At 40.5% G+C, this 115,343-nt stretch carries 95 protein-coding genes and 4 tRNA genes (1 of these 99 running past the window's edge); 64 read left to right on the forward strand and 35 right to left on the reverse strand.

The features are described 5' to 3' along the window. Positions 1 to 214 precede the first annotated feature (214 nt). The 4 genes from LY11_RS11780 to LY11_RS11795 form a co-directional block, all read right to left on the reverse strand. Positions 215 to 289: transfer RNA gene (locus LY11_RS11780), tRNA-Val, on the reverse strand. 42 nt (positions 290 to 331) lie between these two features. Continuing rightward, positions 332 to 406 (reverse strand) — tRNA-Val (locus LY11_RS11785). Between the two features lie 104 nt (positions 407 to 510). Beyond that, positions 511 to 1,236, reverse strand: coding sequence for a DNA repair protein RecO (gene recO, locus LY11_RS11790; RefSeq protein ID WP_111633902.1), 726 nt, complete (start codon positions 1,234 to 1,236; stop codon positions 511 to 513). A gap of 1 nt (position 1,237) precedes the next feature. After that, a complete protein-coding gene (locus LY11_RS11795) occupies positions 1,238 to 1,585 on the reverse strand; it encodes a diacylglycerol kinase family protein (RefSeq protein ID WP_111633903.1) in 348 nt (115 codons plus the stop codon). Between the two features lie 194 nt (positions 1,586 to 1,779). On the opposite strand from LY11_RS11795, the gene LY11_RS11800 reads away from it, so the two are divergent. The 4 genes from LY11_RS11800 (at position 1,780) to LY11_RS11815 (ending at position 6,939) form a co-directional block, all read left to right on the forward strand. Then, positions 1,780 to 3,192, forward strand: a complete 1,413-nt coding sequence (locus tag LY11_RS11800; protein ID WP_111633904.1) for a sugar MFS transporter — start codon at positions 1,780 to 1,782, stop codon at positions 3,190 to 3,192. 147 nt (positions 3,193 to 3,339) lie between these two features. Then, positions 3,340 to 4,749 carry an alkaline phosphatase gene (locus tag LY11_RS11805; protein WP_111633905.1) on the forward strand — a complete coding sequence of 470 codons (1,410 nt, stop codon included), beginning with the start codon at positions 3,340 to 3,342 and terminating at the stop codon, positions 4,747 to 4,749. A 77-nt stretch (positions 4,750 to 4,826) separates the two neighbouring features. Then, positions 4,827 to 5,774, forward strand: coding sequence for a 23S rRNA (adenine(1618)-N(6))-methyltransferase RlmF (gene rlmF / locus LY11_RS11810; protein WP_111633906.1), 948 nt, complete (start codon positions 4,827 to 4,829; stop codon positions 5,772 to 5,774). 22 nt (positions 5,775 to 5,796) lie between these two features. Beyond that, on the forward strand, positions 5,797 to 6,939 hold the full coding sequence (locus LY11_RS11815; protein WP_111633907.1) for a putative sensor domain DACNV-containing protein: 1,143 nt from the start codon (positions 5,797 to 5,799) through the stop codon (positions 6,937 to 6,939). A gap of 62 nt (positions 6,940 to 7,001) precedes the next feature. Here LY11_RS11815 and LY11_RS26695 read toward each other — a convergent pair whose 3' ends face one another. Then, positions 7,002 to 7,160, reverse strand: a complete 159-nt coding sequence (locus LY11_RS26695; protein WP_170132675.1) for a hypothetical protein — start codon at positions 7,158 to 7,160, stop codon at positions 7,002 to 7,004. 338 nt (positions 7,161 to 7,498) lie between these two features. Between LY11_RS26695 and LY11_RS11820 the strand changes: the two genes are divergently transcribed. The 4 genes from LY11_RS11820 to LY11_RS11835 all read left to right on the forward strand — a co-directional run bounded on the left by LY11_RS11820 (position 7,499) and on the right by LY11_RS11835 (position 10,295). Then, entirely contained in the window at positions 7,499 to 7,738 is a 240-nt protein-coding gene (locus LY11_RS11820; protein WP_146610839.1) for a hypothetical protein, read from the forward strand. A 132-nt stretch (positions 7,739 to 7,870) separates the two neighbouring features. Then, positions 7,871 to 8,206, forward strand: a complete 336-nt coding sequence (locus LY11_RS11825) for a PadR family transcriptional regulator (RefSeq protein WP_111633909.1) — start codon at positions 7,871 to 7,873, stop codon at positions 8,204 to 8,206. Between the two features lie 3 nt (positions 8,207 to 8,209). Then, the gene (locus tag LY11_RS11830) at positions 8,210 to 9,799 is read left to right on the forward strand and encodes a PspC domain-containing protein (RefSeq protein ID WP_111633910.1); all 1,590 of its coding nucleotides are present in this window, start codon (positions 8,210 to 8,212) and stop codon (positions 9,797 to 9,799) included. A gap of 67 nt (positions 9,800 to 9,866) precedes the next feature. Further along, a complete protein-coding gene (locus tag LY11_RS11835) occupies positions 9,867 to 10,295 on the forward strand; it encodes a CBS domain-containing protein (RefSeq protein ID WP_111633911.1) in 429 nt (142 codons plus the stop codon). 13 nt (positions 10,296 to 10,308) lie between these two features. On the opposite strand, the gene LY11_RS11840 is transcribed toward LY11_RS11835, so the two are convergent. Both LY11_RS11840 and LY11_RS11845 read right to left on the reverse strand, forming a co-directional pair. Beyond that, a complete protein-coding gene (locus tag LY11_RS11840) occupies positions 10,309 to 13,032 on the reverse strand; it encodes a carboxypeptidase regulatory-like domain-containing protein (protein WP_111633912.1) in 2,724 nt (907 codons plus the stop codon). A gap of 200 nt (positions 13,033 to 13,232) precedes the next feature. Then, positions 13,233 to 13,865, reverse strand: a complete 633-nt coding sequence (locus tag LY11_RS11845; protein ID WP_111633913.1) for an NAD(P)H-dependent oxidoreductase — start codon at positions 13,863 to 13,865, stop codon at positions 13,233 to 13,235. A gap of 272 nt (positions 13,866 to 14,137) precedes the next feature. Here LY11_RS11845 and LY11_RS11850 point away from each other — a divergent pair, with 272 nt between their 5' ends. Next, positions 14,138 to 15,352 carry an OmpP1/FadL family transporter gene (locus LY11_RS11850; RefSeq protein ID WP_111633914.1) on the forward strand — a complete coding sequence of 405 codons (1,215 nt, stop codon included), beginning with the start codon at positions 14,138 to 14,140 and terminating at the stop codon, positions 15,350 to 15,352. Between the two features lie 20 nt (positions 15,353 to 15,372). Continuing rightward, entirely contained in the window at positions 15,373 to 16,692 is a 1,320-nt protein-coding gene (locus LY11_RS11855; RefSeq protein WP_111634005.1) for an SGNH/GDSL hydrolase family protein, read from the forward strand. 297 nt (positions 16,693 to 16,989) lie between these two features. Here LY11_RS11855 and msrA read toward each other — a convergent pair whose 3' ends face one another. Further along, entirely contained in the window at positions 16,990 to 17,589 is a 600-nt protein-coding gene (msrA, locus tag LY11_RS11860) for a peptide-methionine (S)-S-oxide reductase MsrA (RefSeq protein WP_111633915.1), read from the reverse strand. A 335-nt stretch (positions 17,590 to 17,924) separates the two neighbouring features. Here msrA and LY11_RS11865 point away from each other — a divergent pair, with 335 nt between their 5' ends. Beyond that, on the forward strand, positions 17,925 to 18,887 hold the full coding sequence (locus LY11_RS11865; RefSeq protein ID WP_111633916.1) for an isopenicillin N synthase family dioxygenase: 963 nt from the start codon (positions 17,925 to 17,927) through the stop codon (positions 18,885 to 18,887). A gap of 70 nt (positions 18,888 to 18,957) precedes the next feature. Here the strand turns inward: LY11_RS11865 and LY11_RS11870 are convergent. Together LY11_RS11870 and LY11_RS11875 are read right to left on the reverse strand one after the other, a co-directional pair. After that, positions 18,958 to 19,030: transfer RNA gene (locus LY11_RS11870), tRNA-Thr, on the reverse strand. Positions 19,031 to 19,166: 136 nt separating this feature from the next. After that, positions 19,167 to 21,002, reverse strand: a complete 1,836-nt coding sequence (locus tag LY11_RS11875) for a serine hydrolase domain-containing protein (RefSeq protein ID WP_245952723.1) — start codon at positions 21,000 to 21,002, stop codon at positions 19,167 to 19,169. Between the two features lie 120 nt (positions 21,003 to 21,122). On the opposite strand from LY11_RS11875, the gene mutL reads away from it, so the two are divergent. The 7 genes from mutL (at position 21,123) to LY11_RS11910 (ending at position 29,271) form a co-directional block, all read left to right on the forward strand. After that, the gene (gene mutL, locus LY11_RS11880) at positions 21,123 to 23,045 is read left to right on the forward strand and encodes a DNA mismatch repair endonuclease MutL (RefSeq protein WP_111633917.1); all 1,923 of its coding nucleotides are present in this window, start codon (positions 21,123 to 21,125) and stop codon (positions 23,043 to 23,045) included. Positions 23,046 to 23,047: 2 nt separating this feature from the next. Next, positions 23,048 to 23,785 (forward strand): rhomboid family intramembrane serine protease, encoded by a 738-nt coding sequence (locus LY11_RS11885; protein WP_198163712.1) that lies wholly within the window; start codon positions 23,048 to 23,050, stop codon positions 23,783 to 23,785. Beyond that, positions 23,778 to 24,644 carry a rhomboid family intramembrane serine protease gene (locus tag LY11_RS11890; protein WP_111633918.1) on the forward strand — a complete coding sequence of 289 codons (867 nt, stop codon included), beginning with the start codon at positions 23,778 to 23,780 and terminating at the stop codon, positions 24,642 to 24,644. Before LY11_RS11885 ends, LY11_RS11890 begins: the two co-directional genes overlap by 8 nt. Then, a complete protein-coding gene (locus tag LY11_RS11895) occupies positions 24,644 to 25,753 on the forward strand; it encodes an endonuclease/exonuclease/phosphatase family protein (protein WP_111633919.1) in 1,110 nt (369 codons plus the stop codon). Before LY11_RS11890 ends, LY11_RS11895 begins: the two co-directional genes overlap by 1 nt. Positions 25,754 to 25,825: 72 nt before the next feature. Next, entirely contained in the window at positions 25,826 to 27,286 is a 1,461-nt protein-coding gene (gene cysS / locus LY11_RS11900) for a cysteine--tRNA ligase (protein WP_111633920.1), read from the forward strand. A 98-nt stretch (positions 27,287 to 27,384) separates the two neighbouring features. Next, positions 27,385 to 28,242 (forward strand): nuclear transport factor 2 family protein, encoded by an 858-nt coding sequence (locus LY11_RS11905; RefSeq protein WP_111633921.1) that lies wholly within the window; start codon positions 27,385 to 27,387, stop codon positions 28,240 to 28,242. Between the two features lie 138 nt (positions 28,243 to 28,380). Then, positions 28,381 to 29,271: a glycerophosphodiester phosphodiesterase family protein gene (locus LY11_RS11910; protein WP_111633922.1), complete on the forward strand. Its 891-nt coding sequence runs from the start codon at positions 28,381 to 28,383 to the stop codon at positions 29,269 to 29,271. Between the two features lie 530 nt (positions 29,272 to 29,801). Here the strand turns inward: LY11_RS11910 and LY11_RS11915 are convergent. The 3 genes from LY11_RS11915 to LY11_RS11925 are packed head-to-tail and all read right to left on the reverse strand — an operon-like array spanning position 29,802 to position 32,785. Continuing rightward, entirely contained in the window at positions 29,802 to 30,764 is a 963-nt protein-coding gene (locus tag LY11_RS11915) for an AAA family ATPase (protein ID WP_111633923.1), read from the reverse strand. A 2-nt stretch (positions 30,765 to 30,766) separates the two neighbouring features. Beyond that, complete coding sequence (locus LY11_RS11920) at positions 30,767 to 32,134, reverse strand: peptidylprolyl isomerase (RefSeq protein ID WP_111633924.1); 1,368 nt, start codon at positions 32,132 to 32,134, stop codon at positions 30,767 to 30,769. A gap of 60 nt (positions 32,135 to 32,194) precedes the next feature. Further along, the gene (locus tag LY11_RS11925) at positions 32,195 to 32,785 is read right to left on the reverse strand and encodes a hypothetical protein (protein WP_111633925.1); all 591 of its coding nucleotides are present in this window, start codon (positions 32,783 to 32,785) and stop codon (positions 32,195 to 32,197) included. A gap of 110 nt (positions 32,786 to 32,895) precedes the next feature. Between LY11_RS11925 and LY11_RS11930 the strand changes: the two genes are divergently transcribed. Beyond that, positions 32,896 to 33,558 (forward strand): hypothetical protein, encoded by a 663-nt coding sequence (locus tag LY11_RS11930; protein WP_111633926.1) that lies wholly within the window; start codon positions 32,896 to 32,898, stop codon positions 33,556 to 33,558. Then, on the forward strand, positions 33,555 to 34,139 hold the full coding sequence (locus LY11_RS11935) for a non-canonical purine NTP diphosphatase (protein ID WP_170132676.1): 585 nt from the start codon (positions 33,555 to 33,557) through the stop codon (positions 34,137 to 34,139). Before LY11_RS11930 ends, LY11_RS11935 begins: the two co-directional genes overlap by 4 nt. Here LY11_RS11935 and LY11_RS11940 read toward each other — a convergent pair. Next, on the reverse strand, positions 34,108 to 36,762 hold the full coding sequence (locus tag LY11_RS11940; protein ID WP_111633927.1) for an OstA-like protein: 2,655 nt from the start codon (positions 36,760 to 36,762) through the stop codon (positions 34,108 to 34,110). The two genes, LY11_RS11935 and LY11_RS11940, sit on opposite strands and share 32 nt — an antisense overlap. 187 nt (positions 36,763 to 36,949) lie before the next feature. Here LY11_RS11940 and tilS point away from each other — a divergent pair, with 187 nt between their 5' ends. The 3 genes from tilS (at position 36,950) to bshA (ending at position 40,054) form a co-directional block, all read left to right on the forward strand. Beyond that, on the forward strand, positions 36,950 to 38,284 hold the full coding sequence (tilS, locus tag LY11_RS11945) for a tRNA lysidine(34) synthetase TilS (protein WP_111633928.1): 1,335 nt from the start codon (positions 36,950 to 36,952) through the stop codon (positions 38,282 to 38,284). Then, on the forward strand, positions 38,285 to 38,767 hold the full coding sequence (locus LY11_RS11950) for a hypothetical protein (RefSeq protein WP_111633929.1): 483 nt from the start codon (positions 38,285 to 38,287) through the stop codon (positions 38,765 to 38,767). A 132-nt stretch (positions 38,768 to 38,899) separates the two neighbouring features. Further along, positions 38,900 to 40,054 carry an N-acetyl-alpha-D-glucosaminyl L-malate synthase BshA gene (gene bshA / locus LY11_RS11955; protein ID WP_111633930.1) on the forward strand — a complete coding sequence of 385 codons (1,155 nt, stop codon included), beginning with the start codon at positions 38,900 to 38,902 and terminating at the stop codon, positions 40,052 to 40,054. 97 nt (positions 40,055 to 40,151) lie between these two features. Here the strand turns inward: bshA and LY11_RS11960 are convergent, their stop codons facing one another. Then, complete coding sequence (locus tag LY11_RS11960; protein ID WP_111633931.1) at positions 40,152 to 41,267, reverse strand: lactonase family protein; 1,116 nt, start codon at positions 41,265 to 41,267, stop codon at positions 40,152 to 40,154. 14 nt (positions 41,268 to 41,281) lie between these two features. Next, entirely contained in the window at positions 41,282 to 42,784 is a 1,503-nt protein-coding gene (locus tag LY11_RS11965; RefSeq protein ID WP_111633932.1) for a pseudouridine synthase, read from the reverse strand. 270 nt (positions 42,785 to 43,054) lie between these two features. Between LY11_RS11965 and LY11_RS11970 the strand changes: the two genes are divergently transcribed. From LY11_RS11970 to LY11_RS11985, 4 genes are all read left to right on the forward strand, one after another. After that, positions 43,055 to 43,801 carry a lytic transglycosylase domain-containing protein gene (locus LY11_RS11970; RefSeq protein WP_245952724.1) on the forward strand — a complete coding sequence of 249 codons (747 nt, stop codon included), beginning with the start codon at positions 43,055 to 43,057 and terminating at the stop codon, positions 43,799 to 43,801. 194 nt (positions 43,802 to 43,995) lie between these two features. Beyond that, positions 43,996 to 45,447, forward strand: a complete 1,452-nt coding sequence (locus tag LY11_RS11975) for a Gfo/Idh/MocA family oxidoreductase (RefSeq protein WP_111633933.1) — start codon at positions 43,996 to 43,998, stop codon at positions 45,445 to 45,447. Positions 45,448 to 45,605: 158 nt separating this feature from the next. Beyond that, on the forward strand, positions 45,606 to 48,449 hold the full coding sequence (uvrA, locus tag LY11_RS11980; RefSeq protein WP_111633934.1) for an excinuclease ABC subunit UvrA: 2,844 nt from the start codon (positions 45,606 to 45,608) through the stop codon (positions 48,447 to 48,449). 12 nt (positions 48,450 to 48,461) lie between these two features. After that, a complete protein-coding gene (locus LY11_RS11985; RefSeq protein WP_245952725.1) occupies positions 48,462 to 49,958 on the forward strand; it encodes an NAD(P)H-hydrate dehydratase in 1,497 nt (498 codons plus the stop codon). Here the strand turns inward: LY11_RS11985 and LY11_RS11990 are convergent. From LY11_RS11990 to lipA, 3 genes are all read right to left on the reverse strand, one after another. Further along, on the reverse strand, positions 49,951 to 50,817 hold the full coding sequence (locus tag LY11_RS11990) for an anti-sigma factor (protein ID WP_111633935.1): 867 nt from the start codon (positions 50,815 to 50,817) through the stop codon (positions 49,951 to 49,953). The two genes, LY11_RS11985 and LY11_RS11990, sit on opposite strands and share 8 nt — an antisense overlap. A 1-nt stretch (position 50,818) precedes the next feature. Then, entirely contained in the window at positions 50,819 to 51,370 is a 552-nt protein-coding gene (locus LY11_RS11995) for an RNA polymerase sigma factor (protein ID WP_111633936.1), read from the reverse strand. A 67-nt stretch (positions 51,371 to 51,437) separates the two neighbouring features. Further along, entirely contained in the window at positions 51,438 to 52,316 is an 879-nt protein-coding gene (lipA, locus tag LY11_RS12000; protein ID WP_068403659.1) for a lipoyl synthase, read from the reverse strand. 198 nt (positions 52,317 to 52,514) lie between these two features. On the opposite strand from lipA, the gene LY11_RS12005 reads away from it, so the two are divergent. Continuing rightward, positions 52,515 to 52,919, forward strand: a complete 405-nt coding sequence (locus tag LY11_RS12005) for an OsmC family protein (protein ID WP_111633937.1) — start codon at positions 52,515 to 52,517, stop codon at positions 52,917 to 52,919. Here LY11_RS12005 and ytxJ read toward each other — a convergent pair. The 3 genes from ytxJ to LY11_RS12020 form a co-directional block, all read right to left on the reverse strand. After that, positions 52,909 to 53,241 (reverse strand): bacillithiol system redox-active protein YtxJ, encoded by a 333-nt coding sequence (ytxJ, locus tag LY11_RS12010; protein WP_111633938.1) that lies wholly within the window; start codon positions 53,239 to 53,241, stop codon positions 52,909 to 52,911. The two genes, LY11_RS12005 and ytxJ, sit on opposite strands and share 11 nt — an antisense overlap. Positions 53,242 to 53,451: 210 nt before the next feature. Continuing rightward, on the reverse strand, positions 53,452 to 53,943 hold the full coding sequence (gene ribH / locus LY11_RS12015) for a 6,7-dimethyl-8-ribityllumazine synthase (protein WP_111633939.1): 492 nt from the start codon (positions 53,941 to 53,943) through the stop codon (positions 53,452 to 53,454). 74 nt (positions 53,944 to 54,017) lie between these two features. After that, entirely contained in the window at positions 54,018 to 54,689 is a 672-nt protein-coding gene (locus LY11_RS12020) for a tetratricopeptide repeat protein (protein WP_111633940.1), read from the reverse strand. A 199-nt stretch (positions 54,690 to 54,888) separates the two neighbouring features. Here LY11_RS12020 and recF point away from each other — a divergent pair, with 199 nt between their 5' ends. Continuing rightward, positions 54,889 to 55,992, forward strand: coding sequence for a DNA replication/repair protein RecF (gene recF, locus LY11_RS12030; RefSeq protein ID WP_111633942.1), 1,104 nt, complete (start codon positions 54,889 to 54,891; stop codon positions 55,990 to 55,992). Continuing rightward, positions 55,985 to 56,275 carry a DUF721 domain-containing protein gene (locus LY11_RS12035; RefSeq protein ID WP_111633943.1) on the forward strand — a complete coding sequence of 97 codons (291 nt, stop codon included), beginning with the start codon at positions 55,985 to 55,987 and terminating at the stop codon, positions 56,273 to 56,275. The genes recF and LY11_RS12035 overlap by 8 nt, the downstream gene beginning before the upstream one ends. A 3-nt stretch (positions 56,276 to 56,278) precedes the next feature. Here LY11_RS12035 and LY11_RS12040 read toward each other — a convergent pair whose 3' ends face one another. From LY11_RS12040 to LY11_RS12050, 3 genes are all read right to left on the reverse strand, one after another. Further along, entirely contained in the window at positions 56,279 to 56,464 is a 186-nt protein-coding gene (locus LY11_RS12040) for a hypothetical protein (RefSeq protein WP_111633944.1), read from the reverse strand. A gap of 56 nt (positions 56,465 to 56,520) precedes the next feature. Then, on the reverse strand, positions 56,521 to 57,243 hold the full coding sequence (locus LY11_RS12045) for an FKBP-type peptidyl-prolyl cis-trans isomerase (RefSeq protein WP_111633945.1): 723 nt from the start codon (positions 57,241 to 57,243) through the stop codon (positions 56,521 to 56,523). 81 nt (positions 57,244 to 57,324) lie between these two features. Beyond that, on the reverse strand, positions 57,325 to 57,744 hold the full coding sequence (locus LY11_RS12050) for a nucleoside-diphosphate kinase (protein WP_111633946.1): 420 nt from the start codon (positions 57,742 to 57,744) through the stop codon (positions 57,325 to 57,327). 149 nt (positions 57,745 to 57,893) lie between these two features. Here LY11_RS12050 and LY11_RS12055 point away from each other — a divergent pair, with 149 nt between their 5' ends. The 9 genes from LY11_RS12055 (at position 57,894) to LY11_RS12095 (ending at position 67,592) form a co-directional block, all read left to right on the forward strand. After that, complete coding sequence (locus LY11_RS12055; protein WP_111633947.1) at positions 57,894 to 58,904, forward strand: DHH family phosphoesterase; 1,011 nt, start codon at positions 57,894 to 57,896, stop codon at positions 58,902 to 58,904. Between the two features lie 166 nt (positions 58,905 to 59,070). Further along, on the forward strand, positions 59,071 to 60,063 hold the full coding sequence (locus tag LY11_RS12060; RefSeq protein WP_111633948.1) for an FKBP-type peptidyl-prolyl cis-trans isomerase: 993 nt from the start codon (positions 59,071 to 59,073) through the stop codon (positions 60,061 to 60,063). A 71-nt stretch (positions 60,064 to 60,134) separates the two neighbouring features. Further along, positions 60,135 to 60,902: a TatD family hydrolase gene (locus LY11_RS12065; protein ID WP_111633949.1), complete on the forward strand. Its 768-nt coding sequence runs from the start codon at positions 60,135 to 60,137 to the stop codon at positions 60,900 to 60,902. Positions 60,903 to 60,908: 6 nt separating this feature from the next. Continuing rightward, positions 60,909 to 61,925, forward strand: coding sequence for an asparaginase (locus LY11_RS12070; RefSeq protein WP_111633950.1), 1,017 nt, complete (start codon positions 60,909 to 60,911; stop codon positions 61,923 to 61,925). A gap of 18 nt (positions 61,926 to 61,943) precedes the next feature. Continuing rightward, positions 61,944 to 63,359, forward strand: coding sequence for an MBL fold metallo-hydrolase (locus LY11_RS12075; RefSeq protein WP_111633951.1), 1,416 nt, complete (start codon positions 61,944 to 61,946; stop codon positions 63,357 to 63,359). 7 nt (positions 63,360 to 63,366) lie between these two features. Then, positions 63,367 to 64,335 (forward strand): YpdA family putative bacillithiol disulfide reductase, encoded by a 969-nt coding sequence (locus tag LY11_RS12080; RefSeq protein ID WP_111633952.1) that lies wholly within the window; start codon positions 63,367 to 63,369, stop codon positions 64,333 to 64,335. Positions 64,336 to 64,414: 79 nt separating this feature from the next. Continuing rightward, positions 64,415 to 65,386 (forward strand): polyprenyl synthetase family protein, encoded by a 972-nt coding sequence (locus LY11_RS12085; RefSeq protein WP_111633953.1) that lies wholly within the window; start codon positions 64,415 to 64,417, stop codon positions 65,384 to 65,386. Between the two features lie 72 nt (positions 65,387 to 65,458). Continuing rightward, positions 65,459 to 66,904 carry a M20/M25/M40 family metallo-hydrolase gene (locus LY11_RS12090; RefSeq protein ID WP_111633954.1) on the forward strand — a complete coding sequence of 482 codons (1,446 nt, stop codon included), beginning with the start codon at positions 65,459 to 65,461 and terminating at the stop codon, positions 66,902 to 66,904. Between the two features lie 313 nt (positions 66,905 to 67,217). Beyond that, the gene (locus LY11_RS12095) at positions 67,218 to 67,592 is read left to right on the forward strand and encodes a VOC family protein (RefSeq protein WP_111633955.1); all 375 of its coding nucleotides are present in this window, start codon (positions 67,218 to 67,220) and stop codon (positions 67,590 to 67,592) included. Between the two features lie 38 nt (positions 67,593 to 67,630). Here the strand turns inward: LY11_RS12095 and LY11_RS27075 are convergent, their stop codons facing one another. Next, complete coding sequence (locus tag LY11_RS27075; protein WP_317047996.1) at positions 67,631 to 68,185, reverse strand: DUF6266 family protein; 555 nt, start codon at positions 68,183 to 68,185, stop codon at positions 67,631 to 67,633. Between the two features lie 222 nt (positions 68,186 to 68,407). On the opposite strand from LY11_RS27075, the gene LY11_RS12100 reads away from it, so the two are divergent. The 11 genes from LY11_RS12100 to LY11_RS12150 all read left to right on the forward strand — a co-directional run bounded on the left by LY11_RS12100 (position 68,408) and on the right by LY11_RS12150 (position 86,363). Beyond that, positions 68,408 to 69,436, forward strand: a complete 1,029-nt coding sequence (locus LY11_RS12100; RefSeq protein ID WP_111633956.1) for a LacI family DNA-binding transcriptional regulator — start codon at positions 68,408 to 68,410, stop codon at positions 69,434 to 69,436. Between the two features lie 422 nt (positions 69,437 to 69,858). Next, a complete protein-coding gene (locus tag LY11_RS12105) occupies positions 69,859 to 72,843 on the forward strand; it encodes a SusC/RagA family TonB-linked outer membrane protein (RefSeq protein ID WP_111633957.1) in 2,985 nt (994 codons plus the stop codon). 36 nt (positions 72,844 to 72,879) lie between these two features. After that, on the forward strand, positions 72,880 to 74,460 hold the full coding sequence (locus LY11_RS12110; protein ID WP_111633958.1) for a RagB/SusD family nutrient uptake outer membrane protein: 1,581 nt from the start codon (positions 72,880 to 72,882) through the stop codon (positions 74,458 to 74,460). A gap of 19 nt (positions 74,461 to 74,479) precedes the next feature. Continuing rightward, entirely contained in the window at positions 74,480 to 75,517 is a 1,038-nt protein-coding gene (locus LY11_RS12115) for a SusE domain-containing protein (protein ID WP_111633959.1), read from the forward strand. 81 nt (positions 75,518 to 75,598) lie between these two features. Further along, complete coding sequence (locus tag LY11_RS12120; RefSeq protein ID WP_111633960.1) at positions 75,599 to 77,452, forward strand: glycoside hydrolase family 13 protein; 1,854 nt, start codon at positions 75,599 to 75,601, stop codon at positions 77,450 to 77,452. A 1-nt stretch (position 77,453) separates the two neighbouring features. Further along, a complete protein-coding gene (pgmB, locus tag LY11_RS12125; protein WP_111633961.1) occupies positions 77,454 to 78,134 on the forward strand; it encodes a beta-phosphoglucomutase in 681 nt (226 codons plus the stop codon). A 2-nt stretch (positions 78,135 to 78,136) separates the two neighbouring features. Beyond that, positions 78,137 to 80,458, forward strand: coding sequence for a glycoside hydrolase family 65 protein (locus LY11_RS12130; RefSeq protein ID WP_111633962.1), 2,322 nt, complete (start codon positions 78,137 to 78,139; stop codon positions 80,456 to 80,458). Beyond that, positions 80,455 to 82,212, forward strand: coding sequence for an alpha-amylase family protein (locus LY11_RS12135; RefSeq protein WP_111633963.1), 1,758 nt, complete (start codon positions 80,455 to 80,457; stop codon positions 82,210 to 82,212). The genes LY11_RS12130 and LY11_RS12135 overlap by 4 nt, the downstream gene beginning before the upstream one ends. 49 nt (positions 82,213 to 82,261) lie before the next feature. Beyond that, positions 82,262 to 83,611, forward strand: a complete 1,350-nt coding sequence (locus LY11_RS12140; protein WP_111633964.1) for an MFS transporter — start codon at positions 82,262 to 82,264, stop codon at positions 83,609 to 83,611. Positions 83,612 to 83,726: 115 nt separating this feature from the next. After that, the gene (locus tag LY11_RS12145) at positions 83,727 to 85,274 is read left to right on the forward strand and encodes a S10 family peptidase (protein WP_111633965.1); all 1,548 of its coding nucleotides are present in this window, start codon (positions 83,727 to 83,729) and stop codon (positions 85,272 to 85,274) included. A gap of 126 nt (positions 85,275 to 85,400) precedes the next feature. Next, entirely contained in the window at positions 85,401 to 86,363 is a 963-nt protein-coding gene (locus tag LY11_RS12150) for an acetyl-CoA carboxylase carboxyltransferase subunit alpha (RefSeq protein ID WP_111633966.1), read from the forward strand. 60 nt (positions 86,364 to 86,423) lie between these two features. Here the strand turns inward: LY11_RS12150 and LY11_RS12155 are convergent, their stop codons facing one another. After that, the gene (locus LY11_RS12155) at positions 86,424 to 87,302 is read right to left on the reverse strand and encodes an Rpn family recombination-promoting nuclease/putative transposase (RefSeq protein WP_111633967.1); all 879 of its coding nucleotides are present in this window, start codon (positions 87,300 to 87,302) and stop codon (positions 86,424 to 86,426) included. A 156-nt stretch (positions 87,303 to 87,458) separates the two neighbouring features. After that, positions 87,459 to 90,527 (reverse strand): glycosyltransferase family 117 protein, encoded by a 3,069-nt coding sequence (locus LY11_RS12160; RefSeq protein WP_111633968.1) that lies wholly within the window; start codon positions 90,525 to 90,527, stop codon positions 87,459 to 87,461. A 231-nt stretch (positions 90,528 to 90,758) separates the two neighbouring features. Between LY11_RS12160 and LY11_RS12165 the strand changes: the two genes are divergently transcribed. The 4 genes from LY11_RS12165 (at position 90,759) to pth (ending at position 93,201) form a co-directional block, all read left to right on the forward strand. Beyond that, positions 90,759 to 90,829, forward strand: a tRNA-Gln gene (locus LY11_RS12165). A 73-nt stretch (positions 90,830 to 90,902) separates the two neighbouring features. Further along, positions 90,903 to 91,844: a ribose-phosphate pyrophosphokinase gene (locus LY11_RS12170; RefSeq protein ID WP_068403583.1), complete on the forward strand. Its 942-nt coding sequence runs from the start codon at positions 90,903 to 90,905 to the stop codon at positions 91,842 to 91,844. A gap of 93 nt (positions 91,845 to 91,937) precedes the next feature. Next, positions 91,938 to 92,516: a 50S ribosomal protein L25/general stress protein Ctc gene (locus LY11_RS12175; protein WP_068403580.1), complete on the forward strand. Its 579-nt coding sequence runs from the start codon at positions 91,938 to 91,940 to the stop codon at positions 92,514 to 92,516. A 124-nt stretch (positions 92,517 to 92,640) separates the two neighbouring features. Next, a complete protein-coding gene (gene pth, locus LY11_RS12180) occupies positions 92,641 to 93,201 on the forward strand; it encodes an aminoacyl-tRNA hydrolase (RefSeq protein ID WP_111633969.1) in 561 nt (186 codons plus the stop codon). Between the two features lie 30 nt (positions 93,202 to 93,231). Here the strand turns inward: pth and LY11_RS12185 are convergent, their stop codons facing one another. The 5 genes from LY11_RS12185 to LY11_RS12205 form a co-directional block, all read right to left on the reverse strand. Further along, positions 93,232 to 94,833 carry a response regulator gene (locus LY11_RS12185; RefSeq protein WP_111633970.1) on the reverse strand — a complete coding sequence of 534 codons (1,602 nt, stop codon included), beginning with the start codon at positions 94,831 to 94,833 and terminating at the stop codon, positions 93,232 to 93,234. Positions 94,834 to 94,863: 30 nt separating this feature from the next. After that, a complete protein-coding gene (locus tag LY11_RS12190; protein WP_111633971.1) occupies positions 94,864 to 95,700 on the reverse strand; it encodes a CheR family methyltransferase in 837 nt (278 codons plus the stop codon). A gap of 1 nt (position 95,701) precedes the next feature. Continuing rightward, positions 95,702 to 99,181 (reverse strand): response regulator, encoded by a 3,480-nt coding sequence (locus tag LY11_RS12195; protein WP_111633972.1) that lies wholly within the window; start codon positions 99,179 to 99,181, stop codon positions 95,702 to 95,704. Between the two features lie 185 nt (positions 99,182 to 99,366). Beyond that, entirely contained in the window at positions 99,367 to 100,050 is a 684-nt protein-coding gene (locus LY11_RS12200; RefSeq protein ID WP_111633973.1) for a LytR/AlgR family response regulator transcription factor, read from the reverse strand. A gap of 2 nt (positions 100,051 to 100,052) precedes the next feature. After that, on the reverse strand, positions 100,053 to 101,555 hold the full coding sequence (locus LY11_RS12205) for a sensor histidine kinase (protein ID WP_211321536.1): 1,503 nt from the start codon (positions 101,553 to 101,555) through the stop codon (positions 100,053 to 100,055). A gap of 156 nt (positions 101,556 to 101,711) precedes the next feature. Here LY11_RS12205 and LY11_RS12210 point away from each other — a divergent pair, with 156 nt between their 5' ends. The 8 genes from LY11_RS12210 to LY11_RS12245 all read left to right on the forward strand — a co-directional run bounded on the left by LY11_RS12210 (position 101,712) and on the right by LY11_RS12245 (position 112,710). Beyond that, positions 101,712 to 102,065, forward strand: a complete 354-nt coding sequence (locus LY11_RS12210) for an ArsC family reductase (protein ID WP_317047994.1) — start codon at positions 101,712 to 101,714, stop codon at positions 102,063 to 102,065. 141 nt (positions 102,066 to 102,206) lie between these two features. Further along, positions 102,207 to 102,944 (forward strand): hypothetical protein, encoded by a 738-nt coding sequence (locus LY11_RS12215; protein WP_111633975.1) that lies wholly within the window; start codon positions 102,207 to 102,209, stop codon positions 102,942 to 102,944. A gap of 30 nt (positions 102,945 to 102,974) precedes the next feature. Further along, the gene (locus tag LY11_RS12220) at positions 102,975 to 104,945 is read left to right on the forward strand and encodes a M1 family metallopeptidase (RefSeq protein ID WP_111633976.1); all 1,971 of its coding nucleotides are present in this window, start codon (positions 102,975 to 102,977) and stop codon (positions 104,943 to 104,945) included. A gap of 370 nt (positions 104,946 to 105,315) precedes the next feature. Next, positions 105,316 to 107,763 carry a GNAT family N-acetyltransferase gene (locus tag LY11_RS12225; protein ID WP_111633977.1) on the forward strand — a complete coding sequence of 816 codons (2,448 nt, stop codon included), beginning with the start codon at positions 105,316 to 105,318 and terminating at the stop codon, positions 107,761 to 107,763. Between the two features lie 17 nt (positions 107,764 to 107,780). Continuing rightward, positions 107,781 to 109,607: an IucA/IucC family protein gene (locus LY11_RS12230; RefSeq protein WP_111633978.1), complete on the forward strand. Its 1,827-nt coding sequence runs from the start codon at positions 107,781 to 107,783 to the stop codon at positions 109,605 to 109,607. Continuing rightward, the gene (locus LY11_RS12235) at positions 109,607 to 111,013 is read left to right on the forward strand and encodes an MATE family efflux transporter (RefSeq protein ID WP_111633979.1); all 1,407 of its coding nucleotides are present in this window, start codon (positions 109,607 to 109,609) and stop codon (positions 111,011 to 111,013) included. The genes LY11_RS12230 and LY11_RS12235 overlap by 1 nt, the downstream gene beginning before the upstream one ends. A gap of 55 nt (positions 111,014 to 111,068) precedes the next feature. Next, positions 111,069 to 111,302, forward strand: coding sequence for an acyl carrier protein (locus LY11_RS12240; RefSeq protein WP_211321537.1), 234 nt, complete (start codon positions 111,069 to 111,071; stop codon positions 111,300 to 111,302). Positions 111,303 to 111,336: 34 nt separating this feature from the next. Further along, positions 111,337 to 112,710: an AMP-binding protein gene (locus LY11_RS12245; protein WP_111633981.1), complete on the forward strand. Its 1,374-nt coding sequence runs from the start codon at positions 111,337 to 111,339 to the stop codon at positions 112,708 to 112,710. Here LY11_RS12245 and LY11_RS12250 read toward each other — a convergent pair. Together LY11_RS12250 and LY11_RS12255 are read right to left on the reverse strand one after the other, a co-directional pair. After that, positions 112,707 to 114,038, reverse strand: a complete 1,332-nt coding sequence (locus tag LY11_RS12250; RefSeq protein WP_111633982.1) for a mechanosensitive ion channel family protein — start codon at positions 114,036 to 114,038, stop codon at positions 112,707 to 112,709. The two genes, LY11_RS12245 and LY11_RS12250, sit on opposite strands and share 4 nt — an antisense overlap. 35 nt (positions 114,039 to 114,073) lie before the next feature. Next, a complete protein-coding gene (locus LY11_RS12255) occupies positions 114,074 to 114,718 on the reverse strand; it encodes a hypothetical protein (RefSeq protein ID WP_111634010.1) in 645 nt (214 codons plus the stop codon). A gap of 74 nt (positions 114,719 to 114,792) precedes the next feature. Here LY11_RS12255 and LY11_RS12260 point away from each other — a divergent pair, with 74 nt between their 5' ends. Together LY11_RS12260 and rpsL are read left to right on the forward strand one after the other, a co-directional pair. Next, positions 114,793 to 115,110: a VF530 family protein gene (locus LY11_RS12260; RefSeq protein ID WP_317047995.1), complete on the forward strand. Its 318-nt coding sequence runs from the start codon at positions 114,793 to 114,795 to the stop codon at positions 115,108 to 115,110. Between the two features lie 220 nt (positions 115,111 to 115,330). Continuing rightward, positions 115,331 to 115,343, forward strand: the start of a protein-coding gene (gene rpsL, locus LY11_RS12265; RefSeq protein WP_008244597.1) for a 30S ribosomal protein S12. 401 nt of this gene lie beyond the right edge of the window; the window shows 13 of its 414 coding nt (coding positions 1-13); it begins with the start codon at positions 115,331 to 115,333; the stop codon falls past the right edge of the window.

The following is a 115,343-nucleotide window of genomic DNA, read 5'->3' on the forward strand; positions in this document are numbered from 1 at the left end:
GTAATAGACTTATTAGGGTATTGCCAGCTTCACTCAAAATGATAATAGATTGTTGTTCTTTCTACTGCAAAAGAAAGAAATTATTTCCTTCCCCCCAAGAATTCCGCTTGATCCGAATTCCGCTTGATCCTGGATAAGTTTGAAAAATCATCTGGTGCCAAAAATCGATCTTTACGAAAAAAGCCTCTCAGTATTACTGAAAGGCTTTTTGAAGTGGGAGATACTGGGTTCGAACCAGTGACCCCCTGCTTGTAAGGCAGGTGCTCTGAACCAGCTGAGCTAATCTCCCTTTGGTTCTTGCCATGTAACAGCCTGGCGGGCTTTTTATTAGTGGGAGATACTGGGTTCGAACCAGTGACCCCCTGCTTGTAAGGCAGGTGCTCTGAACCAGCTGAGCTAATCTCCCCTTGGTTCTTCCCTCGTCGTTTCTGCTATTTGAATAACCTTCTTCGTTGTTGGGAGTGCAAATATACACCTCTAAACTAAAACTCCAAAACTTTTTTAATATTTTTAAGATAAGATCTCTTCCAATACCTGGTGAGATTTTATTTCCCCAAAAGAAGCCGTATGTAAGGTGTAGTATATCAGTATTTTATCAAGAATGACCCTTCTTGTCGTGTTGTCTATTTTTATTTCATTTAATTTTTCAAAAGGAGTCGTAAACAAAGAAATAAATAATTCTGCTTCCTTTTTTTCCATAAAATAAGGATGAACAGGCGGTAAAGACTTGAATTCACCCTCCTGCAAATCGAAATAACTCTGATCGCTTTTAGTCTCCGTGCTTGGGGCAAAACCTAAAAACCGGGACAACTTCAGCAGAAAAGCAAGGTGAAAATTCGAACCACCCTGATCCGTTTCATCAAACCAGGAAACCGCATTGAAAATATAATCGAAAATATTCTCATCCGCATTCTGCTGACGGATACTTTTATAAAGCACCTCATTCAAAAACATAATGATCGTGCTTTTGATAATATCATAAGGAATAGTCCGGAATACCGGGGAAGGTCTGAGCTCAGAAATCCGCTGGATGCTGGAATTCGTTTTGTGGTAAACAACCATATCCACCAAATGAAGCGCCTGCAACATATTCATCCTGATCTTCGCCTTTGGCTTCTTCACCCCATTCACCATATAAGACTGAATGCCGAATTTGGCAGTAAAGATTTGCACCACTACACTGCTCTCGCTGTATAAAGTCGTTTTTAAAACTATTCCACGCGTTTTGTGGAGCATATCAGGTTAATTTTGGAATAAAAATAATAGCCGCTATAATGACAGAAATGAAAGCCGCAACAATGACAGCTCCCGCAGCAATATCCTTCACTCTTCCGGCCTGAACATTGAAATCTGGCGACACCAGGTCAACCAATAACTCAATTGCCGTGTTTAAAAGTTCGGCAACCAATACAAGTCCTATAGCCAGGACAATCCATAGCCACTCATTGCCAGATAATTGCAAATACCAACCCGCAATTCCAACCAGTACCGTAGCCACCAGGTGAATCTTAAAGTTCATTTGCGTTTTTACCGTATAAGCGATCCCGGATAACGCATATCCAAAACTCTTGATTAATCTTCGCATAGCATCAGCTTATTATCAAACTTATAAAGAAAAACTAATATTTGCCTTTAATACCCTCTTACATCGTTATTTTTACCTAATCAACACAATTAATTATTCAGGAAACAGTTTATTTTCCTTTATTTGCTGATTCGATTTAGGAGATATTCAATCAAGGCCTTTTCGCTTTAACAATTCAGATATTTTAATCAAACATGGAAACCACTACTCCCGTTAAAAAAAATAGTTCTATTATCCCGCTTGTTACAATGACGCTCCTTTTCTTTATGTGGGGATTTATTACCTGTATGAATGATATTTTAATCCCGCACTTAAAAGTGCAGTTTAACTTAAACTTTCAACAATCAATGCTGGTACAGTTCGCCTTTTTTGGCGCTTATTTTATCGGATCATTAATTTACTTCCTGATCTCCTATTTTAACGGCGATCCGGTGAACAAAGTCGGTTATAAAAAAGGAATTATTGCAGGCGTGCTGCTTTCTGCCGTCGGCTGCTGCTTATTCTATCCCGCAGCAACCCTGTCTATCTATGGTGTATTTCTTGCAGCCTTATTTGTACTGGGCTTAGGATTTACAATTTTGCAGATTACTGCCAATGCCTATGTAACCTTGTTAGGGCCAGAAGAAAGTGCTTCCAGTCGTTTAAACCTGACCCAGGCCTTTAACTCTTTCGGAACAACCATTGCCCCGATTCTTGGAGGCCACTTAATATTTACCCTGTTCCTGGAAAAGAACGGTACCGCTTCAGCAGACTCTACCCGTATCCCTTACCTGATTTTCGCGGGTATCCTTGTGGTGCTTGCCCTGGTGATCAGCAGAGTTAAACTTCCATCTTTCAGCAGTGAAGAATCTTCAGAAAGAGGCTTAGGTGCCTTAAAATTCCCACAATTAAAAATGGGGATCTTTGGGATTTTCTGTTACGTAGGTGCCGAAGTAGGTATCGGAAGTTTACTGATTGCCTTTATGGAACAACCAGACGTAACCAACCTCACCGAAGTGGTCAGTAAAAATTATCTTGCCCTGTACTGGGGAGGAGCAATGATCGGAAGGTTCCTGGGCGCGATCTCTTTAAGTGAATTACCGCAAACCAAAAAGTTTATTTATATGGTTCTTGCCGCTGCTGCTGTTTATTTATTAGTTTTCAGTATCGTTGACCTGACCTTTGCGCAAACGAGTTTCTTCATCGTATTTATTGTGTTGAACATTATCGCTTTTATCATCGGTAAATCTGCTCCGGCACGTACACTGGTAATTTTTGCAGCTGTGAACATCGTTTTACTGCTTGTTTCTATTTTCAGCAAAGGCAGTATGGCTTTATATCCTATTTTAGGAATCGGATTGTTTAACTCCATTATGTTCTCCAATATCTATACCCTGTCAATTTCCGGATTAGGAAAATACGTAAGTCAGGGTTCTTCTTTACTGGTTATGGCAATTTTAGGCGGTGCATTATTACCACTGGTTCAAGGCAGTATCGCCGATTCAATGGGCATTCAAACCTCATTTATTCTGCCAGCATTATGTTATTTATATATCCTGATTTTCGGATTGTACTGTGCCAAACGAGGCCATGGGGCAGAAGGCGGTGCCGTCAGAACGAACCATTAATCAACCCATATTTATCAAAAAACCGCCTGTCTTTTACAAAGAGACAGGCGGTTTTTGTTTTATTAACAATATGGTAATGCCAGGTTCAAGTTAAGCGCATACCCGAAGGATACTTTTGTGCGGTTACTAATCGCACACAGCACACACATGAACAGAAGATCACTATTAAAAGGAGGGTTGTTAGCCGGAATAGGCTTGCCCTTTCTATCACCAGCAGATTTGCTGGCTCAATCCAAACCATTCGCTAAAAAGGCTAAGAATATTATTATGCTGGTCAGCGATGGAATGAGTATTGGAACTTTAAACATGGCGGATATTTACGCAAACCGCACCTTTGGTAAAGGCACCAACTGGATACAATTATATAAAGATTCAAAAGTTACCCGTTCGCTGATGGATACTGCCTCTGCGAGCTCACTGGTGACGGATTCTGCAGCCGCAAGCTCTTCCTGGGGCGGAGGGATGCGTGTTAAAAACGGCTCTTTAAACGTAGGCCCCAAAGGAGAAACGCCGCAGCCAATTCTACAGAAATTTAAACAAAGCGGTAAAAAAGTGGGCTGTGTAACTACAGTGCCAATTACTCATGCCACACCCGCAGGATTCTGCGTGAATATAGACAGCCGTGACGGACAAGATGAAATTGCGGAAATGTATCTGAAATTAAAGTTCGATGTGATGCTGGGCGGTGGCGCAGAACACTTTGATGCCAAAAGAAAAGGCGGAAGTATTATTCCTCAATTCCAGGCTCAGGGCTTTAAGGTTGCTCAGAACAGAGCGCAGATGATGAGCCTTAACAACTCAGGCCCGGTACTCGGTATTTTTGCAGCAGATGGCTTACCTTATGAATTAGACCGGAAGAACTCTCCGGAACTGATGAAAAGTACACCTTCATTGGCCGAAATGATGAGCAAAGCTATTTCCCTGATGAAAGACAATCCGAAAGGATTTGCTTTACAAGTGGAAGGTGGAAAAGTAGACTGGGCAGCACACGGCAATGATACAGGAGGTCTGATCTTTGATCAGCTGGCCTTTGATGAAGCGGTCGGTCAGGCAATTGAATTTGCCGAAAAAGACGGAGAGACGCTGGTGATCATCACTACAGATCACGGCAATGCAAATCCAGGTTTATTCTATGGAGACAGCAATAAAGATTTTGACCGGATTCAACATTTCAAACACAGTAACGAGTGGATTTTAAACCAGCTGAACAACGCATCGAGTGAGAAAAATGTCGCTGAATTAATTGAAGCCGGAACAGGTATTGGAATTACCACTGCCGAAGCCAGACAACTACTCGCACACTTCTCTGACATCATTCCCGGCCAGTTATACAATGCCGCAAACCTGCCATTTAACGAACTGGCAAAGATCCAGGGGAAATATACGCTGGTGCAATGGGCAGGAATGAACCATACCGCAGACTACGTAGAACTCACCATGTTTGGCCCCGGAAGTGAATCCTTAAAGCCATTCATTAAAAACTATGAACTGCATAATTTCATGTTAAACGCAGCTGCGCTTTCTTCAGAATTTTTAGCACCTGTGGTCAAATCTTAGCAATTATTTAAGGTTTTCCCGGGGTGAAACCCCCATATCTGTCAATTAACGCTTACCTTTGAGGTAAGCGTTAAATTATGTCCGTTGAAAAACTAGTACTGCATCCCCGAAATCTACACCGTTCAAGGTATGATTTTCCACAATTAATCAACAGTTGTCCGCAACTGGAACAATTTGTCTTTATTAACCCTTACGGTGATCAATCTGTTGATTTTTCAAATCCGGAAGCGGTAAAAACTTTGAATAAAGCCTTATTGATCTATTTTTACGGGTTGTCTGACTGGGATATTCCTGAAAATTATTTATGTCCGCCAATTCCTGGCAGGGCTGATTATATCCATTACCTGGCAGATTTACTGGCCCTGGCTAATGGAAACGAAATCCCTAAAGGAAATTCGGTGAAAGTGCTGGACATCGGAGTTGGTGCAAACTGTGTTTATCCGATTATCGGACACCAGGAATACGGCTGGTCATTTGTTGGCTCAGACGTAGACAAACGTGCGATCAGTTCAGCAGAGAATATTGCGGCAATTAATCCGCCGCTTGCCCATGATCTGACTTTCAGGATGCAAAACTCTCCTGCTGCTATCTTTAAAGGCGTAGTCAAACCCGGAGAACTATTTGATCTTACTTTATGTAATCCGCCTTTTCACGCTTCGGCCGAAGAAGCACAAATGGGCAGTCAGCGTAAAGTGCGTAACCTGGGCAAGCAAAAAGGAAAAGAAGTTGTGCTTAATTTCGGTGGTCAGAGCTCTGAATTGTGGTGTAAGGGTGGTGAGGTAGAGTTTATCAGGAGGATGATTGAAGAAAGCACACAAATCGCTAAACAATGCGCCTGGTTTACTACATTAGTGTCTAAAAGTGCTCATTTATCGACTGTTTATTATGCGCTGGATAAGGCTGGTGTTAAAGGAGTCCGCACGGTAGAAATGGCTCAGGGGCAGAAACAAAGCCGTTTCGTAGCCTGGACTTTTTTATCCGCAGAGGAGCAGGCAGAATGGAGTAAAAAGCGGTGGAAAAAATAATTTAATATCTTAACTTTAAGCCATGATCTATAAACCCACTTATCAGGCAGCTCAAATTATCGCTCCTAAAGTTGAAGCCATTTTTGCTCAGCATCTTGCTGCAGCAAGAGAAAGTGGAGAGGAAGATCTTGCACCTTTGCCTTCAGCAGAGATTGTAGAGGCCATTATTGATGCCACCTTTTGGGCAAGTATCCGAAAGGAAGAAGGTCATTCACCAAAAATATCACTGGCTTTTTTACCACCTGCACAAGGAGGGAGCCCATTGCTCTTTAAAAACCGTTTGCCGCTTAACCCGACTATCTTAACCAAGATTGCACCAGGTGTGGAGCGTCCCGGTATTCATATCGGCGTATGGCAGGAAGATGGTGAGCTTTATATCTGGGGGACGACCACCAGTATCCCTAATTTTTGTTTTGTATTAGACGTTTCTGAACCCGCACTGCTGGTTATCAAACACCGCAGGATCTATGGATTTGGAAAGTTTACCAATATAGCTGTACTCAAAGGCGATCAGATTAAAATTGTGGACGTTAACAGTGCAAGACATCCGGATTGCCCACCCATGTTATTGTCACTGCTGGACCTTACCGCACCTTCTTACTGGAATGATACCGTGAATGTATTGATCCAGCTGGCTGTCTCTATGCGCTCTCATCAGCGTGGAGGAACTTTACTGGTTGTTCCGAATGGAACCAGGAACTGGCTGCAATCGATTATCAAACCAATTCAATACGGGATACAGCCTGCATTTTGCGGATTGTCTAATTTATTGAAACAAGACCGTAAACAAGCGAGCCAGATCTTTTGGCAAACCGTGTTGAAAAGAGAAGTAGAACATCTGGCAGGTTTAACTGCTATAGACGGGGCAACTGTCATTAGTGATGACTATGAACTCCTGGCATTTGGTGCTAAAATAGGACGTGCAAAAGGCAAAGATCTGATTGAAGAATTATCATTTATAGAACCTATTGCCGGTGGCGGAGCGATAGTGATGCACCCTGCAAAAGTAGGAGGTACACGTCACCTTTCTGCTGCGCAATTTATTCAGGATCAGAATGATGCAATTGCGCTGGTTGCTTCTCAGGATGGACATTTTACTATTTATTCCTGGTCACCAGTACAAGAAAGAGTGATGGCACACCGCATAGATACACTACTGTTATAGGCATAAAAAAAGCGTTCATATATATGAACGCTAAAAAATTAATATATTATTTAAATCGTTATTTACGAGAATATAATTGCCCCGGCAATTACGCCAAGGAACAAAAGCAATATGACTATTCTATCCAAAGTCACCCATTGATTTTGGGTCACCGCTTTTTCTTGTTTCTCGCGCTCTGACCTGGCAAAGGCTTGAGTAATCAGATTCAATTTTATCAGCATAACTGGATTATTTAATGATACTTAGCCTAAAACAAAACCTGCGCCAAAAAGCAAAATCATGTTAAAATGTGGATAACTATTTCTTTCTGCTGACATTGGTTTTTTATTTTATAGGCAGGGGATGTTTTTGCCAGATTATAACCGGTACAACGACTGTTGTCTGTACTAATTAACCAACATTTTTTGTCTTTAAATCTTTGGCCTGGATTTAGCCGTATATTTAATTATCAATCTGCCCTTTTATGATCTCGCTACCGGTTATTATTTTTTTTATTGTCTTTTTAATTGGCTGTGCTATCGCCTATCCATATGTATTTAAAGGTATAGACCAACAGACTATGTCAACAGTTGACGTGCTTAAACTTAACGCGATCCTGATCGTTGCAGGCACGGTAGCGACCCTGTGGTATAGCGTCGGCGCAGAAATTATTGTAGCAGGTCTTTACTTCGTAGCCTGCGTGCTGATTGCTATCGCTTCCCGAAGATGGATCTGGCTGGTCGGTGGCGTGATAGGCTTGATCCCTGGCATAATTACCTGGTGGTTTTTCATCAGTAATCTGGCCGGCGGACGCGTTTAAGCTTCCAAATCCTTCTCTTAAATTATTTTTATTAAAATTATTCACCTTTAAATCAGTGTGTTATATATTTTATTGTGTTTTATACAGTACTATGTATTGCATATTACTATATAAAACACATAACTTTGAAATATGATAGCAGAAAATACACAAACGCAAATGCGCAAGGGCATACTGGAATATTGTGTGCTCCTGATTATATCAAGAGGAGAGATCTATGCCTCTGATATCATCGCTGAATTAAAGTCAGCTAAACTACTGGTAGTGGAGGGGACGCTCTATCCACTATTGACGCGGTTAAAAAATAACGGACTACTGAGTTATAACTGGGTAGAGTCAACCTCAGGACCTCCCCGTAAATATTATACACTCACCCCCCTGGGCACTGCCATGCTCGCCCAGCTGGATGGCACCTGGCAAGAGCTATCCTTCGCTATTGAAAAATCTAAGAACCACACTAATCCTTAAACCATGAAGAAGACACTCAACATAAATATTGGCAATTCTATCATTCATATCGAAGAAGATGCCTACGAACTACTGACCACTTACCTGATTGAGGTTAAACAACATTTCGGGAAAAGTGCAGATGACTTTGAAATCGTTTCTGACATTGAGAACCGTATAGCTGAAATGTTTACAGAGATTTTGCACACGCAGCAAAAGCAGGTTATTGAACTGGAAGATGTACAGGTGGTGATTGGTTTAATGGGCTCTGTTAAAGATTTCGAAGAACAGTCTGAGGAAGATCCTGCAGCAGATTATAATAACGCCTACTCTTCGGCATTTGCAGAACGAAAAATCTATAGAGATACCGACGATGCGATGGTTGCTGGTGTTTGTGCCGGATTAAGCCATTACCTTAAAATGGATGTAAGTATTATCCGGATTGTAGCCGCTTTATCGGTGATGTTAGGTGGTTCAGGTTTGATCGCTTACCTGGTTTTATGGATTGCAATTCCTAAAGCAGCTACCAGGGCAGAACGCATGGCCATGAAAGGGGAGGCCGCAAATCTGCAAGGCTTTAAAAGAAGTTTTGAAGAAGAGCTCTCTAATTTAAAAGATAACCTGAAAAACGCAAATGAGCATTTACGCCCTTTTGTCAAACATTCTGGTAACTTCATTACCGAGTTCATCACCATTTTAGGAACCTTTTTACAAGGCTCCGGAAAGATTATTTTTAAGTTTATCGCCATCATCTTATTATTGATTGGTTCTGTACTTTTATTGAGTGATTTCGTGGCGCTGGCTTCGATTCTTGGCATATGGTATTCAGGGGCGATACAGGTATTCCCTTTTAATATCGTCAACGGATCTTATCTGACCATCTTAAGTGTCGCTTCTTTTTTCACGATTGCGATCCCTTTACTGGGTGTGATTTTGCTTTCCATCCGGGTAGCCTTTAATAGCCGCCCTATACACCAGATGTTATCCTACGGACTGCTTTTAACCTGGTTGTGTGCACTTTCTGTTGGTATTTTCTTTAGCGCAAAAATTGGCACTGAATTTAAGGAAGAAGCTAATTTTACACAGACGTTGCCACTGAAGACTTACCCGGTTTATACTTTGGAAATTGATAAAACGATGTTCTTCAGTAAAGAAGACAGTATACAGTACCGCTTAAATTCAACTGATTTTATCGGAAAGATTATTCAGAAAGATCCTCAAAGATCATCTGCTGCGCCCAGAAATGTAACCATCAGAATAGAGAAAAGTGAAGGTAATGTGCCTGTATTGGTGCAAAGCTACAGCTCACAGGGAAGGGATTTTGCAATGGCTTTAAACCATGCAAAGAATATCCGTTATGATTTTGTGCAACAGGATTCCTTACTGAAATTCGGGCCTGAAGTACACCTGAAGAAAAACGAATACTGGAGAGATCAGCATATTGAAGTGGTGGTTAAACTACCTGTAGGTACTAAACTCCGGATTACTAAAAACCTGGAGCGTTACCTGAATAACTATTCTCTTTGGGATTGTGACGAGGAGAATTTTGCAGATGACAAATACCAGGGAGTCATGACAGAGGAAGGATTGAAGTGCCAGATAGAAAAAAAATAGGCGAATAATAAAGAGTTAGCTTCTGAATATTTTTTAGTAAATTTAATTAGCTAACTCTTAACACGTTATGAAAACCGTAAAACAACTACTCAGCACCAAATCAGCACAGATCTTTTCGGTTACGGCAGAAACATCTGTTCTGGACGCTCTAAGCGTAATGATGGAGAAAAACATCAGTGCGCTGCTTATTCTGGAAGGCAGCCAATTGTCAGGAATATTTACTGAAAGAGACTATGCCAGGAAAATCGTTCTTCAGGGAAAAACTTCTGCAGACACCCCTTTAAGTGAAGTCATGACCGCCAGTCCTATTACAGTTGCCCCGCACGACAGTCTGGATCGCTGCATGGAAATTATGACCGATAAGCACATCAGGCACTTACCAGTCTTAGCTGATCATCAGATCATTGGGATGGTTTCGATTGGCGATGTGGTTAAATTCATCATCGAGGACCAAAAGCAGACCATTTCCCAATTAGAAGGTTATATCAACAGCTAATCATCCCAGCTGTTTATTTAACAGTATACCGGTATACATAACGACCCACATTACCATTTGCATCTACGCCCTCAATCACTGCTCTATAGGTTCCTTTACCGTCTGCGTTATAAAATTCAAGTACGGTGTCACCAGTTGCATTGGTTACGATTTTAGGGTTCCAGTAAACCGTGGTTCTTAAATCGTTTCCTGTATAAGAGCTGGTTTGTGTCACGTATTTAGGGGCATAAAAATCTCTTGTTTTTGTATATCCTTTAGGGGTAAACTTAAGCATGTTGCTTTGTGGCATCATTTTCTTTAAGTCTGCAAGACTCATATTTGACTTAGGAGTCTTTTTCGTGTTCACCACTAATACACCATTACAGTTGTAGTTCTTGAAAACAAGACCTAGCTGATCTTTTAAGAAAATCTCTATAGACTCTACATCTGCCGGCTGAATACTGCCCAGGTTGATCGCATCTACTGCATTTCCGTTAATAAATACCTGTACTGGTGTGCTTTTATTGCCCTGCATATAATCGCGGGTAACGAAAAATCTGTCGGTATCAAAGGTAAGTCCCATTGCCATAGATTTAAGGCAGGTTAAGAGGTCATTACAGCCACTCAACCTTTCTCCGTCAATCAGGTGATCTGGCATCATACTTAATCCTGTTAAAGCCGTATAATCTGTGTGACTTGGTTTCTTAACTGTTGCACCTGTAATTTTTACTTCCTTCAGTGTACGCAGATTGCTGTACTGCTTTTTACTGTTATCCAGGTAAGCTGAAAGTGTACTGTCAATATTAATCACTTCAGTAGCCGGGTAGGGATTACTGGTCACTTCAGGAAATGGCGGATTATCCAGAACAATCATCATATTACTTCCTGTTGCATTATATTTTGCATTGATCAGTAACTCTGCGCCATCTTCAAAAACAAGATTAGGGAAAGCGAAAAGACCTGAGTTGGTGGTCAGCGTTTCCGAAGAAAGTGTTCTCCCCGGACTGGTTAAACGTAAAGCTCCTTTTCTGACCGGCATCCCTGTTCTGTCTCTCAAAATACCTGTGATACTCATTCCCTGTTCAGGAAGGTAAGTATTTGCAGGGAACCTGCCAGCCATGATTTCTTTGTAAGAGAAGCGGCGGTAGCCTTGAGTCAGCATTAAAATATCAAGTTCTGCACGTTTTTTCTCATCGTTTTTCACGAAGTAATAGTTTGGACGTTCTACGAAACCCTGCAAATCTGAGGTTAATAATAAAGAACTTAATATCGTAGTTTCTGTCGTCTCATCTACCGGAACTTTCTGCTGATCGGTTACACTAAGGGAGAAATTCCCGACTAAGCGTTGTGTAGAATCTTTAGCAGAAACAGTCATTCTTACTTTTTGTCTCACTTTATAAGCGGGAAGGTCTGATTTTAAAGTCAGGTTCATGGCATTTTTGTGCAGCACGAAGGCTAAACGTTCGCTGATCGGCTCTCCGGTTGCAGAGAAAAGCGTCAGCTGAACAATTCCCGAAGGAAATTTATCTGTCGGTATTTTTGCTGCGGTAACTTGTGTCTGTAATTTGGTTTGCGCGGCATAGTAAACTTGTCCGGCATTTTGAGCGATTAAATAAACACTTTTACCCTGGTTTTGCTGGAAATAAGTGTCGCTGGCTACGATCTTGAAATTGATCATATCTGGGTTAGTGGTATTCGCCTGTACCGAAATTCCTGATTCAACAGGTTTTGGCAGGTCTATTACTTTCTTAGAACCATCGCTGAAAGTTACGGTCGCTTTATAAGTTTTGCCGCCTTCTGCATTCAGGTAAAAAGCGCCCATACCCAGGTGGGTTGAACTAAAAGCGGTGATCTGGTTGCCATCGCTATCGGCAACAGTTCCTTTGACTTCAATCCCCAACCCGTCTTGTTTAATAGCTTTAAAGGCGATTTGTGTGGGTATACCTTTAACCAATTCCCCACCCTCGGGGAAGAACTGAATATCTGTACTTGTTGCTTTTGGTTTGAGCACAAAAGAAGAGTTCAGCACTTCCTGGTTACCCATATTGAGCTCAGTAGTCAGATCACCTTTGGTGATGAATTCATTTTTCTTTGGTGTGATACTTATTTTTAAAACCCCGTTCTGGTCTGTAACTCCTCTGCCTTTACTAACCACCTCGTAATTTGACATGACACTCCAGTTAACTGGTTTATTGGCAAGGATAGCTTTGTCGAGATTCTTAAACTGAATCTGTGCATTGATGACCTGGCTTTTATCGGTTTGTACGTTGTTATAGGTTAAATGGGTAATCAGTTTCTTGTCTATGGCTTCTCCGATCGGAATAGTTTTAGTGAAGAAATAATCCGGGCTGGAATTGAACATCCATACGGTATAGGCTCTCACGTAATAATTGCCTTGTTTGAAGTTCACCATGTCAAGTTCCAGACTTCCGTAAGCTACGCTGTTGGTAACTGGTAGTTTCATTGATTTTACGAGTGAATCCTGGCTGTTGATCACATCTACATAAACTACTTTACTCAGTGGCGAAGGAATGTTCTGTTCAAAAGTAAGGTAGGCTTTGAAGAACATGGTATCCGCAACGCTGTAATATGGTTTATCAAAATGGAGATAGACTTTTTCTACAGGATGCTGTTCAGCAATGATCTTGGATTTATTAAGAATATTGCTGAGCATAACGGTGTCCTGTTGTGCTGATGCCTGGAATCCCAGTGTGAAGCAAAGTATAAATAAGGCAAATGATATTTTAAAGTAGTTCATGAATTGCGGGTGATACAAGATTAATCTCGCTAATATATTGAATTATGCAGGAGCTTCCATAACCTTCGGGAACCTTTAACATATTTTGACATTTCCGCAGGGATAACTTATACCGGGAAACCAGTTTTTTATGCCAAAAAAAGGAGCCTGGTTTCCCGGGCCCCTTTTTAAAAACTGTTTGAATTTAAATAGGTATTATTTTAGTTATATTCGATAACGAATTCCGCTTGTGGCGTACGTACTTTTTTCAGGTTCACTAACCAGTCTTCGCTTTCGCTTCTGTAACCTAATGGTAACAGGGTAACGCTGCGAAGGCCTCTTTGTCTTAAACCTAACAATTCGTCAAGTTCTGCAGGGTTAAATCCTTCCATTGGCGTTGCATCTACTTTTAACAAAGCAGCTTCTGCAAGCGCTACACCAAAACCAATATAAGCTTGTCTTGCAGCATGGTTAAAGTTTACTTCTTCAGTTCTTGTCGTATAGTTTGAGCTTAACTGAATTTCATAGTCTGAAGGTGTTTCATCAGGAAGACCACGTTCTGCATTAGTACGCGCAAAAGCAGCTCTGATGTTTTGTTCTGTATAGTTATCCCATGCTGCAAAAATAAGCAGGTGTGAGGAATCAACTATTTGAGACTGTCCGAAAGCAACGGTCTGGATTTTTGCTTTTAATTCTGGGTTTGTTACCACAATTACTTTAAATGGCTGAAGGCCAGATGAAGTTGGGGCAAGACGTGCAGCTTCAATAATTTGGTCAACCTTAGCTTGTGGGACCTTTTCTCCGTTCATTTTTTTTGTTGCGTACCGCCATTTAAGCGCATCTATTAAGCTCATAATTTTTTATTCTAAGGGTTTTATGTCTGTTATAACATCTAATTAATAACAGTGTTAACAAATGTAGGCATGTTATTTAGGTTTGATATAAAGCGCTGGTGTTTTTACTTTTGTATGATATTGAACTAAATGAACGAAAAGAAATCTCCCTTAAGATTTGGATAAGTTTTGTTTTTTTAGTAAAATCGTTAATTGTTATGCTTGCATAAAATAAATGAGCAATCGAAACTTTTACAGCAACAAGCAAAACGTCAATTTAATACCAACCAAATATGAAAAAGATTTTACTAAGTTTTTTACTGGCGGTACCTATTCTGGGCTACGCGCAATCCTATCAGGTTAACCTTCAGGGACAAAAGCAGACCGCAATGGGCGGTGCAGGTACAGGAGTTGCTTTAGATGAAGCGGCTGTGTTTTTTAACCCTGGTGCGGTGTCTTTCCTTAAAAAGAATGGTGTACAAGCTGGTGGAAGTGCAATTTTCCTGAAAGCAGCCTTCAGGGAGAATGGCTCGAATATTACAGAATATACGAAAGAAAAATTAACGGTAGATCCATCGGTTTATGCGGTGTTTGGTAATCCGAATAACAGGCTTCGTTTTGGTCTGGGTGTTTATGTACCCTTTGGTGGTGCTGTACATTGGGACCCAAACTGGACTGGTAAGTATACAGTGACTTCGTTAGATCTTCAGGCTATTTATGTACAGCCTACTTTGAGTTACAAGATTACGGATCATATTGGTATTGGTGCGGGTTTTGTCTACACCAATGGAAAGGTTGATTTAAAAAGAGGTGTGCCTCTTACTTTAAATGATGGTACATCGGCTACTGCGCAGCTTAAAGGTCATTCTAATGATTTCGGCTGGAATGCGGGTATTTATGTAGAGACAGTATCTGGTGTAACAATCGGTGTAACTCACCGTTCGCAGGTAACTGCCCAGGTAAAAGATGGGGATGCTATTTTTAAGGTTCCCCAGGCATTACAAGATGGTTTCCCGACTAAGTTTAGTGCAAACCTGCCTTTACCTGCAACGTCTTCTATTGGTTTAGGATTTTATCCTTCTTCAAAAACGATCATTGCTGTAGATGCGAACTGGGTTCACTGGAGCAAATACAAAGTGCTGGCTTTTGACTATAACAACAATTCAAGAATTCCAAACACAAGTTCTCCAAGAAATTACCATGATGGGGGAGCGTTACGTATAGGTATTCAGAATATGGCTACTGAGCGTTTAGCTTTAAGGTTAGGTGCTGCGTATGCGTTTACACCTGTTGGAAAAGGTTATGTAACACCAGAGGTTCCGGATGCTAACCGTATCCTGCTAAGTGCGGGTTTAGGTTACAAAGCGTCTGAGCGTTTTAGTATTGATTTGTCTTTCTTGTATGAGAATGTTAAGTCAAGAAATGAAACGAATATTGAAACCAATTTAAGCGGCGATTTCAAAACTGTTGCTTATATCCCTGGCATTGCTTTATCTTATAAATGGTAATCACCTTTCAGCAAAACATTATGAACTCGAAATTTATATTCAGAAGTATTCTTGCAGTAGCTGTTGTGACAGCTGCATCGTGCAAGCCAGAACTAAAAACAATAACCCCCAGTAAAGGGAGTGCAGATTTTTCAAGATATATCGCAGTCGGAAATTCTTTAACTTCAGGTTTCGCTGATGGCGGATTATACCTGGAAGGTCAGCAGAATGCGTTTCCATTAATGATTGGTACGCAGATGCAAACTGTTGGTGGTGGTACTTTCAGCATGCCTTTTTTCAATGCAAACCAGGCGGATGGGTCAGGTTATAAGAAGTTAACGGGCTTTTCGGCTACGGGAGATCCTGTAATTGTAGATGTTCCTGCGCAGGCAGCAATAGGCACGGCAAATGTTCCGGGTTTTGGAACGGTCCCTCTTTTCACAAAGTATACGGGTGATCTGAATAATTATGGGGTACCGGGAATCAGGCTTAACAATATTACGCTTACTTATTATGGAAATTTAAATCCTTATTTTGAGCGTCTGTTGCCGAATACCTCTCCGGCAAATACAACTTCATATCTTAGTTTTGTAACGGCCAAGCCTTTTACTTTTTTCAGTATGTGGTTGGGTAACAATGATGTGTTAGGTTATGCGACTGGGGGGGCTGCTGTTGCAGCAGATTTCCCTACTGATAAAGCGTTGTTTACTCAAATCTATAATGGTGCTGTGACTGCGTTAAAAACTGGTGGTGCTGGTGGTACTGGTGCTAAGGGTGTAGTCGCAACTATTCCTGATGTTTTAAGTACGCCTTATTTCACAACGGTTACTTTAACTGCGATTTTAGCTAAGGTTCATCTTGCTGCACCTACTGTGAACACGATTTATATTAAAACAGGAGCTGGTACAACCAGACCTGCTACGGCACAGGATTACTTTTTACTTCCTTTATCGGCAGCGAATTTAATCGGTACTACGACGAATGCACCGTATCCTTATGGTCTTGATCCGAGAAATCCGGTAGAGAGCAAGTATGTGCTGGATCAGGCAGAAGCTGCTGTGATTGTTGATTATACGAATGCTTACAATGCGACGATTAAGGCTGTTGCAGCGTCAAATGGCCTTGCTTTAGTAGATGCGAATGCGTTGTTTAAGAGTTATGCTGGTGGTAAGATCGTGAATGGTGCGGCTGTTAGTGCGGCGTATATTACTGGAAATCTGTTCTCTTTGGATGGGATACATTTAACGCCGTTTGGTTATGCAATTGTAGCGAATGAGTTTATCAAATCTATCAATACACAGTATGGTGCCAGTATTCCAACTGTTGATGTGACTAAATACAGAGGGGTTAAGTTTCCTTAGTTCCTTTAGTTTATAAAAAACCGGCAATCTTCAAACCAGAAGATTGCCGGTTTTTATTTTATAAGTCCTTAAGGTAAGAAATAACATGACCAGAATTTAGTTGTACTGCAGGAATAAAGTGGTACTACAGGAATAAAGTGGTACTGCAAAGGGACAGCAAAAAAAACAAAGGACCTGTTTTCGTACTGGAATTCATGAAGAATGAATCAGGTACTGAAAACAGGTCCTTTGTTTTTTTTGCTGTTTCAACTGGTTTTTCCAGGGTTGTAAATGCAGTTCTTTATACTTTTATATTTATTAGTGTTTAAGCTTTGCTTTGAATACTTTTTCCAGTTTCTCCAGTTTTGGCAGGATAACCAGTCTGCAATAGGGTTGGTCTGAGTTTTTATTGAAGTAATCCTGGTGGTATCCTTCGGCTTTGTAAAAAGTTTCTGCTTTTGTGATTTCAGTTACTACTGGTTTGCCGTAAGCGTTTGTTTTATTGAGCTGTGCTTTGTAGTGTTCTGCTGCTGCTTTTTGCTCAGGAGTGCTATAGAAGACTACTGAGCGGTATTGTGTGCCGACATCTGCGCCCTGACGGTTTAGGGTTGTTGGGTCATGGCTTTTCCAGAATACTTCCAGGAGGTCATCGTAAGAGATTTTTGCAGGGTCGTAGTTGAATTCAATAACTTCTGCATGCCCGGTTGTGCCGGAACAAACTTCTTCATAGGTTGGGTTAGGGTAGGAGCCTCCTTCAAAACCGGATCTGACTGCGGTTACTCCATCGAGTTTTTGGAAGAGGGCTTCTGAGCACCAGAAGCAGCCCATGCCGAATGTGGCTTTTTGTAGTTTTTTCTGCTGCGCGTCTGCGTTGTTTATGGAGAAAAACAGGAGAACTATGATTGCTAGGTATTTCATTGTGTGTGTGTTTAGAATATAAATTTAATGGATTTATGATTAGAAATACGTGGGGAGGGGGCATGCGGTTTTACATCTGTCCTAAATTGACAGTGTACTGATAAAATGTAGTTTATGGGAAGGATGATTTGATAATTGCGGTTAAAAAACATTAGTTGATAACTATATGTTAATAAGTACAGGATTGGCTGATATTCTTGATTTAAAGAGGGGGTGTTGGTAAATGTTAATAACTTAAATTGTTGTAAATTAGCGGGATGCTGTGGTATAATTCGTATTAGCCGGGTTTATTAACAATTGTTTTATAGTTTTGAATCAAACATTAAAGAAATATTATGTCTACACCTTATATTCCAACCTTAGATCTTGGTTCTTATATTGACGGAACGGAACACGATCGTAAAAAATTTTCTGATGAACTGGGCAGAGCCTTCAATGATTCGGGCTTTGTAACGATTACCAATCATGGCTTAAGCCAGGAATTAATTGATAAGTTATATCAGAATATTCAGGGAGTTTTTCGTTTGCCGGCCGATCAGAAAGCGAAATACGAGAAGCCAGAGCTTGCTGGACAACGTGGTTATACCAGTCCGGGCAAAGAAACTGCTAAGGGTGCTAAAACAGCAGATCTTAAAGAATTCTGGCAAATTGGTCAGACGGTAGTTGATGGTGACCCGATCAAATATGAGTATCCTGATAATGAGTATCTGGAAGAAATTCCAGGATTCAACGAGGTAACGAACGAGGTTTATCAGAAGCTGGAAAGTAATGGTAAACATTTGTTGAGAGCAATCGCTACTTATTTAAGCTTACCTATTGATTATTTTGATCAGCATGTACATAACGGAAATTCTATTTTGAGAGGTATTCATTACTTCCCGATCGAAAATCCTGAAGCATTACCTGATGATGCTGTCCGTGCTGGTGCGCATGAGGATATTAACCTGATTACTTTACTGATCGGCGCTAGTGCTGATGGTTTAGAAGTGTTAACACGCAGTAATGAGTGGTTGCCGATTAAAGCGCATCATTCTGATATTGTAGTGAATGTTGGGGATATGCTGCAGCGTTTAACGAACAATAAGCTTCGTTCTACTACGCATAGAGTGGTTAATCCACCAAGAGAGTTAATGAAGACTTCACGTTTTTCAGTTCCTTTTTTCTTGCACCCGCGTTCTGATATGGATTTGACAAGCCTTGATTCTTGTGTGGATGAAGAGCATCCGAAACAATATTCTGATATGACAGCCGGAGAGTATCTGGATGAGCGTTTGAGGGAAATTGGTTTGAAGAAGTAAGAAGCTTTAACTGAGAAAGTCTTAAGCATAAAAAAGGGTTCATTTTCATGAACCCTTTTTTGTTATTCCGAGCCTTCTATCGGGATCGAACCAATGACCTACTGATTACAAGTCAGTTGCTCTACCAGCTGAGCTAAGAAGGCTTTAATGCCGGTTATTCGCTAACCGGGTGCAATTATAGAAAAATTGATCCTGAATACAAAATCTCTTCTTTAAAAAAATCGGTTTAATTTTATATCTCCCTGTTTTAGAGCGGATTTATTTTTGCAGTGACCGGGTTTATTTCTGTAGCCCTTTGTCGATTGCCTGGTTAATCACGTCCTGAATGCGGGAACGGATGCCCATACTGACAAGCTTATTGGTGACTGATGGGTTAACGCGGTTCGATAAAAAGACATAAACGAGGCCTCTTGATGGGTCTACCCAAACTGCAGTACCGGTATAACCGGTGTGGCCATAGGTTTGTGATGAGGCGGTCGATGAAGGGTATTTCTTAGCGAGGTTCGGGTCCCAGCGGTCAAATCCTAATCCTCTTCTGCTCACGTTTGATTGTTGGGCAGTGAAGTTTTCTACGGTTCCTGGTTTGAAATAAGTTTGGCCTCCGTAAGTTCCTTTGTTCAGAAACATCTGGTACATGATCGCCATGTCATTGGTACTGGCAAATAGGCCGGCATGTCCGGAGACTCCGCCTACAAGGGCTGCTCCCTGATCATGGACGTAACCTACGAGCAGTGTCTTTCTGAAATAGGTGTCGTCTTCTGTGGGAATGATCTGATCTCTGCTGAACCTGTTTCTTGGCAGGAACCCGGCAGTCTGCATGCCTAAGGGGGCATAAAAGTTTTCAGCGGTGTAGATATTTAAGGGTTCTCCGCTAATTTGCTCCACAATATCCTTCATGACATACATGCTGATGTCGCTGTATACGTATTTACCCCTGGTCCTGATCGGGGCATTCAGCATGCGTGGCCACATTACGTCTTTGAAGTAGTCTTTCCTGATGAAATATCCGTCAGCTACTTTGGTGGGGTAAGCTGCCGAAGAGTCCGGACTGTGGTCGGTTGCTTTAACACTGTCGTGAAAAGCAATATAAGGTATAAAGCCGGCCTGGTGCAGCATCACGTCGCGGACCGGGATTTCATTCATTGCGGTTGGTCTTGCCAGGGCAATGTAAGCGCCTATATTGGTGTCTAGTTTGAGTTTGTTCTGTTCTACTAAACGCATAACCATCGGTGTGGTTGCAGTTATTTTAGTGATGGAAGCCAGGTCGAATATATCGGTGACTTTATCAGCCGGGCCGCCATAGGTATGGGTGCCGTAAGCTTTATTAAAGATAACTTTGCCGTCCTTTGCCACCAATACAACCATGCCGGGTGCGGCTCTCGCTGCGATGGCTTCGGCGGTAATGTTATCAATTTCACGCAGGTTATCACTGTTTACGCCAGCATCTTCGGGAACGGTATAGCTTAGGCGGGTAACGGTAGTGGTAAAGCCTGATCCGGCAAGGTATTTTCCGGAGATATTTCTGGTTAATTTATTGCTGGCCGCTATTCCTCCGAAAATCATCTGGGGGATTAGTGTGGCTGATTGTATGCTTTTGTCCTGTGTCCAGATTATAGGGGTGTTCAGGGAGTCAAAGGGAGCGAGGTTGGTTTGCTGACCGTAGAGGGCAACAATAACGGATTTGGTTTTGGCCAGCGAGTTGATGAAATTGATATACCTTGGCTGGGTTGTTTCCAGGTCCTGAATGGAAATGATAATGGTGTTAAAGAATTTCAGATCGTCCTCGAGCTTTAAGAGTCCGGGCGAGTTTTCATATTTTGCGGAGCTGAAAGAAGTGACTTTCGCATATTTATTCAGCAAGCTATCCGAGATATTCTGAAAATTGAAACCCAGGCTGACTGAGGCTATGTTTTTCTTTTCCAGGGAGGTCAGGGGGATAATGTTTTGCTGGTTGTTCAGCAAAACGGTATGCTGAAGGATGTTAGTGTTGACTTTCAGCAGGTCTTCATTTCTTTGGTGATCTTGTGCGCAGGCACTAAAGGTAGAGATCGCAAGAAGACAAACAGTGATCGTTTGAACAAGATTGTTTTTGTACATAAAAAGCTTATAGTTCATTCAGAACGCTAAAGATATAAAAAGCTTGTACCGGGTTCGTCATTAAATGGTATTTATAATCAAAAGATTTATGTATAAGGCTTATTTTCGTTAAATTAGCGACCTTTACCAAGGAACTAAATGTCAGATATAATACAACTTTTACCCGAGAGTGTTGCGAATCAAATTGCTGCCGGAGAGGTAGTTCAGCGACCTGCATCGGCAGTGAAAGAGTTGATGGAAAATGCCATTGATGCGGGGGCGAATAAGATACAATTGATCTTGAAAGATGCCGGAAAGGTACTTATTCAGGTGATCGACAATGGATGTGGGATGAGCGTTTCTGATGCACGTATGTGTTTTGAGCGCCATGCAACTTCAAAAGTGCGCAAAGCGGAAGATTTATTTGCTATCCGTACCATGGGTTTCCGTGGGGAGGCCATGGCTTCTATTGCCGCGATTGCACAGGTTGAAATGAAAACCCGCCGATTTGAAGATGAACTGGGTACACTGATCGAAATTGAAGGAGCAACGATAACTAAACAGGAACCTGTAGCCACGCCGCAGGGAACCAGTATATGTATCAAAAACTTATTCTTTAATACACCGGCAAGACGCAATTTTCTGAAGAGCAATCCTGCTGAAATGAGGCATATTATCGATGAATTCCAAAGGGTTTCATTGGCTAATCCTGCAATCTCTTTCAGTTTGCATCATGATGGAATGGAGATCTTCAGATTGCCTTCATCTGCTTTAAAACAACGGATAGTCCATTTATTTGGAAATAATTATAACGAAAGACTAATTCCTGTAGAAGAGGATACCACGATTATCAACCTGAAAGGGTTTATTGGCAAGCCTCAGTTTGCAAAGAAAACAAGGGGGGAACAGTTCTTTTTTGTGAACAATCGTTTCATCAGAGATAATTACCTGAATCATGCGCTGAATAAGGCTTATGAAGATTTATTATCAGATGATAACTTCCCTTTCTATGTGCTTTTTATAGATATTGACCCGGCTAAGATTGATGTGAATGTACATCCTACGAAAACGGAGATCAAATATCTGGATGAGAAGTCTATTTATGCAATTATCCATTCTGCGGTTAAACGTTCTCTGGGAAGGTTTAATATCAGCCCGACGATTGATTTTGATCAGGAAACCGCTTTTAGCGGAATGATCAGCCCAAAGAATCTGGACGAAATTATTCCTCCGAGTATTAGTTTTAATCCTGACTTTAATCCTTTTGCTGACGATAAGAGTAGTGATAAGGGGTCTGGCTCTTCTGGTTTCAGAGGCGCGGAAACGGGATTTAGCGGTTCCGGGACTGGTTTTAAGGGAACGGAAACAGGATTCGGAAATTCAAATGGCAATAGTCATCAGCCTGTAGCTAAGAATTGGGGTTCATTGTATGAAATTTCAAAGGATAAGCCGGCTGAGCAGGTTAAAATGGAATTGCCGGGAAATGGTCCTGACGATAAATACGCGCCGATACAGAAACAGCTGATGCAGCTGCATAATAAGTACATTATTTCTCAGATTAAGTCAGGTTTAATGCTGATTGATCAGCAGGCGGCACACGAAAGAATATTGTATGAACGTTTTAGCATTAACCTGGAAGACCGCAAGGGTGCCTCGCAACAGAGTTTGTTTCCGCAGACGGTTACCTTAAGCCCGAATGATTATGAGTTAGCGAAGAGTTTACTGGACGACATTAAGAGCCTGGGCTTTGAGGTCAGAGAATTTGGAAAGAATACTTTAGTCATTGAGGGGATTCCTGTTGATCTGGGAAGTAACCAGATTAATGAGACTCAGCTTTTTGAACACCTGATAGAAGGTTTTAAGAATTCTCAGCAGGAGTTAAAGCTGGATAAAAGGGATGCACTGGCCAGAAGTATGGCTAAGAATAGTGCGATTAAGAGTGGGGTTGTTTTAGGGCAGCAGGAAATGAATATGTTGATTGAGCAGTTGTTTGCGTGTAAGGCACCAAACTTTAGTATCAGCGGCAGGCCTGTAATCCAAACGATGTCACTGACAGAAATTGATAGAAAATTTGATAAGTAATGATGAATAATATTCATATACCTCCAGTTGTTAAGAACCTGTTGATCATCAACGTGTTGTTCTTCGCGGCTAAATATGTTTTTGAATCTAAGGGAATTGACCTGGGTTATTATCTGGGCGCATTTTACTTTGATTCTCCGCTGTTTAAAATATGGCAGCCGATTACGTATATGTTTATGCACGGGAACTTTACCCATATTTTATTCAATATGTTTGCCTTGTTCTCTTTCGGTTCGGTGCTGGAAACCAGGTGGGGAACTAAAAGATTTATCAACTTTTACCTGATTACGGGTTTAGGTGCACTGGCTTTACAATGGGGCGTGCAGGCTTTTGAAGTTTATCAAATGACAGGTTCTCCGGTTAATCCAGGGGCTGTAACCATTGATATTGTGAAGGGCATGGCTTCTTTAAATTTAAGGGGTTTAAGTCCTGATCAGGGACAAACGTTATTGAGCATTTATTCTGGCCCTATGGTTGGGGCTTCCGGAGCCATATTTGGTTTACTGGTAGCTTTTGGAATGCTTTATCCGAATGCAGAGCTTTATATTATGTTTATTCCGGTACCTGTGAAGGCTAAATATATCATCCCGGTTTATATTTTGATAGAACTTAGTTTGGGAGTAGCCAGCGTTCAGGGAGATTCCGTTGCGCATTATGCACACCTTGGTGGTGCATTGCTAGGGTTTATACTCGTGAAGTTATGGAAAGAGAAAAATACATTTTACGACTATTATGACTAAGAAGAATCTGTTTGAGGAACTGAAATATAAAGTTTTCCAGTCTGGGAACCCGGTGTTTTTTTACATTGGGATCAACACGATTGTATACGTCGCTGTAGCTCTTTTTGGGGTTACTTATTTCCTGGCGGGTAATACGAATGTCCGGTTTTTAGATTATGTGAGTGAGTATGTTGCTTTTCCTGCAGCTTTACCTAAACTCCCTTTCCGCTTTTATACGATACTGACTTATCAATTTTTTCATAGTGATATTTTTCATATCCTGTTTAATATGTTATGGCTGTTCTGGATGGGCAGGATCTTTTTAGAGTTCCTGAAACCGCGTCAGTTCCATTTGGTATATCTTGCGGGCGGAGTAATGGGTGCAGTCATTTATGCACTGGCTTATAATATTTTCCCTGTTTTTGCGGATTATATTCCTGCGGCGACAATCATCGGTTCGTCAGCTTCAGTAATGGCTATTGCAGTGGCTACGGCTACTTTGGTTCCGGATTATTCGATGAACCTGATGTTTATCGGAAATGTGAAACTGAAGTATTTGCTGATGGCTTATATTGTATTTGACCTGATCAGCATTGCTTCCCAGAATCCGGGAGGCAGTTTTGCGCATCTTGGTGGTGCATTGTTTGGTTTTGTTTATATTAAGCTTTTGCAGGGCGGAAACGATTTAAGTGGCTGGTTTGAACGTAAGCCGACTTTAAAAGTGGTTAAAAATGATAAGCCTAATGCTGGTGCAAGGAATAAAAGTAATAAGGTGAACCAGAAAGAGGTTGATGCTATACTTGATAAAGTTTCTAAGTCAGGTTATGATAAGTTAAGCAGACAGGAAAAGGAGATTTTATTCAAGGCGAGTAAGGATTAATGAAGAAAAAAAAGCTTAGTTTTTTAGGGAAGATCACAGTGCTTGTTGGAATGGTTATGGCTTTTGCTCTTTTACTGGGTATATTAGCTGGTAATCTTGATCCGCGTGAGCATGAGCGCATTGCCTTTTTTGGGCTGGCCTATCCTTTTGTGCTGCTTTTAAATGTATTTTTTATTATTTGGTGGGTTTTACGGGGCAGAATTCTATTTGCTTTAGGTACGGCCGCTATCATCGCGATTGGCTGGCATCCGTTAATTGCGACGGTTGGTTTTATCGGTGAATCTGGTGATGGCCCGAAATCGGCTCCTGATCTGGTCAGGATGATGACTTACAATGTGCATAGTTTTAAACCTTATGGCGAAGCGGGCAATGAGTCGGTGAAGCAGCAGATGCTCGCTGTCGTGAAAGATGAAAACCCTGATATTATCTGTTTTCAGGAATATTATACGCGCCGCAAGGGAACGTTTGCGATTACTGATAGTTTAAAGCAGATCCTGAAAACTTCCAATTACTATTTTGTACCTTCTTCTGGCAATGATTATGAATCTGCGGGATTAGCTATCTTCTCGAGGTACCCGATCGTCAATAAGGGAAGTATCTTGTTTAGTACCAATCACGGTGGCAATGCGAGCATCTATGTAGATGTAATGGTCAATAAGGAGAAGGTACGGGTTTATAATGTTCATTTGCAGTCTATATCTTTTGATAAGCAGGATTATAATTACCTGGATAAAGTGACCAAAAAAATAGATACGGAGATTTTACCGGCAAAAAGAATCGTAAGCATGCTGAAAACGGCATTTCTTAAAAGAAGCGGACAGGTTGATATTATGAAAGATCATATGAAAGCGTGTACAACACCTTTCCTGATTGCGGGAGATTTTAATGATACACCTGCTTCGTATGCGGTAACACAATTAACAAAATCACTTCATAATACGTTTGTAGAACAGGGAACTGGCCTTGGCCGTACGTATAACGGGAAATTCCCTAATTTCCAGATTGACTATATCTCGGCTACCAGGAATATCAAGGTAATCAATCACCGGATTATACAAGCGAGATTATCTGATCATTTCCCTGTAAGAAGTGACTTAAGAATCAATTAATATACTCACAAATTTTTATCTTTGTTATCTTCAGTCCTGCATATTCCCGGACTAAAATAAATATATATACTAATGGAGAACGGTTTACAGCTATACAATACCCTTACGCGCAAAAAAGAGAATTTCGAACCCTTAAACGGACATCATGTTGGAATGTACGTTTGCGGGCCTACTGTTTACAGTGATGTGCATTTGGGTAACTGCCGTACTTTCATTTCTTTTGATTTAATCTTCAGATACCTGAAGTATATGGGTTTCAAGGTTCGTTATGTTCGTAATATAACGGATGCGGGCCATTTAGAGGGTGATCGTGATGAGGGTGATGATAAGTTTGCGAAAAGAGCAAAACTGGAGCAGCTGGAGCCTATGGAGATTGTACAGAAATATACATTGGGTTTTCATGATGTATTGCGGATGTTCAATACTTTGCCGCCAAGTATTGAGCCTACGGCAACTGGTCATATTATCGAGCAGATTGAAATGATTAAAGATATTATCGCCAATGGTTATGCTTATGAGACTAATGGAACGGTATATTTTGATGTAGAAAAGTATAGTCAAACTTATAATTATACGGTATTAACTAATCGTAATCTGGACGATATGATGGCTAATACGAGAGAGTTAGGCGGACAGGATGAGAAACGCGGCAGACTTGATTTTGCGTTATGGATTAAGGCGAAGCCTGAAACATTGATGCGCTGGCAGTCCCCATGGGGTGTTGGATTTCCGGGCTGGCATATTGAGTGCTCTGCAATGAGTGCGAAGTATCTGGGCGAGGAGTTTGATATTCATGGTGGTGGAATGGATTTAGCGGCTACGCACCATACCAACGAAATTGCACAGTCGGAGGCTTGTTATCATAAGCATCCTGCAAAATATTGGATGCACACGAATATGTTAACTGTTAATGGGGCAAGAATGTCTAAAACTGCTGGTAATGGTTTTATGCCTTTACAGTTGTTTTCTGGTGATCATCCTTTGTTAACAAAAGGATATAGCCCGATGACTGTTAAGTTTTTTATGCTTCAGGCGCATTACCGCAGTACGCTGGATTTCTCAAATGACGCATTGGATGCTTCAGAAAAGGGGTTCAGAAGATTAATGAATTCTTTAAGTCTGCTGGATAAATTAACACCTGCTGAAACGGGAGATTTTGAAATCGAACCGATCAGGTTGAATTGTGTAAAGGCAATGAATGACGATTTTAACAGCCCTGTAGTGATTGCAGAATTGTTCGAGGCCGCAAGAATTATCAATACTGTTTATGATGGTAAGGGTAGTATTTCTGCTGTTGAACTGGAGAAATTGAAACAATTGATGCAGGATTTTGTTTATGATATTTTTGGATTAAAAGATGAGGAGAGTTCAAATACGGAATTAAATGATGTATTGGATATGGTTATCGATATTAGAAAGAGTGCAAAAGAGAATAAAGATTATGCTACTTCTGATAAGATACGTATCGGCCTTCAGGATATTGGTATCCAGTTAAAAGATAGCAAAGAAGGTACTACGTGGAATAAATTATAATCTTATCACTTGTTAAATTTTAATACTGCAGCCTTTTAATACTGTAACCCATACGTTTAATACTATAACCCTTATATTTTAATACTATAAACTAAACCATGATCAATAAAATTATCTGCACCCTAATGGCTGCAACTTTTACCTTGGGAGCAACTGCTCAGCATACTGATGGCACTACTAAATCATTAGTAAAAGCGGAAGAGGAATTTGCAGCAACTGCAGCAAAGGATGGCATTAAATCTGCCTTTGACGCATATAGTGCGAAAGGTGCTTTGGTATTCAGACCCAACCCGGTAGATGTAAAAACATATTATGCAAGCCAGCCTAATGATAAAAATCTAAGCTGGACTCCTGATTATGCAAGGGTTTCACGCAGCGGAGACTGGGGTTTTACTTCTGGTGGTTACACGGTAGAAGGAGAAACTAAAACTTATGGTGATTATCTTACGGTGTGGAAAGCAGTTAATGGAAAGTGGGAAGTTGCTTTGGATTTAGGTGCGGAACATCATAAGCCTTTAAAACCGGTTACTACTCATTTTGTAGAGCCTAAGGATTATTTTAAACCAAAATTCGCTGGGCCAAAACAATTGGCTGCTGGAAAAGATATAATTCTGACAACTGAAAAGACGTTGAACATGACCTTAAAGTCTTACGGGATTGCTGCTTATGGTGGTTTCCTGAATCCGGATGCAAGAGTTGTTTTCCCAGGTTATGAGCCTGTAATTGGAAAAGATAAGATCATCGCTTTTTATAATAGCATGGTTGATAAAATGAGCTTAAGAACTGTTGGTGCTGATAAGGCTGCTGGTGGAGATTTAGCTTATACTTACGGGGTAGCAACGATTGACTACAGAACGGATTTAAGAGAGAGTTTTAATTATGTGTTCATTTATGAGCGTCAGCCTGATTTTAACTGGAATCTTATTCAGCAGATTTACGTTCCTGCGGAACGCTAAGTTTCTTATTCTCAAATAAAAAGGGTTTCTTAGTGCCGGTTTAGTTTTAGGCTGGTGTTAAGAAGCCCTTTTTTATTGAGGGTATCTGGGTTGTATCATAAATGGTATTTAACCGTTAAATGATTAAAGAAAAGAATTATGAAGAAATACTTACTGTTTGGAGTTGCATTGTTGTGTTGTTATGTACAGGGTTATAGTCAGACTTTTGATAAGCAGGGGCAAAGGGGGGCAAGGGGTTTAATGCCTGAAAATACGATTGGTGGTATGCTGCGTTCGCTGGATCTTGGAGTAACGACTTTAGGGATGAATGTAGTCATATCAAAAGATAAGCAGGTAGTGCTTTCTCATGAGCCTTATTTTAACAATGAGATCAGCCTCACGCCGGATGGGAAGGATATTCCGCTGAAGGACGAGAAAAAGTATAATATGTATGAAATGGATTATGACCAGATCCGAAAGTATGATGTGGGAAGCAAGGTTCATAAGCGTTATCCTGGTCAGCAGAAGTATAAGGCGTATAAGCCGCTGCTGAGTGAGGTAATAGATTCGGTAGAGGCTTATGTAAAGCTGCATAAGTTGCCTAAGCCTAATTATGCAATCGAAATTAAAACTATCCGTAAGGGTGATTCGGTATTCCATCCTGAACCGGCAGAGTTTTCACAGTTGGTAATGGATGTGGTAGTGAAGAAAAAGATGACTAAAAGGGCAGTTATACAGGCTTTTGATGTGAGGTGTTTGCAATATGTGCATGAGCATTATCCGAAAGTGAGAACGGCACTGATGATCGATGAGAAGGAGGATTTTGAGAATAATATCAAGGATCTTGGGTTCAGCCCGACGTTTTATAGTCCGTACGCGGTATTGGTTGGGAAAGGGTTAGTGGACAGGTGCCATGAAGCGGGAATCAAGATCGTGCCGTGGACGGTGAATAGTTTGAAGGATATGGAGTATATGGTGGGGTTGGGGGTCGATGGTATCATCACTGATTATCCCAATTTATTCCAGCAATTGGAATTGCCTGTCAAGTAGTTTTTCCGGTTGGAAGGGGGTTTCTTCTGAGGGGTCAAAAAAACAGGGTGTGCTATTTTCAGACTGGTCGCCTCCTGAAGGGGAGCCGAAGGTCAGGAAAACAGCACACCCTGTTTTTTTGCTTTCTGGGGATAGCCCATTGTAAACCGGAAATACTAACCCGCCGGAAATACACAATCATGAAAAATATGGATAACAGTTCTTCAGTTGGGCAGGGAGGTGAAATAAAGAAAAGAAACCAGTTGAGGAAATAAAGTGAAGAAACTAGTTGAGGAAATAAAGAGGAGAAACTAGTTGAGGAAATAAAGTGAAGAAACGAGTTGAGGAAATAAAGTGAAGAAACCAGTTGAGGAAATAAAGAGGAGAAACCAGTTGAGGAAATAAAGTGAAGAAACTAGTTGAGGAAATAAAGAGAAGAAACCAGTTGAAGAAATAAAGAGGAGAAACCAGTTGAAGAAATAAAGTGAAGTACCTGTTTGGTGGAACCTAAACTGAGTATATATGTTTCCTTTTGTTGCTGAGAAAGCTTGTTATAGCAGGTTCTTAATGATTTTCTCTACGGACAGGCCTTCGGCTTCGGCACGGTAGTTTCTTACGATACGGTGGCGGAGAATAGCTTCTGCAACGGCTTGAACGTCTTCGATGTCCGGGGAGTACTTTCCGGAGATTGCGGCATGGCATTTAGCACCGAGAATAAGAAATTGGGAGGCCCTCGGGCCTGCTCCCCAGTTGACATACTGGTTGATTTCAGGGGTTGCCAATGGGTTTCCGGGACGGGTTTTTCCGGTTAGTTTTACCGCATATTCCAGTACGTTATCGGTCACGGGAATGGTACGGATCAATTGCTGGAAGTATTGGATCTGCTCGGCGTTGATTAGTTTTTTGAGGGTAACGGGGTTGTTGCCGGTAGAGTTTTTAACGATAGTAAGTTCTTCCTGGAAGGTTGGGTAGGTCAGCAGCACGTTGAACATGAAACGGTCAAGCTGGGCTTCGGGAAGGGGGTAAGTACCTTCTTGTTCGATGGGGTTCTGGGTAGCAAGAACGAAAAAGGGTTTGGGTAAGATGTGTTTGTGACCGGCTGCGGTAACGGATTTCTCCTGCATGGCTTCTAAAAGGGCAGCCTGGGTTTTTGGAGGGGTCCTGTTGATTTCGTCAGCAAGAACAATATTAGAGAAGACAGGGCCTTTAATGAACTTAAAGTTCCTGTCTTCTCCTAAGATTTCTGAGCCAATAATATCCCCTGGCATCAGATCGGGGGTAAATTGTATTCTGTTAAAGTTAAGGTCAAGCACATCTGCTACGGTTTGCACCAGTAGGGTCTTTGCCAGCCCGGGAACACCTACGAGTAAGCAGTGTCCATTGCTCAGGATGGAGATTAGTACCGATTTAACAGCTTCATCCTGTCCAATAACGACTTTACCAATTTCATTCTTTATATCCTTATAAAATTGGTGAAGGGCATCTACTGCCGCCTTGTCGTTAGTGTACTGCATAATTATTTTGTTTCTTCTGGGATTGGTTTAGTCCAGATCTTCAGCTCATCACAGGTTGAGTAGTCAGGATCGATTCTAATATAAGTGCTTTTTCTTCTTTTTTCAAACCATTCACTCATTACTCTATCCATTTTTTGTTGCTGGGCCTTTTCTTTGAACTTAGCGTAATCTTGTTCAAGGTTACCTTTGTGCGGGGCAATCTTAGATTTTAAAAGAATAATTTTAAAGCCTTCTTTTCCGTCAGCTCCTGTAAAGGGTACTGGTTTTGAGATTTCACCAACTTTCATGGTATCTACGACAAGGAATACTTTTGGATCTAATTTGTCAGCAGGAATGAAAGTCGTTCTCGCTGTAACGTTATCTGCAAATAATAGCATACCTCCGTTGTATTTAGATTCTTTGTTCGAAGAGTATAGGGATGCTGCTGCCGAGAAACTCAGTTTGTTAGCGATTACATTATTGTAAACACTGTCTGCGTGTAGTTTTGCACGGTCCAGACTCTGCGGGGTAGTTTGCGGACGAATCAGAATGTGACGGGCGTGAACTTGCTCTCCTCTTCGTTCTACAACTTGTAAGACGTGGAATCCGAAGTCTGTTTCAAATACTGGCGAAAGTTCTCCTGGTTTTAGTTTGAAGGCATAAGCTGTAAATTCTTTTGCCATCATCGTACGGTCAAAGAATCCTAAGTCACCACCTTCTGGTGCTGAACCCGGATCTTCAGAGTAAGTTTTTGCTAAAAAGCCGAAGTCTTCTCCGCTTTTAACACGCAGCCTTATCGCATCAAGCTTATCAAAGAAGCGTTGTTTTTCTGATTTTGTAAGCTCTGGGTTGATTACGATCTCTCCAACTTCATATTCAGCAGGAATGTCAGGTAAACTGTCTTTTTTGTAAGAATCGTAGTATTTTCTTACTTCTACAGGTGTAATACTCACTTTCTCAGTGATCGTTCCCTGCATTTTATTCGCCTGAAGCTGATCTTTAACGTCAGGTCTAAGCTCATCTTTATATTGTAATACTGAACGGTTCAGGAATTCTTCCAGTTTGTCCTGGCCTCCTGCACGCTGAATCTGGTAACGCATTCTTTTATCCAGCTCATCATCCACTTGCTTATCATCCACCATCACGGAGTCAATATTCGCTTGTTGTTTTAATAGATGTTGAACCAGCATTTGTTGAAGGATGTAACACTTTACTTTCTCATCCACAGGATTCCCCGAATTCAGGTACATGACGTATTGCTGGTTTAATTCCGACAGTAGGATTACATCGCTTCCCAGTACCGCAATCACCTTATCTACGCTTTTTGTCTGGGATTGTACGTTTAAAAACAAGAAGAGCAATCCGCTTGCCATCAATAAAATTTTCTTCATTATACTATTTTCAATTATATTCTATTTGCAAATTTACTATTATTCAATGATTTGTCTGTGCTATTCTGTGATCAGTTTGCTTAAGGTACGCTGATCTATGGTTATTTTGTATTTGTTGCGCAGCGCAGTGATCCATTTACAGTCGAGTTGCTTCTGATAGTCTTCGGCAACCTCACTTTTACTGTCTTCATATGACATCGAAGGATAGGACTCCGCATGGGCATTATAATATTCATGGATCTGCTTGTCGTTATTCTCCAGTCCGTCCCAGATTTTCTTCTCGGAAATATTGAAAAGTAAAAGGGCCTCTTTAAACTCGTTAACAACCAGTGAAAAGTCTGCGCCTTTAGCTTCTGGTGGTGCTGAGGCTAATAAGGCCTGCTCATAATTTCTGGTTTCAGCGATATAGGTACTGTCTTTATCTAATCCGGCCTCCAGGGCATCCTGAACTTTCAGCTTAAAATCAATGTATATGTTTAAAAACGAAATTAAATCCGTTAATGTTGGCTTGGGATTCCCCGGACGATGTTTCTGATATACCCATACAAATTCTTTCTGGCTTACAGGGCTGCCGTTGATTACAGCTACGCTTTGTGCGACAGTACTGAAATAGAAAAAACAGAGAACAAGAATAAAACAGATTTTTCTCACAAAAGGTCTAAATGGTATTTTTAAGGTATAAAAGTAATAAATTAAGGCACTATAATAAGATATTTAACTAATTTTAACACAAAAAATATTTCCCAAAAAAGGCACAATTCATGGGTGAACAGTTAACCACCAGCGCAGAAGCTCTCCGTTTATTTTTTACGGAAGATATTTACCTGGTCAATAGTGATGATAAAATACTTGCTGCGGCACAACCTGAGCTTACATCTGCTCGTATTGCTGTGCCCGGAAATCCTGCTCCTGCACTCTCCACCCCGGTTATTGAAGTTGTAATTCCTGTTGTGGAAGTTGAAATCCCGGTTGTGGAACAGCAAATGCCAGAAGTTAAGGCGGTAGTTGCTGAGGTTAAAACGCCTTCGGCAGAAGCTGTAGTATTCAAGTATCTTGGCAAGAATCAGAAAAATATTTTAATCCTGGTAAATGATGCGGGGAATGAGGTGAGCACGGACAAAGGAAAAGAGTTGTTGCGGAATATCGTGAAAGCGCTTCAGCTAACTGCGAATGATTTTGCTTTACTGAATTATGCGGCTTATACGAACACTGGTTTTGAAGAGTTCAGGAGCTTCTTTAAGAGTAACCTGGTCTTCGCTTTTGGTGTCACTCCTTTACATCTTGGCCTGGGAGAATATCCTGTAAATGAAATTATTATGCAAGGTGCTGCACAACTTATTTTTTCCGCAAACCTGGATCAGCTTGCTGATGATCAGGCTGGAAAGAAGGCTTTGTGGGGCAGTCTTAAGAAACTGTCCATATGATCAGACAATTAGTATTTGCAACCAATAATCTAAATAAAACAAAAGAGGTCCGCTCATTATTAGCCGGACAATATGAAGTGCTGAACCTGCAGGATATTGGTTGTACGACCGACATTCCGGAAACAGCAGATAGCTTTGCAGGGAATGCGGGTTTAAAAAGCAGGTTTGTTGTTGACAATTATCAGCTGGATTGTTTTGCTGACGATAGTGGCCTGGAAGTAGAGGCGTTAAACAATGAACCGGGGATTTACTCTGCCCGTTATGCTGGTGAAAGGGGAGATGCTGCAAATCTTGATCTGGTCTTACAGAAAATGGAAGGGCAACAAAATCGTGCTGCACGCTTCAGAACAGTGGTTTCTTTAATTCAAAACGGTGAGGAGTTTCTTTTCGAAGGATTAATTCAAGGGACACTCAGAGAAAGCCGCACGGGTGAAAATGGCTTCGGTTATGACCCGATTTTTCAGCCGGACGGATATGAGGTAACTTTTGCTGAAATGGACATGGAACAGAAGAATAAAATCAGTCACCGGGCAATTGCCATGCACAAGCTTATTGCTTTTTTAAAGGAACAGGCTGTTTAGCTAAAGAGTCTGCTTTTTTCAATAATGGAGGTACTATTTTCTGTAGTGTATCTGCAATTTTTGGTGGTACTTTTTGTATGACATCTAAGGGATTGATATTCTTTTTTAGTGAATCCACCTTGTTTTTTAAGGAATCAGCACTCTTTTTCAACGCAGGGATATTATTCTTTTTCAGGTTCAGGGAATCAGCAGCATTTTTCAGAATTTGAGGGTCAGCGTCTTTAACCGCTTTTTTGAGCATATCGCCGGCCCCACCAGGTAATTGATCCGTAATTGCATCAATGGCAGTATTTTTCGGATCTTTTGGCACTGGTTTTCCTGGTATTTTTGTACCCGGTTTAACAGCTCCTTTAGCGACTGTTTTAGGGGCCGCTTTTGGCTTTGCAATTACCCTTGGGTTAGTAATATCTCTTTTTGAACGTGGCCTTAATTCTGGTTTCCAGATAAAACCTGTTAAAATTACATCTTGTTTGATTTCAGCAACTGGTGTAGTTGCGCCTTCGACATCTTTAATGGGGACGACTTCCGAGATCTCACTTTTCCGGAAATTAACTTTAATCCGGCTGCTGATAGTCTGGTTCATCTTATCGTATTTCTTGCCATCGTCGGTCTTCGTGAAATAAACACTTTCTGCATTACCATCCACGTACATACTGTTCAGGGCCCCGTCTTTAAAGAAACCAGTAATCATTTTACCTTTGATCTGGTTGAATTTTGCAGAATCTACAGGATCAACGTTCACGGCAAATGCGTTACTGATCACCTGGACAGAGTTTATCTTTTTATTTCTCAGTTGCAGATAGATCGTATCCCCGGTCTGCTGAGAACTTTGTGACCAGATAATCGGGTTCTTGTACCAGCGTAGGGTAGAATCTGCACTGGTATAAAACAGGGAGTCTGCTTTAGCCTGCATATTAGACTTGAAGACATTGACATGGTGATAAGCTTTAATACTTCTCGTCAGTACTGTATCTGCCGGGTTAAAGGGCAAACTATCTTTGGTTGTTTTTTTAAGCACTGGCTTTACCCCGGTTTTGAGCTTGGCTGTGTCTGTTTTAATTTTTATCGTACCTGATTTAAGTTTTGAGGTATCGGTATGGAGTTTGGCAGTATCAGTTTTAACTTTTGTAATAGCCGTTTTTATCTTTGCGGTATCTGTTTTTGATACTGCACCGGTTGTTTTTACAGCAGGCACATCCTTTGGCGGAGCTGCCTTTTTTACAGTCGGATCAGCTTTTATTCCTGATTTTAAACTATCTGCTTTCAAGGTTTCCTGACTTAGAACCGGAATACCCTTTTTAATCACTGCATCAATTTTTGCAACTGCTGCCTTTTTCTGTAAGGTATCGAGCGCCCGGATTTCTGCTGCTTTTCTGAATATAGAATCAATTTTCTGAATGGGGACTTTCGCTTTCAGCATACTATCCCTTTTTACACTATCCTTTGCTGTTAAAACAAGTTTTAAAGGGAGTGCTTTAGGGTTTTTGCCAGCCGCTGCCGCAGGTTTTTTAGGGTCTGCGGGTTTTGCTTTTTTACTGCCTACCTTACTGCCTTCTCTGCTTTCTTCCCCTAATTCATTATCCTTTTTAAGGACAGGGCCTTTGATCAGCTTTAAAGTTTTCTGCAGAACCATTTGTGTTTCCAATGTATCTGCTCCCAGCCATAAACTGTCCGGACGCTTCACGTCTTTGACCAGAATGGAATCACTCGTGCCCATACCTGCATAAGCGTTTTTAGTCACTAAGGTACGCTGATCCTTTTTATAATAATAGCCCAGCTGACCGTGCATCAGCATTTTATCAATAGTATCTTTAAATACAATATTTCTTACTGCTTTACCGTAACCAGCGCGTCCGTCATAATATAAACTGTCTCCTTTGAGTGATTTACTGCCCGAAGTATACAAGTTGTTTTTTCCAAAATACGCATAAGTTGTTTTCGTATTGTATGCGCCGTTCTCTGTATAGAGATTACCGCCGTCTTTTTCCCTGATATTGGTCGGGCCATAAAAATAAGCCCAGTTGGTCAGCGTATTATATCTCAGGGTATCAGACTTGATAGTACTTTGTTCGGTAACAACGAGCACATTGTACCGGAAATAAGCATCCCTGCTATTGGCAAAATAGTAACCGTTTTTACTGGTGATGGTTGCATCCTTATTGACAATTTTACCACCGCTCACATAAGTACCTACCTTAGGAGCCATAGCGTAGTCCAGTACATTGGTCGTTAGTACCGAAGTTCTGTCCAGCAAACGGACATTACTTGTTAAATGGGCCAGTTTTGCATTTCCATCGTAAGTCAGGAAATCTGAATAAATATTGATCGTATCAGCCTGATTGATATGGACGTTATTAAATGCCTCGAAGTAATTCTTGGACGTATAAAAGACTGCACTGTCGCAGGTAAGAATTGCATTGTCCTGTTTGAAGACTGGCTTTCTTAAATAGGTAATATCTGTTTTTGTAATAATCTTACTTCTTTCTGAACTTTGAAGGATGATCTTCGTTCTTTGTTGTGCTGTCTGAATCGCATTCTGCTGTGCCGAAAGTGACAGGGGAAACAAGAAAAACAGGAGGATGCCTGCAATCCTGAAAGCCGGATTACTATATATGGAGTTCATGATTGTATCATAAACGTTAAAAAGCGTATTTATTTTACTTGAAATGTGAATTTTTCGCACCTTACAAAGTTAGGTTTTTGATGACCATTATAGCTGCCTGTTTGAAATTTATCTGATATTTTGTTAGTCTGGTGAATTTAAAAAGCTCTTCCTGCTTCTTTTGGCAGCAAATCGTTATTTTTGACAGATGTTACTCTTGCACAATTTCCTGGATTATATCCGTCTGAATTCTTTATTCAATCCAGACCAGCGAATTCTTTTAGCGGTTAGCGGAGGAAAAGATTCCGTGCTTATGGCGCACCTTTTTAAGCAAGGAGGATTTAAGTTTGGGATTGCACATTGTAATTTTGGACTGAGAGCGGAAGAGTCACAAAGGGATGAACGCTTTGTCAGTACACTTGCTTCCCAGCTTGAAGTGCCGTTATATGTAACACATTTCACCACTAAAGCGTATGCTGCTGAACATAAAATATCCACTCAGATGGCAGCGAGAGATTTGAGGTACCGCTGGTTTGAAGAGCTAAGGACGCAGGAAAATTATGATTATATAGCCGTTGCGCATCATCAGGACGATGCAATAGAAACGGTTCTGCTCAATTTAGTGCGGGGAACTGGTATTGCGGGTTTACATGGTATTCTGCCTAAAAGAGATTTCCTGATCAGGCCGCTGTTATTTTTATCCCGTGCGGGAATTGATGAGTCTATCCATCGAAAGGGTTATGATTTTGTAGAAGACAGCTCTAATTCAAGCACTGCTTATGCGAGAAATAAACTAAGATTAAGGGTAATCCCGTTGCTGAAAGAGATCAATCCTAATCTGGAACAGACTTTTGAACATAATATTCTTCGTTTTGCGGAAACGGAAATGGTCTTGCAACAAGTAGTGGCTAAGCTCAGAAGAGACTTGTTTGAGGAAAGAAAAGATGGTATTTACCTTTCGCTGGAGAAAATTAAAGCACTGGACCCTCAAAGGCTTCTGTTGTTTGAACTGTTAAAGGATTATAATTTCACGGAGACAGTGGTGGAAGATTTACTGGGTTCTTTAAATAAACAAAGCGGGACTTCTTTTTATAGTGCAAGTCACCGGCTTACGCTGAACCGGGAGGAACTGATCCTGACGGTTACAGCATCGGAAGAGGGTTACAAGAACAAAATTATTCATCCTTCGGATACCGCAGTGGCTTTCGGCAACCAGGTGATTGAGATTTCTTATTCCGGATTGTTATCTTTTGAGAATAATCCTCAGAAAGCATTTTTGGATGCAGACAGGTTAATATTCCCGATAGTAGTAAGAAGCTGGCAGGAGGGGGATCGTTTTATGCCGATCGGGATGAGGAATTATAAAAAGTTAAGTGATTTCTTTATTGATCAGAAAATACCTCTGCCCCAAAAAGATAGTATTCCAATCCTCATTAATGGGAATGGTGATGTGGTCTGGGTGGCAGGTTTACGTCAGGACAATAGATATAAAGTAACCGCTACCACAAAAAAAGTCGCTATATTCGAACAGAAATTAAATTAAATGGGCAATAAGTACGCTTTTCTGGAGAAACAATATATAGGTCGTGATTACATCAGGATATGTATCCGTTTGTTAATGGCCGCTTTCTGTTTTGGTGCATATGTATATGAAAGAGATCGCGACAATACGCAAGATTTATTTCTTGTGGTGGGTTTTGGGATCATCGGAATCTCTATTGCCTTGTTATTTCTGATTCAGTATAAAACTATCATCCACAATAAAAGTATGATCATTGATGGTCTGTGGACTGCCAAAAAGGTGAAGATCGATTTAAATAGTATCACCGATGTCAGAAAAGATACTTATAGCAGCTATCTGTTCAATAACCCGGTCTATAATCTGCACCGCAAAGGAAGCATCCGTTTTTACTCTTCAGGGAAAGATGCGGTAGTTTTGACAGACCGTGATGGGCTGGAATATTTCATTGGAACACAACGGCCTAATGAAATGCTTTTGGTCATTCAGGCCGAAATGAAGAAATAATCCTGTTCTGCAGAAGAAGTTATTCTGTCACAAATCAAATAATTGCAATTGTTTAACACAAAGATCAGTTTTAGTACGGTAATTTGCGGGTGAAACAGTTTAATTAAAACTGTTATAGATAATCTATAATTGATGAAGATAGGTATTGTTTGTTACCCTACATTTGGCGGTAGTGGTGTTGTCGCTACAGAATTGGGAAAGGCATTGGCCGATGAAGGACATCAAGTCCATTTCATCACCTATAGCCAGCCTGCAAGGTTAGACTTTTTCTCTGCTAACCTTTATTATCATGAAGTATCAGTCCGGGATTATCCATTGTTTGACTATGCGCCTTATGAGTCTGCACTGGCCAGTAAACTGGTAGACGTAGTGCGGTTTGAGAAGCTGGATATTCTGCATGTACATTATGCAATTCCACATGCTTCTGCTGCCTTTATGGCGAAACAGATCCTGGAAACCTATGGTATTTATATCCCGTTTGTAACCACGCTCCATGGAACTGATATTACATTAGTTGGAAAAGATCCGACTTATAAACCAGTAGTCACCTTCTCGATTAATAAATCTGACGGAGTTACTACGGTTTCGAATGACCTGAAAGAAGATACGAATAACCATTTTGACATCACAAATGAGATCAGAGTGATTCCTAACTTTATAGATTTCAGCAGATTCAGCCTGAAACCAAAAGATCATTTCAAAAAGGCTATTGCGCCTAACAATGAAAGAATCCTGATCCATACCTCGAATTTCAGAAAAGTGAAAAGAACGGCTGATGTGATCAAGATGTTCAGATTGATCCTGAATAAAATCCCTTCTAAGTTACTGATGGTAGGGGATGGGCCTGATCGTGCGAATAATGAACAGTTATGCCGCGATCTTGGTATTTGTGATCATGTACGCTTTTTAGGAAAACAGGATGCTGTAGAGGAAATCCTTTCGGTTGCCGATTTATTCCTGATGCCTTCTGAGACGGAAAGTTTTGGATTGGCTGCATTAGAGGCTATGGCTTGTAAAGTGCCTATCATTACTTCTAATGCTGGTGGTTTACCGGAATTGAATGTAGATGGTTTCTGTGGTTATATGAGCAACGTGGGTGATGTGGATGATATGGCAAACAAAGCTATTATGATCCTGGAGAATGATGAAGTGCTGAACACGTTTAAAGAAAATGCGTTTAAAAGAGCGCAGGATTTTGATTTGAAAAAGATATTACCGCTGTATGTAGACTATTACAATGATATTATTGCTAAGAGCCTTGCTTTGCAACCGGCTTCACATGCGTAATTGCTCTTCAGCTTAAAAACAAAAAGCCCGGTAATTATTTTACCGGGCTTTTCTATTTCTAAATAATCAGGAATTTTGGATACCTGATGAGTAGCTTTTATTTCTTAGGTACGAATACGAAGCAAACAGGAGCTCCCAGATCGATTCTTTTTCCGCTGTCTGTTAATGCGCCAGTTACCTTGTTCCGTTTGAATATAACCACGTTATTGGTGTACTGGTGTCCAACCAGCAGCCAGTTACCGCTAGGGTCGATGACGAAAGCTCTTGGTCCGTTGCCTAAAGTACTGATATGACCTTTGCTGGTCAGCTTTCCATCACTTCCAACTGCAAAGGTTGTAATCGTATTGGCAGTACCTCTGTTACTTACATATAAGAACTTTCCGTCGGCAGTAAGCTGAATGTCAGAACCGCCGTTCCCGCCTTTAAAGTCTTTGGCTACTATCGAAATTTCCTGGATCTTTTTAAAAGTACCGTCAGCATAACTGAAAACGGTTACCCCGGCTGTCATTTCCTGTACCAGGTAGGCAAATTTGCCATTGCTGCTAAAGGTAATGTGTCTTGGTCCGCTGCCAGGTTTGATACTTATACTATCTTTTACAACAAGTACCTCATGTGCTGCATCTTTGTGATAAGAGTAAGTATAAACCTTATCTTTTCCCAGGTCATTTACAATCACATAACGGTGGTCAGGACTGAAACGTACCATGTGAACATGGGCACTGTTCTGTCTGTCTTTGTTAATGCTTGATCCTATATGTTTAACTACCTGTTTAGCCGGGGTTAATGCACCATTTGCCTCTCTTCCGAAAATACCGATAGTACCTCCTGAATAATTGGCAATCAGTACATTCTTATCATCTTCAATCAGATAACAAGGATCTGCACCTTCAGCGTTTTGTTTATTCAAAAAACCTAATTTTCCGGTAACCGCATCAAAGCTAAAAGCACTGACCATACTCTTCTCTCCGTTTTCATTCACCGCATAAACAAATTTGCGGTCAGGAGTAACAGTCAGGTAGCTTGGATTAATCACGTTCTTCTCTACATTGTTTAACTTAAATGCAGCATCAGCGGTGTTAAAATCGTAAACATAAATTCCTTCACTTTTACCCGGAGCCGTATAAGTTCCGATGACAAGGTTGTAATCTGCTTTTTGTGCTTTAGCAGAGAAAAAAGAAACGGTAGCGGTTAACAGACAAAATAGTTTTCTCATAAATCAGGCTATAATTACTGGATCAGATGTTTGATCTGGATCAGTTCATGTTCTTCTAAAAAGCGCCATCTTCCACGTGGAAGATCTTTTTTGGTCAGGTTGCCATAAACCACACGGTCTAATTTAACAACTTCATAACCCAGGTGTTCAAATATTCTGCGGACAATCCTGTTTTTACCACTGTGGATCTGGATGCCTACTTCACGTTTAGAACCTCCGGCTACGTAAGATACAGAATCTGGCTTAATTACACCATCTTCTAGCTCTAAACCGAACTGAATTTTGTTCAGGTCACCCTGACTTAAGCTTTTACTTAATTCAACATGGTAGATTTTAGTAATTCCATTTTTTGGATGAGATAACTTATCTGCTAAATCACCATCATTTGTCATTAATAAAAGACCTGTTGTATTGCGGTCTAAACGACCAACCGGATAAATACGTTCTCTGCTTGCTTTTTCTACTAAGGACATTACTGTACGACGTTCCTGAGGATCATCAGTAGTAGTAATATAGTCTTTAGGTTTATTTAAGATCACGTAAACTTTCTTTTCACGTTTCAGCAATTCGCCATTGTAACGTACTTCGTCTTTACCCGGATCTACTTTATGTCCCAGTTCAGAAACCGGTACACCATTTACAGAAACCACACCTGCAGCAATCAGTTCATCTGCCTTACGACGTGAACAGATACCCGAGTTGGCAATGTAACGGTTCAAACGGATTTTTCCGTCATCTGCTGCATTGTAACTGCTTTCCTTTCTGCTGCGCATAACAGGCGCTTTTTCAGCAAAAGGTCTTGGCGCACCAGAATATGGTTTTGCCGGAGCACCTTCTTCTCTTTTTCTGAATGGTCTGCTATCTGTACTTCTGGAAGTGCTTTTTTTATCTTCGAAAGTTCTGAATGGTCTTTCACCATCAGTACCGAAATTGTCTTTCTTTATATAACTACGGCCTTCATTTCTTGGCATTTCTTTAGAACTGCCTTCTTTAAATGCACGTGGTTTGAATGTTTTGCCGCCGGCACCACCTCTTGACGAGAAGCTTTTTGCATCACCGTCTCTGCCTGCTCTGGGTCTTTCACCGTCTCTTGGAGGTCTTGATGAGAAGCTCTTTGCATCGCCGTCTCTGCCTGCTCTGGGTCTTTCACCGTCTCTTGGAGGTCTTGATGAGAAGCTCTTTGCATCGCCGTCTCTGCCTGCTCTGGGTCTTTCACCATCTCTTGGAGGTCTTGATGAAAAGCTTTTTGCTTCACCGTCTCTGCCTGGTCTTGGTCTGAAACTACTATCACCGTCTCTTGGAGGTCTTGCTTTAAAATCATCACCATCTTTACTGGCTCTTGGTCTGTAGTTATCTTTACCAGCACCAAATTTACTCTTGTCGTTCCCCTCTTTATCCCCAAACTTGCTTTTACCCTTGTAAGAACTATCTGCTCCACTACGGCCATTACCTGTTGTGCTTCGGTTTCCCGGTTTGGACTTGTCATCCCGACTGTTCCTGTTGTTGTTATTTGTCATGATACGCTGTTAACCACATAATTAATGCGGGGTGCAAATTTAATAAAAATCGGGCAATTAGTCATTTATATTTTCAGGATGTCTATTAAAAATAAAATCGCGGCCTATTGGTGTTTAAACCTTGATTTTATTGCTTATTTCTGTAAAATGTTGATTATTAGATAAATATAAGGTATGTTTGCAGGCGTTTTATAATTATTCACCAAAAAAAGGAGGAAAATGATAAAGAAACACATAATAACATGTTCAATAATTTTAGGATTATTGGTTATGGCAAAAGTGTTTGCTTACAACATGCCCCAAGCATTTAAAAGTTCGAAAAAAGGACTTAACAACACGACAAAAAGTATTACCACCACTACCACTACTATCACAGAAGAGCCTGTAAATCTGTTGGCTCAGCTGAATTTCGCAGAAGAAACTTTACCTCTGGGTGACATCAGGGTACAGCAGAAAATGAAGAGAACTCTCGCGGGATATAATTACAGTAGCCTCCAGACAAATCGCCTGCACAGAATGGCTGCAGAATGGTTTCCGATTATCGAGCCGATTCTTGCGGCTTATGGGATTCCAAACGATTTTAAATACATGCCTCTTGTAGAGTCAGGTTTACAAGGTGGAATGTCTCCAAAAGGAGCCAATGGATTCTGGCAATTTATGCCGGGTACAGCGCGTACTTACGGACTAAAAGTAAACTCAGAAGTTGACGAACGTAAAAACTTACGTAAATCCACTATAGCGGCCTGCAAATACATCAAAGAATTGTATGGTGTTTTTGATAGCTGGACTTTAGTAGCTGCAGCCTATAATGTTGGTGACAACCACATGAGAAAGCAGATCAACAGACAAAATCAGGACAATTATTTCAAGATGAAACTGAATCGTGAAACAGGCGGGTATGTTTACAAACTTATTTCAATGAAAGAAATCATCAGAGATCCTTCCCGCTATGGGTATAGCGAACCTAAAGGCGTATTGGCTCTGCATAACAATAGCAGCAATACGAACAGGGAGTAAATTGATACTGAAATGAAATTAAAAGCCGGCACAAGCCGGCTTTTTTTATGCCTTATATTCGCTGAAGAGAGCTTTTTTTGCCTTGAAAATTTCTTCAGTTAGTTTACGATTCTTTTACTTTCTTTTAATTTAGATCTGCTTTTGATATAATTCAAAACATATATATTTAGTGAGTTTAAAAAAATGTGCTCCTAATGAAATTTGTTACACGGATAATATTAATCGGTATCGGCCCCCATTCCAAACGCGTATATCTCCCGGCAATCCATCAGCTGAAACAAAAATTCGAGGTTGAAATTTCCCTGGCGGTTGATATTAAATCTGAAGCGAAAAAGATTATACATCACTTTGAAAAACACGATTATCAAATCGACACCTTGTTTATTGACCCATTTACAGGACAATTGCCGGAAACTTTAAAAACCGATTTAAATCGCTTTGTTGAAGAGCATAAAATAAATGCAGTAATTATTGCGACTGAGCCATCGGTTCATCATGCGTATGCAGCATGGGCATTGGGTTTAAAGTTGCATATCCTGATGGATAAACCTGTCAGCACCAGGGAGAATGCTGTTTCAGATGCTGCACAGGCAAATGGAATCTTGACCGATTATCAGCAGTTGCTGCAGCTTTATAACGACTTTCAACAAGAAAAGCCTACGATTTTCTCTATCAATGTGCAGCGCAGGTATCATCCGGGCTTTCAGTACGTCATGGAAAGGATTAAAGAAGTGAGTGCGGCTACCAATTGCCCGGTAACAGCGATTCATTCCAGTCATAGTGATGGACAATGGCGGTTACCTTCAGAAATAGTACTACAGGATTATCATTCCTATAATAAAGGACACGGAAAGATGTCACATAGCGGGTATCATATATTTGATATTGTCAGCCAGTTTTATGATGCTCCTGCAATAGCAGCGAAAACTCCGGATCAGCTGGAAGTGATCAGTTCATTGATTTTGCCTGAAGGATTTATTAAACAACTCCATGCGCAGGATTATGAGGCTAATTTTAAAACCGATTATGAACAGGCCAAAGTGTATAGTGATGCACAGCTGATGAAAATATTTGAGGATTACGGAGAGATTGATGCAACTGTGCTGGTTCGTTTATTAAAAGATGGGGTCAATATGGCAAATATCACAATTAATTTATTGCACAACAGTTTCAGCAGAAGGAGCTGGGTAGTTCCTGATGCCGACCTTTATAAGGGAAACGGACGCGTGAAACACGAATATCACAATATTCAGCAGGGACCTTTTCAAAATATCCAGATTCACTCTTACCAGGCAAAAGATAAGCATCAGCATAACAGTAAAAAAGATTATAAGGTGGGAGGGAATAATCACTTTGACATCTATATTTTTCGGAATACAGCCATGCTGGGCGGGAAACATCCTTTGGAAGTGATCACCATGAAAGACCTGTCGGCGTTGCATAATTTTGATGACTCTAAACTGTTAACTGAGCAAGCTAAAACAGCAGTTATTGCAGAGTTTTTAAGTTTCATCCAGGGGGATCTTGATAAAAAAGAGTTAAAATCAAATATTGACAGTCATTTGAACAGTGTGAAAATGATGGCAGCCGCTTACCTGTCACATATTCAGCAAAAATCAGGGGAGAATCCTGTGGTGAAGAGCTGAAAAAACATCCCGATGTCATAATGGCCCTTGTTTCTTTGGTAATCCCCATTCATCATATTATAAAACGCGATAGGCTATTAAAAGAAAAATGGGTACTTTTGTGGCTGCAAATTTGCTTTCTTTATTTCAAAGATTTCAATCGCATTTTTTAGATATATATGAGCAAAAATACCATCGATCTGGGTGAACAAAAAGATGTTGAAGTATACGGTGCAAGGGTTCACAACCTTAAAAATATAGATATTTCTTTTCCGCGTAATCAGCTGGTTGTGATAACCGGTTTAAGTGGCAGTGGTAAGTCATCACTGGCATTTGATACAATTTATGCTGAAGGACAACGTCGCTACATGGAAACTTTCAGTGCCTATTCCCGCCAATTTATGGGAGGCATGGAAAGACCTGATGTAGATAAAGTATCAGGACTGAGTCCTGTAATTGCCATTGAACAGAAAACTACCAGCAAAAATCCAAGATCTACTGTGGGTACCATCACAGAAATATATGATTTTATGCGTCTGCTGTATGCGCGTACTGCGGATGCTTTCTCTTATAACACAGGAGAGAAAATGGAACGGATGAGTGAGGACCAGATTCTGAATAATATTTACAATAAGTATGAAGGCGTTGCTGTGAATATCCTGGCTCCTGTAGTTAAAGGCCGTAAAGGACATTACCGCGAACTATTTGAACAAATCCGTAAACAAGGTTATGTTAAGGTGCGTATTGATGGGGAGATACAGGATATGGCTCCAAAGATGCAGGTTGACAGGTACAAAATCCATGATATTGAAATTGTCGTAGACCGTCTTTTAGTAGACAGAAAAGATCATAAACGATTAATTGATTCCGTTCAGACCGCGATGCGTGTAGGTAAAGGGATTATCAAAATCAGCGATAAAGAGAATAATGTTTCTCATTTCAGCAAGTTTTTGATGTGCCCGACTACAGGGATTTCTTACGATGAACCACAGCCGAATAGTTTCTCTTTCAATTCTCCTTATGGGGCTTGTGAAAGATGTGATGGTTTAGGCTATATTTTCGTGGTAGACCGGGAATCGGTGATGCCTAATCCTAAATTAAGTATCATGAGCGGTGGATTAGCCCCGCTTGGTGAATACCGCGACATCTGGATGTTCCAGGTGATTAAAGCACTGGCCAAAAAATACAACTTTTCTCTTTCCACTCCAATTGAGAAATTAGGAGAAGAAAATATCAATATTCTATTGAATGGCAGCCCTGACTTACTTTCAGTAGCTGTTGAATACAACAAATGGAATGTTCAAAACTATCAGATTACGTTTGATGGGATTATCAAATTGCTTGAAGAACAGAATGAGAAAAAAGGAGAGGGGGCCGTGGATGATATGGAAACCTTCCGTAAACTTAAAACCTGTCCTTCTTGTAATGGTGCAAGACTGAAAAAAGAAAGCCTTCACTTTAAGGTAGATGGCAAGAATATCTTTGAACTGGCAGAAATGGACATTAACAGTCTTAAAAGCTGGTTTACTGATGTGGAAAGCCGTTTAAATGAAAGACAAAATACAATTGCTAAAGAGATCCTGAAAGAAATCAGGACCCGTCTGGGCTTTTTGACCGACGTGGGCTTAAATTATCTTTCACTGGACAGAACAGCTAGAACCTTGTCGGGAGGTGAGGCACAAAGGATTCGTCTGGCTACACAAATCGGTTCTCAGCTGATGAATGTTATGTATATTCTGGATGAACCGAGTATTGGACTTCACCAGCGTGATAATGAACGTTTGATTGGCGCACTGAAAAACCTGCGTGACCTTGGAAATACGGTATTGGTAGTAGAGCATGATAAAGACATGATTCTGGAAGCTGATTACGTGATTGATGTTGGTCCGGCGGCAGGTTTACGCGGAGGACAGATTGTTGCACAGGGTACACCTGCACAAATACTGAAATCGGGAACACTGACTGCAGCTTATCTGAATGGAAATAAAGAAATCACTGTTCCTGCTAAAAGAAGAAAAGGAAACGGACATAAATTATCTATTATTAAAGCGAGTGGCCATAACCTGAAAGAGGTTTCTGTAGACTTTCCATTGGGTAAATTTATTGCAGTGACCGGGGTTTCCGGAAGTGGTAAATCAAGTTTGATCACGGAGACGTTATATCCGATATTAAATCACCATTTCTTCAGGGCGAAAAAACATCCTTTACCTTATGAGAAGATCAATGGGATCAAGGAAATAGATAAAGTTATTGAAATTGACCAGGCACCGATTGGCAGAACACCAAGATCAAACCCTTCAACTTATACCGGCGTTTTCTCTGACATCAGGAATCTGTATGTACAATTACCTGAAGCTAAAATACGCGGCTATAAACCAGGCCGTTTCTCTTTCAATGTGAAAGGTGGAAGGTGTGAAACCTGTCAGGGTGCCGGAATGAAGGTTATCGAAATGAATTTCCTGCCTGATGTACATGTCCCTTGTGAAGAGTGCGGAGGCAGAAGATACAATAGAGAAACACTGGAAGTACGTTACCGTGGTAAATCAATCAGTGATGTACTGGACATGAGTATTGAAGATGCTTGTGCATTCTTTGAAAATATGCCAGTGATTTACCGTAAAATAAAGACCTTAAAAGACGTTGGACTAGGTTATATCACTTTAGGGCAATCGTCTACTACTTTATCAGGCGGAGAGGCGCAAAGAGTAAAACTGGCTACTGAATTATCTAAAAAAGATACCGGAAAAACTTTCTATATCCTGGATGAGCCAACAACGGGCCTTCATTTTGAAGATATCAATGTGCTGTTAGGCGTATTAAACGAGCTGGTAGATAAAGGAAATACCGTATTAGTCATTGAGCATAACCTGGACGTGGTCAAAGTGGCCGACTGGGTAATTGATTTAGGGGAAGAAGGCGGAGCTGGTGGTGGAAGAATCATTTTTGAAGGTACACCTGAAGGCCTGATTCAAAATCCGATCAGTCTGACAGGAAAGTTCCTGAAGAAAGAAATGAAACATTAACCTATACATGACATGCAGAAGCTAATCAATCAGCAGCAGATGCGTTCGGCAGACGTATTTACAATTAAGAACCTGGATATATCTTCCATCGAATTGATGGAAACTGCCTCTATGGCATTTGTAAATGAGTTTGTGCAAGAGATTACGGCAGTAGAAACCCCCATCCATATTTTATGCGGTAAGGGAAATAATGGCGCAGATGGATTAGCTATTGCAAGACTGCTTCAGGATAAAGGATACCGTGCGGTGGCTGTTTACCTGGTTGATTTTTCTGAGAAAGAAACGGCAGAATATCAGACGAACCTGAACCGGTTAAAGGATTTGTGGTTCCCTTTAACCACAGTGAAAACTATTGCAGACCTCAAAACATTAAATGATGGGGTCATTATTGACGCTGTTTTGGGTTCGGGGCTGAATAAACCCCTAACTGGTGCTTATGCAGAACTCGCCACATTTATCAATGGATTAAACTACCAGGTGATCGCAGTAGATACCCCTACAGGATTTCCTGCAGAAGGTGCATTTGCTAAAACTGATATTTTTATCAAAGCAGACCTGGTGATCTGTTTTCAACGGCCAAAAATCAACTTCTTTTTTCCGGAGTCGGCAGCGGCCCTAAACCGTTTCCGCGTGGTATCAATTGGTTTGGATGAAGGCTTTATTGAAAAACAAACTTCTCCTTATGCGCTTTTGGAACAACGTGATCTCAAAGACCTGATTCAGCCTCGTAAATCTTTTACCCATAAAGGAACTTATGGCCATGCGCTTCTTATTGCCGGGCAAAGGGAAACCATGGGCGCAGCGATTCTTGCTGCTAAAGGATGTTTATATGGAGGAGCTGGTCTGACTACCCTTTCTATTCCTGAAAGTGGTTTGACTGCTTTAAATACAGCGCTTCCTGAAGTGATGTATCTGGACCGGAAAGAATTGTCAGGTACAGCCTTCGCAGCAGAGAAATTCAAAATTATCGCTGTAGGGCCTGGTTTAGGTACAGACACCACAAGCGCTGACTTACTGAAAAACCTGCTAAAGCTGAAAGTTCCAATGGTCATTGACGCGGATGCTCTACATCTTTTAGGGAATGACGAAAGTTTAAGGAAGCAATTGACCGAAGGCTCAATCTTAACCCCTCATATGAAGGAATTTGATCACCTTTTTGGAACACATGAATCCTGGTGGGCGCGTTTACAAACTGCAAGAGAAAAAGCTGTGGAGTTAAAATGTGTGATCGTGCTTAAAAACCAATATACTTTTATCATCGATCAGCTGGGGAAGGTCATCATAAATCCAACAGGTAACCCTGCAATGGGACAAGGAGGAATGGGGGATGTGCTTACAGGTTTAATCGCCTCATTCGCAGCACAAGGTTATCAATCTGTTGAAGCAGCTTATGCAGCTTGTTTTGTACATGGATTGTCTGGAGATCAGCTTGCGGTAACCAGAGTCTCTGTCAAAGCCTCAGCAGTAGCAGAACATATTCCTGAAGTAGTAAAAGGATTAACTATATAGATACGCCACCCATAGCAATCATCTTTTCCATAGTCGGGCTGGGACTGCCACCACGTTTTTCAAGCGTAACAGCAAAAGCCTGGGCATTGCCAACTTCTTTCATAGTCAACAACAGTTTTCCAGGGCCTGACTTGGCATCAAATACGCCCAGGTCTACTGGTTTGCCTGCTACAATAGCCCATAACTGATACTGGTGTTCAGCATCATTTTGCGGAAGAGCCATTTTGGTGTTATCCACCATCACATGCTGGCCTTTTCTGTGCCAGTAAACCATCATGTTCGCTTGCGGAGAGATTTTCGTTCCGGCAAGTTTAACAGCCGTCCAGGTCGGATCAGAAGAAATAGCAGCAATTTCCTGTAAATCTTTGTTTTCGTCTTTCATGAAACTTACCGTACTGGCAAACTTTTCCTTGTCAACATTCATAGCAATGATCTGCTGGTTGGCAATAGTTAATTTATCATGTGTTGCATAAAGTGCAGCAACACTCACTACTAACAGCCCAACGCAGGCCACCAGTGAATATCTTAAAGTCCTGATCGTCGAAGCCGAATGGTCTGCCTGTAAAGGGATAATTTTAGCTTCGTGATTAAGTGTTGAAGCCGTTTCTTTTGGAGCAGCTGTCTCCTGAACAGGAACAATTATTTTTTCGAATATCTGCTTATCCAATCCTTTGGAGGGTTCAATAGCATGTTTCATCGCATATTGTTCCATAGCAATTTCAATAGCGGTAATCTCATCTTTTATCGCAGGATACTTTGCCGCCATTCCTTCTACTTCATTTTGTTCCTGAGCATTAAGATGCCCGAGAACGTAAAGTTCAAGTATGCCTGTTTCGATATATGCTTTTGCCTCTTCCACTTTAATTAAAATGCTTTCTTAATTCCATAATAGCCATTCGGATCCGGGTCTTGACCGTACCTAATGGTAAATTGAGTTCTTCTGCAGCCTCTACATGGGTATAACCTTTAAAATAAACCATGTCCAGTACACTATTAAACTCAGGTTTAAGTGCAGTAACCATATCTTTGATTCCCAATGTATCCGCGTTGAAAGTTACCTTCCTTTGCAGGTCAATGAAATCTACGTTATTTTCAAGGTCTTGGTTTTTACTGGCATTTCTAAAGTCCTTGGATCTTATTTTGTCTATTGCCAGATTGCGGGCAATATTGATCATCCAGGTAAACAGACGGCCTTTACTGCTGTCGTAATTGCCTGCCGAATGCCAGATCTTAATGAAAGTGTCCTGTAATAAATCTTCAGCTATTTCCGAATGTTGCACAATTCTGAAAATTACCCCCAGCAATGCAGCCGAATACATATCATATAAAGCCTGAATAGCGATAGTTTCCTGACCTTTCAGTGCACGCACCAGGTCTTCTTCTGTAAGGGATATTTTTTTATTCGGTGCCAATGTTTGCTAATATACAGAATGTTTAACAAGTTCAAGGGTGTTTTTGTTTGAACCTGTTTGCTACGGATTAAAAATCAAAAAGATGTTTTTCTGCATGGTAAGAAGAACGCACTAACGGGCCGCTCTCTACATACCTTAAACCTTTTTGCATACCAATTTCTTTGTATTTAGCAAATTGATCCGGATGAATCCAGTCTACAACCGGGTGGTGGTTACGTGTAGGCTGTAAATACTGACCTAAGGTCAGAATATGTACTCCATTAGCCACTAAATCATCCATTGCTTCCAGTACATCATCTTCGGTTTCTCCCAAGCCAAGCATAATGCCTGTTTTAGTTCTCAAACCAAATTCTGAGATCCTTTTCAGACATTCCAGACTTCTGTCATACTTTGCCTGAACACGTACTTGTTTAGTTAAACGGCGTACTGTTTCGATATTGTGAGACATCACTTCAGGACGTTCTTCCAATACACGGTACAGGTTGTCCCAGATACCTCTGAAATCAGGAATAAGTGTTTCTAAAGTTGTGGAAGGACTTTCTCTGCGGATAGCCTGTAAGGTTTCTGCCCAGATAATAGAGCCGCCATCTTTTAAATCATCGCGGTCTACCGAAGTAATCACACAATGTTTAACCTGCATTAGTTTTACTGAATTCGCAACCCGGTTAGGCTCATCGGTATCCACAGCCTTTGGTCTGCCTGTAGCCACTGCACAAAAAGAGCAGGAGCGGGTACAGATATTACCAAGGATCATGAATGTTGCCGTGCCTGCACCCCAGCACTCGCCCATATTCGGACAATTGCCACTTTCACAAATGGTATGTAATTTATGGGTGTCTACAAGACTGCGCACCTGCGCATACTCTTTACCTACAGGAAGCTTAACTCTAAGCCAATCTGGTTTACGTTGTACTGGGTTTGCTGAAACAACCGGAAGTTCGATCATGCAGCAAAGTTAAGCAATAGGTTTGAATTGTTATAAACATGAAATGTATGTAAGGTGTAATGTTATGCTTAAAAGCGATTAAATTATGGCAAACTAAGGTAAATACACGTTCTAAGATTGTTGATTTCATAAATAATTTATGTTAATCTTGTAAAGCTGGCTTAACCAGAATTTAAGCTGACCTAAAAACAACCTGATATGGCAACTTCAAAAATAACTTATAACGGAGGATTGAGAACTACCTCTGTTCACTTACGTTCGGGCAATGAAATCATTACCGATGCACCTGTAGATAATAAAGGTAAAGGGGAGGCCTTTTCACCGACAGACTTGCTGGCTACTTCATTAGGGAACTGCATGATCACTATTGTAGGGATTGCAGCGGCAGAACATGGCTTTAACATTGACGGGGCCACTTGTGAAATCACGAAAGTTATGGCAGAAGGCCCAAGAAGAGTAGCTGAAATTATAGCTGTTCTCCAGTTCCCTGGGAACAACTATTCGGATAAAGACAAAAAGATTATTGAAAGGTCTGCAAATACCTGTCCGGTATTTTACAGCCTTCATCCTGACTTAAAGAAAACTATTTCTTTTAATTATTAATCAGTTCGGCTACTTCATCGGCCGATATGTCACTGTGAGAGGCATCCAATACACAATCGCCATCCTTGATCAATAAGATCTGAGGAGACTCATGGTGAACTTGAAATGTTTCAGCTATCTGTGCAGAAATTGCACGATGGCTGATCAGGTCAAGGAAATATAGATTTGTTCCCTCAGGGATAATTTCCCAGTCCAGTTCAAAACGTCTTTTTGCCATCATACTCACTGAACAACGGGTGCTGTGTTTAAAAATTAAACTATAGCCTTCCTGCGTTTTTATGCCACTGATCTGATCTGGATCAGTTATGTTCTTCCACTCCATCTGATTTTATTTTAAATTTGTCCGGCTTACTTTCTCCGGTTGCCTTTCGGATACGAGCTGTATGCCGGGCAGATACGGTTAGAGCAAGACTCTAAAACTGTTATTGCAAAGAATACTCCAAGTAACACTATAGCTATCTTCTTCATGAGCGTAGATTTTGTTTATTCTTCTGCTAATCTACACTATTCCAGAAAAAAAAGCAATTCCTTATTAAGCTGTATGCAGTAAATGAGCCATTTTGATTGCTGTAATAGCTGCCTCATCACCTTTATTGCCATGTTTACCGCCAGATCTGTCTACAGCCTGTTGTAAATCATCTGTCGTCAATACACCAAAAATAACTGGTTTACTATATTTAATACCTACTTGCGTTACCCCATTTGCTACCGCATTACAGATAAAATCAAAATGCCTGGTTTCTCCTTGTATGATACATCCAAGGCAGATTACTGCATCAAGATCAGCATGTTTATTCAATAAGATTTCTGCTGCACCTGTCAATTCGAAACTTCCCGCAACAGCAAAAGAAGTGATGTTTTCTTCTTTAACGCCATGTTTTAAAAGTGTTTCTAATGCACCTTTATAAAGGCTGCCTGTTACTTCTGCATTCCATTCTGCAACTGCAATCGCAATTTTATAAGCTGCACCATCAGGAACAGTAGTATGAGAAAAGTCAGATAGGTTTTTTAATTGTGTTGCCATGGTTGCAAAGATAAGTATTAAAACAAAAAAAAGGCCCGCATAAAATGCAGGCCTTTGTCAAATAGTTGCAAAATTTATTTTCCTTGTGCAGCAGTAACACGTGCAATATACTCGTCAATCATTGCAGCTTCCTGACTTGCAGGGAACTCATTTTTGATTTTGTTGTAAGCGTCTTCTGCGTTTTTATAGTCTTTTTGTGATTCGTAAACTAAACCTAGTTTTTTAAGGAACAATGGAGAAGTAAACTTGTTGCTTGATTTGTCAGCCGCTTTCTTGTAATAAGTAATCGCCTGGCTATAGTCTTTCAGCTCACTGTAAGCATCACCTAACATTCCTAATGCTAACGGATCTGCAACAGGGCTTCCTGTTTCTGAGTATTTACCTAAAACTTCAGTTGCTTTTTTGTATTCCCCTTTACGTAAATAAATTCCACCAAGGTAAAGGTTTGCTAAGTTCGCTGATTTGGTATTGTTGTATTCTTCAGCGATTTTTTCAAATCCAGGATAACCTGCGTCTCCGGTGATAGCTTTATTAGCCAGAGAATCTACCCCAACATATTGTTCTGCTTTGTACATTTTTGCAGAAGCCTCTTCAGCTCTGCCCTTTAAATATACATTCTGATACCAAAAGTATATGATCACTAATACGATTACCGCTGCGGCAATGAACAAAAGGCTTTTAGAGTTTTCCTCTAAGAATGAACCTTTTTTAACGTTATGATTTACTTCTTTTTCTGTTGTGGACATTTTATTTAAAAAAATTAAGGATTGCAAAAATACATTTTTCGGTTAAAGTATCAACCTCTTTTTCAGTATTTAAATAAAAATTTTGATACTTACTGTTTTTCGAACCTCCTGAATTAGATGTGAATAGGATAATGATGAAACAAATCTGCGGATCAGCTTCTTTTAACAAAGCTAAACGGTAACTTTGCAGGCTCATACTATGTGGTTAAAAAACATTACTCTGCTCAATTTCAAGAATTATTCTGATGCTGATTTACGGTTTTCAAAAACGGTGAACGCATTTATCGGGAATAATGGTGCCGGGAAGACCAATTTGCTGGATGCTATCCACTATCTGTGCCTTTGTAAGAGCTATTTCAATCCGATTGACAGTCAGCAGATCAAAACTACGGAAGAACTTTTCATGATCCAGGGCGATTTCGACCGTCAGGAAAAAAATGAGAAGATCACCTGTGGTGTCAAGAAAAATCAGAAGAAGCAATTTAAGCGGAATAAAAAAGAATATGATAAGCTGGCCAGTCATATCGGTTTGTTTCCATTGGTCATGATTTCCCCCTATGATGTGACGATCATTATGGATGGAAGTGAAGAGCGCCGTAAGTTTATGGACAATGTGATCTCTCAGACCGATTCGCAATACCTGGATGAGCTGATATTATACAACAGGCACCTGCTCAACAGAAATGCTTTGCTGAAACAGATTGCAACCACCCGCCGTTATGATCCTGCTTTGCTCGAGATTTTTAATGAACAGCTGACCAGCTGCGGAGAGAAGATCTTTGCAAAGCGCAAGCAGTTTATGGTAGATTATATAGAACTGTTCAATAAATACTATCAATATCTCACAGAGGATGCAGAACAGGTCTGCTTAACTTATCAATCTCAGCTGAACGATACGCCTTTTGAAACCTTACTGCTTCAATCTGTAGAAAAGGATAAAGTACTCGAAAGAACGACTACCGGAATTCATAAAGATGACCTGATTTTCACGATCCGGGACATGCCTTTAAAGAAGTTTGGTTCACAAGGTCAGCAGAAATCTTTCCTGATCGCGTTGAAACTGGCACAATATGCTTACGTGGAAAAATATAAAGGCTTCAAACCTTTATTATTATTAGATGATATTTTTGATAAGCTCGATGAACGCCGGATGCACAAACTGATGGAAATGGTTTCTCATCATGACTTCGGACAGATTTTTATTACCGATACCGGAAAAGAAAGAGTGCTGAATATTTTCGATAAGATCAAAGTTCCCGTAACTTTATTTGAAGTAATCAACGGAGGGATACAACATGCGTAAACCTAATGACATGACCCTGAAAGATGCCATTTCAAAAATGCTGTCTGTTTACAGGTTAAAAGGAAAATATGATGAAACAGGTGTGGTTGCTATGTGGCCTGAAATTATGGGCAATGCAATTGGTAACCGGACCACGCAAATCTATATTGCACACAAGAAATTGTTTGTGCGGATTGAATCTTCGGTGATCAAAAATGAGCTGTTAATGGTAAGAACCGGCATCATCCAGAAACTGAATGAACGTGCCGGTTCAGAGGTCATCAATGAAATTGTATTCCTATAGGGATTAGCCTTTACTTCCGCCACCAAATATCTTGCTGACTACCCATATAATAAGGGCAAGCACTACAACGACTACAATTATACCGGACCAGACTCCGGCCTTGAATATCCCCTCTATAAGTTGACAGCTACTTAAAGTTGTCATGATCAGCGCTACAAATGCGAGTGGTAAATATCTTTTAATTTCCATAGTGTGTTAATTTATTTAGTCACAACAAATCGTCTATGAAATGGTTTTTAAAAATATTATTTACCGTTTATTTTTAAGAATTCAACTTCAAAAATCAACATACTGTAAGGAGGGATTTCTTTTCCTGCCGGACGTTCACCGTAAGCTAATTGATAAGGGATAAAGAATTTATATTTCGAACCCGGAGACATCAGTTGTAAACCCTCTGTCCACCCTGGAATTACTCTGTTTACTGCAATCGAAAGTGGTTCTTTTCTATCATAAGAACTATCAAATTGTTTACCATCTAATAAAGTCCCTTTATAGTTGACCAGTACATTATCTGTAGCGGTTGGTTTTGGACCTTCGCCCGGTGTAATCACAATATATTGTAAACCGCTCGCTGTTTGTTTTACATTGGTTTGTTTCAGGTTGCCTTCCAGGAAGTTTTTTTCCTTAGCGATCTGTGGTGCATATTTTTCCATAGTAATTATTTTAAAAAGGTCTCCGATTGCTTTTTGAGCAGCCTGCTCGTTTAATAACGGTGTTTGTCCCTGAAAAGCATCTTTTAAGCCTTTAATCAGTAAATCGTAGTTTAATGTTTTAAGACCATTGGTCTTTAAGCCGGAACCCATAGAAATACCGAAAGCATAACTTGCTGAATCTGCAAGGCTGGTCATTCTTGCGGGAGCAGCTGCCGATTTTAAAGGTGCTTTTTTGGCTGCAGGCTTACGTTTAGTTTGTGCAGTTACTGCATAACCGCAAAAAGGAATCAAAAGGGTAATAATTAATTTCTTCATCTTTAGAATTGGTTCAATGTTGTCGTAACGAAAATAAGCACCCCATAAGAGTGCTTATTTTATAATTTTATTCAGCAAAAATTAGAAACGTTCAGCAGCAGTGAAGAAGAAATCTCCTTCGATTGCAGCGTTCTCATCCGAATCAGATCCGTGAACAGCATTCGCATCGATAGATTTAGCATATTTTTGACGGATAGTACCTTCCGCTGCATCAGCAGGGTTAGTAGCACCGATTAATTTTCTGAAATCTTCAATAGCGTTGTCTTTTTCAAGAATAGCAGCTACGATAGGTCCTGAAGACATGAAGCTAACTAAATCACCATAAAATGGACGATCTTTGTGTACTTCATAGAATTTACCAGCAGTTTCAGCTGTTAATTTAGTGTATTTTAAAGCAATGATTTTGAAACCAGCAGCAGTAATGTCATTGATAATTGCTCCGATATGTCCATTTGCAACTGCATCTGGCTTAATCATTGTAAATGTTCTGTTTGTAGTCATCTTTGTGTTATTTATTTTGCAAAATTACATTTTCTATAGTTAATATTAAAGCGCTAAATAAAAGAAGACTTTAGAAAATTGTTCAGGCGCATCTGATTAAAATTAAACAGCTTCCTATTTATTAAATTATTAGATTTGCAGCGAAAACTATGCTATCCCTTTCCCAACTCAAAACATTGCTGGCAACGCCGCAGAAAATTGTAATTACTACACACCATAAACCTGATGGCGATGCTATGGGCTCTTCTTTGGGCTTATACGCATATCTGATCCAGAAAGGACATCATGTAACCGTAATTACCCCAACAGATTATCCGTATTTCTTACACTGGTTACCAAATAACTCTGATGTAATGATTTATACAGAAGCCAAAGAAGAAGCAGAGCAATTAGTTGCTGATGCTGCGCTTGTATTCTGTCTGGACTTTAATACCCTGAGCCGCATTAACGAGCTTGGCGAAGTAATCCGGAATTCATCTGCCTATAAAATCATGATTGATCATCACCTTGATCCGGAAGATTTTGATGATTACAGACATTGGAGTATCAATGCTTGTGCAGCGGCCCAGCTGGTTTACGACTTTATTGTCAATGAACTGAAAGATGGTGAGCTGATGAACAAAGACATTGCTACTTGTTTATATACCGGTATTATGACCGATTCAGGTTCATTCCGTTTTCCTTCCGCAACTTCTACAGTTTACCGTATTGGTGCTGATTTGATTGATGCAGGAGCAGAACACTGGCGTATTCATCAATTGGTTTATGACAATGCCACAGAAAACCGTTTGCGTTTCCTTGGAAACTGTCTGACCAATAAACTGGAAATCATCAGAGAATTTAATACTGCTATTATTTCAGTGACAGCCGAAGAACTTAAACGCTTCAGCATCGTTACTGGTGATACAGAGGGTATTGTAAACTATGCACTTTCCATCAATGGAATTAAATTAGCAGCCTTTATCATTGAAAGAACAGATAAAGTTAAATTATCTTTGCGTTCAACGGGTGATTTTCCTGCGAATGAGATTTGTAAGAAGTTTTTCAATGGTGGCGGGCATAGAAATGCAGCTGGCGGATACTCTGATTTGAACCTGGAAGATACGATTGCATACTTTAAATCTATTATACCGGAGTATAAAACACAATTATTGCAGTAATTAATTTAAAGTTTGCTTAAACTTGCTTTTTGTAAGCGTCTGTTTAAATTTGGACTCTAAAAGAAAAAACAAACAAATAAAATGGAACGTAAGGCGGAGATTGTATAAATTGCAGTAAAGCTGAAGCGTGCTTCATGAAATTAAAATAAAACACAATAAATCTAAAATGAAAAAAACATTAGTAATTCTTTTTGCCGCTACACTTGGTTTAGCAGCTTGTAACAACTTCAAAAAAGGTCCGGGAGGCCTGATGTACACGATCCACAAGACTGAAGGAAAAGACAAAATCGTTGAAGGTGATATTATCAAAATCAATGCAATCCAGAAAACTGAGAAAGATTCAGTAACCAGCAGTACTTATGATATTCAGCAACCAGCTGTATTCCCTGTATCTAAAAAACAATGGGCAGGAGATATCTCTGACGCTTTAATGTTATTAGCAGAAGGCGATAGTGCTACTTTCAAAATTGACCTGGATTCAATGGCTAAATATTCAAACCAGCCAAAACCAGCTACTCAAAAAGATAAATACATGGTTTTCACTGTGAAAATCGAAAAAGTAATGCACAAAGCTAAAGGTGAAGCGGATTCAACTTTCCAGAAAAAAGCTACTGAGTTTTTCCAGAAAGATTTCCAGGCTACAGTTGCTAAACATAAAGCTGCTGAAGCAGGTAAAATCAAAAACTTTATCGAAGACAATAAACTAAAAGTACAAACTACTGCTTCTGGTTTACAATATGTAATTACAGCTCCTGGTGATGCACAAAGAGCTACACCTACAGATACTTTAATGGTAAATTACACTGGTAAATTACTAACTAAAAAATCTGATGGTAAAGAAAGCATTTTTGATACAAGTATCGAAAAAGTAGCTAAAGAATCAGGTAAATTCAATGCAATGGCACAATACGGCCCACGTCCATTTACTATTGGAAGAGCAATTCCAGGATTTGACGAAGGTTTGAAGTTAATTGGTAAAGGTGGAAAAATCACTTTAATCATTCCTTCGAAACTGGCTTACGGTGAAGGTGGAATGCCACAAGGCGGTATCACTCCATTCTCTCCATTGTCTTTTGATGTTGAAATTACTGACATCAAAAAACCTACAGGTGCACCTGCAGCTGCAGCGCCGGTTATGGCTCCTGCTGCTAAAAAATAATTTTGATTTTAATCAAACGTATAAAACCCTGTCCGGTAATCCGGACAGGGTTTTTTTATTAACTTTGTTTTATGTTTTTAACCGATACGCATACGCATTTGTATTACGAAACGGAGGAAGAAAAACAGGCGCTGCTTTTTCAGCGCTGTTTCGAAAATAGAATAGACCGTTTATTCCTTCCTAATGTTGATATATCTTCCATCGCAAAGATCGATGATCTGGTCAGGAAGTATCCTGATAATTGTTTTGCAATGGCAGGTCTGCATCCTTGTGAGGTCAAAGAAGGCTATCAGGAAGTACTGAAAGAAATTCATCAAAGCATTGAAGGCAGAAAGATTTACGCCATCGGCGAGATCGGTATTGACCTTTACTGGGATAAAACTACTTTAGGTATACAGCAAGATGCTTTTTATGAACAGATCAGATGGGCTAAGGAATTAAAGCTTCCGATAGTGATTCATTGCAGGGAAGCTTTTGATGAAGTCTTTGAAGTACTCGAAGCAGAAAAAGGAGAGGATCTGAGGGGAATTCTTCACTGTTTTACCGGCAATCTGGAACAAGCACAAAGAACTATTGAATTAGGTTTCTATTTAGGAATAGGTGGTGTGGTTACTTACAAAAAGGCTGGCCTGGACGAAGTACTTTCACATATTGATCTGGAACACCTGGTACTGGAAACAGATTCACCCTATCTTGCACCAGTACCTTACAGAGGTAAACCAAACGAAAGCAGCTACCTGGTACATATTGCACAGAAAGTTGCTGACATTTACCATATCCCTGTAGAAAAAGTAGCAGAAGTAACTACAGCTAATTCTATCAAAATATTTAACGTCTAGCTTTACATGACAAAAATTCTCATTATCTATACAGGTGGAACGATCGGTATGGTTAACAACCCGCTGACGGGTTCATTAATTCCTTTTGACTTTGAACAGATCCAGCAGAATGTACCTGAACTGGCCCGTTTGAATTATCATTTGTCGGTGCACTCTTTTGACCCCATTCTGGATTCTTCCAACATGGACCCCATTATCTGGGCTGAGCTGGCCAGGATTATTGAAGACACCTATAATGATTATGATGGATTTGTTGTGCTGCATGGCTCTGACACGATGGCTTATACGGCCTCTGCGCTCAGCTTTATGCTGAAGAACCTGTCTAAACCAGTCGTATTGACCGGCTCGCAGCTGCCGATCGGAGAAATCCGGACAGATGCCAAGGAGAACTTAATTACTGCCCTTGAAATTGTTGCGACTAAAATAAATGGGGTGGCTATGGTTCCTGAAGTTTGTATTTATTTCGACTATCAGCTGTTCCGCGGAAACCGTTCTATCAAGTATAATTCAGAGAAATTCGAAGCCTTTCAATCGCCAAACTATCATATTCTGGCAGAAGCAGGTGTGAGTCTTTCTTTTTATACGAATTATATTCACGATCTTCCGCAAGAACCTTTAGTGGTACAGTCGAATTTCAATGCTAATATCGGGGTGCTGAAATTATATCCGGGTATTACCCCGCAGGCTGTTCAGGCAATTACCACATCTTCTGTAGATGCGATTGTGCTGGAAACCTTCGGATCAGGCAATACAACGACTGCGCCATGGTTTATTGACAGTTTGCAAGCTGCCATAGATCAGGGTAAACTGATTGTTGATATTTCACAATGTCAGGGTGGGTCAGTTGAACTGGGCAAGTATGAAACGAGTAAAAAACTACAACAAATGGGTATTATCAGCGGTTTTGATATGACATTTGAGGCGACCGTGACCAAGCTAATGTACTTGATGGGTCAAAATCTTACAAATACTGAAATTGCAAGCCTAATGGAGCAATCTTTGCGCGGTGAGTTAACAGCGTAATATAAAAACATATTCTATATGAAAATAGAGCAAATTTATACAGGCTGTCTGGCCGAGGCAGCTTATTATATTGAGAGCAACGGTGAGGCCGCAATTATTGATCCTTTAAGAGAAGTTCAGCCCTACCTTAAAAAAGCCAAGCTGGCAGGTGCGACTATCAAATATATCTTTGAAACACATTTTCACGCTGATTTCGTTTCAGGGCACGTTGATCTTGCACAGCATTCGGGTGCGAAAATTATTTACGGACCTACAGCACAAACCACTTTTGATTCACATATCGCAAAGGACGGAGAAACATTTAAAATCGGAGATTTAACGATTACGACTTTACATACACCGGGGCATACACCGGAATCCACTACTTATCTATTAAGTGATAAAGATGGCAAACCTTACTGTATTTTTACAGGGGATACGCTGTTTATCGGCGATGTAGGCAGACCTGATCTGGTACAAAAAGGTGCACAGACCGCTGAGGAAATGGCAGGCATCTTATACGATTCCCTGCAAGCCAAGATTCTTTCTTTACCCGATGATATATTGGTTTATCCGGCGCACGGTGCAGGTTCTGCCTGTGGTAAACATATGAGTAAAGAAACGTTTGATACTTTAGGACATCAGAAAGAAGTTAATTACGCGCTTAAAACCGCTGACCGTGACGATTTTATTCAACAAGTAACGGAGGGTACTTTACCTCCGCCACAATATTTTGCAAAAAACGCAGCCATCAACAAAAATGGCTATGAAAGTTTTGCCCAGGTTAAAGAGAAGGGATTAATCCCAATGGAACCGGAAGAATTCGAAGCGACGGTAAATCATATGGGTGCATTAATCCTGGATACCAGGGACCCGCAGGATTTTGCCGGTGCTTTCATTCCCTCGTCAATTAATATTGGGCTGAATGGCCAGTTTGCCCCTTGGGTAGGCGCATTGATTACTGATTTGAAGCAACCTTTACTACTGATTGTAGAGGAAGGAAAAGCAGAAGAAGCGATTACCCGCCTGGCAAGAGTGGGTTACGACCATACCATTGGTTATCTGGAAGGTGGCATTGCTGCCTGGATAGCTGCGGGTAAGGATGTAGAAACTATTGGTTCGGTGTCTGTGTCTGAATTTGAGGATATGGTGCACACTCACCCGGATTTAAAAGTCCTGGATGTGCGTAAGCCCGGAGAATATGAAGCCGGACACCTGGAATGTACTTTGACCCGTCCGCTGGATTATATCAATGACTGGACAAATGAGATCAATCCTTTGGAAACATATTATATTCACTGTGCGGGAGGTTACCGGTCAATGATTGCCGCTTCTATCCTTAAAGCAAGGGGAGTAGAGAACGTAATTGATATCAAAGGCGGTTATGCTGCAATCCGTTCCACCAGTCTGAAACGCACGGATAATTCTGTGACAGCTAAAGAACTTAAATCCTGATTTGTTAATGGAAGAATATGATGTGCTGATCATTGGTGCCGGCCCGATTGGGATGGCCTGTGGGATAGCAGCCCAAAAGGCGGGACTTAAATATATTATCGTAGAAAAGGGTGCACTGGTGAACAGCCTGTACAACTACCCTGTTTTTATGACTTTTTTCTCTACTTCTCAAAAGCTGGAGATTGGAGAAGTGCCGTTTGTGAGCATCAATCCTAAGCCAAACCGGAATGAAGCAGTAGAATATTATCGCCGCGTGGCAGAGAAATTTAATTTGCAAATCAATCTTTTTGAAAAGGTAGAGGAAGTGAGTAAAATAGCAAACGGAGAGTTTGAAGTCCATACTTCAAAAAGAGCTTACCGGGCTAAAAATGTGATTATTTCTACAGGATTTTATGATGTACCTCTTTTGATGGATATTCCAGGCGAAAATCTGCCTAAGGTTGCACATTACTATAAAGATCCCCATTTATATGCTTTCCAGAATGTGGTGGTTATTGGTGCAAATAATTCTGGTATTGATGCCGCGTTGGAGACTTACCGGAAAGGCGCAAAGGTTACTTTGGTTATTCGTGGTGCTGAAATCGGCTCTTATGTGAAATACTGGGTACGCCCGGATATTGAAAACAGGATTAAAGAGGGAGAAATCAGAGCTTATTTCAATTCGGAAGTCATTGCAATTACTGAAGACAATGTGACTATCAAAACTCCGGAAGAAACGATTACGGTGGATAATGATTGGGTGATTGCCATGACTGGTTATCAGCCTGATTTTGGAATGCTGAAAAAACTGGGTGTAAAACTAGATGGTGAATCAGGTACTGCCCCGGCTTATAATCCGGAAACGATGGAAACAAACTTGCCGGGATTATACCTTGCAGGTGTAGTTTGCGGGGGAATGGACACGCATAAATGGTTCATTGAGAATTCCAGAGTTCATGCCGAACAGATCTTTCAGCATATTGCTTTAAGGCACTAAACGTAATAATTCAATTTTAAAATTTCATTCAAGCAGAATTAACTGAATTTAGTTAAGTTTGCAAATATTTCAAACCTGAATGCCGGGAATAAATCAGATTAAGAAACCCATAGCCGCAGATATAGCAGTCTTTGAAGAAAAATTCAAGGCCTCCATGCACAGTGATGCTCCATTATTGGATCGCATCACACACTATATCGTCAAGAGAAAAGGTAAGCAGATCAGACCTATGTTTGTTTTTTTTGCCGCTAAACTTTGCGGGGGGATTATTGAGTCCACACATCGTGGTGCTGCCCTGGTTGAATTATTACACACGGCAACGCTGGTCCACGATGATGTAGTTGATAATGCTTATGAGCGCAGGGGCTTCTTTTCAATCAATGCTTTATGGAAAAATAAGATTGCTGTTCTGGTGGGTGATTATTTGCTGGCCAAAGGGCTTTTGCTTTCTGTGAATAACAATGAGTTCCGCCTTTTGCAAATCGTTTCTGAAGCGGTTAAGCAGATGAGTGAGGGTGAATTATTACAGATCGAGAAAGTTAGGAGAATGGACATCGGGGAAGAGCTTTATTTTGATGTGATCCGTCAGAAGACTGCTTCACTGATTGCTTCTTGTTGTGCTTGTGGTGCTGCTTCGGCTGGTGCAGACGATGAGACGATCGAAAAGATGCGTCTATTCGGAGAAAAGGTCGGTATTGCTTTCCAGATCAAGGATGATACTTTTGACTTCGGAACTGACGATGTAGGTAAACCTTTAGGAATAGATATTAAGGAAAAGAAAGTTACGCTTCCTTTAATTTATGCTTTAAATCGTGCGGATAAGTCGGAGAAAAAGAAAATGATCAACCTGGTAAAAAATCACAACGATGAACCTGCTAAAATACAGCAGATCATTGATTTTGTGAATGAGAAGCAGGGGGTACACTATGCCAATGAGAAAATGGCGCAGTACCAGCAGGAAGCTTTTGATATTTTATATACTTTTGAAGAGAGCGAAGCCAGAACAGGGCTTGAACAATTAGTTCGATATACCACGGAACGTAAAAAGTAACAATTCCCATACAGTATCTTTTTGTACTTATATATTTTAATTAAAAGCTTATTTTAATCGAAATATATTTCCATGAAGATACTTTTCTCTCTTTTTTTCGCCGGGCTTGCGGTTTCTGCACATGCTCAGGATAATTTCGGTAAAGCTTTTAGTCAGATTAATACAGATGTACAGGAACATTCAAAGGCTTATGGCACTTTGAAGTCTGCTACAGAAACTATTGGTCACCGTTTAACTGGTTCTGCAAATGGGGTCAAAGCGGAAGCGTATGCTTTTAATTTGTTTAAATCTTATGGATATGATGTGCGTTATCAGCCTTTTGAGGTAGAGAGCTGGAGCAGAATCAGCAATGAAACTAAAGTAGGGGCTGGTTCATTAAAGGTCGTTCCTTCTGTAGCCTTAGCACATTCTCCGGTTAATTCTGCTGTTTCGGCTGGGCTGGTTGATTTAGGGAATGGTTTAGAGAGTGATTATACGAAAGATGCAGGTTTAGTGAAAGGTAAGATTGCTTTGGTTTACCTGGGGGTATTACCGGGTTCGCCTGCGGGAACTGCTTCTTTGCACCGTTCTGAAAAAACAGCACTTGCGATTAGTCATGGTGCTGTTGGGATTATCATTATCAACGGGGTTAAGGGTGGCGTATTGCTGACAGGAACGGCTTCGGTAACGGGAAAATTGATTACTATTCCTGCGGTTTGTATTGGTTTAGAGGATGGAATGCGGTTAAAGGAGGAGTTGAAGTCCAAGCCTCAGTTTGCGAGTTTAAATATGAAGAATTTCTCGGGTATGATTAAAGCGAGAAATGTGATTGCAACTTTAAAAGGTGATTCTTTGCCGGATGAAAAGATTTTAGTTGGCGGCCATCTGGATAGCTGGGATCTGGCTACGGGTGCAATTGATAATGGGATTGGTTCTTTTGCGGTAATGGATATGGCAAGGTCTTTTAAGGCGCTGAAGTTGAAAACGAAAAGAACGGTAGAGTTTATTTTGTTTATGGGGGAAGAGCAGGGGTTGTTAGGCTCTAAGGCTTATATCGCACAGGCAGAGAAGAAGGGTGAGCTGGGTAAGGTGAAGTTTATGCTGAATTATGATATGACAAACGATCCTAAGGGTTTTGCAACAAGCAGGGCAGAGATGAAGGGGTTATTTACGAGCTGGGGGAAAGAAATTGTGAAGATTGACACAGGATTCAAGAATGTATTTGTTTTTGGGGCGTGGTTGCATAGTGATCACCAGCCGTTTATGTTAGAAGGAATTCCTACTGGTGGCGGTGCTGGCGGGGAACTGCCTAATCATTCGGGACAGTTTTATCATTCTGATGGGGATAGTTTTAAGCTGGTGGATGAGCAGGGGTTGAAGAATACGGTAAGGTATAGTGCTATGTTGACTTATGGGTTAGCTAATACAAGGGTTCTTCCGGTTGGGAAACAGTCTGATGAGGATTTGAAAGGGTTTTTGAGAGAGAATAAGTTGGAGGATGCGTTGAAGATTGCAGGGGAGTGGAAGTGGGATAAATAAGTCGTTCCTCCGAAAAAAAACAATATACCATGTTCGGCCGACATTGCCTTCGCCCGAAGGGAGGGCCGGAACACATGCCCTCACATTGGTATATTGTTTTTTTTCTTCTATCTCCATATTTGGGATGGGGTTAGGCAGGGATAGTTATTGCAGGTTTGTTAGGCAGGGATAGGTATGTTGGGTTGCCGGATGTGAAAATAGATTTGGTAATGTCCGGAAATAGGTGGAAATTAATGCAAAGTTGTCTGTAAAGAGTTTAATAGACAGCTTTTTGATTTTTATATCATTTCTTCAATCGTAGATATTCTTAGTTATGAAAAAAGTAACGGGCATTGGTGGGGTATTTTTTAAATGTGATGATCCGCAGGGGATGAACGAATGGTACGCCAAAAATCTGGGATTGGCTACGAGTGAATACGGAACAACGTTTGAGTGGCAGGAGTTTGATGATCCGTCAAAAAAAGGTTCGACGACGTGGAGTACGTTTCCGCAGGATACGAAATATTTCGATCCGTCAACTAAGCCCTTTATGATTAATTATAGGGTAGAAAATCTAGTTGAGCTGGTCGCTGAACTAAAAAAGGAGAATATCACCATGGTTGATGAAATTGCGGAGTATGATTATGGCAAATTTGTCCATATACTCGATCCTGAAGGGAACGTGATTGAGCTCTGGGAACCAAAATGAAATATGATTCGGACCAGGTTTGATGAACAGGCTATCCTTTAATTCGTAAATCTTCCGCAATACACGCTTTTGGAAACTTCATCACTCATGATGTCCTTAAAAGCGATGAATACTTCATAAGTGTTATTCTTGATATAACCAGGTTTCATAGGGAAAGTATGTTTGAGCTCGTCTCTTTGTGCACCGCTGTAATTGGCATGTACACGCCCGAAATTTTTGTTATATAATAAGATGATGGCACGGTCTGTAGGATTGCCAGTGGCTGTAATATCCTGATCCCAGGTGAAGTTAAAGGCATTTTCTGATACAACAACCTTTACATTTTCAGGTTTAAGGAGTTCTCCGTTTGCAACTAAAACGGTATCCCAGTTAATTTTCTGATCCGGGAATTCCCCCTTAACTGCATGCAGCAGATTAACAGATTTAGCGGCATTGTTTGCAGTAATGTTCCGCTCTTCTGCTATATGTTTGAATCCTGTTCTCAGGAATGGCTTAACATAAAAATAATATAGGTTAAGTATAGTTGTTGTTCGATGGCGATTGGGTATAAGGTTTAGTACCTCTGAAAGGTCTGTGAATGATGTCTGAACAATGTGGCTTTAATTCATTGATCTTCAGTTAGTTATGACGGTTGCGTTTAAGCTCTTTTTCTGGCTTATTTTTGACTGAATTCTGGTTGCCATATCGTCAGCTAATGAACTGTTGCCCTGTCCTGTAAAAAGAAAGGGCTTTGGAAGGGGAACTCTATTTAAATTAGGTGGGGTTACTGATTTTCGGTTATATTTACCTTGTAAAAAATAATTGCAGCGGCGTAGATGCGTAATATCAATATAAAAGAACTGGCGAAAGCGCTTAATTTATCGACTTCAACTGTATCCAGAGCCTTTCGGGATAATAGTGATATTAGCAAGGAAACTAAGGATAAGATTCTGGCTGCGGCCAAAGAGCTGAATTATCAGCCGAATCATTATGCGAGCAATTTGAGGGAGCAACGCAGTAAAACGATTGCAGTTATTGTGCCCGAGCTGGCCAATCATTTCTTTTCACAGGTCATTCATGGGATTGAAGGCGTTGCCAGAGCCAGGGGATACCATATCCTGATTTATGCAACCGATGATGATTATGAGAAGGAGGTTTCTTTTATCAGGCATTTACACAATGGACGCGCGGACGGAATTATCATGTCGGTATCGGGAGAAGCTAACGATCATAATTATCTGAATGAGCTGAATCAGCAAAGATTACCGCTGGTTTTCTTTGATAGGGTTTATGAGGATATTATTACGCCAAGGGTGATCACCAATGATTATGACAGTAGCTTTTCGGCGGTTCAGCATTTGATTAAGCAGGGTTGTAAACGAATTGCATGCCTGGTTATCAATAAAAATCTATCCATTGGTAAAACAAGGATGCAGGGTTATTTAGACGCACTGGAGAAATACAATATCCCTTTTGATGACCGGCTGATCGTGGATTGCACGAATAGTTATAAAAGGAACAATGTAATTCTGAAGGATATGTTCAAAAAACTAAAGCCGGATGGGGTCTTTACTTCGGTTGAGCGTCTGGCGTTTGCCACCTATTATGCTTGCCAGGATCTGGAAATTACTATTCCGGATCAGGTGAAGGTTGTCGGCTTTTCAAGTCTGGAAATCGCACCGCTTTTAAATCCCTCTTTAACGACAGTGACTCAGCCAGCTACAACAATTGGTGTGGAGGCAGCCTCACTTTTATTCAAGATGCTGGAGCATCCGGAGTCGGTCAATGTCAATGAAAAAATTGTGCTTGACTCTAAGTTAATGAAGCGGAATTCTACCGCTGTCGGGACGTTAAAAAAACGTTAAATATTTATTACTAAATCGAAGCTTTTTAAGCAGAAATTTTCCGGGTTCTCCGGAAATACGCAGAATTTAAGTTTTTTTTTCTGTCGCCATTGTTAATAACCTTCCTTTACTTCGGGAACGTTCCCGGTATCGTTCCCGGAAATCAGGCTCAAAATTACTTAGTGTAAAAAAAACACTTTAATTGGGTTAAAATTTAAGTTAAGATATTGATTTACAGATTTTTGAATTGATATTTTAGTGCGATGTCTTGAAAAAACACGTAGAATTTATTAGGGTGTTTTGACCTTTTCGTGATATTAAATATTGTGTTAAAAAATTATTTGATATTAAATTTTGAAATATGATCCTCGAATGTAAATTTACGATGTGTGTGATACACAGTCTATATTATCCAAATATATAACCTAAATAAGTTATTAAATATGAAAGTATTTTACGTGATGAGGTATTGTCTGCTACTGGTTTTAACCATTTCAGCATTCGCAGTACAAGCACAGACCGGTGCAATAACTGGTAAAATTATTGATGAAACCGGTCTTGGACTTCCGGGAGCCTCGGTACTGATTAAAGGACAGGGCAGAAGCGGAAGTACGGATGCAGCTGGTAACTTCAAAATCGTTGGTGTACCTAATGGTCCGGTTACCTTAACAGCAAGTTATATCGGTTACAGCTCCCTTGATCTTAACGTTACTGTAAAGGGAAATACTGTTGCCAACTTTTCCCTGAAACCAGATGCACAGAATTTAAATGAAGTAGTCGTGATCGGTTACGGTACTTCACAGAAAAAAGATCTGACGGGATCAATTACTACCGTAAGCTCCAAAGATTTCCAGGCGGGTAACATTACTTCTCCCGAGCAGTTAATTGCAGGTAAAGTTGCTGGTGTGTCTATCGTTTCCAATGGTGGACAGCCGGGATCAGGAAGTGTGATCCGTATTCGTGGTGGTGCTTCTCTTACCGCAAGTAATGATCCTCTGATCGTTATCGACGGTGTTCCTTTTGGAAACAACCTGACAGTTGGCGCAGTAAGTGGTAATGTGATTGCAGGTGTTGGTAATCCTTTAAGTTTAATCAACCCGAATGACATTGAAACTTTTACTGTATTGAAGGATGCGAACGCAACTGCAATTTATGGATCAAGAGCTTCGAACGGGGTTATCCTGATCACAACTAAAAAAGGTAAATCGGGTGCGCTTTCAATTGATTTCAGTACCGTGAATTCTTATGCAACTGTAGCAAAAAAGGTCGACGTATTAAGTGCAGATCAGATTCGCGATTATGTAAATGCGAACGGTACGGCTGCTCAGAAAGCATTGCTTGGTTCAGCCAATACAGACTGGCAGAATGTAATTTATAATGACGCATTCACGACAGATAATAATCTAAGCATTTCTGGAAGCTTTAAAAAAGTCCCTTATAGAATTTCTGGTGGTTACCTCGATCAGAAAGGTTTATTACGTACAGATCGTATGACAAGGGCCACTGCAGGAATCACCTTAAATCCTACTTTCTTTGATAACCACCTGAAGGTTGATTTAAATTTAAAAGGATCATTAAGTGAAACACGTTTTGCAAATACAGATGCGGTATCGAATGCAATTTCGTTTGACCCTACACAACCAGTTTATGCAAACAACGCATATGGTGGTTATTATGAATGGATAGGTTCTACCGGGCAGTTAAATCCCAATGCACCTAAAAATCCGCTGGGATTAATTCAGGAAAAAGAAAATAATGGTAAAGCAGACAGAAGTTTCGGTAATTTAAGACTGGACTACTCTTTCCATTTCTTACCTGAATTGCACTTCAATGTAAATGGTGGATATGATGTATCTAAAGGATACGGAAGTGTAAGAGTTCCTGCCTATGCTGCACAAAGTAATGCAACTTTAGGAACGGCTACTCAATATGAAGCAGTTCAGCATAATAAAGTAGCGGAAGCTTTCTTTAGCTATATTAAAGATCTGAAAGGGATCAGAAGTAATATCAATGCAACTGCAGGATATGGCTTCTATGAGAACTCTACTACAACTTATAATTTTACTGACTATAATGCGATTGGTACTGTACAAAAAGTACCTGTGTTTCCTTATGACACACAGCAAAATCGTTTATTATCATATTATGGACGTTTAGTATACACTTTTGCTGATAAATATATCTTTTCAGGAACAATGCGTGCTGATGGGTCTTCGAAATTCAGTGAAGCAGGAAGATGGGGTTATTTTCCATCGGCAGGTTTTACTTGGAGAGCAATTGATGAGTCATTCTTAAAAGACAGTAAAGTATTTTCTGATTTGAAAATGCGTTTGAGTTACGGGATCACGGGTCAGCAGGATGGTTTTGGTAATTATACTTATCTGCCTAACTATTACAAAAGTGTGAATGAAGCACAGTACCAGATAGGAAACCAGTTTTACCACATGTTCACGCCGATACAATATGATAAAGATCTGAAATGGGAAACGTCTACGACTTATAACGCAGGGATTGATTATGGATTATTTGGCGGAAGAGTTTATGGTAGTGTAGATGTGTACTATAAAAAGACTAAAGATTTATTAAGCCTTGTGCCTATTGCAGTTGGAACGAACTTCAGCAATCAATTGGTCACCAATGTGGGCAACATGGAAAATAAAGGTATTGAAGCTAGTATCAACGTTGGTATTATTAAAACGGATGATGTGAAGTGGGATATGGGCTTTAACTTTACTTACAATAAAAACAAAGTAACCAACTTAAGCTTAAACCCGGACCCGAACTTCAAGGTAGGTGCCGGAGATATTACAGGAGCAACCGGGACTACATTGAAATGGAATGCTGCTAATTACAACCCTGGTTCTTTCCTTGTTTATAAGCAGGTTTATAATGCGCAGGGGAAACCTCTTGAAGGTGTATATGCTGACCTGAACAATGATGGTATAGTGAATGATCAGGACAGATACTTTTACAAATCGCCTGTACCTAAATTTATTTTAGGCTTCACGACTTCATTCAGTTATAAAAAATTAACATTAAGCACAGTGTTACGTGGTAATATCGGTAACTATATCTACGATAATGTTTCTTCTAATCTTGGTGTAAATAGAAATATATTGAGTCCAAGCGGATTAATCAATAATGCGAGCAGCACATTTTTCGATACAAACTTTACAAATAACCAATACCTGAGTGACTACTATATTCACAATGCTTCTTTCCTGAAAATGGATAATGCTGGTCTTGCTTATAATTTTGGCCGCTTGTCGCCAAATTCAAAAACAAGTCTGCGTATTACCGCAAATGTTCAGAATGTATTTATAATCTCTAAGTACAAAGGGATTGATCCGGAGAGCACTACGGGTATAGATTATAATTTATATCCAAGACCAAGAACATACAGTTTAGGGCTTAACGTAGGGTTTTAATAGTTTTCATCACCGATAAAATAAAATTTCATATTCATGAAAAATCTATTCAAAATATTTACGGCAACTGCCGTGTTACTGGTTACGCTCTCGTCTTGTAAAAAAGACCTGAACTTAAAACCAACGAATGACATTATTTCGGACGTAGCTTATTCTACTCCGGAAGGGTACAAACAGGTTCTGGCTAAGATCTATGGAAGTTTCGCAACTACAGGTGGCGGCGGTTCAGGGAGCAGTGACCTTGGTGGTATTGATGCTGGTGCTTCAGATTTTATCCGTTTATACTGGAACGCTCAGGAATTAACTTCTGATGAGGGAATTTGTGTTTGGAATGATCCTGGAGTTTATGATTTAAATTTCCAGACTTATACTTCAGATAATGTAATTCTGCGTGGTTTATATACAAGAAGTTTATACCAGATCACAGTGATCAATGAGTTTTTACGGGAGAGTACACCTGAGAAACTGGCTTCACGTAATATTACTGGCGCAGATGCCACAAATATTACAGCTTACAGAGCAGAGGCAAGATTTTTACGTGCTTACCAATACTGGGTACTGATGGACCTGTATGGTAATCCTCCATTTATCACAGAAGCGAATGAAATTGGTAAAGTTGCCCCTCAGCAAATCAAACGTGCAGATTTATTTAAATATGTAGAGAGTGAATTGTTAGCGATAGAATCAGAATTACCAGGTTCTAATGATTATGGAAGAGTAACAAAAGGAGCGGATCAGATGTTATTATCCCGCGTTTATCTGAATGCTTCAGTTTATACCGGAACAGCTAAAAATACTGAGGCTGCTGCTTATGCGAGTAAAGTGATCAGCGCTGGTTATTCTTTAAACCCTGTTTACAAAAATCTATTCCTTGCTGATAATGATCAGAATAACCCTGAAGTGATCTTGTCTATCAATTATGATGGTCTGCTGACTCAGAATTTTGGAGGAACAACTTTCCTGACCAATGCTTCTATCAATGGTGATATGAACCCAGCAAATTTTGGTGTTCCAAGTGGTGGCTGGGGTGGTATTCGTACGCGCTCAACTTTACCTGCTCTGTTTGGTATTACTGGTGCTTTTACGACTAATCCGGATTCCAGAGCGATGTTCTTTGGTGATAAAGTTGCGAATGATGACGTGGGTGTGTTTACTGATGGTTTACGCGCTATAAAATTCAGAAATGTGAACAAGGCAAATGTTACAGCTCCTTCAAACAACGGAACTTTCTGTTCGATAGACTTTCCTTTATTCCGTTTACCTGAGGCTTATTTGAATTATGCTGAAGCGGTTCTGCGTGGTGGTAGTGGTTCATTGAGTCAGGCTGTTACTTATGTTAACCTTTTACGTCACCGTGCTTATGGTGATGATTCAGGAAATGTATCTTCATTGACTTTGGATAATATCTTAGCTGAAAGAGCTAAAGAATTTTTCTGGGAAGGTTACAGACGTACAGATCTGGTACGTTTTGGCAAATTTACTGATGGTTCTTATTTATGGCCTTATAAAGGTGGTGTTAAAGCTGGACGTGGTACAGAAGCAACACGGAGTATTTTCCCATTGCCATCGGCAGATTTAATCTCCAATCCTAATCTGACTCAAAATCCTGGTTATTAATTTAAAATCTATTATAGAGATGAAATCATTATTCATAAAAAGCATGACCTATAGCTTATTCCTGCTATTGTTTGTGTCCTGCAAAAAAGATGAAACTAAAATTGTAGCTGGTAACGGCACCGCTCCGGTTTTGACAGCTACACAAAGCACACTGGTGTTAGATAGTGCCAATGCAAAGAAAACAGCAGTTGTATTCAATTGGACAGCTTCTTCTTTCAATTATAATGCAGGCATATCATATGCTATACAGCTGGATGTAGCAGGAAATAATTTTAGCGGACCAAAAGAAGTTGCACTCAATACTGCTTTAACTAAAACTTTTACGGTAGAGGAAATTAATAGCCTGATCAATCAGCTCGGGCTTACTCCTGGTACTCCGGGCAAAATAGAGGTTAGAGCTAAAGCCAGTATTGGCGATGCTTTTTCCCCTGCTTATTCTAACGTGATGGCACTTACGGTAACGCCTTACCAGATTATTATTGATTATCCTTCGTTGTATGTTCCTGGCTCTTACCAGGGATGGGATTTTAAAACTGCTGCAAAAATATCTTCAGTAAATGATAATAAAGTTTATGAAGGATATATCAATTTCCCGGATGCAAGTACAGACTTTAAGTTTACTTCGCAAGCTAATTGGAATGGCATAAATTATGGGACTTCATCACCGGGTACGCTAAATGCCGGAGGCGGGGATAACCTGCATACCGATGGCGCAGGTTATTACCTGGTCAAAGCAGATACTAAAGCACTTACTTATTCACTGACCAAAACGGTATGGGCGGTTATTGGAACTGCTACCGGATCAACGGCTGCAGAAACACCAATGACTTACGATGTGGCCAGCAAAGTCTGGACAGTAACCAAATCACTGGCAGCAGGCTCATTTAAATTCAGAGCCAATGGTACGGACGCTATTAATTTCGGTGATAGCAAACCCGCGAGTGGCAAGCCGGTATATGGTGGTGCAGATATTCCTGTCGCTGCTGCGGGCAATTATAAAATTATTTTAAACTTGGGCACGCCGGGTAATTACACCTACAGCGTGATTAAGCAATAAAAAAAGAAATGCCCTGATGATGAGTCAGGGCATTTTATTCGTTAATCCCGATTTTCAAATTCGATCCTCAACTCCTTAAAAATGAAGAAACTATTAATTGTACTATTTGTTCTGTTTACTACAAATTCATGGGCACAGGTAAAACTGGACCATGTAGAACCAATGTTCTGGTGGGCAGGAATGAAAAATCCAAAGCTTCAGCTATTGGTTCATGGTAAAAATATAACTGACTATAAGGTACAGTTAAATTATCCGGGTGTAAAATTAACAGCAGTGCATCAAGTAGAGAACCCAAATTATTTATTCGTTGATCTGGAAATTACTGCAGCAGCTAAAGCAGGTAAATTTCCAATCTCTTTTATGGATAAAGGAAAGAAAGTATCGGAGTATAGTTATGAGCTGAAAAACAAAGATCAGTCTGCGTCAAGAATTCAGGGCGTAACGAATAAAGATTTTATTTATTTGCTGATGCCCGACCGTTTCTCCAATGGAGATCCATCAAATGATGTGGTTAAAGGAATGGCGGAAACTAAAATGAACCGTGATTCTATGTATTACCGCCATGGTGGAGATATTCAGGGGGTAATCAATCACCTGGATTATTTAAAAGCTACAGGAGTAACCACGATCTGGATGACACCAGAGATAGAAAATGATATGGCCTCAGCGTCTTATCATGGTTATGCTGTAACTGATCATTATAAAATTGATCCGCGTTACGGAACAAATGCCTTGTATAAAACTTATGTAGACAAGGTGCATGCGAAAGGCATGAAAGTGATTAAGGATATTGTGCACAATCATATCGGAACAGGACACTGGATCTTTAAAGATATGCCGATGAAAGACTGGGTGAACCAGTGGCCGGCTTATACGCAAACAAGCTACCGCGATGAGCCAGTAATGGACCCGCATTCTTCAGCTTTGGATAAGAAAAAACAATTGGATGGCTGGTTTGTACCTTCTATGCCCGATTTGAATGAAAGAAATACTTATGTACAAAATTACCTGACTCAAAACCATATCTGGTGGATTGAGTATGCTGGAATTGATGGGTTAAGGCTGGATACTTATGCTTATAATGATCCTGAATATATGGCCGACTGGGCTTTAAAACTGAAAGCTGAATTTCCTTCTTTAACTATTTTTGGAGAGACTTTAGTAAATTCGGTAGCCTCACAAGCTTATTTCACACAAGGAAATACAGTGAACAGAGGTTTTGATACACATTTACCGGGTGTGACCGATAATATGATGAAAAGTGCTGTTTATGAAGCTTTGAATGGTAAAAATGGCTGGACAGATGGTATCTTCAGGTTATATAATGTGGTTTCGCAAGATTTCCTGTATCAGGACCCGACGCGCAACGTTATCTATTGGGATAACCATGATATGAGCCGTTTTTATTCGATGATACAGGAAGATATGGACAAGTATAAATCTGGTATGGCGATTTTACTGACCATGCGTGGTATTCCGCAACTGTATTATGGAACAGAGGTCCTGATGAAGAATTTTTCTGATCCTGATGGTTTGGTCCGTTCTGATTTTTCAGGTGGATGGAAAGGCGATACCAAAGATAAGTTTACGGCTGCAGGTCGTACGCCAAAAGAAAATGAAGCTTGGAACTATGTGAGTAAACTGGCTGTTTACCGTACTAAGAGTGAAGCACTGCAAACGGGGAAAATGATGCAATTTGTTCCTGAAGATGGTCTGTATGTATATTTCAGGTATATTACTGAAGGAAAGCAAGGTAAAGACGTGATGGTGATCTTAAATAGTGAAGATAAAACCAAAACGCTTGACGTGTCCAGGTTTGCAGAAAGAATGAAAAATACAAGCTCGGCGGTCAACGTGATCAGCGGAGAAAAAATAAATACGGTGAAGACGATCAGTGTCCCTGCTAAAACAACACTGGTACTAGAATTGAATTAATATGAAAGATACAACTATAGCGTGCATTTTTGATTTAGATGGTGTATTGGTAGATACGGCTGTTTACCATTATCAGGCATGGAAAAAACTGGCTAACTCATTGGGTTTTGATTTTACGGAAGCGCAAAACGAACAGCTGAAAGGCGTGAACAGAATGCGTTCTCTGGATATGATTTTAAACTGGGGAGGGGTAACCAAAACTACTGCAGAGAAAGAAGAACTGGCAACTTTAAAAAATAGCTGGTATGTAGCGATGATTAGCAAGATGTCTGTTTCGGAAGTTTTGCCAGGATCATTGGACTTGTTAAAGGCATTAAAGGCTCAGGGAATTAAAATTGCATTAGGTTCGGCAAGTAAGAATTCAGGTTTAATCCTGGAAAGAACGGAGCTGGCACATTTCTTTGATGCGATTGTAGATGGAAATGCAGTAACGACTTCAAAACCTGATCCGGAAGTTTTTATTAAAGGAGCGGAGTTATTGAATGCCGCCGCCGCCGATTGTATCGTTTTTGAAGATGCAGCAGCAGGTGTGCAAGCAGCAATTGCAGCAAAAATGGCTGTGATAGGTATTGGAACGGAAGAGAATTTACCGGGTGCGGACGAATTCCACAAAGACCTTTCAACGGTTACCGTTGAGGAACTGATTAATCTGGTTAAAGAAAAGCATAGCGTAAAAGGGTAAACATGAAGAATTACATACAAGCAGAAGAGTGGAACATCATAGAGAGTGGTTTTGATCCTCATTTGAATAAAATATCGGAAAGTATATTTAGCCTTGGTAATGGCCGGATGGGTCAGCGCGCAAATTTTGAAGAAACTTACAGCGGCGAATCTCTGCAGGGAAATTACGTTGCTGGCGTTTATTATCCGGACAAAACCCGCGTTGGCTGGTGGAAAAACGGGTATCCTGAATATTTTGCCAAAGTATTGAATGCGGCAGATTGGATGGGACTGGAACTGAAGCTGGATGCAGAAGTACTGGATTTAAGTTTATGTAAGGTAACAGCATTCCAAAGAGTGCTGAATATGAAGGAAGGTTACCTGGAACGTACATTCACGGCAGAACTGGCTTCTGGGAAACAAGTACAGGTAAAAGCTAAGCGGTTCTTTAGCATTGCGAATGATGAAATCGCAGCTTTACACTATCAATTGATACCGCTTAACTTTTCGGGGAAACTGGATTTGACAGCTTTCATTGATGGAGACGTGAAAAACCAGGATTCCAATTATGAAGAGAAGTTTTGGGACGAAGTAAGCAGCACACAGGATGAAAGTGGTTCTTACTTAACATTACGGACTAAAAAAACAGCCTTTGATGTAATTACAGGTGTTCAAACTGCAGTACTAAAAAATGGTAAAACGGTTAAGCTTACTATAGATGAGCAGTCCCTGGAAAAATATGTTTCAGAAAGCGGATCAGTAGAACTGACGCTAAATGAAGGAATTGATATTTATAAAATAGCGACTAACCTGTCTTCGCAGAATTATGCCAGTGCTGATTTATTGGCTCAGGCGAAAGCAGCAGTTCAGGCTGCGGTAGCGAAAGGTTTTGACGAATTGTTAAAGGAACAAGCAGCGGCATGGGCAACGAAGTGGCAGGAAGGTGATATTATTATAGAAGGGGATGTAGCTGCACAACAAGCCATCCGTTTCAATATCTTCCAGTTAAACCAGACTTATACTGGAAAAGATGCACGCTTAAACATTGGTCCGAAAGGCTTTACTGGTGAAAAATACGGAGGTTCGACTTATTGGGATACGGAAGCTTATTGTATTCCTTTTTACTTATCGACCGCGCCACAGGAAGTTTCTAAAAACCTGTTGGTTTACCGCTATAAGCATTTGGAAAAAGCAATTGAGAATGCAGAGAAGTTAGGCTTTAATAAAGGCGCAGCTTTGTATCCGATGGTGACTATGAACGGAGAGGAATGCCACAACGAGTGGGAAATTACTTTCGAAGAGATCCATAGAAACGGAGCAATTGCTTTTGCTATTTTCAACTATATCAGGTACACAGGTGATACTTCTTATCTGAGAGAATACGGTTTAGAGGTACTGATCGGTATTGCACGCTTCTGGAAACAAAGAGTGAACTGGAGTGCGGATAAAAAGCAATATGTAATGTTAGGGGTAACCGGGCCTAATGAGTATGAAAACAATATCAATAACAACTGGTATACAAATACATTAGCTGCCTGGTGTTTAAAATATGCTGCGGAAGCTGCTGGAATCGTGAAGGAAGAAGATCCGGAGCAATACCAGCGGATTGTGGCTAAAACATCTTTCGCTGAAGAGACAGAATTTGCAGACTGGAAGAAAATTTCGGAAAACATTTACCTGCCTTATGATGAAGAGCAGGGGGTATTCCTGCAGCAGGATGGATACCTGGACAAAGAACAGATTTTAGTGAAGGATCTTCCGGCATCAGAGCGCCCGTTAAATCAGAAGTGGAGCTGGGACAGGATTCTGCGTTCTTGTTATATTAAACAGGCGGATGTTTTACAAGGGATGTATTTCTTTGAAGATGACTATGATTTGGAATCTTTAAGAAGGAATTTTGATTTTTATGAATCGCGTACGGTTCATGAGAGCTCTTTATCGCCTTGTGTACATAGTATTTTAGCAGCGAAACTGAATGATGGGGATAGAGCTTATGAGTTTTATTTGCGTACCTCACGTTTAGATCTGGATGATTATAACAATGATACGGAAGATGGCTTGCACATTACTTCTATGGCGGGCACCTGGATGAGTATTGTAGAAGGTTTCGGCGGAATGCGTGTGAAAAACGATACACTTTGCTTTAATCCTTTTCTTCCTGAACAATGGACTTCATTTGCATTTACGGTTGGTTTCCGCGGAAATCAGTTCAAAGTGAAAGTCACCAAAGACGAGATTATTATCAATACCACCAGCAAAGAGTTGCTGCACATCAATATATTTAATAAGTTACAGCCTGTTCAGGCAGGTGAAACCGTAATTAATTACAGAGGATTATTGGTATGAAACACCATTACCGGACTTTAACTGTAGTTGTTTTACTGTTTTCAGGATTTATAAATAGAAGTATGGCGCAACAGCAGGAAAAAATAATGATTTATCAGCTTTTGCCAAGATTATTTGGCAATAAGCAGCAGAGTAATATTCCTTATGGAACTATAGTGCAAAATGGCAGTGGTAAGTTTAATGACATCACTGTACAGGCACTGGATGGGATTAAAGAACTCGGGACTACTCATGTTTGGTATACCGGGGTAATTGCTCATGCTACTTTAACGGATTATAGCAATGCAGGATTACCAGCAAACAATGCGCAGGTAGTGAAAGGCAGGGCGGGGTCTCCTTATGCAGTGCGGGATTATTATGATGTAGACCCTGATTTGTCAGTGGATGTTAACCACAGGATGGCAGAGTTTGAGGCATTGATTAAAAGGACGCATGAAAAAGGGCTTAAAGTGATTATTGACTTTGTGCCTAATCATGTTGCCCGTCAATATCAGTCGAAAATGAAGCCTGCAGGGGTTAAAGATTTTGGAGAGGGTGATAATGTGCTGCTGGCTTTCAGCCCAGCCAATGATTATTATTATGTGCCCGGAAAGGATTTTGTTGTTCCGGCTCCTAAATCAAATCAGCAGACACTGCTTTCTGTTTTGCAGCAAATAGATTATACAGAATCGCCTGCAAAAGCGACTGGAAATAATGTTTTTTCAGCAAGCCCTTCGGTAGATGACTGGTATGAAACGATCAAATTAAACTATGGGGTAGACGAGCAGAACGGGGCAAAGCAATATTTTACGCCAACGCCTGCAGTCTGGACTAAAATGAAAGATATTCTGGCTTTCTGGACAGCAAAGGGGGTAGATGGTTTCCGTTGTGATATGGCAGAAATGGTCCCGCTTGCTTTTTGGAACTGGGTAATCCCGGAAGTGAAAAAGGTAAAGCCTGAATTGATTTTTATCGGAGAGGCCTATGATCCTGCTACCTATAAATCATTCCTGACTACAGGCAAATTTGATTATTTATATGATAAGGTTGGTTTGTATGATGGGTTGAAAAAACTGATCAGAAGTGAAGACCAGGCAGATGTGAATGACATTAGAAAAGTGTGGCAGCAGGAAAGTGCAGGCTTTGGAGATCAGATGCTGCGTTTCCTGGAAAATCATGATGAGGAGCGGATTGCTTCTGCGGGTTTTGCCGGACAAGCTGAGTTAGCACTTCCTGCGATGGTCGTTTCCGCGACTTTATCCGGCGGGCCTGTGATGACGTATTTTGGTCAGGAAGTGGGTGAGCCGGGAAGGGGTGCAGAAGGCTTTGGCGGAGAAGATAACCGGACGACAATTTTTGATTACTGGGGAGTCCCTGAACATCAGAAATGGATGAATAATGGTGCTTTTGATGGCGCGAAATTAGGTGGTCAGCAAAAGGAACTTCGTAATTATTATAAGAGATTATTGCAGTTTGCAGGTGCATCAGAAGCTATTGCTAAAGGTAAATTGTGGGAAATCCCGGTTGGTGGCAATATGAATAAAAGGATGTATGGTTATGTACGTTATACAGCGAATCAGCGTTTGCTGATCCTGGTGAACTTCGACCGCCACTACAGAATGGAAAGCCAGGTACAGATTCCGGCAGAGATTTTACAAAACCGTCCTTTGACAACTGCAGCAGATCAATTATCTGATTTAAAATTAACTGATCTTAAAAATAACACGATACCGATCTGGGTATTGCCAATGCAAGCACAGATTATAGCCTTCTAATTATTGAAATTTTAAACAAGCTCTGAACCTCCAAACCAAATAGATCCTTATGGAACAAAATAAAGCCGCTGCCTCCAAACCAAGATTATCCAATGCACAGATATTTAATATGAGTGTTGGGTTTTTCGGGATACAGTTTGGTTTCGCCCTGCAAAATGGAAATGCTTCCAGAATCCTGCAAACTTTTGGTGCAGATGTGGAGCATCTTTCGCTTTTCTGGCTGGCAGCACCTTTAACTGGTATGATTGTACAGCCAATTATCGGCTATTACAGTGATAAGACCTGGAATCGTTTTGGCAGAAGAAGACCTTATTTCCTGATCGGAGCTATTTTAACAGCTATCGCGTTGATATTGATGCCTAATTCGGGTGCAATGGCAAGTTTTCTGCCGCCTATTATCATCGGGGCAGGAATGCTGATGATCATGGATGCTTCTATTAATGTGGCAATGGAACCTTTCAGAGCTTTGGTGGCTGATAAATTACCAGAAAGCCAAAGGAGTTTTGGATTCTCTATGCAGACCTTTTTAATTGGGGCCGGAGCGATCTCTGGTTCGTGGCTGCCTTATATCTTTTCTGAATATCTGGGGGCATCTAAAATTGCAGCTGCGGGGCAGGTTCCTCACAATGTGATCTACTCTTTTTATGCGGGTGCTGCAATTTTAATATTGACCATTTTGTGGACGGTATTAACAACTAAGGAATATCCACCGGAAGAAATGGCTTTATATCATACTGGGGAGCCGGAAGTTGAAGAGCAAAAAGGGTTAATGTCTATCCTGACGGATTTCTCTAATATGCCGTTAACGATGAAACAGCTTGGGTTGGTTCAGTTTTTCTCGTGGTTTGCTTTATTCTCGATGTGGGTATTCACAACGCCTGCTATCGCGCAGCATATTTATAAAGTACTTCCCGGAGATACGTCTTCGGTTAAATTTGCAGATGCAGGAAACTGGGTTGGTATTCTTTTTGGTGTTTACAATGGGGTTTCGGCTATTTACGCGTTGATATTACCGGCAATTGCCAGGGCAACCAGCCGTAAAATGGCACATGCTTTTTCTTTACTGGCGGGGGGCGCGGGTCTGCTTTCCATTTACTTCATCACGAACCCGGATCACCTGATCTATTCTATGATTGGAATCGGCCTGGCCTGGGGAAGTATTCTTTCTATGCCTTATGCGATTTTATCGAGTGCAATACCACCACGGAAAATGGGGGTTTACATGGGGATATTTAACTTCTTTATCACGATGCCGCAAATTGTCAATGGTATCTTCGGCGGACTGATAGTGAAGCAGTTTTACAATGGTGAGGCAATTTATGCGATCGTAATTGCAGGGATATTCATGATACTGGGTGCAATCTCGGTGTTGTATATCCGCGGAAGTAAAGAAAAGTAAACGCGGCTTAAATCAGCTGTTAAAAGACTGAAATACGGAGCGTAACTTTTTTAAGTTATTACCGATTATTCTGATCTTATTTTGATATTTAAGGGACCTAAACCATCCCTTTAAAATGAAGTTATTTTACACGTTAATCCTGGCTGGATGGTGTGTTTGCCAGACGGCAGATGCACAAAAAATGCAGTCCATCCAATCAATTCCCGATACCAGGAAAGGTGATACCTCAGTAAACACTGAAGTCAACTCCCGGAAAATTGTAACCGAAAGTACAGTGGTTACGCAACATCAGGTGACCATTAAAGGTCAGCGCATTCCTTATAAAGCGGTAACTGGCACATTACCGGTCTGGGATGAAACAGGCAAAGCGATTGCTGGTCTGTTTTATACCTATTATGAGCGGTCTGATGTCAAAGACAGAAGCAGCAGGCCATTAGTGATCTCTTTTAATGGCGGGCCGGGCTCTGCATCAGTATGGATGCACATTGCTTATACAGGTCCTGTATTATTAAATATTGATGACGAAGGATACCCAATTCAACCTTATGGTTATAAAGAGAATAAGTCTTCGATCTTGGATGTTGCCGATATTGTTTATATAGATCCGGTGAATACGGGATATTCCAGGGCGATTAATAAAGATATACCGGGCAGCAAATTCTTTGGCGTAAACGCAGATATTAAGTACCTCGCAGAATGGATAAATACCTTTGTGACCCGCAACAACCGCTGGGGTTCTCCTAAGTTCCTGATCGGGGAAAGTTATGGTACAACCCGGGTTTCGGGACTGGCACTGGAACTTCAAAATTCACAGTGGATGTACCTGAATGGGGTAGTGCTGGTTTCGCCGACTACTTTAGGAATAGAAAGGGGCGATGCTTTATCGGCTGCTTTACGTTTACCTTATTTCGCTGCTACAGCCTGGTATCACAAAGCTTTAAAACCAGATTTACAAGGAAAAACTTTAAGTACTTTATTACCGGAAGTGGAGCAGTTTACAATGAATGAACTGATTCCGGCTTTGGCGAAAGGAAGTCAGCTTGGGGACGATCAGAAAAAACTGATTGCTGCAAAGATGGCTGCTTTTTCGGGTTTAAGTGAAAAAACGATTCTGCAGCATAACCTGGATGTTCCGGCTGGTTACTTCTGGAAAGAATTACTCCGGGATCAGGGTTTTACGATAGGCCGTCTGGATTCCAGGTACCGAGGTATGGATAAGCAGGATGCGGGTGAAGGGCCTGATTACAATGCAGAGCTCAGCTCCTGGTTACATTCTTTTACGCCTGCAATCAATATGTATATCCGCAATGAGCTCCACTATAAAACTGATTTAAAGTACAATATGTTCGGCTCAGTTTATCCGTGGGACAATACGGGGAATCGTACAGCTGAGAATTTACGGGATGCGATGGCACAAAATCCTTCACTGCATTTGCTCGTACAGTCTGGTTATTTTGACGGGGCATGTGATTATTTTAATGCAAAATATAATATGTGGCAAATGGACCCGGGAGGTAAATTAAAAGATAGAATGAGCTGGAAAGGTTATGAAAGTGGCCATATGATGTATTTAAGAAGTGCTGATCTGGAGAAAGGAAATCAGGATCTCCGGGATTTTATCAGTAAATCTTTGCCTAAAGCAGGAGTAGCTTCGAAATTTTAGACTATTTGTAAGAGTCTGTTTAAATTTAGATGATAAAATTGTTTATGCTTCTTTTTAGCTATAAACAATTTTATCATCTAAATTTAAACAGACTCAAAATAAAATACCTATTTTTACCGCCCACTTATGGAACAGATAAAAACGTCATTTGATTTTGAAAAACCTATTGCTGAACTGATGCAGCAAATTGAAAAGGTTAAACAGGTTGCTGATAAAACAAAAGTAGATATGTCTGCTACACTGATTGAGCTTGAAGATAAGCTGTCTAAAACGCAGAACGCACTTTATGCAAGTCTAACAGGCTGGCAGGAAGTACAATTATCACGTCATCCGGAAAGACCGCAAACGCTGGACTATATCGGAATGATCTGTGATGATTTTATCGAATTGCACGGTGACCGTACAGTAAAAGATGATAAAGCGATTATTGGTGGTTTTGCTACTATTGGCGGTGAAACAGTTATGGTAATCGGTCATCAAAAAGGTAAAAATACTAAAGAACGTCAGTACCGTAATTTCGGAATGGCAAATCCTGAAGGATACCGCAAAGCACTAAGATTAATGCGCCTTGCAGAGAAATTCAATAAACCAGTTATTTCTTTCATTGATACGATGGGTGCTTATCCGGGTATTGAGGCTGAAGAGCGCGGACAGGGAGAGGCTATTGCGAGGAACCTGATGGAAATGTCTGTATTGAAAGTACCTATCGTTTGTTTGATTATTGGTGAAGGTGCATCAGGTGGTGCATTGGGTATTGGTATCGGAGATAAGGTATATATGCTGGAGCATACCTGGTACTCAGTAATTTCTCCGGAGTCATGCTCTTCAATTTTATGGCGCAGCTGGGACTTCAAAGAAAAAGCTGCAGAATGCCTGAAACTGACTTCGAAAGATATGTTAAAGAATAAACTGATCGACGGTGTAATTAAAGAACCGCTGGGAGGTGCACATCAGAATCCTGCAGCTATGGCCGAAACGCTGAAATCCCAGATCCTGAAAGATATCAAAGTATTAGGAAAAGAGAAAACTGAAAAGATGATCGCTAACAGAATTGATAAGTTCTGCGCAATGGGCGTAGTCGTAGAGTAAATTCAATCCTCCTGCTTAAGAAAAGGCTCAGCTATTTAATTAGCTGAGCCTTTTTTGTTATCAGAGGTTTTCTATTTCTTCCATAGAGAGCGTAGTAAACCCGGCTATTTTATCCGGATCAAAGTTTTCTTCTTTCATTTTCCTTGCGATGGCCAGCGCGGTTTCATGTTTCCCTTTTTCCATTCCTAATTCCAATCCCTGTTCCTTTCCTATACGTTCTGCAAATTTAATCCGGCCGTAATCATCTTCTTCCCGCTGTAAAATCGAGTCGTGTATAAATTGTTGTTCTGGTGATAGTTTTTTCATTTCAGCGATATTAAAGATTTTTTCAAAAACACGTTTATCCAGATACTTAGGAATCTGATTCAGGCTGTGCATGTGTTTAAGCAGATAAACCCATTTGTCCAGCTCATTTTCCAGTTCATCTTCTTTCTTCTCAAACTTAGGCAGTTCCAGGAACTTAAATCCCAGTCCATTGTGGAATACTTTACCAGTACCTGTATTCATCAGAGAAATGCTTTGCAAATAATGGTCACTCAGGCAATTTCTCATATTAAAATCCAGGATTGCAACCAGGAAAACCTCTTTCAGTTTAACATCCCAGTGACGGTTACCCTTTAGCTTTTGCTGATGAATCAGGCGGCTCAGGTAAAAAATGCAGCGGTCCTCAAAATTATCATGGTCTGCCCGCTGCATTTCTACAATGAACTGCTCGCCCTGGTCCCCGGTACATAACAAATCGAAGAAGACTTTTTTATGCGCCTTGTCCTCCCCGGCAAGTTCAGTTGGATTATAGACAATATCGGTAATGTGTTTTTCTCCTTCAAACAGTGCGTTTAAAAAGGCAATCATGATCTCTTTGTTAGGTTCACCGCCAAAAAGATGTTTGAATCCAAAATCTGATAATGGATCAATGTATTTATTTGTACTAGCTGACATAATTCTTAATGATTTAGGACAAGCTACTTCTGTTTTATATTTAAAAGGTAATAAATATCTCTATTGTGAATAAATAGTTGAATTAAGTAATTGCACTCCGCAAAAAAAGGGTTGTACCTTTTTATAGATACAACCCTTTATTATAAGTCAGTATTATTATTCTTCCGGAGCTTGTGGCGCAGGTGCCTGCTGCTCTTCCTGAGCTTGCTGTGCAAAGTAAATGGAGAATCTTGATTCAAGGCCCTGGAACTGCTGAGCAAGTTTCTGAGAAAGCTTCGTTTGCTTTCTCTCTGAAGTAGTTTTAACCATCTGGTTAAGGAACTGCAAACCTAACTGAACATTCTGTCCGCCAACGAACCTGTTTTTGCTTTTGGATATATCAGCCAGGTAAGTCAGTTCTTTCTGAATATAATCAGCAGATCTTTCAATCAGCATATTTGCCTTGTTCGTGTCTCCTAAAGTATATAGGTTCTCTGCAAGGAAATAAACACCCATCATAGAACGCATGCCGTAGAAACGCTCAGGCATCACTTCGAAATAACGGGCAACTACTTTTTTCGCATCAGCGATTTTTCCTTCTTTAATCAATCCGGAGATTGTAGTGTTGAACACATTGTTAAAGATAGAAATATCATCTGATGATTGCGGATCAAGGTAGCTCGCGTTTTTAACATTACCCCACTTGAATTTGGTGTACATGTTATGGTAAAGGATATCCGTATTCACTAAATCTCCTCTGCTTGATGCTGAATCCGTTTTAAGCGGTAATAAGCGCATCGCAAGACCTTCTGTATACAAATAGTTGTCTAAACCATTAAACTGGTCTGAAGGAACTGTACTCGCAAAATAAATAGGTCTTTTCCAGTTGTTATGCACCAGGATGTCCAGCATAGCCAGCGTACCTTTAGTTACATAACTCTTATTGAATTTCCATTCCATCACAGGAGTGATTTTTGAAGCATCTGCTGCTTTAACTGTTCCTGTTTTAATTACATCTTCAGGATTGATTGTCAGCTTGAAGTTTTTAGTCGGGATGAAATTCTCTTTAGTCCCGTTTTGCAATGGAATTTTATCATCGTCATCATCTGATAACAAGACATCAAGAATGTTCTTCAATTCTACTGAACCCGCAAGTTTATAATCCTGGTAGTACATCACGTCTCTCACACCTTGTACATACTGTGATGGTTTCATACTGATCGGAAGCGGAGCAGACTCATTTTGCTTACGTTTCATTCCGTCAATGTACCAGTCTGTATCAAATAAACTCAGGTTAACCAGTCTTACATCCGGCCTCACATTTTCAACCTCCTGGATATACCAAAGCGGGTAAGTATCGTTATCACCATAAGTAAACAAGATCGCATTTGGTGCGCATGATTCCAGGTAATCGACTGCAATATCATGTGCAACCATTTTCTCTGAACGGTTATGTGCTTTCCAGCCTTGCGCACCCATAATTACCGGGCCGGCAAATAAAGAGATCGTTGTTGCTGCAATAGCACCGTTTTTAGGCGTAATCTTACTGAATACCCACTCTCTTAACGCGAGCACCCCAAAACCAATCCAGATGGCAAAAGCATAGAAAGATCCTGCATAAGCATAATCACGCTCTCTTGGCTCTAATGGTTTCTGGTTCAGATATAATACAATGGCAAGACCTGTAAAGAAAAATAACAGACCCACAATACCAGCGTCTTTTTCATTGCGTTTAAAGTGCCATATTGCCCCTAATAAGCCTAAGATCAATGGAAGGAAGAAAAAGCGGGTATAAGCACTGCTCTCTACAATAGAAGGAGGCAGGTGACTCTGGTCGCCCAGCATCATCGCATCAATAGGTTTAATACCACTTAAAAATTGTCCCTGGTAAATACCGGCACCCTGGTCATCATTCTGACGACCAACAAAGTTCCACATGAAATAACGCATGTACATATTACCGATCTGGTATTTAAACAGGTAAGAAACGTTGTCGAAAATACCAGCGAAGTGTGAATCATCAAAGCCCATTAAGCTTTTATATTCCTGTACGTGTCTTGGATCATCACTGTACATTCTTGGGAAAGGAGTTGTTCTGTCATACTCGTAGTCTGTTTTTTTACCAGCAACTTCGTATTTCGTGTCTCCTTTTCTGTAAATGTTTTTACCTTCTTTCAAGCTAACTTTTTCAGAGTTATAGTTAGGACCGAATAATAAAGGTCTGTCTCCATATTGCTCTCTGTTTAAGTAACTTAAAAATGAGAAAGCATTGTCAGGATTACTGTTGTTTAAGTTAGGGCTGGCTTTAGCCCTGATGACAATCATCGCGAAAGAACAGTAACCGAAAATAATCAGTGCTGTAGAAAGTAAAGCCAGGTTCAGGAACTTATTCCGGTGTTTAATGGAATACATAATTCCCCAGGTCAGCGCGCCGATTAAAATGGCAGCGAAACAAACTACACCTGTTCCAAATCCCATTCCTAAAGTGTTGACGAAGAATAAATCGAAGTAAGCACCGAAAGAAACCACGTATTGTATGATCCCGTATTGCACAAATGCAAGGATCAGTACACCTACGAAAAAGGTTTTAATGACACCGAAGTTTGTTGGTTTTGGTGTTTTCTTGAAGTAATATACAAAAGCTATCGCCGGGATAGTCAATAAGTTCAATAAGTGGATACCGATGGAAAGACCCATGATATAAGCAATAAACAATAACCATCTGTCAGCACGCGGCTCATCAGCATGCGATTCCCATTTCAGGATGCCCCAGAATACAATCGCTGTAAACAGAGAAGAAAGCGCATATACTTCCGATTCTACTGCGGAGAACCAGAAACTGTCTGAGAAAGTATAAGCCATTGCTCCGACAACTCCTGCGCCCATTACGGTGATCAGGTTTCCGATAGTCAGGTCTGCTTCAGTTTTAATGACCATCTTTTTAGCCAGGGCGGTAATTGTCCAGAATAAAAATAAGATCGTAGCCGCACTTGCAAGGGCAGAACCCACATTCATGAAATAAGCTATTTTATGAATATCGCCAAATGCAAAGATCGAGAAGAAGCGTTGAATCATTAAGAACAAAGGCGCACCTGGTTGGTGAACAACCTGCATTTTAAGTGCAGAGGCTATAAACTCTCCACAGTCCCAGAAACTTACAGAAGGTTCTAAGGTGAGTATATAGGTGAGGGCCGCCAGGATAAAGCACATCCATCCTGTAAGGTTATTAATTTTTGTATAATTCATTTCTTTCTTAAATATAAAATGTGGCTTTTAAAAATGCAGCCGAAAATAATCAAATAGATTGATAATAGTACATATATACAACTACATTAACAAATTTTAATGTGTTAAAGGTGTTTAAAGGCTGTTTTCAAAAATATTTTATTTTTTTTTATCGAAGATTTGCATTTATCAAAAAGGTGCGTATATTTGCATTCCCAAACGAAACAACTCATGGTTATTTCTACGGAAGATTGCCCGATAGTATAAAGGTAGTACAACGGTTTTTGGTACCGTTTGTCTAGGTTCGAATCCTGGTCGGGCAACTAAACAATATATCGGATTGTGAGTAATCACAATCCGATTTTTTCGTAACCCAGCATTGATACCCGTCTAATCATGCCCTTGCAATTTAATCCAGTTAAACTTTTCGCCGGAACCGGTACAAAAGCATTAGCACACAAAATTGCCGAAAGTTACGGCAAACCACTCGGTAATGTAACCTTAAGCAGGTTTAGCGATGGTGAGTTTCAGCCTTCTTATGATGAAACAGTAAGAGGATGTGATGTATTCCTGATCCAATCTACCTACCAGCCTTCTGATAATTTAATGGAACTTTTGTTGATGATTGATGCCGCAAAGAGAGCTTCTGCGCATTATATCACTGCTGTTGTCCCTTATTATGGTTTGGCCAGACAGGATAGAAAGGATAAACCAAGAGTTGCTATAGGAGCAAAATTAGTGGCTAATTTGTTGAAGTCTGCTGGTATCCACCGTATTATGACGATGGACTTGCACGCAGCTCAGATACAAGGTTTCTTCGATATTCCTGTAGATCACTTAGATGGTTCAGTGATTTTCGTTCCTTATATCAAAAGCTTAGGACTTGAAAATCTGACTATTGCTTCTCCGGATATGGGAGGATCATACAGAGCACGCACTTTTGCAAAGTTCTTTAATGCAGAGGTTGTAATTTGTGATAAACGCCGTAAACGTGCCAATGAAATTGAATCGATGTCAATTATTGGTGATGTAACGGGAATGGATATTGTTTTGATTGACGATATTTGCGATACTGCAGGTACATTGGCTAAAGCTGCGGCTTTAATCATGGAGAAAGGTGCAAAAAGTGTAAGAGCAGTTTGTACACACCCTGTATTATCTGGCAAAGCTTATGAGACAGTAGAAAACTCTATGCTTACCGAACTGATTGTAACGGATACTATCCCTTTAAAACAGGAAAGTCCAAAAATAAGAGTACTGAGCACAGCAAGTTTATTTGCGAAGGCGATTGCCAATGTAAATGAGCATGGATCAATCAGTGATCTGTTTAGAGTTTAATATTAATAACAAATAAATATATAAAGATGAAACCTGAATGGTCTGCAAGACCATGAAAGCTTCATCTCCATTAAAAAACAAATTAAAAACAAGATGAAAATAATCGCAATTAGCGGTTCTCCAAGAGAGAACGTAGGGAAACGCGATGCTAAAGAGCTTCGCTATGAAGGTAAAGTTCCTGCAGTATTGTATGGTGGTAAAGAACAAGCACATTTTGCTGTAGTTATTACAGAATTAAAAGATGCTATTTACACTCCTGAAGCAAACTTTTTAGAAATTGATATCAATGGTACAAAAACCAAAGCAATCATAAAAGAGTTACAATTTCACCCATTAACAGACGTATTATTACACGTAGATTTTCTTCAGTTATTTGATGACAAAGAAATCGTTATGGAAATTCCTGTAAGATTAGAAGGAACTTCTCCAGGTGTTAAAATGGGTGGTAAATTAGTTCAGAAATTACGTAAACTTCGTGTTAAATCTTTCCCGAAAGATATGCCACAGGTTGTTGACGTTAGCATTGCTAAATTAGAAGTAGGTAATTTATTCCGTGTACGTGACCTTGCAAAAGCAGCATACACAATTACTAACACTCCAGAAGATACAATCGTTTCTGTTGGTATGTCAAGAGCTCTTAAACAAGCTGAACAACAAGCAGGTAAAAAATAAGCTGATCTATAGCTTTACAGAAAGCAGCACTGAATTTTCAGTGCTGCTTTTTTTATGCTTTAATTTTTCATCAATAACAGGTTTCATATAAACTGTTATCTTTGCGGAAAAGAAAGAGTGATACATGAAATATTTGATAGTAGGTCTGGGAAATATAGGATCAGAGTACATGGGTACCAGGCATAATATAGGATTTGAAATTGCAGACGAACTGGTTAAACAGCTTGGTGGTTCCTTTTCTAATATACGGTTAGCTTATTATTCTGAAGTATCCTGGAAAGGCAGAAAGCTCCATGTGATTAAACCGACTACTTATATGAATTTAAGCGGCAGAGCAGTTAATTACTGGATGCAGGAATTAAATATCCCACTAGAGAATGTATTGGTTATCGTAGACGATATTGCACTTCCGCTGGGAAAGTTAAGGCTTAAATTGAAAGGAAGCAGTGCCGGTCATAACGGGTTGAAAAGTATAGAAGCGAGCTGCGGAAGCCAGGATTATCCAAGATTACGTTTTGGAGTGAGTGATAACTTTGCGAAAGGCAGACAAGCGGATTATGTTTTAGATGGCTTTGATAAAGACGAATTGCCTGAATTACCTGCGCTGATTGAAAAAAGTGTAGCACTGATCCAGAGTTTTGTAACTGTGGGACCAGCGCATACGATGACTGCTTTTAATAAATAACAGGAGCACTGTTAGTCAATATCAAATTGCTTATAGCATTAATGCCTTTTTATCAGTAAAATGGGTGATTTTCTCATGTAATAAGCGAAGTTCAAAAGGTTTGCTTAACACATCATTTGCACCTGCATCAATTGCAGCCTTCTTATCATTTTCCATGACTGCTGCAGAGAAGGTAATAATAGGAATATCTTTTTTACCCGGTATATAGTCGTTTCTGATCAGTTTTGTAGCTTCCAGTCCGTTCATCACGGGCATAAAGGTATCCATCAGGATCAAATCGTAATTGTTATCTCTGAGTTTATCCAGTGCTTCCTGTCCGTTTTCAGCAAAATCGGCAATTACTTCCCAGTCTTTCATGATTTTAACGATCAGGAATTTGTTGATTGGGTTATCCTCAGCAACCAGAATCCTTACCCCGTTAAATGGCAGAAGTTTATCCAGATGTTTCTCTTTGGGTTCAGGGAGGTCCTGTAAAACTTCATACCAGTTGACAAAACAAAAAGTGCTTCCCTGTCCCTCGCAACTGTCAACAGTGAGTACACCGCCTTTAAGACGCGCCAGGTTCTTCACAATTGAAAGGCCCAGTCCTGTACCTCCAAAGTTCATCGTGGTACTCTCATCTGCCTGCTCAAAGGTTTCGAAGATCTTCTCAATTTTGTCGGTCGGGATACCGATTCCAGTGTCGGTAACAGAGAACCTGATTTGCAGGTTATTTCCTTTGCGGTCCAGTATCTCTACTTTTAGCGTTACACTACCTTTATTGGTGAATTTAATCGCATTGCCAATCAGGTTCATCAAAATCTGATTCAGCCTTAAAGAATCGGCAGATACGTTTTTAGGCAGATCAGGATCGAAGGAAGTAATCAGTTCCAGATCTTTTTCTTTTGCCCTGATACTTAAAAGATTGATAACCGCATGGCAAACTTCTGCCAGGTCTGTTGCAGTCCGGTTAATTTTGAACATACCCGCGTCAATCTTCGATAAATCCAGAATATCATTAATCACACCCAGTAAAGAATTCGAAGAGATTTGCAGTAGCGAAATCATTTCGTTCTGCTCAGCGGTAAGTGTTGTTTTTTCCAGTAAATTAGCCAGCCCAATAATACCATTGATTGGCGTACGGATTTCGTGACTCATATTGGCCAGGAAATTCTCTTTTATTTTCTTTCCCTGTTCAGCAAGTTCTTTTGCTTTAATCAGTTCTTTCTGGTAGGCTTCAAGCTCTTTATTCTTTTTAACAATATCCCTTTGTGTTCTAACAAATTGTAAAAAAGAATCTACTTTCGCAGAGGTTACATAAGGATTTAAAGGCTTGTACAAGTAATCAACTGCTCCGGTATTCAGTCCTTTTACGGCATATTTGGCATCTGTTGAAATTGCAGTTACAAAAATAACCAGTATATCTTTTGTTCTGGGGTTGCTTTTTAGTATTTCTACCAATTCAAAACCATCCATTTCCGGCATCTGAACATCCACTAGTGCAATGGCAATGTCCATTTCCCAGGCCAATCTTAATGCTTCGTTAGGCAGAGTGGTAGAAATCAGATTTACATCGTCTCTTTCCAGCAAGGCTTCCAACGCAATTATGTTCTCGGGTCTGTCATCAACAATAAGAATATTAATCTTTTCCATAATTTTAAGGGGGAATCTTTCTGAAAAGACCTATGCTATTTTTTGGTAAATGTTATTTTTTTTATCCACGATCTTAAAGCGACCGATTTCTGAACTTCTTAAAGTCTCTTTGGAGCCTAAACAAAGAAAGCCAAAGTTAGCTAAACTATTGTAAAAAAGATCAATCACCTTTTTTTGAAGGGTAGTATTGAAGTAAATCAGCACATTGCGGCACGAAATCAGCTGAAACTCATTGAAGACTCCGTCGGAGGCTAAATTGTGTGCGGAGAACAGCATGTTCTTTTTTAAAGAATGATTAATTGATGCGGCTCCGTAGCGTGCCGTATAATAATCTGCAAGTGTATGCAATGCCCCCGTTTTCTGATAATTTTCTGAATAATGTTTCATCTTCTGCAAATCGTAAATCCCATTTTTGGCAAACTCTAAAACATCAGCATTGATGTCAGTTCCATAAAAGAAACTCCGTTCATATAAGTTCTGTTCAGCAAACAGAATTGCAAACGAATAAAGTTCTTCTCCGGTTGAACAGCCCGCGTTCCATACTTTTATCCTTTGATAGGATCTTAAATAAGGAATGATATGTTCCGCGACCGATTTATAAAAAACCGGATCTCTGAACATTTCGGTTACGTTCACTGTAATTTCAATCAGAAAATATTCAAAGTAGTCATGGTCATTTGTTAATAAGGTACGTAATTCAAACAAACTTAGTTGTTGTAACTGCATAATTCTTGTCACTCTTCTTTTGAGTGAGGCAGCCGAATAATCACTAAAATCAAAGCCATGTATATTGTAGATGAAACTAGTAAGGCTTTCCAGCTCTTCATAGCTAATTACATCTTCCGGGTTCTCTGCTGACGGGCTCATCTTAACTTAACCATACTCTTAACATAGATAATAACTGATCAATATCAACTGGTTTAGCTATATAATCATTTGCCCCGGCTTCAATACACTTTTCGCGGTCATTCTTCATTGCCTTAGCGGTTAACGCTATAATTGGCAGTTTCTTATATTCGCGCTTTTCCCTGATCGTTCGCATCGCTTCATAACCATCCATTTCGGGCATCATAATGTCCATCAGTACGAGGTCAATATTTGCTGTCTCTTCAAGTTTTTCAATGGCTTCCCTGCCGTTGTTGGCAATCACAATATTGATGTCGTAAACCTGCAGCGCACTGGATAAGGCAAAGATATTCCGCATATCATCATCGGTAATCAGGATCGTTTTATCTTTCAGTACTTTTTCTATGGTAGAAACAGTTTTATTCTTCGAAGACCCTTTGACAGTGGTTTGAAAGTTGTCCTGTTTTTTTAACTTATTCATAAACAGGCTAACCTCGTCAATCAACCTGTCATTAGATTTGTTCGACTTCAAAACCATAGCCTCAGAATACTTCATAATATGTGCAATCTTATCCTGGTCAAGTTCCATTGCCGTATTGATAATAACCGGGATATGGGTAAACCTGTCTTGTGTTTTGATCTGGTCGAGTAAATCAAAACCAGAAGTGTCAGGAAGATTTAAGTCTAGTATAATGCAGTCGAATGTTTGATTTTCCAGCATATCCAGCGCCTCCTGACCAGTAAACGCTTGTGCAACCTCAATACCTTTCTCAACCAGTTGTTCTTTAACGGCAAGACTTTGCAGCTCGTGATCTTCAATGATCAGTACCGTCTGGAAATTATATAAAATATGGCCTGAGTTTAAAACGGAGAAAGCATGATCCAGCTGATCTTTTTCAATTGGTTTTTTCAGGAAGCCAATCGCACCCTCTTTCAGTGCTCTTTCTCCTTTGACTTCACCAGCCGACATCATGTGGATCGGGATATGTTTAGTTTGCGGATTATCTTTTAACCTTTTCAGGATACTCCAGCCGTCCATCACTGGCAGCATAATATCCAGGATAATCGCATCAGGAAGATCTTTTATGGCCATTTCCAGTCCTACATCACCACTATGTGCCAATAAAGGTTCAAACCCTTTTTCAATCGCATAATCTTTCAGTACATCTGCAAAGACCAAATCATCTTCCACAATTAATAAAGTTTGCTTCCTGTTTTTATTCACAGGAACCGAAACTGGTTCTTCCGGAATCAATGGCATTAAAACTGGTTCAGGATGTGGTACAGTTTCAGCGGCAGAAGATTGGTTTTGAGGTGTTACCGGCAAATATAGTGTGAAACAACTTCCGATACCCGTCCCACTATTCACCTGGATCTCTCCACCTAAAATATTGGCAAGTTCTTTACTAATAGAAAGCCCAAGTCCGGTACCTCCATACTTTCTGCTGGTTGTACCATCGGCTTGTTTAAAGGCTTCAAATATGAGCTTCTGTTTATCTTGCGGGATACCTATTCCAGAATCTTTAACACTGAAGGAAATAACCTGCTGATTATTATTTTTAAGATTGTCGGAATAATATTTGAGCTGCTCATCTGCCAGGTCAATTTCCAGTTTAATCTCCCCGTTTTCAGGAGTGAACTTAAAGGCATTTGATAAAAGATTCTTAATGATCTGTTCTGCTCTTGATAAATCAGTCATGATACGCTCAGGCAGCCCCTGACCAAGGATAATCTGATAATCTATTTTTTTGCTTCTGGCAATCTCCGTAAACAGAGACTCCATATTTTGTTTGACTTCCAGAGGTCTGACTGTCTCAATATCCAGGTCAACTTTTCCAGACTCTATTTTTGAAAGGTCAAGAATATCATTAATTAAAGTCAGCAGATCACTTCCTGCATTATGGATTACCCCAGCATACTTAAGCTGCTCTTCATTTAAATTTTCCGGCCTGTTTTCTTTTAAGATCCTTGCCAGGATCAGGATACTGTTCAGCGGTGTTCTTAATTCATGACTCATATTCGCCAGGAATTCTGATTTATATTTGCTGGATACTTCAAGCTCTTCAGCTTTTAAACTCATCGCTTCCCTGGCTTCGTTTACAGAAATATTACGCTCTTCCAGTAAGCTCGCTTTTTCTTCCAGTTCGGCATTGGTTTGACGAAGCTCTTCTTGTTGTACCCGAAGCTCTTCTTCTGAAGCTTGTAATTCTTCAGATTTATGGATCAGCTCTTCATTGGTTGTGCGCAACTCTTCCTGCTGACTTTCCAGCTCTTCTGCCTGTTGCTGCGTCTGCATAAACAAGTCACGCAATTGTGCCCTTGCGACTGCACTATTGATCCCAACACCTATACTCTCAGTAATTGTACTTAAGAAAAGGTTCACAATTTCATCCGGTTCAGCAGAAAGTCCCAATTCGATGACTGCGATGGTTTCCTCTTCAAAAAGAACAGGGATGATCAGTATTGTATTTGGCGGCGTGTTGCCCAGTCCTGAAGAAATTTTCAGGTAATCTGCAGGAATATCGTGAAGTTGTTTACTTCGCTTTTCCAATGCAACCTGGCCCACAAGACCTTCACCGAGTGCAATTTCTTTGACTTTTCCTTTTTTCTCCTGGTAAGCATAACCACCGCTCAGCTGTAAGGTTTCTCTTTTCGGATTGAACAGGTACAATGCACCTACCGAGGCCGATAAATAAGTACACAGTTCAGTAATGATATGGGTGGATAATTCATCGGTTTCCTGTTCTCCGCGCATGGATTCATTGATTGCGGATGCGCCGGATAATAACCAGTTCTTTTGTGTATTCTCTTCGGATAGTGCTTCCAGCTGAGCATTGTTTTCTCTGATTGTAATTTCTGTTAACTTCTGTTCATCAAATGTTCTTTTAATGAAGCTGAACAAGTATAAGATTAATCCGAAAATAATCACTGAACTGGCGACGACAATAATCGTAGACTGCGTTGCACTCTTCACGCGCTTCTGTGTTCTTACCACAAGCAGTGCTTGTTCTGCATGGATAGCTGCATTATTGATCCGGAGCATATCTGTTTTAAATGCCCGGCCTTTATCGGTAAGCACCATCCGCACAGCATCATCTTTTCCTTTGGTATCATTGGTCAGCAGAATATCTTCCATATCCTTGACTTTTTGTGCTGAATAAAATTCAAGGGAATCCAGCCTCCGCTGCTGATTCGGGTTATCCGCCGTCAGCTTCTGCATTTCCTTGACTTTAGGAATGATCTGGTGAATGTTTTTAGTGTAAGTTTCCAGATATTCCTTACGCTGGGTAATGATATACCCTCTTAAAGAAGTTTCAGAATTTAATAATTTCAGTTCAACATCCTGTGCAACATCAATTACATCATAAGTGTGGTTTTCCCATTTCGCATCTTCATTCATCAGCTCGATGCTGTAATAGGAAGTAACTGCGGAAAGCAGAACAAATAGCAGAGAAATAACAAAGCCTGTTAATACCTGCTGTTTAAACGTTAATTTGAACATATGTAGTTAAAAATCAGATTATTAAAATTTTTCGTGCTCAAGCTTGCTATTTAATCTGAAAAGGTAAATAAGGGCCGGCACGCTTAAAATGCAAGACAATTATACTGATAAATACGCATCCCTTGGGAGAAAGGGGGAAAAATGCCCGGTAATTTTAAGCAGGCGTTAAAAATTTACACAAATTCTTAGAGTTCCAGCAGGCATTGTGCATAAGTAGGACCCACAGGGATGATTTTCTCTCCGATCCAGAGCTGGTTTCTGTCAAACTTGGTTACCGCACTTTTTGCAACTATAAATGCACGGTGTGTCCGGATGAATTTTTGTGCAGGCAGCAGCGCCTGCATTTCACTGATTGGCATTCTGGTACTCAGCGAAGGATTGTTTTGCAGGTTAATCTGGGTGTAATTACCCGCAGCTTCAATAAACAGAATATCTTCAATAGCGACTTTAATCTGCTCGTATCCATCCTTAATAAATATATAGGTATACTGATTGGCAGTAACTGCCTTTTTGCGCAAACTATGAAGCTCTTCTGCCTTATTACAGGCCTTTAAAAAACGGGCTAAAGAGAAAGGTTTAAGCAGATAATCCAGCGCATTCAATTCAAACCCTTTTACAGCGTGTTCCGCATAAGCAGTTGTGAAAATAACCAGTGGAGGATTGCTCAAACTGTTTAGAAAATCGATCCCGTTAATGTCCGGCATTTTAATGTCCAGGAAAATCAGGTCTACTTCATTCTGCTGTAAAAAAGTAATGGCATCAAAAGCATTGGTAAATACAGCCTGAAGGGTAATAAAAGAAACTTTGGAGGCATGAGATTTTACTATATCCAGCGCTATGGGCTCGTCATCTATCGCTATGGCAATCATTTTTAATCTAGATTCAGCGTTAAATGTACGAAAAACTCTTTTGCACTTTCTCTGATGATCAATTCATGTTTCTTCGGATACAGCAAACTTAAACGCTGTTTTACATTTTGCAAACCTATGCCGCTGTTGATTTTTTCCGGATCACCGTCGGCCTTCAGGTGAATACTATTGTTGACATCAAAATAAAGCATATTGGCTTTAGTCTGCAGCGTTACTTTGATATGAGAAGGAGATTGTAAACTAATGCCATGCTTAAAAGCATTTTCAACAAAAGGGATTAATAACATCGGTGAAATCTTTAAATCCATTAATTGCTCTTCAATTTCTGCTTTGATGTTAATGTCTACTGTGGTAGAAGTTCTCAGCTTCTGTAGTTCTATATAATTATTCAGGTAATCTATATCTCTGACCAGGGAAATTTTGTCCTGCATGTTTTCGTGCAGCATAAAACGCATCATATCTCCTAACTTCTGGATTCCTTCTCCGGTACGTTCCGCTTTCTCTTGCAAGGCAGTACCATATAAAGTATTCAGCGCATTAAACAGAAAATGAGGATTGATCTGAGATTTGAGGAACCCAAGATTGGCATCTGACTTCCCGAGTTCTTTTTTAAGTGCAAATATTTGTTCCTCCGTCGCATTTCTCGTTTTATAGATATACCAGGCCAGTGGCGTACTGATCAGGAGTTGTGCCATCAAGTGAAAAGCATTCACGATCGGAAACATTTCACCTTTTCCTGTAATCACCACAGCTATTAAACCGAGGGGAATACAAAAAATCAAGGTTAACAACATATTCTTGCCTAAGTAATTGCGGAACTTCTTGCCTTGGGCCAGTGTATTTGGAATCAGGTAATAAATGCCATAAATAATCAGGAAAGAACAAGAGCCGATCACTAAGGTCCAGGCAAGAATTACACTGAAGTCTACGCCTATAGCCAGCCAGACCAATATACCTGCGAACCAGAAAGCTGAAGCAAAAGCAATTTCCAGTTTCATTGTTTTATTACTTTCCTCTTCTTTGTTCTCGATCAGGTAAATAATTAGTTTTTTGATCGCTACATAAATGGCTGTGAGTATAATCATCCAGCCCGCATAGGTAAAGCCCTGAAAGAAAATGTGGTTGTAAGCTTCATCAAGTTCATCATATTTGACCAGCGTATAAGCATGGCTATAAGTCTGTGCAATACTCAAAATAAGTCCCGAGAATAAGTAAACACCAAATAAAATGGAAAGATTGATCCCTGTGTTTTTCCGTTGATATAAAGGAGGCAGGCAGCAGAAATTAAGCAGCAGAAAACTGAAATACAGGATAGAATATCTAAATAATCCCGGCAAAAAGTAATTCGAAAGATAACTAAAGCTCACCCTGGCTTCCTGGAAATTATATGGAGTTGAGGTATTGTTAGTGGAGCCGTTTGAAATGAGCATCATTACTGCAAAGCCATACATGATGCTTACGGTCCAGAATTCTATTTTGCTGAGGTCTTTAATGTCGGGTTTCATTGGATTATTTTTTCTTGTGAAGCGTTGGAACCAGCGCTGCTTTATGCTGATTCCTCTGCAATACTACAAAGGCTTTTCTTTTATGCCGTCAAAATGTGATGAATGACTCAAAAAATGTGACGAATAGGGAAATATAGGTATCTTTACGTTTATTTTATGCAGATGATAGTTTACGGAATTCCGAATTGTAATACAGTTAAAAAAGCAAGGACATGGTTGACAGATAACGGCGTTGACTATGAATTTCATGATTTTAAAAAGCAGGGGATTACTGCAGAGAAACTTCAGCTGTGGTGCGCTGCCTTTGGCTGGGAAGTAGTTTTAAACAAAAAAGGGACGACCTGGAAAAAACTTAGCCCTGAGCAGCAGCTGGCAGTCAAAGATGAAAAATCAGCAATTGAAGTGCTGTTAAATAATACCAGTGCGATTAAACGTCCCGTGGTAGAACAAGATGGAAAAGCAATCCTGATCAGCTTCGATGAAGAATTATATAGCAAATTATTGAAATAGGGAAACCATTACCTGTTAATTTTTGTTAAAAAATAAGGCGAAACGTTAAACTAAATTATATTTGGAGTTATCGCCTGTAAACCACGTTTTTTCTGGGTTTCCCGAAAAGGGGAGCGATGGAGCTAACGAAAAAGAAATACCATGAAAACTTTTAAACAACTGATCCTTGTATTGTTTCTGACAATACCACTATATACATTTGCGCAGACCGGAATTACCGGAGGTGTATTTGACTATGATAACAAGAGCTTCCCGCTGCAGAAAGTGACAGTAAAGAACCTGAATACGCACGAGACTACCTCAACAGGTGCCGCCGGACAGTTCATGATTAAAGCAAAAAAAGGTGACTTACTGGAATTCTCTTTACCGGGTTTTCATACCGATACGCTTTATCTGACCAATATGTTGTCTAAAACCATTTATCTTCCTGCTTCTTCAACGACATTGAAACAAGTAGATATTCAGAGTGCGAAACTTTCCAAAGACCTGAACCTGAAAAACCAGAATGCAAAAGGGTTTGAGCGTGTGCATGGAATTGCTCCGACACAGAATGTTCAGCGTGCAGGAGGAATAGGACTGGCCTTTGGTTCCGGAAAAGTAAGAAGAGAAAAAGCGAAAGAAAGAGCACTGGAAGAAAGGGGTGCCTATGAAGCGGAAATCAGTCAGTATTTTAATGAGGAACATGTCAACAGCTTAATTAAGCTGCAAGGACAGGAGCTTAAAGAGTTTATTGAGCTCTACAGACCTACCGTGGAAAGAGTAAAGGCTGATGACCCTTTCAATTATGATTACTATATTGCTGTTGCTTATCAGACCTGGTTAAAATTACCTCCGGAACAAAGGAAATTGCCAAATATGAAGAAGCTAACAGGGCAGTAACCCCTTTTTACAATCATAAAACCCGATATAATGAATTATCAATTTATCCAGAGAACACTCCTTTTTGTAGTGTTTTTTGCTTTTAGTCTCCATTCGCAAGCACAAAAAACAGCTGCTGACAGCAATTATGATCCGCATTTAGCTTTTGGTCCTTCATTTTATACGCAAAACGGGAACGAATTCCGCTCAGCAAGTGGTTATCCGGGTCCAAAATACTGGCAAAACCGCGCAGATTATAACATTTCTGCTACATTGGATGATCAGAAAAATACGGTTACAGGTACAGTAACGATTACTTATAAAAATAACAGCCCGGATCAGCTGCCTTATATCTGGCTGCAATTAGATCAGAATCTTTTTGAAGAACACTCCAGAGGTAACGGCGTAATTAAAGCCGGCAGCCGTTATGGAGCAAGAGGTGAGAAAGTGAACGGCGGGTACCAGATTTCTGACCTTGCAGTTTCTCAAAAAGCGCAAGGTGTTAAATTTACTTCTATAGTAGAAGATACCCGGATGCAGATCCGTCTGGATAAACCTTTAGCGGGAAACGGAGAAACAATAACCATTAAAATGAATTACTCTTTTGTGATTCCAATAAACGGATCAGACCGGATGGGACACCTGGCCACGCAAAATGGAGAGATCTATTCTATCGCACAGTGGTTTCCAAGATTAGCTGTCTATGATGATGTGTTAGGCTGGAATACGCTGCCTTACTGGGGAGCCGGAGAGTTTTACTGTGAGTACGGAGATGTTAACTATAATATTACTGCCCCTGCCAGTCATATCTTAATGGGTTCAGGTGAATTGTTAAATCCTGAAGAAGTATTTACAGCAGTACAATTAAAAAGATGGAATGCTGCAAAATTAAGTGATCAAACAGTATCGGTCCGCACAGCTGATGAAGTGACTGATCCTAAATCACGTCCTGCAAAAAATCAGCTGACCTGGAAATACCGGATGTCGAATACAAGGGATGTAGCCTTTGCTTCTTCTAAAGCCTTTGTCCTGGATGCCGCGAAGATTAATTTACCAAGCGGTAAAAAATCTCTGGCCGTTTCTGCGCAGCCCGTAGAGAGCAATGGCAAAGATGGTTACGGAAGAGGTGTAGAATATGTGAAAGCCAGCATTGAGCATTATTCAGACAAATGGTTTGAATATCCTTATCCGATGGCCGTAAATATTGCTTCTAACATTAGCGGTATGGAATATCCGGGGATTGTTTTCTGTGGATGGAAAGCGAAGACTGATGAAACCTGGGGTGTTATTGACCATGAATTTGGACATAGCTGGTTCCCGATGATTGTAGGAAGTAATGAGCGTAAATATGGCTGGATGGATGAAGGTTTCAATACTTTCATTAACGGATTATCTTCTGAAGCATTTAACAAGGGAGAATATAAAAACTCGAAACAGAACATACAGGCGGCAGCTAAGGCGATGTCAAAACCAGACAAAGAGTATATCTTGTTAAGCCCTGATGCAATGGGAGAGAAGAACATCGGTCAGAACTTATATTTTAAACCTGCAATGGGTCTGCAGCTGTTAAGAAATGAAGTATTAGGCGCTGATCGTTTCGATTACGCATTTAGAAATTATATCAAAGCCTGGGCTTTTAAACATCCTGCACCGACCGACTTTTTCAGGTCTATGGAAAATGGGGCCGGAGAAGATCTTTCGTGGTTTTGGAAAGGCTGGTTCTTAGAGAACTGGATCATGGATCAGGCGATTACCAGTGTAACGCCAGTTAAAAACGGTGGTCAGCTGGAAAGCTATGATATTGTGATTACTAATCTGGAACAACTACCCATGCCTATTATCTTACAAGTGAAGGATAAAAATGGTAAAGTAGGTAATATTAAAGTACCTGTAGATGTATGGATGCGCAACAAAAGCTGGACAATTAATTATCCGACTACGGTAGAGTTACTCTCTGCTGAATTAGATCCGGATAAAGTATTACCAGATGTAGATGTAACCAACAATACCTGGTTTAAATAACAGCTAAAAATAAACGGGCAAGCTTAACACAAAGCTTGCCCGTTTATTTTTTCAGCAAATTATCATTGACTGATATTCCTGGTTAATAGTATAATCGAGCGCAGGCTCCCAGGTTATCCCTGATCGTAAGGTCATCCCCCCTCCGCTAAAAGATAGATCAGAACCTGTCGTCCGACAAGGTTTAAGGCTGTTTCTTCTAAGTTTCTCTAAAATCTTAATAGGAAATACGATTTCACTAATTCTTTCGTTACGTGAAGTTTTATTTGCTATTTATAATTATTATAAATACGTTTACCATTATTAATTTTAATTGTTCTAAATAAGAATAGTTTGTTGATTGATAAATTACGAACCCTACATCTGCTACTATATGAAAACAACAAGTACTACTTTCGACTTAACTGAACTGCGTACGCAGGCAGAACAAGTTAATTTTAAATCCCTGATTAATTGCTGCTGCCGGGAGTTTGACAATTGGAGCCGGTATGAAGGTATCCCAAAATATGATGCGGCTCTGGCTGATTATATGCGGTCCAGTGGTTACACTTCATTCCTGAGATTTGATTTTACCAGTATAGGCACAGAAGTATTCGTACCTCTTGCTTATTTTTCTGAAAGTGGCGTTCACTCTTTCCTTTATCCGGTGGTAGAACGCAATTGTGAAGCAGATGTAATTCATGTGATCGATCCGAAGCGGTTTGTAGAACTGATTGCAGCATTTGCAAAGGGCGCTTACCCGGATATAGATGCGGCAATTACAATAGGACGGCTTGAAAATAGTATGCACAATTTAAGCGGTTACCTGTTCGACTTCCAATCGAATAACCGCAAGGCTAATCAGCCTGAAATGTCTTTTATTGAAGCCGAGCAATCCTTAATATTAGGTCATAGCGTACATCCGCTGCCCAAAAGCAGGGAAGGTTTTACAGCAACAGAGCTGGCGCAGTATTCTCCGGAAACCGGCGGACAGTTTCAATTAAATTATTTCCTGATTCATCCGGATAATGTAATTGAAAAGAGTGCTGAAGAGGTACTCACCACAGTACAGCTCCGAAATGACCTCCTGGCAAACGCAGAAGAAACTTTAAAAAATATATTAGTCCAGTACCCGGACTGGAAAGTTGTTCCGGTGCACCCATGGGAAGCCAAATACTTATTGGCACTGCCAGAGGTAAAGGAAATGCAGGCAAATGGACTTTTACATAACCTGGGAGCATATGGGTCTTTATTTACCGCGACTTCATCGGTGCGTACCGTATATAATGCAGACAGCGAGTGGATGTATAAATTCTCTTTGCATGTGAAGATTACAAACTCTTTCCGTGTCAATTACCCCCATGAATTACACCGTGGGTATGATGCCAGTATGTTGTTGAAAACAAGCTGGGGACAGGGGATCGGGAAAGATTTTCCGGAGATAAACTTCCTGACAGATCCCGCTTTTATCATGGTGAGTTACCAGGGACAGGTGATCGATGGCTTTAGTACAAGTATCCGTCAGAACCCTTTCAGAGGAGCAGCTGCGAAAAAGAATGTAGGTATGGTTGCCTCATTAACTCAGGACGGCATATTAGGACAAGCGCCAAGGATGCTGAATTTGATTACAGAAGCGGCAAACCGTCAGGGGAAACCTATTCAGGAAGTTGCCATTGCCTGGTTCACACAGTACCTGAAAATTACCATTAAGCCGTTAGTCGGTGTCTTTAATAAATATGGACTGGGCGGGGAATATCATCAGCAAAATATGCTGGTGGAATTTGACGCTAACCTTTTCCCAGCCAGGTTACACTTCAGAGATAACCAGGGTTACTTTTTCCGACAGGGTAAAGTAGAAGAACTTTATACCGTTATTCCTGATTTTGGAATCGATAGCAGATCATTCATCGGAGAACCAAGATTAATTAATTTCCACAGCTATTACCTGCTGGTCAATCATTTGTTAGGTATTGTGAATGCGCTGGGCAGAAGCGGTCTTGCAGATGAACAGGTGCTGATCAGTTTAATATATGATGTCTATTGGGTAGAGGAAGAAGCCGATACCACAGGTTTGGTTGGCCATCTGCTAAACAGTACAATCCTGACTATTAAAGGGAATTTACTGACCAATCTGAACAATATGGATGAGGCCAGCGCGCCTAGAACACATCCTGCTGTTTATAAAGAATTCCCAAATCCATTAAATAAAAAAGTTTTTTCAAAAGCGCTGATCAACCCTCAAGGTAAGGATGTGGTATTCAGCCGTTATTTTGCTAAAGAAGATGTTGAAATTACCATCCGTCCTTTAGACTTAAACCGCGACCTGGAAATGCTGCATGAATGGTTTCACCGCGAACATGCGCTGAAGATCTGGAAGATGAACTGGCCAATCCGTGAACTGGAGACATTTTACCGCACTTTACTTGCCGGCAATGTAGTGAACAGTTATATCGGGGAAGCTAACGGGGTACCTACTTTTAACTTTGAAGTGTACTGGGCATGCCGTGATTTAGTAGGCAAATATTATGATGCTTTACCAACAGATTATGGAACGCACCAGTTTATTGCGCCTGTTGATCCTAAATTGAAATATGCTTCTCCATCTACCCAATCTATACTGGACTTTGTGTTTGCAGAGCCGAAAGTTGGAAAAATGGTTGGTGAGGGTTCTGTAGATTCTATGGCCTCAATTATGAATAAAGCACATGTGGGCTTTAAAATTGAAAAAGTAATTGATTTACCGGACAAGAAAGCCAATCTGAATTTCTGTTATCGCGAATGGTATTGGGCAAAATTCCCGGCAGCCAAAGATTTCCGAAATGAACTGATCTCAGCACTTTAGCCTAAAACATCTTAAAAATGACAACGACGAATTTACTGGAGAGCATCACACCCCTTCATATCACGATATGGGAAAAAGTGAATACAGACCTTTTTGCCAAGACACTTGCAGAACTAATGCACGAACAGGTTGCGCTTCCACTTCGCACCAGTGAAGATGCAGATGGGCTCATTCACTTCAGGCTGAATACCGATCATGAAAATATCTATTATACCTTTTCAGCTTATCCGCGGCTGCTGGATTACTGGCATATTTTAAAACCTTCCATCCAGAAGCATGAAAATGAAATCGTGAAATCAGCAACTGATGTACCCGCTTTTTTTACCGAAGTACAGCAGACTTTTGGCCTCAACTCTTTTACACTCGCCCATTATATAGAAGAAATTCTGCATACTTTATACGCAGACGCTTTTATGCAGTCCAAAGGACGGATGGTGGTGGGTACTTTAGCTGAAGCAGATTATCAGACCATTGAGCACCAGATGGAAGGGCATCCCTGGATTATTGTGAACAAAGGAAGGCTCGATTTCAATCAGCAAGATTACCTGAGCTATGCACCGGAAGCGAACCAGCATACCCGGTTGATGTGGATCGCAGTAAACCGGACCCGCGCTACCTTTAAAGCGGTAGAAGAGATCGATGAGCGGGAGTTTTTTGAAGCCGAATTGGGCAAAGCGCAAATCAATATTTTCAACAACTATTTATCAGGTAGAGGTTTAATTCCTTCAGATTACTTATTGATGCCAGTACATGAATGGCAGTGGAATAATAAGCTGCTGATCTTATTTGCAGCCGATATTGCTAACCAATTGCTGGTTCCCTTAGCATTTGGTGATGACCTTTACTCCCCTCAGCAAAGTATCCGTACTTTTTTTAACCTGAGCCATCCTGATAAACATTATGTAAAAACGGCTATTTCTATTTTAAACACCGGAACAGTAAGAGGTTTGCCGCCAAAGCAGCTCGCCATTGCGCCACGTTTAACGGCATGGCTTAAAAGTATCTTATTAACGGATACTTATTTGCAGGATCTGGGGCTGGTACTTTTAGGCGAAGTGGCCACCATTGGTTATTTACACCCAAATTATACCGGAATTATAGATCCTCCATTCCAATACAACGAATACCTGGGCGTATTGTGGAGAGAAAGTCCGGGGAAATTCTTAAAGCCGGGAGAAAAGTTAATGACCATGGCTGCTTTGTTATATGTCGATGATACCGGGAAAAGCTTGGTACAGGAACTGATAGAAAGATCTGGTCTGGATGCTGAACAATGGTTAATGACCTACCTGAATGCTTACCTGAAACCGTTACTGCATATCTATTATCAGCATGCCGTTTGTGTAAATCCGCATGGAGAAAATGTGATACTGATCATGGAAAACTACGTTCCTGTCCGTATTGTGCTGAAAGACTTTGCAGGAGATATTTTACTGAATGAAGAAGCTCAGGCTAAGTTACCGAAAGAATTCTCTGAAAATATGATCCTTTCTTCTAACCCTGAAAATGTTCCCTTAGTGATATTGATCGGTGTATTTGAAGCTTATTTCAGGTACTTAGGAGATGTTTTCCATACTACGGTCGGTTATCCGGAGAAATCATTCTGGAAATGTGTTTATAATGTGATTGAGACTTACCAGGAAACCCATCCGGAGCTGAATGCGAAATTTGAAAGGTACAATTTGTTTGTCCCGCATTTTAAGCGTTTAAATATCAATAGTCAGCGGCTGTTTAATGGCTATAAAGAGACGACCGGTTTTGCCAGATCATTTAAAAGCGGACAATTGAGCAATCCACTGACCTTGTTCAGAACTGCTGAAACTGAAGCTTTAAAAGAGAATTAATGAAGACGCTTATTTTGCAAACGCGGTCAGTGCTGCTTTTGCTTCGTCAGGCGGTACAAGGCACGGAGAAGAAATTCACGACCGGTGGAATTAACCGGGCCATTGTCCTGTTATCTGTACCTATGGTGCTGGAACTGACCATGGAGTCTCTTTTTGTTTTCGTCAATATCTTTTTTGTCAGCAAGCTTGGCGCAGGTGCGATTCTGATTGTCGGAATTACACAATCAATTACTGCGGTCGCTTATTCTGTAGCCATGGGCCTGAGTATCGCCGCATCTACTATTATTGCCAGGCGTATTGGAGAAGCTAAATTTGAAAGTGCCGGTTCTACTGCTATGCAGGCCATTTATGTGGGGGTAAGCATTGGCGGAACTATTGCACTTTTATTATGTATTTTCTCTACCCAGGTATTGCGGGCAGTAGGTGCTGCGGATGCCTTAATTGTACAGGGACATGTTTTTTCTCAGCTGATGCTGGGCAGTGTCTTTCTACTGATCCTGCGGATGCTTTTAAACGGGATTTTCCGGGGTGCCGGAGACGCAGCTATGGCGATGCGGAACCTATGGGTTTCCAACCTGATTAATATTATATTGTGCCCGGTCCTGATTTTTGGCTGGGGCTTTATACCTGCTTTCGGACTCACCGGAGTTGCACTGGCTACAGTAATTGCGAGAGTGATCGGCGTGATTTATCAATTCTGGTATTTGATTAAAGGGAAAACTATCATTGTAATCAAAAAAGCACAGCTGGCGTTTGTTCCGGAAATTGTAAAAAGCATTTTGCGCTTAGGTTTTGCGGGTACTTTCCAATATCTGATCCCTTCTTCAAGCTGGCTGATTATGACCAAAATCATTACGCATTTTGGAGCCGATGCCTTTGCTGGTTATATTATTGCGCAGCGGGTAGCTTCCGTAGCTACGATGCCAGCCTGGGGAATTGGAAATGCAGCGGGTGTTTTAACCGGACAAAATATGGGCGCTAATCAGCCTGAACGTGCAGAGCAGTCAGTCTGGAGAGCAGGCTGGTTTAATATGTGCTTTTTAAGCCTGGTTGCCGTATTCTGGCTGTTTTTTGCGAAGGATGTAATCGGCATTTTTACCAATGTCCGGGGTATCCTTCAAAATGGGGTCATGTATATTCAATACCTGTCTATTGCTTATGTCCTGCTCGGTTATACGATGGTAATTTCCAGAGCACTAAATGCTGCGGGTAATGTCAAACAGTTAACCATGCTTTATATCCTGATGTTTTATATCACCCAGCTTCCTTTAGCCTGGTTCCTAGGGATCAGCATGGATTGGGGAACTAAAGGAGTCTTTATTGCGATTCTCACTTCCGAACTGGTACTGGCCATTGCTTGTATTGTCATCTTCAGAAGAGGTGACTGGAAGAAAACAAAAGTCTAAAAACAGAGAGGCATTTGTGCTTTATCCTAACCACTAAAACGAAAAAAAAATGAACATGTCACCGAAATTACAAGAGGTTTTTGCTACTGCCCTAGCAATTCCTTCCGATCAGATCACAGCCGATTTAGCTTATCAGAGTATTCCTGAATGGGATTCCATGTCACATATGATCCTGATCGCAGAACTGGAATCCAGTTACGCTATTGCCATTGAAACAGAAGACCTGCTGGAAATGAACAGCGTCCCCAATGTGATCTCCGGCTTACTCAAATACGGGGTCGAAGTCTGATTAAACCGCTTCTATTGACTAAAATATAAACAGCATGAGACTTTACGATTTAATTTTAAGTAATAAAAACCTGGTTTATGTTGATGCCTTGACGGATACGTCTTATGGGGTCAATGAATTTCATCAATCCATCACGATTGATGACCGGAAAGCCATCGTTTTCTTATATACAGATAATATGATCGGATCTGTAGAGGTCTTTTTAAACTTCTTACAGAGCCGTTTTACAGTCACATTATTAAGTCCGCAACTGGATATTCAGTTTAAACTGGAATTGGAAGAGGCTTATCAGCCTTACTATATTTATGACCCTTCCCGGGCAGCAGTTGATGGCTTTGAGGTTTATGAAGCTTCCTCCAGAATTCAATTGTTTAAAAACCTGTCTGAGCCGGATTATCCTGTCCATGAGGAAATTAAGTTACTATTGAGTACTTCAGGAACTACGGGTTCTCCAAAGTTCGTGAAGCTATCAGATGAAAACCTGGTGCAGAACGCCTGTTCTATTTTAGATTTCCTTCCTATTCAGCCAACAGATGTGACTCCCTTAAATGTACCGGTCATTTTTGTGTATGGGTTATCTATTTTTACCAGTAATTGTATTGCAGGTGGAAAAATGATATGTACCAACAGAGATATTTTACAGAAGGAATTCTGGACAGATTTTGACAAATATGAATGCACTTCTATCGGAGGTGTCCCTTATGTTTATGAAATGCTGAACAGAATTGGCTTTTTCAAAAAAGAGTATCCTTCGTTAAGGTATATGACGCAGACAGGAGGGATTCTGAACCATACCTTAGTTCAGGTACTGGCTGAACATGGTCTAAGACAGCAGACCCAGTTTTTCGTCATGTATGGCCAAACTGAAGCTGCCGGAAGAATGGCTTATCTGCCACCGAAAGACCTGTTTACTAAAAATACTTCCATTGGAATACCGATTAAAAACGGGAGTTTCGAGATTGATCCCGATAGCAATGAGCTGATCTACCTTGGCCCTAATATTTTTGGCGGTTATGCAAAAAAGCTGGAAGATCTGGCTACGTTTCAACGGAGTGAAAGGTTACAAACAGGTGATGTCGGCAGAAAAGATGAAGATGGTTATTATTATATCATCGGAAGGATCAAAAGGATCGTGAAGTTATTTGGTACCCGGATGAACCTGGATGAAGTAGAACTAATCTTGAAAAACGCATTGGGCGGAGAGACCTTTGTCTGTATGGGGATTGAAGATAAATCCATCCTGGTCTTACATTTAAATGAGGAATTAGCACCTGAAAGGGTCAAACAGGTACTGAAAGAAAAATTAAACCTGCACCCGAGCATGGTCAAAGTGAAATTTGTAGCATCGGTTCCTCTAACGCCAAATGGCAAGATCGATTACAGGACTGCAATTCAGCTGATGGACTAAAGATTTCCCTGACGGACGGCCGGCGGACGGCTAACGGTCAGGGGATCATTAAAACTAATACTGGTGGTATCTCCAGAAGCTTCTGTTTCATAAATCTGAAGGTCGAAGTAACGGGCGGCAGCAATCAGGTGATCAAAAATATCAGCCATGATATATTCATAGTCAGCCCATTTGGTGGTACTGGTGAAAACGTAAAGCTCTATAGGTAGTCCGTTGGGTGTTGGTGCAAGATGTCTGACCATCATAGTCATCTTTTTATGCGTTCCCGAATGGTTATTCAGATAGTTATCAATGTATTTCCGGTACAATCCGGCGTTAGTCAGATTTCTGCCGTTAATTAACAAAGATTTGTCGATCCCTAAACGTTCGTTGTTTTTATCAATGTCTTTTTGACGGTGCTCGATATAACTGGTCAGGGATTGTATTTTTTTGAACTCTTCAACTTCCTCAGCAGTAATAAACCTGATAGTGGCTTGCTTGATCAGAATCGCTCTTTTAATTCTTCTGCCACCTGCTTCACTCATCCCGCGCCAGTTTTGAAAGGAATCTGAGATCAGGGAATAGGTAGGGATGGTCGTGATCGTTTTATCAAAGTTCTGCACTTTTACGGTAGTCAGGTTAATGGCAACAACATCACCGTCTGCTCCGTATTTAGTCATAGTAATCCAGTCACCAATCCTGACCGTATCGTTGGCAGTGACCTGAATGCTGGCTACAAAGCCCATAATGGTATCCTTAAACATCAATAACAGCACGGCAGATATTGCACCCATTGCAGTAAAAAAGGCAATAGGGGACTGTCCGGTCAGGTGAGAGAAAATGACTACTGCACCGATCAGGTAAAGGATCATCCGTACCACCTGGATATAACTATCTATAGGTTTTTCGCGGAAAGTTGATTTCGTCCGCAGGTCGTCACCACTGGCTTTGATCAATGTCATCGCTATCCAGATCACGATAAATACCATGTAAACATCGGTAATGGCATTCATGGGTTTGATCATGTCCGGGAAATCCAGAAAGAGGATGGGAATGAGTGCATTAACCAGGACCAACGGTGCGCATTGCGCCAGGAAATGGGGGAACCTGTTGTTGAGCAGGTGATGAAAGAACTTAAATTTTGAGCGTTTGCTGGCACGGATCAAAATGATCCTCAATATCCTTCTCACCGTGTGGTGAAAGATATATACTACAATAAGCAGTGCAAACATCAGCAGAAAAAGATTGACAAAAGCTGCCAGATCTTCGGGCACTCCCCATTTGACCAGCAGGTTATAAGTCCACCGGCTGCTCGTATTTAAAGTATGTGCAAATTTAAATCCTCTCATTCATGTTCCTCAGCAAGGCTTGGAAGCCTTATTTTTTAGCGTGCTTTAAAAAAGCTTTCTTTTAATTTTTGTGCATCAATTAATGGTTCTGGTACGTCGAGTCTGATTAACCAGCCTTTTTGTTTCAGTAATGCGATCTCTACTTTTGCTACGGAAAGGTCTTTTCCTTTGATGTTCTCGCGATAGATCAGCGGAGCAGGAGGTTCAACGTTAGCGCCAGTGGAGAACAAAACTTCGATATTGAATTTTGGCCATAACTGGATATCACCAAGGTTGGCAGAAAAGATCTTTTTAGTACTGTGTGCCGGGATCACTGCTGCAAATTCACCTTTGAAATTTCCACCTTTTTCTGTGGTTAATGTAGCTAATAACTGGAAAGAGGTTTGGTTGACCAGGTTGAAGTGGGCAACTGCTGTACTGTGCTGATCAGTGATCAAGCCCAGATAAACGCCTTCTTTGATAAATTCTGCAACTGGAACAACGGTAGCCTGACGGTTAGTCACAACAGTATTCTCTTCTGGAATTTCACCGTGTACCAAAGTTACTTTAGAGGCTTGTACCGGAATTTCAAAATCATTGGAGTCTGTTACACCTATGGTGTCTTTGTCAATGATGCGGGTGATATACCCTTCTATATTTTCGTCTACGAAACGTACGAAATCACCTAAGTTGAAGTTCATATGATTGTTTTTTAATGGAGTAGTTAAGCTATTCATACAAACCTAAGGAATTATATAGAATAAATAGGGATGGAGTGGGTTTGATTCTGGTTGCTTTTCCTTTCATTTTGCAGGAGTTTGGGGTAGTATATGCGACAAGTTTTTTATCTTTGGCCATCGAAAGAAATTTTATGGCAGAAGAGAAGCAGGTTAATAACCCATTACATGGGAAAACATTAGAGTTTATTCTTAAACAGCTGGTGTGGCATTATGGATGGCCTGAAATGGGGGCAATGATAAAAATTGCTTGTTTTAACAATGATCCAAGCTTGAAGTCGAGTCTGACCTTTTTGAGGAAGACCGAGTGGGCACGTAAAAAAGTGGAGAAACTTTATCTGGATACTTTCCACTAAAAACTTTTCTGAACTGCAAAGAAATTTTCCTTCCCCTGCGGGTAAACTATACATTCTTTAACCCGTAAATACCCTGTAAGTCTGTGTTTTCGTTTTTTTCTGTTTCAAAAGCATTAAATTATAGTTAACCCCTTGATTTATAAATTGTATTGTCTTACCTTTGCAGTCCCTTATTGAGGGGTAAAGTTTTTAATAACAATATAGAAAAAAACAAAAAACAATGCCAACCATTC

Origin of the sequence: Pedobacter cryoconitis (genome assembly GCF_003259615.1) — a bacterium.
Classification (GTDB): domain Bacteria; phylum Bacteroidota; class Bacteroidia; order Sphingobacteriales; family Sphingobacteriaceae; genus Pedobacter; species Pedobacter cryoconitis.

Excerpts from the sequence above, each read along its gene's own strand:
- LY11_RS12115 (WP_111633959.1), top strand. The coding sequence starts at position 74,480 with ATGAAATCATTATTCATAAAAAGCATGACCTATAGCTTATTCCTGCTA.
- uvrA (WP_111633934.1), top strand. The coding sequence starts at position 45,606 with ATGAGCAAAAATACCATCGATCTGGGTGAACAAAAAGATGTTGAAGTA.
- LY11_RS11825 (WP_111633909.1), top strand. The coding sequence starts at position 7,871 with ATGATAGCAGAAAATACACAAACGCAAATGCGCAAGGGCATACTGGAA.
- LY11_RS11890 (WP_111633918.1), top strand. The coding sequence starts at position 23,778 with ATGACTAAGAAGAATCTGTTTGAGGAACTGAAATATAAAGTTTTCCAG.
- LY11_RS12145 (WP_111633965.1), top strand. The coding sequence starts at position 83,727 with ATGAAGTTATTTTACACGTTAATCCTGGCTGGATGGTGTGTTTGCCAG.
- pth (WP_111633969.1), top strand. The coding sequence starts at position 92,641 with ATGAAATATTTGATAGTAGGTCTGGGAAATATAGGATCAGAGTACATG.
- msrA (WP_111633915.1), bottom strand. The coding sequence starts at position 17,589 with ATGAAATACCTAGCAATCATAGTTCTCCTGTTTTTCTCCATAAACAAC.
- LY11_RS12135 (WP_111633963.1), top strand. The coding sequence starts at position 80,455 with ATGAAACACCATTACCGGACTTTAACTGTAGTTGTTTTACTGTTTTCA.
- LY11_RS12105 (WP_111633957.1), top strand. The coding sequence starts at position 69,859 with ATGAAAGTATTTTACGTGATGAGGTATTGTCTGCTACTGGTTTTAACC.
- LY11_RS12070 (WP_111633950.1), top strand. The coding sequence starts at position 60,909 with ATGACAAAAATTCTCATTATCTATACAGGTGGAACGATCGGTATGGTT.
- LY11_RS26695 (WP_170132675.1), bottom strand. The coding sequence starts at position 7,160 with ATGCTGATAAAATTGAATCTGATTACTCAAGCCTTTGCCAGGTCAGAG.
- LY11_RS12160 (WP_111633968.1), bottom strand. The coding sequence starts at position 90,527 with ATGAATTATACAAAAATTAATAACCTTACAGGATGGATGTGCTTTATC.
- LY11_RS12225 (WP_111633977.1), top strand. The coding sequence starts at position 105,316 with ATGAAAACAACAAGTACTACTTTCGACTTAACTGAACTGCGTACGCAG.
- cysS (WP_111633920.1), top strand. The coding sequence starts at position 25,826 with ATGGAGAACGGTTTACAGCTATACAATACCCTTACGCGCAAAAAAGAG.
- ytxJ (WP_111633938.1), bottom strand. The coding sequence starts at position 53,241 with ATGGAGTGGAAGAACATAACTGATCCAGATCAGATCAGTGGCATAAAA.
- LY11_RS11920 (WP_111633924.1), bottom strand. The coding sequence starts at position 32,134 with ATGAAGAAAATTTTATTGATGGCAAGCGGATTGCTCTTCTTGTTTTTA.
- lipA (WP_068403659.1), bottom strand. The coding sequence starts at position 52,316 with ATGATCGAACTTCCGGTTGTTTCAGCAAACCCAGTACAACGTAAACCA.
- LY11_RS12170 (WP_068403583.1), top strand. The coding sequence starts at position 90,903 with ATGCCCTTGCAATTTAATCCAGTTAAACTTTTCGCCGGAACCGGTACA.
- LY11_RS11895 (WP_111633919.1), top strand. The coding sequence starts at position 24,644 with ATGAAGAAAAAAAAGCTTAGTTTTTTAGGGAAGATCACAGTGCTTGTT.
- LY11_RS12230 (WP_111633978.1), top strand. The coding sequence starts at position 107,781 with ATGACAACGACGAATTTACTGGAGAGCATCACACCCCTTCATATCACG.
- LY11_RS12190 (WP_111633971.1), bottom strand. The coding sequence starts at position 95,700 with ATGAGCCCGTCAGCAGAGAACCCGGAAGATGTAATTAGCTATGAAGAG.
- LY11_RS11940 (WP_111633927.1), bottom strand. The coding sequence starts at position 36,762 with ATGAACTCCATATATAGTAATCCGGCTTTCAGGATTGCAGGCATCCTC.
- LY11_RS11970 (WP_245952724.1), top strand. The coding sequence starts at position 43,055 with ATGGCAAAAGTGTTTGCTTACAACATGCCCCAAGCATTTAAAAGTTCG.
- tilS (WP_111633928.1), top strand. The coding sequence starts at position 36,950 with ATGTTACTCTTGCACAATTTCCTGGATTATATCCGTCTGAATTCTTTA.
- LY11_RS12155 (WP_111633967.1), bottom strand. The coding sequence starts at position 87,302 with ATGTCAGCTAGTACAAATAAATACATTGATCCATTATCAGATTTTGGA.
- LY11_RS11875 (WP_245952723.1), bottom strand. The coding sequence starts at position 21,002 with ATGAACTATAAGCTTTTTATGTACAAAAACAATCTTGTTCAAACGATC.
- LY11_RS11840 (WP_111633912.1), bottom strand. The coding sequence starts at position 13,032 with ATGAACTACTTTAAAATATCATTTGCCTTATTTATACTTTGCTTCACA.
- LY11_RS12040 (WP_111633944.1), bottom strand. The coding sequence starts at position 56,464 with ATGGAAATTAAAAGATATTTACCACTCGCATTTGTAGCGCTGATCATG.
- LY11_RS11820 (WP_146610839.1), top strand. The coding sequence starts at position 7,499 with ATGTCAACAGTTGACGTGCTTAAACTTAACGCGATCCTGATCGTTGCA.
- LY11_RS12120 (WP_111633960.1), top strand. The coding sequence starts at position 75,599 with ATGAAGAAACTATTAATTGTACTATTTGTTCTGTTTACTACAAATTCA.
- LY11_RS11850 (WP_111633914.1), top strand. The coding sequence starts at position 14,138 with ATGAAAAAGATTTTACTAAGTTTTTTACTGGCGGTACCTATTCTGGGC.
- LY11_RS12065 (WP_111633949.1), top strand. The coding sequence starts at position 60,135 with ATGTTTTTAACCGATACGCATACGCATTTGTATTACGAAACGGAGGAA.
- LY11_RS11885 (WP_198163712.1), top strand. The coding sequence starts at position 23,048 with ATGAATAATATTCATATACCTCCAGTTGTTAAGAACCTGTTGATCATC.
- recF (WP_111633942.1), top strand. The coding sequence starts at position 54,889 with ATGTGGTTAAAAAACATTACTCTGCTCAATTTCAAGAATTATTCTGAT.
- LY11_RS12055 (WP_111633947.1), top strand. The coding sequence starts at position 57,894 with ATGCTATCCCTTTCCCAACTCAAAACATTGCTGGCAACGCCGCAGAAA.
- LY11_RS12095 (WP_111633955.1), top strand. The coding sequence starts at position 67,218 with ATGAAAAAAGTAACGGGCATTGGTGGGGTATTTTTTAAATGTGATGAT.
- LY11_RS12090 (WP_111633954.1), top strand. The coding sequence starts at position 65,459 with ATGAAGATACTTTTCTCTCTTTTTTTCGCCGGGCTTGCGGTTTCTGCA.
- LY11_RS11905 (WP_111633921.1), top strand. The coding sequence starts at position 27,385 with ATGATCAATAAAATTATCTGCACCCTAATGGCTGCAACTTTTACCTTG.
- LY11_RS11805 (WP_111633905.1), top strand. The coding sequence starts at position 3,340 with ATGAACAGAAGATCACTATTAAAAGGAGGGTTGTTAGCCGGAATAGGC.
- LY11_RS12235 (WP_111633979.1), top strand. The coding sequence starts at position 109,607 with ATGAAGACGCTTATTTTGCAAACGCGGTCAGTGCTGCTTTTGCTTCGT.
- LY11_RS12215 (WP_111633975.1), top strand. The coding sequence starts at position 102,207 with ATGAAAACTTTTAAACAACTGATCCTTGTATTGTTTCTGACAATACCA.
- LY11_RS12100 (WP_111633956.1), top strand. The coding sequence starts at position 68,408 with ATGCGTAATATCAATATAAAAGAACTGGCGAAAGCGCTTAATTTATCG.
- LY11_RS12085 (WP_111633953.1), top strand. The coding sequence starts at position 64,415 with ATGCCGGGAATAAATCAGATTAAGAAACCCATAGCCGCAGATATAGCA.
- LY11_RS11865 (WP_111633916.1), top strand. The coding sequence starts at position 17,925 with ATGTCTACACCTTATATTCCAACCTTAGATCTTGGTTCTTATATTGAC.
- LY11_RS12220 (WP_111633976.1), top strand. The coding sequence starts at position 102,975 with ATGAATTATCAATTTATCCAGAGAACACTCCTTTTTGTAGTGTTTTTT.
- LY11_RS11830 (WP_111633910.1), top strand. The coding sequence starts at position 8,210 with ATGAAGAAGACACTCAACATAAATATTGGCAATTCTATCATTCATATC.
- LY11_RS12250 (WP_111633982.1), bottom strand. The coding sequence starts at position 114,038 with ATGAGAGGATTTAAATTTGCACATACTTTAAATACGAGCAGCCGGTGG.
- LY11_RS11935 (WP_170132676.1), top strand. The coding sequence starts at position 33,555 with ATGATCAGACAATTAGTATTTGCAACCAATAATCTAAATAAAACAAAA.
- LY11_RS11965 (WP_111633932.1), bottom strand. The coding sequence starts at position 42,784 with ATGACAAATAACAACAACAGGAACAGTCGGGATGACAAGTCCAAACCG.
- LY11_RS12005 (WP_111633937.1), top strand. The coding sequence starts at position 52,515 with ATGGCAACTTCAAAAATAACTTATAACGGAGGATTGAGAACTACCTCT.
- LY11_RS12205 (WP_211321536.1), bottom strand. The coding sequence starts at position 101,555 with ATGAAACCCGACATTAAAGACCTCAGCAAAATAGAATTCTGGACCGTA.
- LY11_RS11800 (WP_111633904.1), top strand. The coding sequence starts at position 1,780 with ATGGAAACCACTACTCCCGTTAAAAAAAATAGTTCTATTATCCCGCTT.
- LY11_RS12035 (WP_111633943.1), top strand. The coding sequence starts at position 55,985 with ATGCGTAAACCTAATGACATGACCCTGAAAGATGCCATTTCAAAAATG.
- LY11_RS12020 (WP_111633940.1), bottom strand. The coding sequence starts at position 54,689 with ATGTCCACAACAGAAAAAGAAGTAAATCATAACGTTAAAAAAGGTTCA.
- LY11_RS12130 (WP_111633962.1), top strand. The coding sequence starts at position 78,137 with ATGAAGAATTACATACAAGCAGAAGAGTGGAACATCATAGAGAGTGGT.
- LY11_RS11975 (WP_111633933.1), top strand. The coding sequence starts at position 43,996 with ATGAAATTTGTTACACGGATAATATTAATCGGTATCGGCCCCCATTCC.
- LY11_RS11815 (WP_111633907.1), top strand. The coding sequence starts at position 5,797 with ATGATCTATAAACCCACTTATCAGGCAGCTCAAATTATCGCTCCTAAA.
- LY11_RS11795 (WP_111633903.1), bottom strand. The coding sequence starts at position 1,585 with ATGCGAAGATTAATCAAGAGTTTTGGATATGCGTTATCCGGGATCGCT.
- LY11_RS12200 (WP_111633973.1), bottom strand. The coding sequence starts at position 100,050 with ATGATTGCCATAGCGATAGATGACGAGCCCATAGCGCTGGATATAGTA.
- LY11_RS12185 (WP_111633970.1), bottom strand. The coding sequence starts at position 94,833 with ATGGAAAAGATTAATATTCTTATTGTTGATGACAGACCCGAGAACATA.
- LY11_RS11985 (WP_245952725.1), top strand. The coding sequence starts at position 48,462 with ATGCAGAAGCTAATCAATCAGCAGCAGATGCGTTCGGCAGACGTATTT.
- LY11_RS11845 (WP_111633913.1), bottom strand. The coding sequence starts at position 13,865 with ATGAGCTTAATAGATGCGCTTAAATGGCGGTACGCAACAAAAAAAATG.
- mutL (WP_111633917.1), top strand. The coding sequence starts at position 21,123 with ATGTCAGATATAATACAACTTTTACCCGAGAGTGTTGCGAATCAAATT.
- LY11_RS12210 (WP_317047994.1), top strand. The coding sequence starts at position 101,712 with ATGCAGATGATAGTTTACGGAATTCCGAATTGTAATACAGTTAAAAAA.
- LY11_RS12175 (WP_068403580.1), top strand. The coding sequence starts at position 91,938 with ATGAAAATAATCGCAATTAGCGGTTCTCCAAGAGAGAACGTAGGGAAA.
- LY11_RS12075 (WP_111633951.1), top strand. The coding sequence starts at position 61,944 with ATGAAAATAGAGCAAATTTATACAGGCTGTCTGGCCGAGGCAGCTTAT.
- LY11_RS11950 (WP_111633929.1), top strand. The coding sequence starts at position 38,285 with ATGGGCAATAAGTACGCTTTTCTGGAGAAACAATATATAGGTCGTGAT.
- LY11_RS11960 (WP_111633931.1), bottom strand. The coding sequence starts at position 41,267 with ATGAGAAAACTATTTTGTCTGTTAACCGCTACCGTTTCTTTTTTCTCT.
- LY11_RS12080 (WP_111633952.1), top strand. The coding sequence starts at position 63,367 with ATGGAAGAATATGATGTGCTGATCATTGGTGCCGGCCCGATTGGGATG.
- LY11_RS12140 (WP_111633964.1), top strand. The coding sequence starts at position 82,262 with ATGGAACAAAATAAAGCCGCTGCCTCCAAACCAAGATTATCCAATGCA.
- LY11_RS12150 (WP_111633966.1), top strand. The coding sequence starts at position 85,401 with ATGGAACAGATAAAAACGTCATTTGATTTTGAAAAACCTATTGCTGAA.
- LY11_RS11855 (WP_111634005.1), top strand. The coding sequence starts at position 15,373 with ATGAACTCGAAATTTATATTCAGAAGTATTCTTGCAGTAGCTGTTGTG.
- LY11_RS12255 (WP_111634010.1), bottom strand. The coding sequence starts at position 114,718 with ATGAACTTCAACTTAGGTGATTTCGTACGTTTCGTAGACGAAAATATA.
- pgmB (WP_111633961.1), top strand. The coding sequence starts at position 77,454 with ATGAAAGATACAACTATAGCGTGCATTTTTGATTTAGATGGTGTATTG.
- LY11_RS11910 (WP_111633922.1), top strand. The coding sequence starts at position 28,381 with ATGAAGAAATACTTACTGTTTGGAGTTGCATTGTTGTGTTGTTATGTA.
- LY11_RS12245 (WP_111633981.1), top strand. The coding sequence starts at position 111,337 with ATGAGACTTTACGATTTAATTTTAAGTAATAAAAACCTGGTTTATGTT.
- recO (WP_111633902.1), bottom strand. The coding sequence starts at position 1,236 with ATGCTCCACAAAACGCGTGGAATAGTTTTAAAAACGACTTTATACAGC.
- LY11_RS12110 (WP_111633958.1), top strand. The coding sequence starts at position 72,880 with ATGAAAAATCTATTCAAAATATTTACGGCAACTGCCGTGTTACTGGTT.
- bshA (WP_111633930.1), top strand. The coding sequence starts at position 38,900 with ATGAAGATAGGTATTGTTTGTTACCCTACATTTGGCGGTAGTGGTGTT.
- LY11_RS12195 (WP_111633972.1), bottom strand. The coding sequence starts at position 99,181 with ATGTTCAAATTAACGTTTAAACAGCAGGTATTAACAGGCTTTGTTATT.
- ribH (WP_111633939.1), bottom strand. The coding sequence starts at position 53,943 with ATGGCAACACAATTAAAAAACCTATCTGACTTTTCTCATACTACTGTT.
- LY11_RS11930 (WP_111633926.1), top strand. The coding sequence starts at position 32,896 with ATGGGTGAACAGTTAACCACCAGCGCAGAAGCTCTCCGTTTATTTTTT.
- LY11_RS12060 (WP_111633948.1), top strand. The coding sequence starts at position 59,071 with ATGAAAAAAACATTAGTAATTCTTTTTGCCGCTACACTTGGTTTAGCA.
- rlmF (WP_111633906.1), top strand. The coding sequence starts at position 4,827 with ATGTCCGTTGAAAAACTAGTACTGCATCCCCGAAATCTACACCGTTCA.
- LY11_RS11915 (WP_111633923.1), bottom strand. The coding sequence starts at position 30,764 with ATGCAGTACACTAACGACAAGGCGGCAGTAGATGCCCTTCACCAATTT.
- LY11_RS12050 (WP_111633946.1), bottom strand. The coding sequence starts at position 57,744 with ATGACTACAAACAGAACATTTACAATGATTAAGCCAGATGCAGTTGCA.
- LY11_RS12240 (WP_211321537.1), top strand. The coding sequence starts at position 111,069 with ATGTCACCGAAATTACAAGAGGTTTTTGCTACTGCCCTAGCAATTCCT.
- LY11_RS11835 (WP_111633911.1), top strand. The coding sequence starts at position 9,867 with ATGAAAACCGTAAAACAACTACTCAGCACCAAATCAGCACAGATCTTT.
- LY11_RS12045 (WP_111633945.1), bottom strand. The coding sequence starts at position 57,243 with ATGAAGAAATTAATTATTACCCTTTTGATTCCTTTTTGCGGTTATGCA.